We start from the raw sequence: 99016 nt of genomic DNA, 5'->3' as shown, positions 1-99016 counted from the left end.
AAATCACGCCAGTCGTAGCTGCTGAACTGACTGCCCTGATCCGAATGAACCATGACGGTTTGCTTGGGCTGGCGTCGCCAGACAGCCATCAGCAGAGCGTTCAAGGCCAGCTCGCGATCCATTCTCGATCCCATTGACCATCCGATGACCTGACGTGAGAACAGGTCGAGCACCGCGGCCAAGTACAACCAACCCTCATGCGTGCGGATGTACGTGATGTCCGTGACCCAGACCTTGTTTGGTTCAGTCACATCGAACTGCCGCTGCAGGTGGTTTGGCGCCACTACCGATGGAACGCCGCCGCGTTTGAAGCGGCGCTTGCCATAACCCGTCTGAGAACGCAGACCGGCAGTGCGCATGATTCGGTGAACACGATTGACTCCACATTGCTCGCCCAGGTCGCGCAGGTCGTCTGAGACTTTCCTATAGCCGTACACCGCTCCGCTTTCCAGCCAGGATTGCTTAATGTGCCCAAGCAGGCGCTGATCTTCCTGCGCCCGCTGGCTTTCCGGCTCGGCACACCAGGCATAGAAGCCGCTGGGATGCACCGCCATCATCTTGCAAAGCCTTCGGATCGAATGCTCATTACGAGCATCACGAATGAAGGCGTACCTTACCCGGACATCTTGGCAAAGTACGCGGCGGCCTTTTTTAGGATGTCGCGCTCCTCGGTAACGCGTTTCAGCTCGGCCTTCAGGCGCTTCATCTCAGCCTGTTGATCGTCCACTTTCTGTCGCTCGGCCGGAGGTGCGCTATAGCGCTTTACCCACTGGTACAGGCTGTGTGAGCTTACGCCCAACCGTGCAGCAACTTCCGTAGCCGCGTGTCCGCGCTCCGTAACCTGCTTGACCGCTTCGATCTTGAATTCTTCGGGATACCGCTTGCCGCTCATACCTTCTCCTTGAACCTACAATTATAGGCTCAGGAGTGTCTACTGAACTCGTGGCGATTCAGTGCACTGCTTTGAGGAGGCACATAACCGACCGCAGCCCTTAGCCTAAAATTGGTTTTGGCGAGGTAGCAAAGAGGTTATGCAGCGGTTTGCAACGCCGCCTAGACAGGTTCGATTCCTGTCCTCGCCTCAAGGATCTTTCAAAAACAGGCCCTGTCGGGCCTGTTCTCTGAATCGCCACGACTTCAAGCTTGTCTCGCCGTATACTGGGCGCATGTCGGGCAGGTCAGTTAGCGCGTTATACCGCGGCAGGCGCGCTAAAGGACGTGCTGCCTAGCGGCCACGCGACCTGTCTCAGCGCATGCTGCAAATTGTTCCAGCTCGCCGTGCCACCGACGCTCAGTCGCACCGCTTCACGCGCCTGCCACGGTCGCGACACGCTCCGGCGCCACCTTCGACTTGATTGGTTTGTATACGTCGAGTGAGTGGGTTATGCCCCAACCCAAAAAGGCGAGCAGGACGACGATGACGATTGGAACGGACCATGCCACAGCCTCCTTCTTAATCGACTGCGAACGCAGTGACGAATACTTAACGGTCGTGCTAGAGGCACGGTGGCGCGAGACTACATATATGGTCAGGGCAATAATCGGGACGACCAACAGGAGCGTCGAGGCAAACACGACGAAGATTACATTCTTTTCCTGTGCACTTATATCGCCTGCCGAATTAATCAACTGTAGGGCAAAACCGCTCAGCACAGCCAACGTGGCATACGCGCCGACACGCTTGAGCGATTGCACATGAAAGGGTGTTCTTGCCCGTTGCAGATGAGCTGGAAGAGCTGTCACGCCCTGCACAGTGTTTATGTTTTTCATTTGGTCTACCTTTGATATCCATGGCGAAGCTGTCGAGTTTCGCTAAATATTTACAGATGAGGAGGGGAACGCATTCACGGAGCCGTGTATTACTGGTTCTTCCACGCCTTCTGCGGCACACTATCTCAAAACAATTTCCATACATTGGGACAAAATGTCCCAGTTGAAAACCGTGCAAGATCAGTCGGTACCATCTTGGCCACCGCAACTTCAGCCTCACAAGTCGAGCTCGAGTTCACCTCCCACGGCCCAGGAAACACATGTAGTCATGCCGTGTTCCCGCTGATCTGGCGTCAGGCATACGTCGCGGTGCAGCGGCTGCCCCTTGGTGACATTGGCGAAGCAGTTTCCACACTCCCCACGCTTGCAGTCATAGGCTACAAAGGCGTCGGCTGCGATCATTGCGTCCAGCAGGGAAGTACCGGGAGACACGTCGATTGTGATGTCGCTTTGCCGCAGGTACCGCCGCACCGGGCGGTCTTCCGCCGCGCTTCGCGCACCGAAGCTCTCGAAGTGTACGTGCGCCATCGGCCAGCCTTGTTTGGCCGCCGCCTGGCGAATCGCCTCGAGCAAGGGGGCGGGGCCACAAGCATGCAGTTCGCTACCTTCGCTATAGGCGCCGACCATTCCGTGAAGATCGGGCCGGCCGGCCGAATCGGTCACGTACATTGAGACACTACCGCCGGGCAGGGCAGCCAGGTCGTCGTGCAGGATCAGGCGTCCAGCGTCACGCACCACGTAATGAAGTTCAAGACCGGCGACTTCCGCGTCCATCGCAAGTGCCATCGACACCATTGGCGTAATGCCGATGCCGCCAGCGATCAGAACATTACGCGCGGATCCGACATGCATGCGAAACGTGTTGAGCGGCTCACTCAGATCGATCTCCATGCCGGCTTGGTACTCATCGTGGAGAACCCTTGAGCCACCCTTTCCCGAGACCTCCCGCTGCACCACGATGCGTAGCTGACCGCTTGGCACGCCGACCAGCGAGTAGGCATTGCGGTAGCTGGCGCCTGACCTGGATTGGATGTCGAGCTCGACGTGTGCGCCGGGCCGCCATGCGGGAGCGCTGCTGCCATCGGCGGGGACGAGTCGGAATTCCTTGACGGCGGGGCCGTGCTGAATAATTGTTTGGATCAGGTAAAGAATGATATCAATCCTTCAGAGACGGGTTGAACGGCGAAGCGTCGAGGTAATTCCACTCAAGACGCTGCGGCACCTGCCGCAGAATCCATCGGTCGACATCGACCTCCCAAAAACGGCCGGTACCGCCCGTTATGACCGCTGAGTCGGCTTGATTCCATAGCAGGCGTGCGCGGCCGCTGATCTGAAGCAGGTGCTGGCCGTCGAAGTCAGGAATACACAAGCCAACGTACGGATTAAGGACAATGTTTCCGAAAGTGTTGAACAGACTATTCCCGGGATAGTCGGGAATACGCAGTGTGCGTTCGCCGAGAACCTGGACGAAGCCCGGATCTCCGCCGCGATGTGAGGCGTCGGCGCCTGCCAGTGGAGCGTGGCTGGCCACGAAGATGGTGTCTGCGCCGCGAATCAAGCGATGAACGCTGCCGCCAATTCCGACGCCGGTTGCCACACCATCGTGTGGGTTCGTGCTGTCCAGTAGCTTGAGTTGGCGTCGCTGGATGAACTTAGGGCAGTTTGGGTAAGCCTCTGCCACCAGGATGTCGATCCTGTCTACGTCGTTGCGCTGCACCTTACCGTTGATGCGGTAGCGGCGCCGGGTGCCCAGTTCGATGAATAGCATCCCGACCGCCGGGTTGACACCGATATTCGCCCAGAAGGGATCGCTTCCGGCGCGTCGTCCCGCGGGAACGTCGATTGTGACAACGGTAGCGCTGTCGGCGTGAATAAAGCCTGGTTGATCGTATACGACGGACGACCAGACAGCGCCATGGGCGTCGACACTAGCCAGGTCGACCATGAACTGCTTGCCGATGAACGGCCGCGCGCCCCCGAGAATCGTGTCGGCAATTACAGAACTAGTGCGGTCCGCGATTGCGGACTCACCTGCTTGCTGTTGCACGGCTCGCTCGCCAGGGTGAAAGCCGGTTTTTACCTGCATGGTGATCCCTCCTTAAACCTTCCCGGCATACCGCCCGGTTTTGATTGTCGATAGAAGGATTTTGCGAAATAATGCGATGAAACGGAATCAGCGCCACCCGTAAATCAATGTTTCGCCAGTAGAAACGCTCATCTATCAGATCCACCTTATGCAGGTCTTCGTCGCCGTGGGGGAAGAGGGCGGGTTTGCGGCCGCCTCGCGTAGCTCGATGTGTCGCCAGCGGCGGTCACGCGCGCCCAAGCGCCTGCTGGCACAGCACGGTGTCTCCCCGAAAGAGATCAACATCGACGTCGACCCTGTCCGCCGCGTCGAGATGGTCCAACGCACCGGGCGTCGCACGGTGCCCCAGATTTTCATAGGCGAACGCCACGTTGGCGGTTTCGACGATCTGGTCCTGCTGGAGCGTAGTGGGGAACTGGGCAGGTTGTTGCCAATGACGCGTTGAGTTATCTTGGCGGTGCCGGCGTGACCGCCGGTGATGCATGAAGTCCGCCGATTCGAGCGGCCGGGGAGAGCGTCAGCCCGACAACTAGCTCTCCCCAATATCCGTTGATCACTCGCACCGGCGGCCGCAGCTCCACCTGCGCAGGTGCAGGGCTGCGGGCCGGCGGGAGGGTGCCGCACGGGCACGCCAGCCGTGACCCGAATGAGCACCGGGCTGGAGAAACCGGGCCCAATTCCCGATCATTTCACGCCGAGCGGTCCGAGATAGTCGAGCTTGCCGAGCTTGACACCCTTGTGACGCAGGATGTCATAGGCTGTGACGAGATGAAAATAAAAATTCGGCAGCGCAAACGTTAGCAAATAGCTTTCGCCGCTGAACCTGGGGCCCCAATTAAGATGAACTTCACGGTCGCCACCGGCATTGAGCAGCTCGGCGTCAATGCTCTCCAAGTAATCGATCGTTTTTTTGATGCGCAGATGCAGCTCTTCGAACGTGCTTTCATCGTCGTTGAATGTCGGGGCATCGCCTCCGCTAATGCGCTGCGCAGCGAATTTGGCTGCATCGCTGACGCGTTGGACCTGTGCTGACAGAGGAAGCATATCTTCCGCTAAGCGAGCCTCGAGCAGTGCATCGCGTGCCATACCAGCTTCGGCTGAATGTTCCTCAGCCTTGGTCAACAGAGTCGATAGGACGTGCAATCCGCGCACGAAGGCAGGCACTGAAATTTTATAGATGGTGATCGGCATTGAGCTTTTACTTTCCAGACTAGCTGTTTGCGCGACCAACGGGGCGTCGAGTCGCGCCCCGCCGTCGCCCGTTGTTACTTGAGAAATTCGGTGAGATGCTCGACCGTCTGGTCGGGGGCTTCTTCGGCGATAAAGTGGCCGGTATCCATCTTCATTACGCGCGCATCGGTTGCATAGGTTTCCAGGAAACCTTTCACCCAACCGTAACCCGGGCCAGCGAGACCCAGGATGGGCACCGAGACCTTGGCGTAAGTTTTCTGGTCAGCGATGTCCTGGGTAAATGTCTGGTACCAAGCGTTGCTGGCACGGATTGCCTGCGGCGACGCGTAGGCGTTTCGGTACACCGCGCGGTCGAAAGGCGACAGCGCTGACTGGTCCTTCATCAGATAGCTGAAGAACCATTCCTGCTCAAGGTGATGGCGCCCCGCCAGCAGTTTTTCAGGTAGCCCTTTCACCTGATGGAAGGCGAACCACCACGGGAACGGGGCGTTTTCATTGACATAGGTACTGTCGTTGAAAGTCGTCGTGGTCGGTACGATGGGCCAGCTGAACAGACTGGCGTCCGAATGCGCCACATCCATCATGACCAGCTTTCGCACGCGTTGAGGGTGGTTAGCCGCGAGGGCCCAGCCCACTTGCGAACCGATGTCATGGCCGACGACGTACGCTGCTTCATGGCCGAGGTGCTTGATCAGTTGCGCGATGTCCGCAGCCATGGTTTTCTTATCATAGCCGTTCTCCGGCTTGCTCGAGCTGCCCTGACCACGCAGATCCACCGCAATCACCGAGTAGTGCTTCGCAAGTTTTGGCATGACCTTATTGAATTCCCACCACGTCTGTGGCCATCCCGGGAGCAAGACCAGTGGGGCACCCTTGCCGCCGCTAACGTAGTGCAGGGTGACGCCGTTCACTGTGGCAGTGTTGTTGACGAAGCCTGGCAACCGGCGAACGAGCGACGCGTCGTCGGTCGGCTCCTTGCTGTATTTAACCGGTGGAGCGGCAATGGCGCCGCCGACGAGCGCCGAAAGAGCAAGCGTCAGTGCGGTGCGGCGAAAAATCGTGTTGGACATAAGGTTCTCCTGATGAGCGGCGGATGCTGCTATGGGGGGAACTTTAAGTGAAGCATCCAGGCGGATAAAGCCGTATTACGTGAAAGCACTATCCACATACTTGAACAAGCTCAACTGTGCGTTTAGTAATCCAAGTGGATGATGCATATGATTTTGCCGATGACATTACGCTCGCCGAAACGTGCGGTCCACGATCGAACTCGGCCACGCGCTCGGGGGCCAGGTGGTTGCCGAGGGAGTGGAAAATGCGCACGTTTGGAAACAACTTACTAAACACGGCTGCGACCAGGCTCAAGGATATCTAATTAGTATGCCGATGCCCATCGAGGAACTGGCACGCTGGCAGTCGCGCTGGGAGTGGGTTGCCGACGCTGGCGCCGTGGTCGCGGATGCGCGTTCCCGCTGCTTGGACCCGCCCCAGCTTGCATGACCGTTCATCCGCCTGCGGAGTAGCAAGAACGCCCGCGTCACTATTCATGTCTGGATGAGTGAATCTCGATAAGCATTGCTGACCCAGGGGTGCCCGGGTCCTTCCCCATACATCGCCTGCAGGCCGACATTCTCGATGTCTTCCAGCAAGCGGATAAGCGATGTCGATGCAGTTTTAAGAGCCTGCAGCTGTGGCGCGAGTTCGACGAGCGTTGCCCCTGACCGAATACTGTCGACGATGGCATGGCCTGCGCGGTGAAGGTCGTGATGGGGACCGTCAAGCGCCTCGCACATCGGTGTTTCTGCGAAGTAACGACCGCCCCCATAATACCATCGGCCAAGTGAACACTTGGTGACGCACAATTCCGGATAGCCCTCCGTTTGACGTGCAGGTGAGTTCGATGGCAAGTTGGCGCGCTGGATCGCATAGCTGACCATCTGGCGACGCCACTGGACATGATCGACGATCGCCATATACACGAGTCCGATGGGGAATCCTGTGCATTCGCCAGCGCGACGCCGCAGGGATAGAAAATCGTCGAGTGGAAGCGGCGGACTGAGCAAATACCCCTGGATCACCCCGCACCCGGCATCGACCAGAAAATCGTACTGGGCCATGTCTTCCACGCCTTCTGCCACAACTTTCAAGCCAAGTTCATGCCCAAGTCTGATTGACGAGCGAACGATGGTCGCGTTCTTTCTAGAATCGAGCATCCGCCCCACAATGCCTTGGTCCAGCTTGATGGTGGTGAACGGCCACTGGCTGAGATTATCCATGCTCGAATAGCCAATCCCGTAGTCGTCCATGGCGAGGCCGATGCCGGCATTGGTCAGCGCTTGTATTCGGTGCAGCACGCAGCACCCGGCTTCAAGCGCCTGCGTTTCGGTAATTTCGAGCTCGAAGGAAGCAGGTGGGAGCCGCTGGTGCGCGATGGCGTAGAGCACTGTTTCGGTAAGGGTGTCGTCTTCGAAATCCTGGGCTGTGACGTTGAAGGACACGCAAAGATCGGTACCCATACCCGTATCGGCCAGCTCGTGCACGAGCGGCGGAAGGAGCTGCAGTGCCAGGTCTTTAATCAATCCGCTTCGTTCGGCGACCTGAATGAAGCTAGCCGGCGTCAGCACGGTGCCGTCGGGCCGCCGCCAGCGCGCCAATGCCTCTGCGCCGACGATTCGATTGGTAATCAATGAAGCTTTCGGCTGGTAGTACAGCGTGAATTCCTTGTTGGCGATGCCCTGGGCAATGTCGCCCTCTGTGAAGGTCGTCATCACGGCTCTCCCAATGTCAGCGTGTCTACATTTATCCGCTTAGTTCTCGAAATCGTTAAGTGGTCTTGGGAAAGGAGCCGAAGCGGGAGCGCTCCGTTGCCTGCAAGGACGGCCCGTTACGTCTACCGAAACAATGAATTTCGCGCTGGGCCGTTTCTTGAAGCGGTTCGATTTCCTAGAATGTCCCTTGTCAACTCATGACGCGCAATAACTCCCAACCCAACAAAAGGAAACATCATGAAAGCAGCAATTATCGTTCTGTCCGATCCGAAACACGGCGGCGAAGAGGCCCTCGGCCGTCTGTTCAATGCTTTGGCCGCGGCCTATGACTTCAAACAGCGCGGCACGGAAGTGGCTATCTATTTCCAGGGCACTGGTACGCGCTGGGCCGGCATCGTCGGTAACGCCGATCATCCGGTGCACGCGCTGTACAACGCCGTCGCAGATACCGTGGCTGGCGTGTCATGCGGCTGTGCGGACGTGTTTGGATCACGCGACGACGCCGTCAAGAATGGGTTCGACCTGATCACCGACAACAGCGTACCCGGCACCTCCGGACTGCCGAGCATCGCCCAGCTGTCCGAGCAGGGTTATACGATTTTCAGCTTCTGAAGCCGTGATCACGGTGCAGCCGGTTCACCGGCTGCGTTCTGGCTTATTTTTGGAAAGCTGATGGTGATGAAACAGTTTTTGAGCAAATTCCGGGGCGACGGCGCTGCCCTGCCGCCGCAGCCAAGCCTGCGTAATGTTTTGCTCGCGTGGCTCGGCGGCGTATTGGCCATCGGAACGGTAGCGGGGATGGCAGATGCGCTGTCAACCGTGCTGGTGCTGGGTTCATTTGGCGCATCCTGCGTACTGATCTTCGGCTTCCCCGACTCGCCGCTCTCGCAGCCGCGCAACGTCGTCTTCGGGCATCTGATCAGTTCAATGACCGGCCTCTGTTTCCTCGCACTGTTCGGCCCAAGCTGGTGGGCAGTAGCGCTGGCAGTTGGCACTGCGATCGCGCTGATGCTTGCGACGCGTACCGCACATGCGCCGGCCGGTTCCAATCCGGTCATCATATTCCTTGCTCAGCCTGGCTGGGACTTCATTCTGTTCCCCACCCTGAGCGGCGCACTGATTGTCATACTCGTCGCCCTGGTGTACAACAATGCGACCCGCGCCGCGCGCTACCCCAAATACTGGTGATGCTTCAGCCCGGATACGGAAGGCCATCGGCCATCGGCATCGGGACCGCCGCCCCAGGCCGCAAGCTTACCGCCAACCGGTGCTTGCTTTACCAGTCCACGCGGAAAGCATCCGGTTCCGAGATGTGCATCGGCCTGGCGCCCTTCAATCATTCGATCTTCGCGAGACGGGTTAGCTGCCCTGACTCATACTGGCTTCCTTTAGAAACGCGACGAATGCCCGCATTCCCGCCGGCAGGTGCCGGTGACTTGGATAGTACAGCTGCAGCCCTGACGCTTCTGGCGACCATTTCTCGAGCACCGGAAAATTCCCATGGGTACAGTGAACCGCTGGGCAAACGACTACGGATGCACTGGTGGCAATACAGATCGTCCGGCACCGCTCGTACACCGTTCTTTGAAAGATACTCGGGCGAACCCACGACAAGAAAGCGAACCGGTGGGCTGCACGGCACCGCGATCATGTCGAGAGGAACGTTCTCTGGCGCCCTGATGCCGGCATCGAATCCGTTTGCAACAATGTCTACCAGTCTGCCATCACTGACCAGATCCACCAGCATGTCTGGATAGCGGCGCAGAAATTAAAGTATGAGCGGCGCAAGAATCACCCTCGCTGCGCCCTCCGATGCGTTGATCCTGATCGTACCGGATGGCGTGGCGCGAAAAGAGTCGGCGTCCGCGATCGCTTCCGTAATCGTCTGTAGAGCGGGGCGCACGCGTGCCAGAAACTGTTCCCCAGCCTCGGACACGGCCACGCTGCGTGTCGTGCGGTTGAAAAGTCGTATGCCCATGCGTTGTTCCAGGCTCGATACAATGTAACTGAGCGCGGACGGTGAGACACCCAACGCGGCCGCTGCCTTGCGATAACTCCGGTGCTTCGCTGCGGGCTTCGGTCGGCGGCGGCAATACCAGCAATTGCCCGCGCCTGTTTGACGCGCGCCGCTGCTCCGGCCAGGTTTGCGTTGGCCCTGGTCGCCTGCTCGACCAGTTCAGCGAGCGCTGGGTCCTTGAATGCAAGCCACCATTGGCCGCGCGCTTGTTGTTCCGCGCTTTTCGCCTGCCGCCAGACTGTGCCGTCAGCAGCGGTATGCACGCTCCCCGGCGAGAACTGCGCTTTGAAGGCGTCGGGAATGGTGACGCTTGGCTGTTTGAATACGGGTGTGCCGCATGCTGTCAGGATCAGTGCCGCCAGCAGCGGGGCAACGCCCCTCGCGATAAGCTGTTTCATCTTAGTGACTCCGTTGATATCGGGCGGCCGCAGGCGCAGCTGCAGCGGCGGGTTTCTTCTCGAAGCGAACGGCGAAAGAACGTAGCAGCACGTAGAACAAGGGCGTCAGGAACAGGCCGAACAGCGTCACGCCGAGCATGCCTGAAAACACTGCCACCCCCATGGCGTGGCGCATTTTCGCGCCGGCGCCGGTGGAGAACACTAGTGGCAGGACGCCCATGATGAATGCAATTGAAGTCATCAGAATCGGGCGCAGGCGCAGGGGCGAAGCTTCAAGTGCAGCCTGTATGACCGTGCGTCCCTGGTGTTCCAGCTCGCGGGCGAATTCGACGATCAGGATCGCGTTCTTCGAGGCCAGCCCGACCAGCACAAACAGCGCGATTTGCGTGAAGATGTTGTTGTCACCGCCGCTCAGCTTGACCCCGATGAGCGCGCACAGGATCGATATCGGCACGATCAGGATCACGGCCAGCGGCAGGGTCCAGCTTTCGTACTGGGCGGCCAGCACCAGGAACACGAGCAGCACGCACAATGGGAGGATGTAGATCATGGTATTGCCGGAGAGAATGTCCTGATAGGTGAGGTCGGTCCACTCGTAGGCTATTCCCTTAGGCAGCGTCTCCTGAGCAATCTTTTCAAAGATCGCCTGTGCCTCGCTAGTGGATACGCCAGGAGCCGGACCGCCGTTCATGTCGGCCGACACATATGCGTTGTAGCGCTGTACCAGGTCTGGTCCGAAGCTATTCTTTACCTGCATCAACGACGACAGGGGGATCATCTCGTTCTTGTCGTTGCGCACCTTCAATTGCGCGATTTGTTCAGCCTGTGAACGGAAGGGCGCGTCAGCCTGGACCCGCACTTGCTAAGTGCGCCCGAACTGGTTGAAGTCATTTACATAAAGCGAGCCTAGATTGATTTGCAAGGTCTGGTTAATGGTCGGCAGCGGTACGCCCAATTGCTTGGCACGGGTCCTGTCGACGTCGGCGTACAGCTGCGGCACATTGATTTGATAGCTGGAGAAAACGCCGGCCAGGCGCGGGTCGGCTGCGGCCTTTGCCTGCATCGCTTGGGTGGCCTTGTGCAGTGCTTCATAACCCAGGTTGCCGCGGTCTTCCAGCATCATCTTGAAGCCGCCGATAGTACCCAGCCCATTAACTGGCGGTGGCGGAAACACCATCACGAAGGCATCCTGCACCACGCCCATGCGTTTGTTAATGTCGGCCGCAATCGCTTCGCCGGTCAGGCCCTCGCCGCGTTCGTCAAAGCCCTTGAGTTGCGCGAAGACGATGCCCGCATTTGCGGCAGACGTAAAGCCATTGATCGACAGACCGGGGAAGGAGACGGGAGAGCGTCGTCGGTGTCGTGCTATGGCCTGGCGTGATCGAGCAGGCGTTTCGCACGATTGCAGCGCGTGTTTCCCTGATGGGGACTGACAAGGCCACGCTGGTCGGCCTACTCGCCGAGACACCGCCGGCGCAGATAATCGCCAGCTTGCCGGACCCTGTTCGGCAGGCCATGCTCGCTTACCTGGGACACTCGTTCAACCGACGGCTTGGCTTACCGGTCAAGTTTTCGAGGGCTAGCGACGTGCAGCCATCCTGTGCATGAAGCCTAAGCGTGGGTGCTTTCTAGGCTGTAAGACCGGGAAAGCGTCCGGCAATCCAGTCAATGAACACCCTGAGACGGTTGCTCAAGTGGCGATTCGGTGGATACACGACATAAAAAGGATAGGGGGCTGGCTGCCAATCATCGAGTATCGGCACCAGCGCTCCAGACGCGATGTGTGCCTGGGCAGTGTAAGCGAATGCCTGGATCACGCCTAGCCCGGCCAGACCCGCCGCAATATGTGCATTGCTTTCGTTGACGCCGATCGCGCGGGTCCCGGAAATTTCAACTTCGCGCCCCGCCTGAACGAATTTCATGGGTACGGCCCGATTCGTCCGCGACGATAGGTAACTGACGATCAGGTGACCGTTTTCCAGTTCGTGGGGCGCGCCCGGCACGCCATGCCGCGCCAGGTACCCAGGTGTTGCGCAGGTGACCCAAGGGGCTGCACCGATCTGGCGTCCGATCAGCGACATTTCAGTCAATGCACCACCACGAATAACGCAGTCGACGTTGTCACCCACGAGATCGATGATCCGGTCGCTCACGCCCAGGTCGATGCGTATGTCTGGGTACAGCTCGAGAAACTCCGGCAGGGCAGGGATGATGACCAGATTCGCGAGCGACGACCCCATGTCGATGCGTAGCTGCCCGCGCGGGCGCCCTTGCGCGGCACCGATGCTGCCATCGATATCCTCGAGTTCCTTGAGCATGCGACCGGTCCTCTCGTAATAGGCTGCCCCCTCGGGAGTCACCGATACGCGTCGCGTCGTTCTTTGCAGGAGCTTCACGCCAAGATGGGCCTCGAGTCCCTGTACCAACTTGCTAAGGGTAGCGTTTGGCATATTCATCGAATCTGCGGCCTTGGTGAACGTCCCTGCCTCAACAACGCGTGCAAACGCACGTATCGCCAGTAGTTGATCCATCGCGCTCCAATTATTCACATGCCGAAAAAACCCTGGGAATTGTCCCATTTATTTGACGAGTCGCCTAGGGCTTCGTTTCCGCCGGCTCCATGCGATCCTTGCCCCGCGGGGCGCGGCAGCAGGCTGTGAATTCAGGGCGGGGTGAGGGACCTTCGAGCCAAGCCCGGAAGCCAGAGCACGAGCCCGGCAAGACCGAACGCCAGTTGGCCGAGCGCCAGATACAGCAGCGAGTGCTGGAGCGCGGGCGCGGCGACCGCGGTGACGATTGCGGTAAGCATGACCATCGAGAAGCTCTGCATTGACGCGACTACTCCCCGTACGTCGGGAAACAGGTCGAGCACCCTCAGCGTGAGTCCTGGAGCGGCGAGCGACATCCCGAATGCATAGAAGAAGATCGGCACCACCGACCAGGGCAGGGCGGGTGGAAGGACGGCATGATACAGCACGTTGGCGCCGGCGCCGGCCAGCATCACGGCAAAGCCGATACCGATTTGTCTCTGCAGGCCGAGCTTGCCGGCAAGCCGGTCGGCCACCAGAGAACCCAGGAAAATCCCGCCAACCATCGGCACGAAGTGCCAGCCAAACTGGTTCGGCGACAATCCCAGGTGGTCGCCCAGGACGACTGGCGCCGCCGCGACCGTCAGGAACAGACCCGCAAAGTTGACGGCGATCGCACCGGCCCCGCGCTGAAAGCCGACGGATCGAAATACCTTGGCATAGTTGTGAAACAGCTTGGCCGGCGCAAGCGACTGGCGGTCTCGCGGGGCCAGCGTCTCCGGCAGGCGGCGCACACAGAACCACAACAAGGCCACTGTATAGATCGCCAAAGCGTAGAAGATCGCCCGCCATTCGAATGCGGTGACGACCCAGCCGCCAAGGATCGGTGCGAAGGCGGGAGAAATCGCGAATATCATGCTGACCATCGACAGCATGCGGGCCGCCGCTGCACCTTCGTACAGGTCGCGAATGATGGCGCGCCCGATCACCGTTCCTGCACCGGCAGCGATGCCTTGCAGCATGCGGAAGCCGGACAGCGCCCTGATGTCCGGCGCCATTGCGCAGCCGAGTGAGGCGACCGCGAACAGCATCAGTGAAACAATGACCACCCTGCGCCGGCCGAACGCGTCCGATAGTGCACCATGCCACAGGCTCAGCACGGCATACGAGAACAGGTAGGCGGTCAGCGTATACTGCACCTGTGCCGGGCCGACCTGCATGGAATGGGCAATGCTGGCAAAGGCAGGCAGGTAGAAATCCACCGATAGCGGTCCGAGCAGGGCCAGGCCTCCCAGCAGCAGCGCGATGGTGCGCTCGCGCGCCTGCCTGGTGATTGCGGAGTACACAATCTTGCCTTGTGATCCCACCCTATACCTGGGCCGTCCCGCCGTCGACGAACAGCTCGATACCGTTGATGAAACTGCTGCTGTCCGACGCGAGGAAGGTCGCCGCTTTGGCAAGCTCATGTGGTTTTCCCAGGCGCCCCATCGGCACCTGCGTGGCGAGCTGCGCGAGCAGCCCTTCCTGATGTTCAGGTGGTACCAGGCCCGCGAGGCCCGGGGTATGGATCATCCCAGGGCTGATGACGTTGACGCGGATGTTGCGTGGTTTGAGGTCGAGCAGCCAGCTACGCGCGAAATTGCGCACCGCTGCCTTGCTCGCACTGTAGACGCTGAAATTTTCCGTGCCCATGACCGACGTCGTGGAAGAGGTGAGGATGATCGACGAGCCATCTTTCAGCAGCGGCAGTGCTTTCTGTACCGTGAACAGCAGGCCTTTGACGTTTGCATTGAAAATGCCGTCAAAGTGTTCTTCAGTAACGCTTGCCAGAGGCATCATGTTGCCGCCGCCGGCATTCGCAAACAGGATATCGAGGTGACCGGCCCGGTCCTTGATGACGGAATAGATGCGGTCCAGGTCCTCCATGTTCGCAACATCGCCGCGGATGCCGACAGCATTCCCGCCGATTTCCGCTACCGCCGCGTCGAGCTCGGCCTGCCGGCGCCCGGTAATAAAGACAGTTGCGCCCTCTGCAGTAAAATCTTTGGCCGATGCCAGTCCGATGCCCGTGGTCCCGCCAGTGATCAGGGCCACCTTGCCTTCAAGCTGCTTATTCATCGTCTCATCCCTTGTGAACCCGGAGCTGGATTGCCCAGGTAGTGCTACTAAGGAACTCACTGTACCCCCGCGGAATTGCCTGATAAAGGGGCAAAACGCGAAGGGTCAATTTCCTGCCGTGAATAATCCGAGCTGACGGCCGCAAACCGACTTTCCGTCAAACCACCGGCGGCGGCGAACGGACAGGACGTCGTGCAAGCAAGTGCGAAAGCCGTCCGAGTCCCGATGCAAGTCGTCGACGGTCAGCCATGCTGCCCAGCGAGATGCGGATCGCGTTGGGCAGCGGGTGGACGGTACTGAAACTGTCGGCAGGTGTCACCGCCACGCCCTCGGCACTGGCCGCCTGAGCCAGGTCGGCAGGGGACCAATAGGTGGGCAGAGGCAGCCAGATATGCAGCTTCCCGCCGTCGTTGTCCCGCCCGCCGCCTAGAATGTCGGTCGCCAGATGGTGGCGTGCCTGCGTTTCCTTCCTAACTCCATCGAGGAGCCTGGCTGCCGAGCCGTCGAAGATCCATTGGGTAGCCAGTGCCGCGGTCAAGGGCGCCGCCATGAGTGCGAACGCGCGCAGCGCGCTCAGGAATTTGTCTCGCTCCGCGCTGTCGGGCAGCACGACGAAAGCGATTCTCAGTCCCGGGGTCAGGCATTTCGACAGGGTGGAGATGTAATAGGCGTGGTGGGGCGCAAAGTGTGTTAGCGGCGCTGGGGCACCCTTCAGGAACAGCCAGTACGGATCGTCCTCGATAATCCGGATGCCTAGCCTTGCCGCCACGGCCGCGATGTCCCTGCGGCGTGCTTCCGGCATGGTGAGGCCGGTCGGGTTCTGCAGGGTCGGGTTGAGGTAGATCAAACGCGCGCCACTCGCCTGTGCGGTCCGCTCGAGTGCATCGGGAAGCATTCCTTGTTGGTCCGTTTCCACTGCCAGCAGCTGCCGCCCGAACTGTACAGCCGAGGCGCGTAAACCGGGGTACACCATCGGTTCGGTGAGAACGGCGTCGCCCGGTTCCGACAGGGCCAGCAACAATGCAGCGAGCGCCGCCTGTGCTCCCGGGCATACCACGACGCTTGCCGGATCGACGCGTCCGAGCATCGGCGCGATCCAGTGGGCGCCTGCAGATCGATCCGCCGCACTTCCACCGCCCAGGTGATAAGTCATCAGGAGCTCATTGTCCGCACGCAGGAGGACCTGTGACAAGCCCTGCTTGAGCAGGTCGTCGAAGTCGACGCCGGCTGGGGGTGGCGGGATATTCATGCTCAAGTCGAGCACGGGCACCAGTTCGACCTTGGGAGCCGCGACATAGGTACCGCGAGCCCCGCGCCCTTCCAGCAAATGGCGGCGTCGCGCTTCGTCGTAGGCACGGGTGACAGTCGTCAGGTCCAGGTCGAGTTGCGCCGCGAGCTGGCGCTGCGTGGGCAGGCGGTCGCCGGCTTTCAGTGATCCGTCCGCCAGTGCGGCTTGCAGGGCATCCGCAATCTGCAGAAAACGCGGTCCGCCATGCACCGACAATCGCGGCGACCAGATTGGCGAATCGTCGTTGTCTTGCATGGATTTCAACTGGGACATTTTGTCTCGATGTATGGAAATTGCTTTTAAGTAGAATGATTTCCGCTGCGTTTTCGATGCTTTCAACGACAGAAATGAAGCGCCGGACGCAGACTTTTGAGGTAGTACTCTTATCAACGGATAGTGTCAAGTCATCGCTTGGAAAGCCGCTAATGATCGAATGGTTCCCTCTCGTCGCTGGTTCGTTCAAGGTTGTCGCCTTAGGCATCGGCATGTTTTTTGCCATCAAGTGGCATTACGATCAAGGGAAGAAGCATGCGGTGAAAGCGCAGGAAAGGCGTGCAGTGCTTATCGCGGCCGGCAAGGTAGTCGCGGTTTTCGTACCGGCCCTGCTTGGTCTGGTGCTCATCACCTTCGTCCTGGCCAGAAAGCTCGGTTTGGACTTGACCTTACCATGATGGCAAATTACTGCTAGACGTGACTTCGCGTCTCGACAGGCAAGGAGCATATGAATGAACAAAAAACGGTCTTTTCCTGCAACCCTGAAAGCGATTGGCTGGGGCTTCGTCGGCCTGCGCCGAAAGAAGGACTTCGATGTCGATGCCGACGGGGCGTTCAATCCACTGTTCGTCCTGCTCGCAGCATTCATCGGACTCGCCATCTTTATCAGCATCCTGATGTTTGCCGTGCAGATTGCGATCTCGTGAGCCACGCGGAGGCCTGGAACTTGAACGGATCAGTATGCTGAACCACATCGAGGATGCGCTGGGCGCCTGGCTGGACTCACATGCGGATGCACTCGACAGCGACAATACGCATGCGGACCAGTTGCTTGCGACGCTCGCGGCAAGCAGGCTGTTCAGAGTTGCGGTCCCTGTTGCGCAGGGTGGCACAGGCGGTGCGGACAGTGCCGCCGTTGCGCTTGCAGCGGCGCTCGCCGAACGTTCCCTGGCAGCGGCATTCGTATTCTGGGCCCAGCGCGCGATGATCGAATGCCTGTTGCGCAGCCCGAACCATGAGCTGGTCCGGGAGCTGCTGCCGCGGCTTTTGGATGGGGCCGTCGCCGGCGCCCCAGGCTTGTCGAATGCGATTCGCTCATCGAGCGGGCTCGACCAGCTTAATGCGCATTGCAGACCGACCGCCGAAGGCAGCGTTCTGAACGGAGCCGTTCCATGGGCATCGAACCTTCGGCGAAGTGGGTTTGTTGCGGCTGTCGCCGCCCTCGATACTACGGGCGTGGGGGCGGCGATCTTCGCCGTGCCTCATGATGCCGCAGGCGTTTGGCGGGGAAACGACCACGACTTACTGGGACTGCGCGCAAGCAATACCGCAGCATTGCGCTTCGAGGACGTCCTGTTGACAGAGCATTGGCTGTTACATCCGCACGCAAAAGTGTTGTTACCTGCACTGCGACCGATGATGCTGGCACTCCAGTGCGGACTCGGCCTCGGTCTCTCTCGGGCCAGCCTCGCAGCCGCGCGCAGGCACACGCCCGGCCGCTCGGTCCTCGCTGTCGAAATATATGCGCTCCAGGATACGGTGGAACAATTCTGGCGCACCCTGTCAGCGGCGCTAGACTCAGGTCGACTCGAGGCGAATCCTGCGGCGCTGTTTGAGCTGCGCCTCAACATGGTCGGGCTTGCGACATCGGCGGTGCAGCTCGAGCTCCAGGCGCTCGGTGCCCGGGCCTACCAGCGCAGCGCCAACAGTGGTTTCGCGCGTCGCATGCGTGAAGCCGCCTTCCTGCCGATTCTCACCCCCAGCCTGGTGCAGTTAAAGACCGAGATCGCCAGGGCGGGGCCGGCCTGAGTTCCGCCCTTGCCCGGCAATTCGAGCATTCAATCACGTACATTTTATCGAGGAGTCGTCGACATGAAGATTGTATTGTCACGCCGTACCTTCCTTGGGGCCAGCGCCGCGCTGGGCTTGCTGGGCTTTGCAGGATGTGCAAAGGACGCTATGGTGCGGTTTTACGGAACCGACGTCTCTGGCGCCACATACGGACGCCACTTTCGGCTGACCGACCCGGAGGGGAGGGAACGCACGCTGGCGGATTTCGAGGGCAAGGCAGTCATGCTTTTCTTCGGATTCACGCAGTGCCCTGACGTGTGTCCAACCGCGCTGGCACGCGCCGCCGAGATCAAGCGCTTGCTCGGTAAGGACGGGGGGCGGCTCCAGGTCCTGTTCGTCACCGTCGATCCGGAGCGCGATACGCCCAACGTCTTGAAAGCCTATACATCAGCCTTCGATCCCAGCTTCCTGGCCTTGTATGATGACCTTGCCGGCCTGGCAGAGGTAGCCCAGGAGTTCAATCTCGTCTACAAGAAAGTCCCTACAGCTGCGTCCTACAGCATGGACCACACATCGGTTAGCTATGTGTACGACCCGCGGGGCAAGCTAAGGCTTAAGTTCACTCACGCACAGAGCGCTGAAGCATGCGCAGCGGACCTGCGCAATATTCTGCGCTCGAGCTAAACAAAACAACAAAATAACATCACAATGAAATACGTCGTTCACCTGGCACTCGCCACCGCCTTTCTCCTGGATGGGAGCGCGCAAGGCCAGACCACGGTCGCCAATGCGTGGGTACGCGCAACCGTGCCGTATCAGAAGGCGACGGGCGCCTTCATGCAGCTGCGGTCCGCCAGTGGCAGCGCATTAGTCCACGTGGAGTCGCCCCTGACGCCCGATGTCGAGATCCACGAGATGGCAATGCAGGGAGACGTCATGCGGATGCGTCAGGTACCTGCCATCCGCCTGCCAGCCGGCGGGACGGTCGAGCTCAAGCCGGGCAGCTACCACGTTATGCTGCTGAACTTGCGCCAGCAGGTCAGGGCAGGAGACAGCGTACCACTGAGATTGGTGTTCGAAGGCCCGAACCGACGCAGGGAAACGGTCGAGATCCGGGCGGCAGTCCGTCCCCTCAATTCGGAGGCGATACCAGCCGCCTCCGGCGGATTGCCGAAATGAGCGTCTGCGGCCCAGTTCGGGCACTGGCGGTGCACGGACCGGGGATCCGGACTCAGGTGGAATCGCGCTCGCTGCGGCGGAGGAACAGCGGCGCCGGGTCGGCCGCGCTGCCCTGAATGGCGCTGTGCCATAGGCTGCGAAACTTGCTGGGTTCTGCCGCAACGATTTTCGACATTATAGGAGTAATGTCTTGCACTCAAAAAATGCCTACTTGGCAGACCCGCCTAGAGTAGAACGAGCTCCTTGCGCTCCGGTTCCTTGCCTACTGCAGGCCGTTTCAGACGCCCCATCGCAGCCGAATTGTGTATGCTTCAAAGAGCTCCGCGCCATTCTGCGCATGGCAGTTCTGAAAGAATCTATCGGCGAGAGGCGCATAAGGAGGTTTTCATGCAAGCGATTGATTTTATTGATGAGATACGGCCTGCAAAGCCGGGGAGACAGGTTCGATTCCTGTCCTCGCCTCCATTTTTACGGCCTCCTCCGAGGCTCGCGACAACACTCCGGCCTCGCGCTGTCAAGCGCCGAAAAAACCCGCCACGCAGGCGGGTTTTTCGTTTTGAACCTTACTGTTTCCGGTAGCGGCGAAGACTGCCGAGGCCAAGTGCACCAAGCGCGATCAGGGCCAGGCTTCCCGGCTCAGGTACGCCGTTAGGTTCGATGAACCTTGGGACCAGACGCCCGACATTGGAATACTGGGCTGGATTGAGATCCAGGTTGGCAGCCAGCAGGGGATCCACCGTCGCTTCGGTAGCCGAGCCGGCGTGGGTCCCCGAACTGGGATAGAAGCGGCAAGCTGGCGCGCAGAAATACACGGAACTGCTGTACACCGCGGAGTACGTGAATCCTCCTTGGCTGCTGCGCGAGAAATCGATGCGGAAGTCGGTGAACTGGTCGCCGCCGAAGGTGCTGCTCAGGCTGAAGTTGGTCGGCCCGTCATCGCGGAAATAGGTGGTCGCGCCGGTCAGTCGCGTCTCTCCCTCGCCACGCTGTTCGGCGGTCAAGGGCAGGTAGAACGCATTCGCCGTCGGCAGTCCGGCGAGTTCGACAGTGAGCCTGAAGTAGGCGACGGACTGGTCTTCCTCGCGCTGGACGACGTATCCGGAAACGGGACCACCGAGGTTGTACTGTATGTAGCCGGCAAACGCATCGAACGACACCAGGGAAGCGATAGCTGCGGCCAGGAGATGTTTGATCATGGATTTGTGCAGGTCAGGTTGGTAGTGCTTCAACTTCGATAGCAATCGCCGTGCCATCCAGTGATTACCTTATGCATTCAAGCACTTGACGTCCAGTTCCTCTCCCATCGGGGCCAGTTTGTCAAATTCCCCGACAGCCAGCCGCCGCTAGTTGAGCGGCGCCACCGCGACCTTGACCGACTTGTAGAAGACGCTGCTCCTGGCCTCGAAGCCGGAGTCGATGCCGAAGAAGACCCAGATAGTGCCGTCCTTGTCGCTTCGGACCACCAGCGGGGCGCTACTTGTCAGGGTCTTGGACTGGTACACCTGGGGCCCGCAATCGGCGACCGCGTTGGCCACGTTGCCCAGCACCTGGGAGGCCGGTCCGGGTGTGGCCTGGTTGCCGCGATCGATGTTGAGCACGTACTCGCCGCCGCTCAGCACGGTCTTCGGCTCCACCGGCGCCGCTCCTGCCACCACGTACACGCTCTCGCCGGGCGCGCCACCGACCCCGAAGCAACCCGCCGACTGGTTGGTCGCGATCTCGATCTCGAAGCTGAGCTTGTATTGGGTGGACGGCGCATAGCCGCCGAATCGCTTCTTGCTGTAGATGAACAGGTCGTCGCTGCGGTTGGTGCCGCCCGTGAAATACGCCGTTCCCGCCAGGGGAGCGGGCAGGGCGCGCAGCTCCCAGGCGACGTCGCCGGGGGCCGTGTCCTCGTGGTAGTCGGCGTAGCCGCCTTGCCAGCCGTCGAGGCCTTGCGCAAAGACCGTGGCGACCTGCGCCGGCGCCTGCGCCAGGTCGGCGCCGCCGCAGGCGGCCAGGATCGACGCGGACGCCATGGCGCCGCACAACAGGAGGAGTCTAGGGGTCATCGATTACTTGCCGAGCGTTGGGAGGGCTCAAGCGTAATCGAGGCGCCGGCCGGCAAATAGCGGGCATTTGTCGGCAATGTGTATGCAATGTTCTCCACCGCCGCATCTTGCGCCGGCGGCGCGCATGCCTACCCGGTGCTAGATATGCCGCTCCTTCGCATGCTTGTCGCACTCGGCGGCGCAGCGCTCGCAGGCGGCCTGGCAGTCGGCGCAGGTCTGGTGCATGGCGGCGTGCTCGGCGCACTTGGCGGCGCAGGCGCGGCAGATGTGGGCGCACAGGGCGCAGAAGTCGCCGTGGTGGTGCGAGCCGCGCGCCAGCACGTTCAGGGTCGCGGTGCAGATGTCGGCGCAGTCGAGGCTGATCAGGGCGCAGTCGTTCCTGCCCTCGCGTATGTCGGCGGCCGCGCAGGCCTGGCAGGCGCGCAGCGCGATCTCGCAGGCTTCGATGGCTGCCTGGATGTTGGCTTGTTCCGATCCGCCCATGGCAGGTCTCCTTGTTGGGTTGATAAGACACAGATCCTAGCCCAATGGTTTCTTGCCGAGCGTCCGATACCATCGTGCAATCACTCGCGGCCCAACGCTGGAAGCCATGCATGGTGAAATCCAGGCCGTTTTCCCCGGGCGGAGCAAGGCGCGGCATAATACGCTTCCCTGTTTGCCTGCCGCCTCCCATGAAGCTCCATTATCCGCGCCTGCCGCTCCCCCTGTTCCCCGCCCTGTTCGCGCTGTTGATGCTGGCCCTGTCCTGCATGCCGAAGGCGGCGCAGGCGCACGATCATTCCTACGGCACCCACGGCATGGCGCTGTTCGGCGACCGCGACGGGCTCTACCTGTCGCACCTGCCGCTGTTTCGCGCGCCGCACGGCCACCAGGTCGTGCTGAAGGTGCGCCTGGCCGATGCCCAGCTCGACCGCGCCCTGCGCGCGCAGCTCGACGGCAAGACCGATTTGTGGACCATCGAGCCGGAACGCTTCGAGCTATCGCGCCTGGACCCGCAGGCCGCGTCCCCGCTGCGCGCCTTCGGTGCCGACGTATTCAGCGGCCATTTCGAGCGCGACGGCAAGCGCGCCTACGCCAACGCCCGGTTCGTCGTCGACCGCGTGCTGGTCTACCGCCAGCTCGATGCCGCCATGCGCAGCCGCGTTGACGCGCGCTACCTCCCGGTCGGCAGCTTCCTGGTCAAGGAAATCGACAGCCGCCCCGACTACGACCACATCGTCGCGCTGGCCGCGCCCGCTCCGCAGGCGCTCGTCATCCCCAAGGCAGGCCTGGACAACCCGGAAGCGGCGCTCAAGGCGCTGGCGGCCGTGCGCGGCACCGTCTATTTCGAGACCGGCGACCTGCGCTGAGCGCCGGGCGGCGCGCTACCGGTGCAGCACCCGGAACATCGCATCGCGCATGCGGTAGCACTTGGCGTCGCGGCTCCAGTAGCGCCGGCCCGCGGGTGACTCCATGAAGGCCAGGCGCCGCGCCGGCCGGTCCTTGCCGACCGCGCTCTTGGAGACGATGTAGCGGATCGCCCCATCCGGACCGATGATCACGGTCGCGCCCCCGAACAGCGCATAGGCCGGCGTGCCGCCCCGCGCCGGCACGATGCAGCGCTGGGTGATTTCCGCCACCAGGTCGAACACGATCTCGCGGTCCGGCCCGATCCTGCGCGAAGCCCGGATCGAGGCCACCTGCGGCAGTTCCGCGCCGGCGCCTTCCAGTGCGGGCGCGCCCTCGCAGGTCAGGCCGAATTCCTGCAAATGCTCCGGGCGGGTGGCGAATTCGCCGAGCAGGGCGGCCTGCCTTTCGAGTTCGTCGGCGCCGGCCGGGCAGGCCGGGTCCTGGCCGAAGCGCAGGTGGGCGAAGTCGAGCCCGGCGATGGGCTGGAGCGCCAGCCGCGGCGCGCGCCACAGCAGGGCGTGCTCGGACAGGGTCCCGACCTCCTGCGGATAGATGCCGCGCTTCATGAAGGCGTCGACCAGCGCTTCGCGGTAGGCCCAGGGATCGGTCGGCACCAGGTCGTGGTCGGCCGTGACCAGCGCGCGCAGGTATTCGCCGAGGTGGATGTCGACCGGGGGGCAGTAGTCGATGGCGCGGATGACCAGGGCCTGGAACTGGCGCGCCAGGTCGGTGGCCTCGCCGGCCAGGAGCTCGGCCAGGTCGTGCGCCAGCTCGCCCGGCGGCAGGATGCCGCTGCCGTTGCTGGCCAGGCGCCGCAGGCGCGCGGTCTTGCGCCGGAACACGGTGAGGTAGGCTTCGAACACCGCGCCGGCCAGCACGCTGCCGATCTCGTGGGCTCCGGCGTCGGCGTCATAGACCCGCGCGTTCATGAGGTCGCGCACATGCCGGCTGCCGCTGGCCAGCCCGAGCTGGTGGCCCAGCACGCCCAGCAGGCTGGACGCGTCGAGCATCCCGTGCGACTTGCGTATTGCAACGGCCACCACCTCCTTGTAGCGCAAGCGCTGGAAGAGCGTGACCAGGTCGCAGAAGCCTTCGTGGAAGCCCGCCACGTCGGGGCCGGTGGGGATGCTGAAATTTGCCCGCAGGCCGTCCAGCAGCGCATGGGTGATTTCGTGCGCCACCACGTCGTGCGAGAGACAGGCGAATACCGTCTCGCCGGGCAGGGCGCGCGCCGAGCGTGTGGCGGCGGGCATCGGAACATAGCCGAAGCTGATGCAGCCTTCGCGCTTGTCGTAGTAGGCGTTGGCGTCGCGGAAGGCGAAGGGCCGCAGGTAGAGCAGGTGGTCGTCGCCGCGCGGCTGGAAGCCCCAGGACAGCTGGCGCCCGAGCGCATCGCGAAAGCTTGCGCACACGCTGCTGGACACGGCGTACACCATCTGCTCGTGAAAACGCGGGTCGGCGGGCGAGGGGTCGTAGCCGTCCTTGAGCAGCACGTGCACGTCGTCGAGGTCGGCCTTCTTGTACGCGACCGACTGGGCGTAGTCGTAGCCGTCGACCTTGAACAGGCGTCCCTGGGGGCCGGGCGCGAGCGGCTCGTAGGGCACTTCGACGCAGGCGACCGATCCTTCCAGGCGCGAGGCGGTCGGGTCCAGCGTGAGCACGCGCAGCAGCCGGCAGGGCGGGTCGCCTGGGCGCCGCCGGTAGGCCGCCGGGATCGGGCGGGTCACCGACGGCGCGATGCGGTAGCGCTGCCCGGTCGAGGTCATGGCGCTCAGCCTGTCAGTGGGGCGGCCCGTATTGCTGGAGCAGCTGCTGCATGCCCTGGATCAGGAGCTGGGCTTCGCCGCTCCAGGCCGGCCGGGTTGCTGTCGCCGCGGCGTGCGCCTGCAGGGGCGCGAGCAGGCCCAGCGCCTTGGATTCTTCGCTGCTGTAGAGCCGCGGCTGCTGGCGCGGCGACGGTCCGAATTCCTGGGTGACCAGGCGGGCGAAGTCGGCGTTGCTGATGCTGGCCAGGCTGCCCCCCATGCGCCCCAGTACCCCGGTTGCGCGCACGGTGAACTCGCCCTGGCCGCGGCTTTCCCAGGCCTTTTCGCTCGACAGGCAGGCCGCGAACAGGACTTCGCGCATGCGCGCCGCTCCGCGCGGGAGGCTGCGGCCCTGGGGCGCTCCGGCGCGGTAGCGGCGGTGGGCATTCTGCAGCTCCGGCCCGGCGACGACGAAACGCGCGCGGTCGCCGGGATCGTGGGCCGTATTGCTGGGGTTCTTGCCGACCCCGAAGCGCGAGGACGTGCCGGAGTGGCAGCAATCCATGAACAAGGTCAGGTTGACCCCTTCGGGCAGCAGGTCGACGATGCGGCCGATGTCGTCGTCCAGGATCAGGGCGCCGGTCTCGTAGTCGACCGGGCAGATCGCTTCGTCGTCGGCCGGCGTGTCGCCGCCGCCCTCGTCGCCGCCAAGATCCGTGACCGTGGTGCCGTGCCCGGCGTACTGGAACACGATGACGTCGCCCGGCCGGCTGGCCTGCACCAGTTGCCGCAGGTGCTCCAGGATCGCATCGTGGGTGGCGTGCTCGTTGAGCAGGGTGGCGATGTCCTCGAAGCCGAGCCGGCCCAGGGTGCGGCTCCATGCGTCGACATCGGCCAGGCAGCCGGTAAGCGGATAGGTTGGGTAGCGGTTGATCCCCACGCACAGGGCGCGCCGGCGCCCGCCGCCGATGGCGGGCGTGTGCAATACGCCGCCGGGAGGGTAGTAGCCGGCGCCCCCGTTGCCGTTGCCGCCATTGCCTTGCGTGCGTCCGGCCACGCCATACCCGCCCATGAAGCCGCCCGTGGCAAGCGGGGCCGGGGCGGGGCGCAGCAGGATGTCGGTCGGCAGCGCGACCTCGGCGTTCCAGGCGTCCAGGTCGCGGCTGCCATCGGCGCCGGGGCGGTATTCGACGATGCGGTCGGCATCCGAGCGCGCCAGGATGCGGCGCGCGATGCTGCCCATGGTGGCCGGGTCGTCGTCGAAGCCGCCGTGGGTGCTGGAACGCGAGGCGCTGCGGCCCTGCTGCGCCGCGGTTTGCGACCAGACCACGTCGGCCAGCGCCGGCTTGCCGTCCAGGCCGAACAGGTTGATGAGCTCGCGGTCCGCGCGCAGGTTTTCTTCCAGTCCCAGCAAGGGGGTGCGGCGCTGGGGCTCGAGCGCATGGTGGATCAGGTAGAGCAGCGACTTGCGGTAGACCCCGGCGCAGTTGTCATCGAGCTCGTAATCCTTGCGCATCGTGTACACCGTCAGCTGTTCGATCCCCGGCTTGCCGGGTCCGACGAAGCGCGCCAGCGTGGCCTTGAACAAATCGGTGCGGATCGCCGGCGCCATCAGGTGCACCGACTGGAAGGGACCGGCGCCGAACTGCAGCACGCGCGGGATGAAATAGGCCTGGAAGATGGCCCCGGCGCTGTGGCCGACGGCATGCAGCTCGACGCCTTCGCGGTGCAGCTGGCAGAAGTCGCGCAGCTTCTGCGCGACATAGCAGGCGCCGCCCTGGAAGCGGCCGTCGCCATCTTCGCCATTGCCGACGACGTCCAGGGCCGAGGCGCGCTGCGCACTGAGCTTCATCGCGCCCCAGACGTGCTGGCCCTGCAGGGCGCGGACGGCTTCCTCGATCAAAGGATCGGTGAGCAGGTCGAACACGTCGCGCGGCACGCCGCGGGTGGCGCCGTCGCGCACCCGCCGCAGCAGCTGGCCGATGGTCTCGAAGGCGCCGGTCTCCCAGACGAAGTACAGCGGGTAGATATTGTTGGCCATCCACCAGTCCACGCTCTTCTGGGCGATCGCCAGGCCGGCCGCCTCGTTGACCAGGCCGCCGTGGGCCTGCACCACGATCCGCAAGGGCAGTTCGAGCGCCTGGGCGCGCCGCAGCGCCGCTTCCAGGTGCTCGCCGAAGATCGCATCGACATCGCCCTTCGAGGTCTTGTACTCGCCCTCGTCGGACAGTTCGCCCATCGTCAGGTTGACCAGGTGGGGGCGCAGGGCCGCCAGCCGGGCCGGGGTGGGGCCGGCCCGGCGCGCGGCGCCGAGCTCGATGGCGCGGCCGGCGGGCGGGGCGTCGGCCTCGACCGCCCCCCGCGTGTGGGCGCAGGCCTCGGCGTCCTCGGGATCGCGCTGGGTTGCGGACACCCGGCCGAGGTCCTCGACCGCCTCGTCGATGGTGCGGGCGTCCGGGTCCTCGATCGCCTCGTCGGCGAAGATGGCGCTGCGGCCGCGCGGCGCCCCTTGGTCCGGCTGCTCGTGCAGCCGCTGCACCTCGGCCAGGATCTCGCGGTAGTCGATGCTGCTGCCGGGGCAGGATTTACCGGACATCATGTTATGGAACATCAGGCTGCCAGGGGCCAGGCCGAAACGCTTCTGCACCAGGGCGATCACCTTGATGGCGGCGTCGCGCTGCGGATCCTGGAAGGGATCGCATCCCTTGTCGAAGTCGCCGATCATCTCGAACATGAAGGGACCGGCCTGGCTGTCGCCGTTCTGCCCGGTGGCGCTGGCCGGCGCGGCGTTCCAGTTGCGGCCCAGCCAGATGAAGCCTTGCGGGTCGATCGTGATGTGCTGGGCGATGTCCGACCATTTGTTGCGCTGGGTATGGTGGGTCCACATCGAGACGATCGACTCGTGCCCGCGGAACTGGCGGTGGTTCGGGCGCCAGGTGTGGTGCATGTGGACGGCGTTGATCTTGCGGGTGAAGGGAAAGCGCTGGAGCAGGGCGGCGAACTGGTCGAGCGTGAGCCGCTTGAATGGGGCGGGCATGGGGTCCTCCGTGGTCTGGCACCGGCCGCGACCCCGGCCGTTGGGAATCGTCGTTGCAGGCGGCCCCGGGGAACGGCAACAAACGGGGGCTCTACCGTATTTCTATGCACGATGGGTTGATTCTGCTCCAAGCCATAATAAAAAAACACCGTGATTTATTAGGTGATTTAAAAACAACGGCGGGAAAGTTCAGGTGCAAAGGGGAGATTGACTTTGTCGCCATCGTGACGGCCCAAGCTGTGTGAGGAAATAAGCCTAGCTGCGCCGCTGCTCGCCTGCGAAAAACGCCGAGGGCGTGGTCCCGAAGGTCTTCCTGAACATCGCCGTGAAGGCCGACTGGCTGGCGTAGCCCAGCTGCTGCGCCACCTGCCACAGGGGCAGGCCGCGCGCGATCAGGGATGCGCCGTGCGCGAGCCGCACCTGCTGGCGCCACTGCCCGAAGCTCATGCCCAGTTCGCGCTCGAACAGGCGCGCCAGCGTGCGCTCGGATGCGCCGGCCAACCTGGCCCAGTCGCCCAGGGTCTGGGTGTCGCCGGGCGTGTCGATCAGGGCCTGGCACAAACCCCGCAGCCGCTTGTCGCGCGGCAGCGGCACCCGGATCGGGCGGGTCGGCGCACGCGCCAGTTCGTCCAGGATCAGCTCCCCGACCAGGGCGGCGCGCTGCGGCGGCAAGTCCTCGCCGCCGGCCACCATCACCGCGAGCAGTTCGCGCAGCAGGCTGCTCACTTCGACCACGCGGCAGGTCTCGCCCGGAAACAGGGCGCGCGAGGCGTGGATGCGCAGGGGACTGAGGCAGGCCGCCTCGAGCAGCGTGACCTCGTGCTCGATATGCGGTGCGATCCAGATCGCGCGCTGCGGCGGCACGATCCAGGTGCTGGTGTCGGCGCTCACGCGCAGCATGCCGTTGGCGGCATAGGTCAGCTGCGCCCACTCATGGCTGTGGGCGCCGATCGAGACGTCGGCCGGCAGGTTGCGCGAGGCCAGGGTGACCGGGCAGGCATCGGTCGGCCCGGGGCCGGGAATCGGAGGAAGGGTGCGCATGGCAGGTTTTCGACAAATCTTGACACGCTATCTTAAATCGGACGCGCCATTCCTGCCTACACTGGGAGCATTCGATAAAGGGCATGGCATGGACAACAAGGACAACACCCTCAGGCAGGACGCCCGCGTGATCGGCCTGGTGGGCCTGGCGCACGGCACCTCGCACTTCTACCACCTGATCCTGGCCGCGCTGATCCCCTGGCTCAAGCCCGCCTTCGACCTGAGCTACACCGAGCTGGGCCTGTTGATGACCATGTTCTTCGTGGTGTCGGGCATCGGGCAGGCGCTGGCCGGCTTCGTGGTCGACCGCTTCGGCGCGCGCGCCGTGCTGTTCTTCGGGATCGCGATGCTGGGCGTGTCCGCCATCGTGCTTTCCGGCGCCGACAGCTATGCCGGCCTGGTCGCCGGCGCCCTGATCGCGGGCAGCGGCAACGCCATCTTCCACCCGGCCGACTACACGCTGCTCAACCAGCGCGTCTCGCCAGCGCGGCTGGCGCACGGCTTTTCGGTGCATGGCATCGTCGGCAACATCGGCTGGGCCGCGGCGCCGGTGTTCCTGACCTCGATCGCGGCCGTGCAGGGCTGGCGCACCGCGCTGCTGGCGGCGGCCGGGCTGCCGCTGGCGGTGCTGGTGCTGCTGGTGCTGAACCGCCACGTGCTGTATCCGGACCCGATCGTGCGCCAGGCCAAGGGAACCCAGGGCAATACGCTCGGCTTCCTGACACTGCGCGCGGTCTGGCTGTGCTTCGGTTTCTTCCTGCTGACCGCGGTGGCCCTGGGCGGCATCCAGAGTTTCGCCACCATCAGCCTGGAGTCGCTCTACGGGATCTCGCATGCGCTGGCCACCAGCTCGTATACGGCCTACATGCTGGCGTCGGCGCTGGGCATGGTGGCGGGCGGCTTCCTCGGCGCCGGATCGACCCATCATGACCGTACGGTGGCGCTGGCCTTCAGCGCGGCGGCGCTGCTGGCGCTGGTGCTGGCGTTGGGCGCCGGACCGGCCTGGATGGCGCTGCCGTTGATGGGATTGATCGGCCTGTGCTCGGGCGTGGCCGGGCCGTCGCGCGACCTGATGATCCGCGCCGCCGCGCCGCCGGGCGCAACGGGCCGCGTCTATGGGGTCGTGTACTCGGGGCTGGACAGCGGGCTGGCGATCGGGCCGCTGCTGTTCGGGCTGGTGATGGATGCGGGACGGCCAGGCTGGGTGTTTGCCGGCGTAGCGCTGTTCCAGGCGCTGGCGATCGCCACCGCGGTGGGCGTGGGTGGGACCACCCGCGCGCGGCGGCTCGGCGCCGCCAATGCCTAGCCACGCGGCACCGGCGCAATCGGCGGCGCCGCGTGGCGTGGCAATGCAAGCCGCTAGCCGGTCCGTACGTCGCGGGTGTGGCCCGCTTCCACCGGCTCGGGTGCAGCCTGCAAGCCCGCGCGCGCATCCTGCACCACCGACAGGATGGTGCGCACGCAGGCCATGGTCGGGGCGCCCGAATGCGCATCGGCGCCTTTCGCGTATTCGCGCGCGATGCGGGTCGCCGCCGCCGCGCCGCCCGGCACCTGCTCGCGGAACAGCCGCATCAAGGTCACGACCGTTTCATGCAGCGCGTGGTGCGCCGACCTGGCGATGTTGCGGCTGCCCCCATTCTGGTGGAGGGAGTCGGCGACGACCTGTTCGAGCTGGCGTTCCGCCCTGGCGATGAGCATGGCGACCTGGCCGGGAGTGTACGAAATTCGCATGGGTGCTTACCTTGTGGTGCGTGGACGTAGTGTGCTGGATTCGTGTTCACATGTGCTGCGCATGTTCATGCCGCTTCCTTGGCGCTTGCCGGCGCACCCGAGGCCGTGCGCGGCATCACCCGCGACGGCCGCACCCGGGGTGGCGGCGGCGGCGGGGCGAAGGGCCGGATCTGGACCAGTGAGCCCTTGAAGGGCGCCACCGCATCGTCGATCTCGACGGCCTCGCCGCGCACGCCGCGCAGGAACTGGGCAATCGCGATTCTGACAAGCGTACGGTTGGTGAGTTCAGCGCCCTGGCCAACTTTCCGGCTGTGATAGACATAGGTCGAGGTCACGCCATCGGGCGCCGTGATCTCGACTTTCTTGGGCAGGGAAAAGCCGTAGCGTCCGCTGGCCCAGAGCTTGACCAGGCAGTCGCCGCTGTGTGGAGTTGAGAAGCTGAAGTTCATGCATGAATCGTAAGCCCGTCCGCGGACTTGCACGAATCGAAATTGTTCCAAACCGTAACGGGCGAAATAAGGCTTTCCGCAAAGTACTAACTGATTGCCGGAAGGGTCTTTTCGCTTTGGCCGTTATCGCAAAGGGGACGAGGAAAACGATTCCCGCCACGTGCGCGGACGGCGCAGGTGGCGGGAAGGCCGCATGGCGCGGCCTGGAGCAGCTTGGAGCAGGGAGCCGGCAGGGCGCCGGTTCCCCTGGGCTTACACCGACAGCGGCATCTTCGCGATCAGCTTGTCCAGCGTGATCGGATACTCGCGCACCCGCACGCCGGTGGCGTTGTAGACCGCATTCGCGATCGCCGCCGCCACGCCGCAGATACCCAGTTCCGCGATGCCCTTGGCCTTCATGGGCGAGGACATCGGGTCCGTCTCGTCGAGGAAGATCACTTCCTGGTGCGGGATGTCGGCATGCACCGGCACCTCGTAGCTGGCCAGGTCGTGGTTCACGAAATAGCCCAGGCGCTTGTCCACCGCCAGCTCTTCCATCAGGGCCGCGCCCGCGCCCATGGTCATGGCGCCGATCACCTGGCTGCGCGCGGTCTTCGGGTTCAGGATGCGGCCGGCCGCGCACACCGCCAGCATGCGCCGGATGCGCACCTCGCAGGTCACGCTGTCGACCGCCACTTCCACGAAGTGGGCCCCAAAAGTAGATTGCTGGAAGCGCTTGTCGATGTCGCCGTACTCGATCATGTCCTCGGCCAGCAGCTCGCGCTCGCCCACCGCTTCCGACAAGGGCAGGCTGCGTTCGCCGGCGCGCACCAGGCCGTCGGCGAAGATCGCGCGCGCCGGGTCCAGTCCCGCCTTGGTGGCGATCGCTTCGCGCAGCTTCATGCAGGCCGCGTACACGCCGGCGGCCGAATTGTTGCCGCCCCACTGGCCGCCCGAGCCGCAGGATGCCGGGAAGCTCGAGTCGCCCAGGCGCACCTTGACCCGTTCCATCGGGAGGCCCATGGTCTCGGCGGCCGTCTGCGCCAGGATGGTGTAGCTGCCGGTGCCGATATCGGTCATGTCGGTTTCCACCGTCAGGATGCCGCGCCGGTCCAGGCGCACGCGCGCCGCCGATTTCATCAGCAGGTTGTCGCGGAAGGCCGAGGCCATGCCCATGCCCACCAGCCAGCGGCCGTCGCGCGTCTTGCCGGGCGTCGTGGAGCGCTTGTCCCAGCCGAAGGCCTTGGCGCCGGTCTGCAGGCACTGCACGTACTGGCGCATCGAGAATGCCGGATGCGGATTGTGCTTGGGCTTGTCGGCCTTGCCCTTCGACTGGGGATCGGCGCCGGGCGGCTTTTCCGGGTTGTCCGGCACCACCTGGGTATCGTTCAGGATGCGGAACTGGACCGGATCCATGCCCAGCTTTTCCGCCATCTCGTCCATCGCGATTTCCAGCGCCGCCATGCCGGGCGCTTCGCCCGGCGCGCGCATGGCGTTCGCTTCGGGCAGGTCCATCTCGGCCACCCGGTTCGAGGTCATGCGGTGCTCGCCGGCGTACAGCAGGCGGGTCTGGGTGGCGCCGTTTTCCGGACTGCCCTTGGGCAGGTTGCCCGATGCGCTGTCGTGGCCGATGGCGACGATCTTGCCTTCGCGCGTGGCGCCGATGCGCACGCGCTGGATGGTGGCCGAGCGGTGGGTGGTGTTGTTCGGGATCAGGGCGCGCGGCAGCGCCACCTTGACCGGGCGGCCGACCGCCTTGGCGCCCAGCGCCGCCATCACGGCGTCGGCGCGCAGGAACAGCTTGGAGCCGAAACCGCCGCCGATGTAGGGCGACATCACGCGCACCTTGGACTTGGGGATGCCGAGCGTCTTGGCCAGGTCGCCCGCGGTCCAGGCGATCATCTGGTTCGAGGTCCACAGGCTGAGCGAATCGCCGTCCCAGGCCGCGATGCTGGCGTGCGGCTCCATCATCGAATGCGATTCGTGCGCCGTATGGTATTCGGCATCGAGCCGCACCGCGCTCGAAGCAAAAGCGCCGGCGAAGTTGCCGACCTTGCTTTCGGCCGCTTCGCCCTTGGGCGCGGCGGCCTTGTTCTTGACCGCCTCCAGGTCGAACACGCCCTTGTCGCGCTCGTAGCGCACGCGCACCAGGTGGGCCGCGTCGCGCGCCTGCTCGAAGGTCTCGGCCACCACCACGGCCACGGCCTGGTGGTAGTGCTCCACGCGCGGACCGGCCAGCAGCATCGCGGTGTTGAAGTTGCCCTTGTTGATCTTGCCGGCGTTGGCGGCGGTGACGATGGCGAGCACGCCAGGCGCCGCCTTGGCCGCGGCGGTATCGATCGAGACGATTCGTCCCTTGGGAATGCTGGAGCCGACGATGTAGCCGTGCGCCTGGTTGGCCACCACGTCGTGGCGGTCCATCGCGTACGGCGCGGTGCCGGTGGTCTTGAGCGGGCCGTCGATGCGGCTGAGCGGCTGGCCGACCACCTTGAGCTGGTCGATCGGGTTGGTGCTTGCGGGTTCGTTGAATTTCATGACGGTCCTTCCTAGGCTTTGGCGTCGGCGATGATGGACGCCAGCGTGCGTTCCACGAGCGGCAGCTTGTATGCGTTGTCTTCGGTGGTGCGCGCGCCCTGCATCAGCGCGGCGGCAAAGGCCTGGGCCCCGCGCGGCAATGCGCTTTCCGCCGCTTCCACGCGCCACGGCTTGTGCGCCACGCCGCCCACGGCGACCCGGCCGCTGCCGTCCTTCTGCATCACCGCCGCCACCGACACCAGCGCGAAGGCGTACGACGCGCGGTCGCGCACCTTGCGGTAGACCTGCAGGCCGCCCAGCGGGGCCGGCAGGGTCACGGCCGTGATCAGTTCGCCCGGCTGCAGGTTGTGGTCGATGTGCGGGGTCTTGCCCGGCAGCCGGTGGAAATCGGCGATCGGAATGGTGCGGGTGGCGCCGTTCGGGTTGATGGTCTCGACCTGGGCGTCGAGCACCCGCATGGCCACCGCCATGTCGCTCGGGTGGGTGGCGATGCAGGCATCGCTCTGGCCGACGATGGCGTGGATGCGGGTGAAGCCGCCGATGGCGCTGCAGCCGCTACCAGGGTTGCGCTTGTTGCAGGGCTGGTTGGTGTCGTAGAAATAGGGGCAGCGGGTGCGCTGCAGCAGGTTGCCGGCGGTGGTGGCCTGGTTGCGCAGCTGGCCCGAGGCGCCGGCGAGCAGGGCGCGCGACAGCACGCCGTAGTCGCGCCGCACGCGCATGTCGGCCGCCAGGTCGGAATTGCGCACCAGGGCGCCGATGCGCAGGCCGCCGCCCGCCAGCGGCTCGACGCGGTCCAGGGCCAGGTCGTTGACGTCGATCAGGTGGGCCGGCGTCTCGATCTGCAGCTTCATCAGGTCGAGCAGGTTGGTGCCGCCGGCAACGAAGCGCGCGCCCGGGGTGCGGGCGGCGCTGGCGGCGGCTTCGGCCGGGGTCCTGGCGCGTTCGTAGGTAAAGGATTTCATCGCTTGGCTCCCGCTGCGCCAGGGGCGATTCCGGCGACTTCGGCGATCGCTTCCTGGATGTTCGAATAGGCGCCGCAGCGGCACAGGTTGCCGCTCATGCGCTCGCGGAATTCCATGTCGCCAGGCTGGACCTGGGCGTTGAGGTCGGCCGTCACGTGGCTCGGCATCCCGGCCCGCACTTCCGCCAGCATGCCCACGGCCGAGCAGATCTGGCCGGGGGTGCAGAAGCCGCACTGGAAGCCGTCGTGCTTGACGAAGGCGGCCTGCAGCGGATGCAGGTTGCCGGGCGTGCCCAGTCCTTCGATGGTGGTGATCTCATGGCCTTCCTGCATCACCGCCAGCGTCAGGCAGGAGGTGGTGCGGCGGCCGTCGATCAGCACCGTGCAGGCGCCGCACTGGCCCTGGTCGCAGCCCTTCTTGGAACCGGTCAGCTGGAGCCGCTCGCGCAGGGCGTCGAGCAGGGTGGTGCGCGGGTCGAGCATCAGCTGGTGCTCGCTGCCGTTCACGCGCAGCATGACGCTCATCATGGCGGGCGTGGTGCGCGCCGCCTGTGCCGCGGGGGCCGGGGCGGCCGCGGCCTGGGGCGCGAAACTGGACGCCGCGGCGACGCCGCCGACGGCGGCCGTCGAGGCCTTGAGCAGCTGGCGCCTGTTTGGATCGAAGTCGGGCATCGGTATTCCTTTCGGGAGATGGGTCTGGATGAGCGTGTGCCATGGGCGCTGGGCATTACAAGAACATAACGCTTTTCGCATTTCGGCGGCGTGCAGTTCGCCTGGCGGCGATTTGTCCTATGGACAGTGGACGGATGGATGCCAGGGCCGATTCGCCGCTTGCCTTGTCCAGGCGATTGTAGAGGCTGGGACAGGCGCACGAGCTTGTCAAAATTGCATACGCTTATGAATGGGACTCATGAATCAAGGGTCCGCACCATGAGGGGGCGTCATTGTATTGGCCGGCAGGGCGCCGGCCTGCCACTAGGTGGCGCCAGGCTGGTCGCCGTCCGTCTCGTCGATCCGGTGCAGGCCGCTGTCGACCACCGCGCGCATCGTGGACAGCAGGGCGGCCCCCTGCTCGGCGCCGAACTGCTGGTCGAACAGGGCCTGGGCGCGGCGCCAGGCCGGCAGGATGGCCTCGACCTTGCTGCGCCCCGCCTCGGTGAGTTCGACGATGCGCTCGCGCCGGTCCTGGTCGCTGGGACGGATGCGCACCAGTTCCTCGCGCACCAGCGGCTGCAGGTTGCGCGCCAGCGTGGTGCGGTCCATCACCATGCCCTGCGCCAGCGCGCTGACGCTGGCGGCGCGCGGCTTGAGGCGGGCCAGGATCGCGAACTGGGTCACGCGCAGCCCGGAGCCGGACAGCATCTGGTCATAGAAGGACGTGACGTAGCGCGACGCCTGGCGCAGCGACGAGCAGTAGCAGAGGGTGTCGGGAAGGGGCAGGTCGTCGTCCATGGCGGCAGTATAGCCGTCCGCTGTCATGGGGCGTGCGCTGCTCCCAGCAAATCGGCGCGCGGATAGCCCCAGCGGACGACCGGCGCCGGGCAGGGCTGGCCAAGCCGTTCGGCATACGGCAGGGTCGAGAAATTCGGCTGGCCGGGGGCGCCGAAGCGCAGGTCGGTGGCGCTGCCGCCCTGCAGCGACGGCACCCGCGCGAAGCGCAGCCAGGCGTCGACATGGCAGTTGGCCTGGCGCAGGCCGCGCAGGCCGGCCAGGCTGCCGGTCTCGGTGGCTGACCAGGCCAGGTCGGGCGCAGTTGCGCCCGGTCGCCCGCCGAAGCGCGCCGGGCAGTGCGCTACCGGGGTGATGCCCGGGGCCAGGCTCAGCACGCCCACGCGCAGCGCATAGCTGCCGGGCGCCGGGCCTGCGCTGACGGTGGCGAAGGACCAGCACAGCGGATTGGCGGGGAAGGAGGACAGCGGGATGTCGAGCACGCGGCTGCCCGGCGCGGCCTGGGCCAGCGCGGCGCGAACCTGGGTGCGCGCGAGCTGTCCGGCCACGGCCTGGATGCCGATAAAGCCGATGCAGGCGGCGATCGCCGCCGCCAGGCCCGCCCGCGGCCCGGCGCGGTGGGCGGCGCCGACCAGCAGCAGGATGGCCGCAAGCAGCGCGACCGAACCCCATTGGAGCAGGCCGAGCCAGGCCAGCAGCAAAGGCATCGCGGCGAAGAAGGAGAGCGCCACCCGTCCGAGTGCCCGGCTGCGCGCCGACAAAGCCAGCGCGCAGCCGAGCGCGGTCCAGAACACCGGCTCGACGATGAACACCAGGTCGCCGTAGATCCAGCGCGCATCGAAGGGGTAGAACGGGTGGACGCCATAGACGTTCAGTGCGTCGAAGCCCAGGTGCAGCAGCATGCCGAGCAGGGCGGTGCCCAGCACGGCATGCCTGGCGGTGGGGTCGCTTTGCAGCAGCCGGCGCGTGGCCGGCCACAGCAGCCAGCACAGGGCCAGCAGCAGCGCCACCTGCGGCAGCGCGTAGAGCAGCGTGTGGGTATGGCCGCGATGGTGGATCAGATAGCCGAGCGGCGCCGGGAGCAGCGGCGTGAGCACCAGGTCGAGGTCGGGGAAATTACTGGCAAGCAGGCCGGTAACGAGCAGGGCGCGGCGCCGGAGCTGGCCATGGGCAGCGTCGCGCGGGGCGGGGAGGGCGCGTTCCACCAGTTCCCCAAGTGCGAGGCCGACGAGCGAATGGGTCATATTGTCCATGGTGCAAGCTTACAGCAAGGCGCTGTCGGTGCCGCGTGCCGAAAGGCATGTGGCAAAATAAAATTTCCGGCGGGCATTTGATGCAAGTCAACAGTTCCAGCGACGCGCCTCAATACACTGCGTGATGACCGCGCCGGGTTTGCATTTGCGCAAACCGGCGAAGGCTGGAGCCCACACCTCATGCATGCAGACACCTACGCGGGCCCCGCCCGCATGCCCCTTTCGCCTTCGACCGGGTGTGCCATGCCGGCCGCCGGCCTGGCCCTGCGCGGCACGCGCGCGCTGGCGCTGCACCTGCATATCCCTTCGTTCGACGACATGCCGGTCCCGGTCTTCGGCGGCCTGGCCACCTATCTCGCCTACCTCAAGCGCGAGGCGTCCATGCGCGCCGCGCTCCTGGACGGCATGGGCGAGGTCGCGCACCTGCGCTTCGACGGCCAGTCGCCCGCCTGCCTGGACGCGGCGCAGCTCGATGGCCTGATGGCCCACCTGCACCGCCATTTCCGTTTTGCCCCCGATGCAACAGGAGAATTCGAGGTGAGGGCCGACCCGCGCGGCGCCAGCCCCGAGCGCATCGCCCGGCTGCGCCGCCTGGGCTTCAATTGCATCAGCCTGGACGTGGGCGACGACGGCGCCGAACCGGCCCGGGTGCGCTGCGTGGCCGCCGCCGCGCGCGCCGCAGGCTTTCGTTCGCTGCGCGTGGTGTTCGGCTACGCTCTACCGGGGCAGGGCGCCGACCTGCTGCGCCGCATGCTGGTCACGATCATCGGCGCCGGCCCCGACCGCGTGAAGCTGCGGCCGCATGGCGGTGCCGTGCGCGGCGAGTTCGCGCAGCGCATGCGCATGCAGTGCGTCGCCCAGCTGCGCGCGGCCGGCTATGTGGACATCGGCGGCGATTGCTACGCCTTGCCGGACGAGGCACTCGCGCCGGCGCCTGACGCCGCGGCGGCCGCGCCGTCGGTCTTCGGCATCCCGCTACATGGGGCGGTCCAGGTGGTCGGCTGCGGCGTGGGGGCCACCGGCATAACGGGTGCGCTGCGCAGCTGCAACGTGTCCGCGCCCGGCGACTACTACGCCCTGCTCGACCGCAACGAGCTGCCGCTGGCGCGCAGCCTGCAGGACAAGGTGGCGGCATGAAGACCGCCCACGGACTGGCCGCCGGCCTTGCCATGCCTGTTCCCGGCCCCGCACCGCAGCGTGTGGACAAGGCGCTGCGACCGCTGGCGCCGCCGCCGGCCGCTAACCTCAGCGCTGCGCCCCCCCGGCCCGAGCCGGAGCCGCCTGCGGACAGCGCCGAAGGCTGCAGCCGGCGCCCGCCGGCCGGGCAGGCCAGCTTCACCATCGACGGCATGCGCGGCGCGGCCTGCGCCTGGCTGATCGAGCGGCGCCTGCGGCGCGTGCCGGGCGTGCTCCGGGTCGCGGTCGATGTCGGCGCCGACCGCGCCTGGGTGCGCTGGGACCCGGAGCTGTGCGGCATCCGCACCGTGCTGCGCGCGCTGCGCGGACTCGGCTACCGCGCCTGGCCTTTCGACGAGCGGCGCCACGGGGCGCGGTTGGAACGCGCCCGGCGCCAGCTCGGGCGGCGCCTGTTCGTGGCCGGCCTGGCGCTGGTGCAGCTCTTGATGTACGCGCTGCCGGCCTGGCTGGCCGGCGGGGGCTCAGCCGTGGCCGATGCCGGTGCGGGCGCGCTGGTGAACTGGATCTCGCTGGTGCTGGCGCTGCCGGTGGTGTGCTATTCGGCGCTGCCTTTCTACCGGGGCGCCTGGCGCGACCTGCGGCGCGGCCTGCCGGGCGCGGACGTGCCGGTGGCGCTGGGGATCGCCGCCGTCTTCGCCTGCAGCTGCGCCAGCCTGTTCGCCGGCCGCGGCGACGTGCATTTCGCGGCGCTGGTGGCCTTCGTCTTCCTGCTGCTGGGCAGCCGCTGGCTGGAACAGGATGCGCGGCGCCGCGCCACCGACGCGCTGGACGCCTTCCGCGACGGCTTGCCGGCCGCCGCCCTGCGCCTGCGCGGCGACCCGGCCGCGCGCGATACCGACACCGTGGCGGCGTCAACCCTGAGGGCGGGCGACCTGGTGCTGGTCCAGCCCGGCCAGGCGGTGCCGGCCGACGGCGTCGTGGTCGAGGGCGTGACCGAGATCGACCTGGCCCTGCTCACCGGCGAGAGCCGCACCCAGAGGAAAAGCGTGGGCGACAAGCTGCCCGGCGGCGCGGTCAACGTGGCCCAGGCCATCGTGGTGCGGCTCACAACCGGCGCCGGCGACAGCACCCTGGCGATGCTGGTGGGACTGGCCGAAAGCGCGGGCCAGGGCAAGCCGGTGGCGGCGCAGTGGTTCGAGCGCATTGGCGTCTGGTTCGTGCCGGCGCTGCTGCTGGTCGACCTGGCGGTATTTTGCATCTGGCAGGCGGTCGACCCGGCGCGCGCCTGGCAAGCCGCGATCGCGGTGCTGGTGGTGTCCTGCCCGTGCGCGCTGTCGCTGGCCACGCCGGCGGCGCTGGCGGCAGCCAACGGCCGCCTGCTGCGCGGCGGCGTGCTGGCGGTGGCGCCGCACACGCTCGAAACCTTCGAGCGCGCCACCCACATCGTGTTCGACAAGACCGGCACGCTGACCCTGGGCCGCCCGGTGCTGCACCAGGTGCTCCCGGTCGGTCCGCTCGGCGCGGCCCACTGCCTGCGCATCGCCGCCGCGCTCGAAGCGGACAACGCGCACCCGATCGGCGTGGCGCTGCGCGCGGCCAGCGGCCCGTCGGTCATGGCCGCGCGCCAGCGCGCCTTCGAGGTCGGGCAGGGCATCGAGGGCAGCATCGAGGGCGTGGTGTACCGGGTCGGCAGCGCCGCCTTCGTGGCGGGCCTGGCCGGCGGGGTCGCGCGTTCGGCCGCGCCGCCTGGCACGAGCTCGGTCTGGCTCGGCACCGGCGGCGCCTGGCTGGCCCGCTTCGACCTGCAGGACGTGCTGCGCGAGGATGCCGGCGCGGTGGTGCAGCGCTTCCGCAAGAACGGCAAGACCATCGTGCTGCTCAGCGGCGACGACGGCCGCGCCACCCAGGCCGTGGCCAGCCGGCTCGGCATCGCCAGCGCCTTCGGGGGCCGGCTGCCGGGCGAGAAACTGGCCTTCGTGCAGAAGCTGCAGCGCGAGGGCGCGACCGTGGCGATGGTGGGCGATGGCGTCAACGACGCCGCGGTGCTGCGCGGCGCGGATGTCTCGTTCGCGATGGGGCATGGGGCCGAGCTGGCGCAGCTGCATGCCGACGGCATCCTGCTGGGCGACGGCCTGGGCCCGCTGGCCGACGCCGCCGACACCGCGCGCCGCACGCTGGCCGTCATTCGCCAGAACCTGGCCTGGGGCGCGATCTACAACCTGGTGGCGATTCCGGCCGCCGCCGCCGGCATCCTCAGCCCCTGGGTGGCCGGCATCGGCATGGCCGCCAGTTCGGCGCTGGTCGTGCTCAACGCACTGCGCCTGCGCAAAGGCTGAGCGGCGCGCCTACATCGACGGGCCGCGGCCGCCGTGCTGGTCTTTCTCGAGCTGCTCCTGGCAGCCGATGCACAGGCGCACCGTGGGGGTGGCCAGCAGTCGCGCTTCCGGGATGTCGCAGCCGCAGGATTCGCAGATGCCGGCCCCGCCCGACTCCAGCTTGCCGATGGCGACGTCGATCTCGTGCAGCAGCGCCGATTCGTGGTCGGCCAGGTGCTGCTCGTTATGGCTGAGCATTTCGGATTGCGGCGCGTCGTCCGACTGGCCCTGGTGGGCCAGCGGGCCGATGGCCGGCGCTTCGTCGTCGGCCGAATCCGTGCGCGCGCGCAGCGTCTCCAGCAGGTCTTCACGCGCCTGGTGCAGGCGCTGGCTCAGTTGTTCGGATACCGATGGCGATAGAGGCGGCATAAGCATGTTCCCGTTCGACGTTGGTGGTTGGAGGTGTCGAACCGAGTCTAGCCGATAACGCCGGGTGCGCGCGCACGCGCCTGGCGCCGCCGCGGCCCTGGGTTCAGGACGAGATGGCGGCCAGCACCAGGACGTTCAGCAGCACGAAGGCCGCCACCGCGCCCAGGCCGGTCATCAGCGGCAGGCCCCAGGTGCGGCGCGCATACGCAAGGCCGTGGTGCAGCGCCACGTATTTCACCTGCGCGTGGGCCGACATGCAGTACCACACGCCCAGCAGCGCCAGGCTCACGAAGGACGGAATGCCGACATCCGAGCCGTTGGCGGTGGCCACGGCCACCACGACCAGGTTGATCAGGTTGACGATGCAGATGGCGGCGACCCAGGCCTGGGCTTCCCTGGCTTTTTCCGGATGGCCCAGCCGTTCCCAGTTGCGCGCATGCAGCCAGGCGCCGAAGGCGGGCGTGAGCAGCAGGCTCCAGAGCGCCGCCGCCACCGGGTTCCACAAGGCGAGGAGGTTGTCGCCGGCGGCGTGGCGGGTGGTGCTGGCGGTCGTGTCCATGGAACTCTCCGGCTGTTGCGATATGGAAAGATCGTAGACCGGGGCCGCGGCCCGGCCCTTGATGCGCGCCAGCCAGGCGCCAGTGCAGGCGCAAGGAGGCGGGCTCAGTCCGCCTTGAAGCCGCGCCCCGTTGCCGCCCAGTAGATTCCGCCGTACAGGTGGTGCAGGAAGACCGGGTCGCGGTAGGTGGCGGGCAAGTGCCCGAGCGCGGTATAGAAGGCGCGGCCGCCCTCGTAGGGCTGGTACCAGCTGACCGGGTGGAAGCGCCCCATGCCCTTGCCCTGGCGGTCGGGCCACACGGTCTCGGGCTGGTAGGTGGTTTCGTCGACCGTCAGCAGGTAGGTGAGGGAGGGCGAGGTGGCCGGGCCGAATTCGTACCACTCGTCGGTGAACAGGCTGCGCGGGGCGAAGCGCTCCATGCCGGGGAAGTCGCGCTGGCGCACCTGCAGCACTGCGGTCTGCACCGCCGGGTGCACGCGGAACATGTGGCCGACCATCTTCGTGTACCAGGGCCAGCCGTATTCGGTGTCGGCCGCGCTGTGAACGCCCACGAAGCCGCCGCCCTTGCGGATGTAGCGCTCGAAGGCGGCCTGCTGGGGCGCGTCGAGGATGTCGCCGGTCGTCAAGAGGAAGACGACGGCCTGGTAGTTCGCCAGCTCGGCGTCGTTCATCACGCGGCCGGCATCGGCGCTCCAGAACACGCTGAAATCGTGCAGCTTGCCCAGTTCCTGCACTGCCGCAACGCCCGCATGGACGGCGTCGTGGTGCCAACCGGCGGTCTTGGTGAACAGCAGGACCTTGAACTGCTCGGCCTGCGCGGCCGGCACGGCGAACAGGGCGGCTGCGAACGTCACGGCTGAGGCGAAAGGAAATTTCATCAGAGGATCAATCCTGAAAGATTATTTCACGGTGGAGAGCGAGTCAGAGCACGCGAGCTCATCCGTAATAAGGTCGAGACGAGTCTAGCACCGGCGCCAAGGCAGGTCTGTACATACTACGTGCGCATTGTTGAACTGCTCTTTTCCATGTTAGATTCCCCGGCGGAAAAGCACGGTGAGAAACCGGCTCCACGATCAACGACAAGGAAGAGACAAAGATGCCATCCCCAAGCCAGCGCAGCCTGCGCGCCCTCATCGGCGCCCTGTTCATCCCCGCCGCGATCGCCGCCGCCAGCCTGCCGTGCGCGGCCCTGGCCGCCCCTGCCGCGACCGCGGCCGCCGCCAAGCCGAACAAGGCCTTCGATACCTGGGCCGACAAGTTCGCCGAGGACTGGGTGCGCCTGAACCCGCAGGGCGCGACGGCCACGCAATACTTCAGCGGCGCCGAGCAGGCCAGGCTGGACCGCGAGCTGACGCCCTTGACGCGCGCCCAGCGCCAGAAGTCGGTGGCGATGGCCAAGGCGGGCCTGGCGCGCCTGGACAAATGGATGGCCGGCCCGCTCGACGAAAACCAGCGTGTATCAGGCGCCGTGATGCGCTGGTCGCTGCAGAACGTGGTGGCCAACGAACCCTTCGAGGACCACGCCTTCGTGTTCTCGCAGTTCAGCGGCGTGCAGGTCGGCCTGGTCAACTTCATGACCACCACCCACCCGCTGCGCAATGCGCAGGACGTCGACAGCTACCTGGCGCGCCTGGAGCAGGTGGGCGCGCGCATGGACGAAGCGCTGGCGCGTGCGCGCGACGCCGCGTCCCGCTCCCTGATCCCGCCGCGCTTCATCCTCGAGCGCGCCCAGTACCAGGTCGACACCTTCCTCAAGCCGGCCGCCGCGGACAACGTGCTGGTCACCTCGCTGGCGCAGCGCACCGAGAAAATGGAAGGCTTGACGCCTGAAGCGCGCAAGGCCGCGCTGGCGCGCGCCGCCCAGGTGGTGGAGGCGCGCATCCGCCCGGCCTACAAGCGCGTGCAGGACTTCATGCTCGCGATCCACCCGCGCACCGGCGACGTGGCCGGCATCTCGCGCCTGCCCAATGGCGCCGCGGCCTATGCGCGCGCGGTCGAGAACTTCACCAGCACCAAGCTCGCTCCGAACGAGATCCACGAGATCGGCCTGCGCGAAGTGGCGCGCATCGAAGGCGAGATGGACCGCCACCTGCGCTCGCTCGGCCTCACCGAAGGCAATATCGAAACCCGCATGAAGCAGCTCGACGCCCGCTTCCAGCCCAAGGGCGAGGGCGACCCGCGTCCCGCGATCCTGGCCAGCTATGTCGGGATGGTCAAGGACGCCGAGCGCCGCAGCGCCCCGCTGTTCAACCTCAAGCCGCGCGCGCCGGTCGACGTGCGCCGCGAGCCGCCGCTGACCGAGCCGTCGGCCGCCGCCCACTACTCGATGCCGGCGCCGGACGGCACCCGCCCAGGCATCTTCTGGGTGCCGCTGCGCGGCCCGACCTTCGACATGGTCCGCATGCGCAGCCTGTCCTACCACGAGGCAGTGCCCGGCCACCACTTCCAGCTGGCGATCCAGCAGGAGCTGACCGGCATCCCGAAATTCCGCAGCCAGCGCATCTTCAGCGGCGGCAGCGCCCACGCCGAGGGTTGGGCGCTGTACACCGAGCGCCTGGCGGTGGAGCAGGGCTGGTACGAAGGCGACGTGCCTGGCTTGCTGGGCGCGCTGGGCTCGGAACTGTTCCGCGCGCGCCGGCTGGTGGTCGACACCGGCCTGCACTCGAAGGGCTGGACGCGCCAGCAGGCCATCGACTACGGCATCGGCGCCCAGGAAGTCGAGCGCTATGTCGCCTGGCCGGGCCAGGCCAACGCCTACATGATCGGCATGCTGCGCATCGTCGAGCTGCGCGAAAAGGCCAGGAAAGAACTGGGTGCGAAGTTCTCGCTGCCCGGCTTCCACGACCTGGTGCTGGGCGCGGGCTCGGTGCCGCTGGACGTGCTGGGCGAGCTGGTGGACAGCTGGATCGCGCGCCAGAAGAAGGCGTGAGCCGCGGGTAGCCGGGCGTGCGCTCCGAAACGAAGCGCACGCCAGGAAACAGGGGAGGACGCATGAAACCTTCGATGTTGCCGGGCTGGCGCCGCGGCCTTGTGCTGATCGGCACGTGGTCGCTCGCGCAGGCCTGCCACGCCTGTTTCGTCCCTCCAGCCGAACAGCTGGTCGGCGTGGACGCGCACATCGCGCAAGCGACCGACATCTCGGTGGCGACGGTCGTCAAGACTACGCCGCTCGAAAACGGCATCGTCGAATACGGTTTCGTCGTGCGCAAACGCCTGCTTGGGCCGGCCGAGCAGGCATTCACGCTGCTCGGCATGCCGGCGCGTGCGTCGGAGCAGCCGTCCCGGTCTCCCGACCACAGCGACGACACGTTCTGGAAATACGGCGGCGGGCGCCTGATGAATCGCGGCGACTGCCGCATCCATCCCCGCTTCGAGCAGGGCGAGAGCTACCTCGTGTTCCGCAAGCAGGAAACGACACGGCGCAGTTTTGAACGCATCGCCACCGTCGGCGGCGAGTCCTTGGCGACCGACCAGTGGCTGATGTATGTGGAAGCAAAGCTGAATCGGCGGGACATCCCGCAGGCCTGGCGCGTCCGTGCCGAACGCGGCGCCACATGGGGACCCTGATGTCGCGGCAGCCACTTTCCCCGATGCTCGCCAGGCGCCTGGCCCTCTCGCTTGCGATGCTGGCGATGGGCCTCGGGACGGCCCATGCCTGCCGCGTGCCCGACCGACACCAGACCATGTCCATTGACGACCAGCTTGCCGTCGCGCGCGACGTCTCGGTAGCCAAGGTGGTCCAGGCCACCGAGATGGGGCTCGGCAGCGTGAAATACGAGTTCGTTGTCCTGAAACGGCTGGCCGGCCCCTACCACCACCGGTTCACCATCGTCGGCCGTGGCTGGCCGGTGGAGCAGGGCACCGTTCATTCGCGCGACCACAGCGACGACCGCTTCTGGGAGCACGGGGGCGGACGCATGGGTGGCGACGGGAACTTCTGCTATATCACTCCTCGTTTCGATGTCGGCCAGGCCTACCTGGTCTTCTTCGACAAGCCCTATACGCGACGCAGCTTCGAACGTATCGAGCTCGAACCCGGCAGCGAGCGGCTATCGGAAGACCGTTGGCTCTCCTTCGTGGAAGACAAGCTGCGCCGGCGGCAAACTCCTTAGGCCTTGCTGGTGCACGCTGCCGCCGGCTCGCGCCTGGCGCCCTCCCGCCACGCACGCCGTTTGCCGCGCCCCGCGTTTGCTCCTACACTTGCGCAGGCATGTGCAGGTTTTTCATGAACGTCTTCTCCAGGAGAGCAGCATGGAAACAATGGAATTGCATCGCGGACGCCTGATCGACCACGTCCAGCTGGTGGTGCGCGACTTGCCCGCGTCCCGGGCCTTCTACCAGGCTGTGTTCGAGGTGCTGGAAGTGCCGCTGGGCGGCAGCGGCGACAGCTGGTTCTGGTACGACGAACTGTTCGTCTCCAGCGTGGACAGCGAGGCGGCGCTGGGCGTGACCACCGGCCGCCACCACCTGGCCTTCCAGGCGCGCGACCGCAAGATGGTCGACGCCTTCTACCATGCGGCCCTGGGCGCCGGCGCGAAGGACAATGGCGGCCCCGGCGAGCGGCCCTACCATCCGGGCTATTACGCCGCCTTCGTGCTCGACCCGGACGGCAACAACATCGAAGCCGTCTTCCACGGCGAGGCCAGGCGCAGCGCGCCCTCGGTAGTCATCAGCTTCTGAAGCGGGCGGGGGAGGGGCGAAAGCGGCTATACTGCGCCGACCATGCGCATCCAGCTTTTCTCCGACCTGCACCTCGAACGCTATCCGGCCTTTGCGCCCTCGATCGCGCCCGACACCGACGTCGTCGTCCTGGCCGGCGACATCGGTTCCTACCAGGCCGGCTCGCGCCTGGCCACCAGCGAGTTCGGCCTGGAGCGCTTCTCGCCGCTGCGCCCGGGCGCCACGGCCGCGCGGGTGCTCTACATTCCCGGCAACCACGAGTTCGACGGGCTCGAATTCGACGACGCCTACGCCCGCCTGCGCGCCACCTGCGAGCAGCTTGGCATCGAGTGGCTGGACCGCGAGACCATCGTCATCGGGCAGGTGCGCTTCATCGGCACCACGCTGTGGAGCGACTTCGATGCGCTGGCGCTGCAGGAACAGGACCTGACCAAGCAGCTGCAGCGGCGCGAAAAGGCCTTCCGCGCCGCGAACTACTACCTGGCCAAGAACACCACGCTGAAAGACGGCGCGCAAGTGCTGGCCGAAGGCATCCGCGCGATGTCGCTCGACTGCCAGGACTGGCTGCGCGGCGCGCTTGGCGTGCCGTTCGAGGGCGCCACGGTGGCGGTCACGCATTTCGCGCCCAGCCTGCAAAGCGCCGACCCGCGCTATGGCCTCACACCCGGCACGGCGGGCTTTTGCAATGCGCTCGACGCGCTGTTCCCGCTGGCCGACGTCTGGATGCACGGCCACCTGCACTGCGCCAACGACTACACCGTGACGGGCGAAGAGGGCGGCCGGCCCTGGTCCTGCCGCGTGGTGGCCAATCCGCTGGGCTACCTGAGCAAGGGCGAGCAGGAGGGCTTCCGGCCAGAATTGGTCATCGAGCTCCAGGCTTGAGCCGGCCGGCGCACGGCTGATCCCCGGGCCCGCCGGCGCATGGGTCCGGCGGCCCGGGTGCTGCAGGCTCAGGACGACTTGGTGCGGTAATACTCCTTCTGGCCCTTGGCGCGCACGGTGCGCGACAGCTTGGCCGCTTCCACCGCCGCATGCTTGACGAAAGCAAAGGCGTCCGGCGCATCCCGGAGGGCGTCGATCACCTGCTCGGCCTCCTGGCGCCCGGCCAGCGCCAGGCCGAAGGTCGCCGACACCGCCAGCTCGGCCGCCAGTTCCTCGACCGTGGGTGCGGGCACTTTCAGGGCGGCGGCATCCAGCGCCGCCTTGCGGGCCTGGGGCGCGGCCAGGGCCTTGGCCGTTTCGGTGCCGGTCGCGACCAGGGTCAGGAAGTCCAGCGCGGCCTGGCTGCCGGAGCGGTTGGCCAGGTCGCCCAGGTGGATCAGGACGGCGTTCTTGGCATTGAAGGCGGCCCGCCCGGCCCAGGGACTGTGCACGAAATCGACCAGGGGCTTGAGCGCGGCCTCGGCGCCGATGAAGCACAGGGTGGTGACGATCTCGGGCAGGAATTCCTCGTGCTTGTCGGGCTCGTTCGCCAGCCACTCCAGCAGCAGTGTCGCGTCTGCCGGGCCGTATTGCGTGGCCACGCCGTAGGGCACGCCCTCGACCCAATGACGCGAGACGAAGTCGCGCACGTCCTTCGGCGCCTGGATGCCCTCGCCATCGCAAGCGCAAGCCGGCATGACGGCGCCGGTGACAGTGACAGGGCCGGCCAGGTAGCGCGCGGATTCGGCGCCGTTGACCACGTTGTGGTCGGCGCCGATGCTCGGGTACATGACCGCGCGCGGGTCGTCGCTGCGGTGGCCGATGCCGGCGTTGTGGCCATACTCGTGCACCCAGAGGATGCCTTCCATGCCGGGGGTGAAGCGCACCGCCGCGAGGTTCACTGTCGGGCTGCCCACCGGCGCGCAGCCGATGATCGACCCTCCGGGGCCGCCGCACCAGCGGATGGCCTGGACGATCTTCACGCCGGTGCCGGCATTGAGCAGGTCGATCAGCTGGGTCTCGGTCTGGATGGTGCCGGCGATATGGGCCGGCAGCACCTGCACCGGGCCGTTGCGCACGAACTGGACCCGGGTCGCCACGTCCGCGGCCGAGTCCGACGCCTGCAGCGTGCGGCCCATGTCGGCCAGGATACGGTCGGCGTCGGCTTCGCTCAGGGCTACGCTGCCGTGGCGCTGCACGGTCACCTGCACCGTGCGGCCGGTAGTGTCGGCCGGATTGACCACCAGGTAGTCGGCATACAGCGGGATGTCGGCCTCCCACTCGATATTGACCCAGATGTCCACGCCCCCCGTGCGCGGGGCCACGTTGTGCACGGTGTAGCGGGCCGCTCCGATGAACTTGCCGGCGTCCGGCCCGCCGGCGACCCCTTCGCCGATCGCCACGAACACCTGCGAGCGCGGATTGACGTCCGGCCAGTCGAGCTGCAGCGTCCACTGGCCGCGCCGCGCGCCCCAGTCGTGGCGGTAGGTGAAGCCGGCGCCGTTCAGCGCCGGCGCCAGCGTGCTGGCGGCCACCTCGGCCCTGGCGGTCTGTCCGGCCGGCGCCATCAGGGTTTCGTTACGATCATCTTCCGACATGCCTGTCTCCTTGCACGCGCGCAGCGTGGTGGTGTAGGATGGTTGTGGGGTCGAGCTCGCTTGGAGCCCACCCAAATATAGACAAGGCCGGCAGCGCCGGAAGCGCCATTCGACGGCGGCCTGACCTGCCTCAGTGATCGCCCGTTTCGGCGCCTGGCAGCGGCGCGAGAGCCGAACGGGGTGACGGCGTATCAAAAAAACATCGGCCTGCCGTGCGCGCCGCCTGCGCATGCTAGATTCTGGACACACCCGCAAGTAGCACCGGCATGACCCATTCGAGGAGTCTGCATGTTCGGTTTGTCCGCTTTAGACCTGGCACGCATCCAGTTTGCGTTCACGATGTCCTTCCACATCTTGTTTCCGGCGATCACGATCGGACTGGCCAGCTACCTGGCCGTGCTCGAGCTGTGCTGGCTGCGCACCGGGCGGCAGGTCTATGTCGATCTCTATCATTACTGGCTCAAGATCTTCGCCGTCACCTTCGGCATGGGGGTGGTGTCGGGCATCGTGATGGCCTACCAGATCGGCACCAACTGGAGCTACCTGTCCGAATTCGCCGGCAGCATCATGGGGCCGCTATTGGCCTACGAGGTGCTGACCGCCTTCTTCCTCGAAGCCGGTTTCCTGGGCGTGATGCTGTTCGGCTGGACCCGGGTCGGCCCCGGCCTGCATTTCGCCGCCACCTGCGCGGTGGCGCTCGGCACCCTGATCTCGGCCACCTGGATCCTGGGCGCCAACAGCTGGATGCAGACCCCGCAGGGCTATGCCATCGAAGGCGGGCGCATGGTGCCGGTCGACTGGCTGGCGATCGTGTTCAACCCGTCCTTCCCCTACCGGCTGGTGCACATGGTGCTGGCCGCCTACCTGTGCACGGCGCTGATCGTCGGCGCCTCCGGCGCCTGGCAATTGCTCAAGGGACGGGACAACCCGGCGGTGCGCAAGATGCTGTCGATGGCCATGTGGATGATACTGGGCGTGGCCCCGATCCAGGCGGTGGTGGGCGACTTCCACGGCCTGAACACCCTGCAGCACCAGCCGGCCAAGCTGGCGGCGATGGAAGGGCACTGGCGCAACGAACCGGGCGAGGCGGTGCCGCTGCTGCTGTTCGGCGTGCCCGACATGGAGCAGGAGCGCACGAAGTACGCCCTCGGCATCCCGCACCTGGGCAGCCTGATCCTCACCCACAGCTGGTCCGGGCAGATCCCGGCCCTGAAGGATTTCCCGCGCGAGCAGCGGCCCAATTCGCTCATCGTGTTCTGGAGTTTCCGCCTCATGGTGGGGCTGGGCGTCCTGATGATCCTGCTCGGGGCCTGGAGCCTGTGGCTGCGGCGGCGCGGGCGCATATGGAGCAGGCGGCCCTTCCTGCGCTTCGCGCTGTGGATGGGACCGGCGGGCCTGGTCGCCATCCTGGCCGGCTGGACCACCACCGAGGTCGGGCGCCAGCCCTGGGTGGTGTACGGGGTGCTGCGCACTGCCGACGCGGTCTCGCCGCACGGCGCGGGGCCGCTGGCGCTCACGCTGGCGCTGTTCGTCGTGGCGTACTTCTTCGTGTTCGGCACCGGCACCGCCTATGTGCTGCGCATGATCCGCAAGGGACCGCAGCGCTTCGAGCTGCAGCGCCCGGCCGAGGGCGGCCCCGGCGAAGAGCGCACGCCGATGCGCCCGATGTCCGCGGCCGACGTCGGCAACAACGACGACGAAGGACCGGACGGGCCGCAGCGCCCGCACGACGATGCCGCCGTGAAGGGAAGCTAGCATGGGCATCGACACTTCCATCATCTGGGCGCTGATCATCTATTTCGCCGTCTTCATGTACGTGCTGCTGGACGGCTTCGACCTGGGCATCGGGATGCTGTTTCCCTTCACGCCGAAAAAACGCGACCGCGACACCATGATGAATACCGTGGCCCCGGTCTGGGACGGCAACGAGACCTGGCTGGTGCTGGGCGGGGAAGGGCTGCTGGCAGCCTTCCCGGTGGCCTATTCGATCATCCTCTCGGGCCTTTACCTGCCGCTGGTCTTCATGCTGATCGGCCTGGTGTTTCGCGGCGTGGCCTTCGAATTCCGCTTCAAGGCCAAGGAACACGAGCGCCACCTGTGGGACAAGGCCTTCATCGGCGGTTCGGTAGTGGCCTCCTTCTTCCAGGGCGTGTCGCTGGGCGCTTTTCTCGACGGCATCGCGGTCTCGGGCCGCAGCTATGCCGGCGGGCCGCTCGACTGGATCGCTCCCTTCCCGCTGCTGGCCGGATTCGGCGTCATGATCGCCTACACCCTGCTGGGGGCGACCTGGCTGATCATGAAGACCGAAGGCGAGCTGCATGCGCGCATGGTGCAGGTGGCACGCCCGCTGGCGCTGGCGCTGCTGGGCGCCATCGTCGTGGTCAGCATCTGGACCCCGCTGCGCGACCCGGCGGTGGCCGACCGCTGGTTCACCTTCCCCAACCTGGTGTTCCTGGCGCCGGTGCCGGTGCTGGTGCTGGTCTTCATTGCCTTGCTGCTGCGCTCGCTCACCGGGAAGGACGCCCAGCTGCCGCACCGGCTGCCCTTCGTGGCGGCGCTGGCCCTGATCTTCCTCGGCTACAGCGGCATGGCGATCAGCATCTGGCCGCACATCGTGCCGCCCGCGATCTCGATCTGGGAAGCGGCCTCGCCGCCGGCCAGCCAGGGTTTCGCGCTGGTGGGCACGCTGTTCATCCTGCCCATCATCCTGATGTACACGGTCTGGTCGTACTGGGTGTTCCGCGGCAAGGTCAAGGCCGACGCGGGGTACCACTGATGGGTGCGCCACGCCAGGCCGGGCCGCGCCAGGCCGGGCCGCGCAAGGTCGGCCGGCGAGAATGGCTGCAGCGTCTTGGCTGGATGGCGGCGCTCTGGACCGGCGGGGTAGCGGCGCTGGCGGCGGTCGCCTACGTCATCCGCGTGATCATGCATGGGCTGGGCATGCGCTGACGGCGGGACCATCGGTCAACCGTGCGCGGCTCGCTTTCGGCGAGGACTACACTTCTCGTAACCCTTTGCTAACAGGAGAGCAGCACCGTGTCCCATCCAGACGCGCCGCCGATCGACCGTCCTGCTGCCCCTGGGGCGTCCGCTGCCGTGTTCACCTCCATCCCGCTCCCGCTGCCGGGCGAGGACCAGGCGCGCGCCGACCTGTACGCGCTGCTCGCGCGCCTGCTGCTGAGGGCGCCCGACGGTCCCTTGCTCGACGCCCTGGCCGGCGCCGACCCGATTTGCGCTGCAGGCGGCGACCCGGCGCTCGAGCAGGCCTGGGAACAGCTCACGGGCGCCTCCAGCGTCATGGATCCGGACGCCGTGCTCGACGAATTCGACACCCTCTTCATCAGCATCGGCACGCCCCCGGTCAACCCCTACGGCTCGCGCTACCTGTCCGGCTTCATGAACGACACCCCGCTGGCCGAACTGCGCACCGACCTGGCGCGCTACGGCGTGCAGCGGGTGCGCGGCGTGGGCGAGTTCGAAGACCACCTGGGCTCGCTGTGCGAGACGATGCGCGTGCTGGTCGCCGGCGCGCCCGGCATCGCGCGCCAGCCGGTCGAAAGCCAGCAGCAGTTCTTCGAGGCCCACATCGCGCCCTGGTATGCGCGCTGCGTGGCCGACATCGCGTCCGCCGAAGGCGCCAATTACTACCGGCTGGTCGCACGCCTGGCCGGGGCCTTCCTCGACATCGAAGCGCAAGCCTTCGCGGTCGGGGAAGCCGTCGCACATTAACCAGGACGAGGCAACCGCCATGAAACAGCAATCGCCAGGACAGGAACCGATTCCCGCCTCGGTGCCGGAAGGCAAGCCCGCAGCCGGGGCGCCGGACCCCGCGCGCCGCAGCTTCCTCAGGGCCGCGCCGCTGGGCGCACTGGCCGTGGTGGCCGGCAGCGCGGGCGCGGCCGAGGTCCCCGCCGCGGCGCCGATTGCCCCCGAGCCGCAGGCCAAGCGCGGCTACCACGAGACCGAACACATTCGTCGTTACTACCAGACCGCCGCCTATTGGTGAGCAGGCGTCGAGCGCACCCGAGCAACCGGAGAGCCAGCATGTCCCTTGTGAAGACCACCCGCGACAGCGGACTGAAACGGCGCCGCTTCCTGGTCGGGGCCGGCGTAGCGGCCGGCGCCGGCGCCCTGGCGCGCCAGTTGCCGCTGAACGTCATCGAACCGGCCGAGGCAGCCGACCCGGTGCCCGGCGCCAAAGTCCCCACCGAAATCAAGCGCACCATCTGCAGCCACTGCTCGGTGGGCTGCTCGGTCGATGCGGTGGTGGCCAAGGGCGTCTGGGTGCGCCAGGAAGCCGCCTTCGATTCGCCCATCAACATGGGCGCCCACTGCGCCAAGGGCGCCTCGGTGCGCGAACACGGCTTCGGCGAGCACCGCCTGCGCTACCCGATGAAACTGGTGGGCGGTAAATATGTGCGCATCTCCTGGGACCAGGCCGTCAACGAGATCGGCGACAAGCTGCTGCAGCTGCGCCAGCAGGCCGGGCCCGACGCCCTGATGGTCATCGGCAGCTCCAAGCACAACAACGAACAGGCCTATTTGCTGCGCAAGTGGAGCGCGTTCTGGGGTTCCAATAACTGCGACCACCAGGCGCGCATCTGCCACTCGACCACCGTCGCGGGCGTGGCCCAGACCTTCGGCTACGGGGCGATGACGAATTCCTTCAACGACCTGCACTACAGCAAGGCCGTGATGTTCATCGGCTCTAACCCGGCCGAGGCGCACCCGATTTCGATGCTGCACTTCCTGCACGCGAAAGAGCTCGGCGCCAAGATGATCGTGGTCGACCCGCGCTTCACCCGCACCGCGCGCTTCGCCCACCATTACGTGCGCGTGCGCCCAGGCACGGACATCCCGCTGGTCTGGGGCATGCTGTGGCATATCTTCACCAACGGCTGGGAAGACAAGGAATACATCGCCGCCCGCACCTATGGCATGGAAGACGTGCGCAAGGAGGTCATGAAGTGGACGCCCGACAAGGTGTCGGATGTCACCGGCGTGCCCGAATCCTCGGTGCGCATGGCAGCCGAGATGCTGGCCAAGAACAAGCCCTCGTCCGTGGTCTGGTGCATGGGCATCACCCAGCACCACGTCGGCACCGCCAACGTGCGCGCGCTGGCCATCCTGCAGCTGGCGCTGGGCAATATCGGCATCCCCGGCGGCGGCGCCAACATCTACCGCGGCCACGACAATGTGCAGGGCGCCACCGACGTCGGCCCCAACGGCGACTCGCTGCCGGGCTATTACGGCATCGCCGAAGGCGCCTGGAAGCACTTCTCGGCGGCATGGGGCGTCGACTACAACTGGATCATGTCGCGCTTCGGCTCCAAAGAATTGATGGAAAAGCCCGGCATCACGGTGTCGCGCTGGTTCGATGCGGTCAACGAGCAGAACCAGTTCGTCGACCAGCCGAGCAACCTGCGCGCCGTGTTCTACTGGGGCCATGCCCCGAACAGCCAGACTCGGCTGCCGGACATGAAGGCGGCCATGCAGAAGCTCGACATGCTGGTGGTGGTCGACCCTTACCCGAGCATGACGGCGGCGATGCACGGCCGCACCGACGGCGTCTACCTGCTGCCGGCTGCCTCGCAGTTCGAGACCCAGGGCTCGTGCACGGCCTCGAACCGCTCGATCCAGTGGCGCGAGCGCGTCATCGCACCCCTGTTCGAGTGCAAGACCGACCACGAGATCATGTATTTGCTGGCCAAGAAGCTCGGCTTCCATAACGAGCTGTGCCGCAATATCAAGGTGGTGCAGAACGAACCGGTGATCGAGGACATCCTGCGCGAGATCAACCGCTCGTGCTGGACCATCGGCTACACGGGCTGCTCGCCCGAGCGCCTCAAGCTGCACATGGAGAACAAGCACACGTTCAACCCCACCACCATGCGCGCCGACGACGGCCCCTGCAAGGGCGACTACTACGGCCTGCCGTGGCCCTGCTGGGGCACGCCGGAAATGAAGCACCCGGGCACGCCGATTCTCTACGACACCAGCAAGTCGATCGCCGAGGGCGGCTTGCCGTTCCGCGCCAACTGGGGCGTCGAGCACAACGGCGTATCGCTGCTGGCGGCCGACGGCTCGACCAACAAGGACAGCCAGCTCGACACCGGCTATCCCGAATTCGACCACGTGTTCCTCAAAAAGCTGGGCTGGTGGGCCGAGCTCACCCCGCAGGAGCAGGCCCTGGCCGAAGGCAAGAACTGGAAGACCGATCCGTCCGGCGGCATCATCCGGGTGGTCATTTCGCACGGCTGCGCGCCCTTCGGCAACGCGCGGGCGCGCTGCAACGTCTGGAATTTCCCCGACCCGGTGCCGGTCCACCGCGAGCCGTTGGCTTCGCCGCGCCGCGACCTGGTCGCGGCCTACCCGACCTACGACGACAAGGCCAATTTCTGGCGCCTGCCGACGCTCTACAAGTCGGTGCAGGCGGTCGATTATTCCAAGGACTATCCGATGGTCATGACCTCGGGCCGCCTGGTCGAGTACGAGGGCGGCGGCGAGGAAACCCGTTCCAACCCCTGGCTGGCCGAGCTGCAGCAGAACATGTTCGTCGAGATCAACCCGAAGGATGCCGCGCAGATGAACGCGCGCATCGGCGACTACGTCTGGGTCGAGACCCCCACCGGGGCGCGCATGAAGATGATGGCGATGGTCACCGAGCGCGTGCCGATCGGCCTGGTCTGGATGCCTTTCCACTTCGGCGGCTGGTGGATGGGCGAAGACCTCGAGCGCCACTATCCCGAGGGCGGCGCCCCGACCGTGCGCGGCGAGGCCTGCAACACGGGCTGGACCTACGGCTACGACGCCGTGACGATGATGCAGGAAACCAAGGTATCGCTGTGCCGGGTCGTCCGGGCCTAGCGGACGCATGACGGACCAGAAGAGTTGAGGAGGGTGGCATGGCCGCGAGGATGAAATTCATTTGCGATACCGAGCGTTGCATCGACTGCAATGGCTGCGTAACCGCATGCAAGAACGAAAACGAAACGCCCTGGGGCGTGAACCGGCGCCGCGTGGTGACCATCAACGACGGCATCCCGGGCGAGCGCTCGGTGTCGATCGCCTGCATGCACTGCACCGACGCGCCCTGCATCGCGGTGTGCCCGACCAACTGCATCTACCACACCGAGGACGGCATCGTCCTGCACAGCAAGGACCAGTGCATCGGCTGCGGCTACTGCTCCTATGCCTGCCCCTTCGGCGCGCCGCAGTTCCCCGAGACCGGGCTGTTCAACCACCGCGGCAAGATGGACAAGTGCACCTACTGCGCCGGCGGGCCCGAGCCCGACACCTCGGAAGCCGAATTCAAGAAATACGGCCGCAACCGCATCGCCGAGGGCAAGCTGCCGGCCTGCGCCGAGATGTGCGGCACCAAGGCGCTGCTGGCCGGCGAAGCCAACCTGATCGCCGACATCTACCGCCAGCGCGTCGAGACGCGCGGCTACGGCCCCGAGCTGTGGGGCTGGAAGATCGCCTACGGCCGCCCGAAACGCGGCGGCGAAGTCCAGGCCAAGGGCGACCTGCCGCGCCGCAACCTGATTCCCGGCGACGCCCAGAACGGCGGGGGAGGGTTCCCACAATGACCACGCCTTCCAACCACAAGCCGAGGTACAGGCTGGCCTGCTGCCTGCTGGCGCTGCCCCTGCTGCTGAGCGGCTGCCTCGAAGTCGACCAGCATCCCGAGTGGCTGCGCGGCCAGTACGCCGGCAAGGTCGACAACCGGCACTACCAGGTGCGCTTCCACAACGACCGGCTGGCCTGGGCGGCGGCCATCAACAACCGCAACCAGAAGCAGAACGAGTACAACCGGGCCAATCCCTAGGAGCCGACGATGCACGCCAACCCGCTTCGAATCCATGCGTTCCTGGCCAGGCTGTTGTCCCTGCAGGTGTCCTGCGTGCTGCTGGCCCTGGCGGCGACCTTCCTGCTCTCGCCGGCCTTTGCCGGCGTGCCCAACAAGGACGCCAAGCCGGCCTATGCCGAGGAGCAGACCATGCTCCAGATCGAAGGCGATTCTGTCGTGCCCGAGCCCGGCCTCACCAATCCGGCTTCCGGCCGGGTGCACATGGACCGCCACTTCCTGGGCCAGTACGGCACCAAGGAAGCGAACGTCATCGTCCAGCGCGGCGGCAATACCTGGCGCCACCTGCGCAACGGGCCGCTCGCGACCATCGCCGGCTTCATCCTGCTGGTCGTGCCGTTCCTGATCTTCGTGTTCTACAAGGCAGTCGGACCGGCGCGCGAAGAACCCGGTTCCGGGCGCCGCATCCAGCGTTTCACGGCCTGGGAGCGCCAGGTCCACTGGGCCACGGCCTATACCTTCATTGCGCTGGCGATCACCGGCATCATCATCATGTACGGCAAGAAGATCATGCTGCCGTGGATGGGACACGACCTGTTCTCGTGGGTGGCGATCATCTCGAAATACCTGCATAACTTCGTCGGGCCGCTGTTCATCCTGTGCTCGATCCTGATGTTCATTACCTTCTTGCGCCGCAATTTCTTCAACCGCCATGACTGGCAGTGGGTCAAGCAGGGTGGGGGACTGGTGTCGCACAAGCACGTACCGGCCGGTTTCTTCAATGCCGGCGAAAAGGCCTGGTTCTGGCTCGGCGTGACCTTGCTGGGCATCCTGATGTCCATTACCGGCCTGGTGCTGGACTTCGTCAACTTCGGCCAGTCGCGCTACGTGCTGCAGGTGGCCAACGTGCTGCACGTGGCCGGCGCGGCCCTCTACATCGCCGCCGCCATGGGCCACATCTATATCGGCACCTGGGGCACGCCCGGCGCCTACCAGGCCATGCGCGAAGGCACCGTGGACGAGGAATGGGCACGCGCCCACCACGCGCTCTGGTACGAGCAGGTCAAGAACGGCAGCGCGCCCGGCGCCCATCCCGACAGCCCGCCGCCCGTGCGCCCCGCGCCGCGCCCCGGCCCGGCACACTGAGGACGATTTCATGAAACCAACGAGCATCCTGATGCATGGCGCACTGGTAGCACTGGCGCTGGCGGCGAGCGGCTGCGACCGCGGCGGGCACCCGAGCGTGGGCGGCATCGAGCAGACGAAATATCCCGGCCAGGTCACGGCCGGCGGCCAGACGGCCGGGGCCATCATTGCGGCCACCGCCAAGCCGGTGACCGACGCCACCTATGCCGGCGGCACGCCGGGGCATGCGGGCGGTTCGGGCGGCACCAGTTCGGGAGCAGAAACGGCCGGCACCGTGCGCGAGACCGGGCAGGGCCCGACGACCGGCGTGACGCCGCCGTCGGGCGCCCAGGCCGGCACCCAGAAGCCGTCCGGCGACAACGGCCGTCCTGCGGCCCCGGCGCCGGGAACGGTCGAGGCGCCGGCCGCCACCAACAATGCGCCGCAGGGTCCGGCGGCGGCCACCAACCTGAGGGGCCAATGATGAGCAAGCACACCCTTCTCGCCTGCGTGCTGGCGGGCCTGATGGCGGCAAGCGCGGCCTGGGCGGGGCTGCCCAAGCCGGTCCTGACCCCGGCGCAGCAGCAGGCCGCCGCCGCGAAGAAAGCCGAGGCCGACGCCAAGGCCGCGAAGGACAAGGAGGCCCTGGCGGCCTCGATGGACACGATCAGCACGCGCTGGCGTTCCCAGGCGGCGGGCAAGGGCTGGCGCATCAACCCGCCGGTCGCCATCGCCGCCGCCCCGCCAGCCGCTGCGCCGGGCGCCGCCCCGGGCGTGCCGCCGAACATTGCCGCGGGCGTACCCGCGGGCACGCCGCCGGGCGCCATGCCCACCGGCACCGCCCGGGCCGCCGCCGCTGCCGGCATGGTGCCGCCGGGCGTGACGCCGCCGGCCGCGGGCATGCCGGCCGCGGCGCCGAATACCGCGGCGCCGGGCACGGCCGCGGCCGCGCCGGCCACGGGCGCCGCGCCGCTCAGCCGCCAGGCGCTGAACGCCGCCAATGTCCCGGTCAAGAGCGAGAAGCTGGGCAACGTGACGCCGAGCGAAGACGTCAAGAAGCAGCAGACCCGCGCTGTCCCGAGGGGGGCCGGGCCCGCCGTCGAGCGCGACAGCACACCCACCACGGCGAACAAGAAATGAAAATGGGTTCGATGCCGATCGCGGTCATCATGCAGCGCCGCGCCGTCCAGCACCGCTGGGCCGACGAAGCCTGGGCCGCGGTGGGCGTGGTGCCCGACCGCGGCAACCTGCCGCGCCTGCAGGTGCTCAGCGAAAGCCCGGAGCGCGACTACTACCTGGTGTCGGGCCTGGAGCTCGAGCTCTACACCGATGAGAACGAGGGCTATTACGAGAACATGGTCGCGCCCGAGTCAAAGGTCTTCGTCCTGTGGCGCATGGAGGAAGGCAAGGCGATTCCCGCACGCGCCTCGGTCAGCTATGTCGAGGGCACGCGCATGTTCGATTCGGGCGAAGCGGCCGACGGCGTGACCATGCCCGCCGAGGTGTACACCTGGGTGGCCGAATACCTGCGCCAGCACTACCAGCCCAAGCCGCGCCGCGGGCGCCAGCACGGATGAGGGGAGCCCTGGATGTCTGAAGAAGGATTCTTCCGGCGCTGGGCACGCCTGAAGTCCGCCGGGCTTGAAGACAAGCCGGGGACGGCGCACGCCCCGGCGCAGCAAGCCGTGCCTGCCGCCGGATCGCCCATGCAGCACGGCGCACCGGCAGTGCGCCCCGCATCCGACCCGTCCGCCGCGGGAGAGCCGCAGGCGCAGGCGAGGGCGTTGCCCACCCTCGAAGACGCGGCGCGGCTCACGTCCGATGCCGATTTCTCCGCCTTCGTCGGCAAGGACGTGGACAAGTCCGTGCAGCGCCTGGCCCTGAAGACCCTGTTCGCCGACCCGCATTTCAATCTCATCGACGGGCTCGATGTCTACATGAACGACTATAACAAGGCCTCGCCGCTGACCCCGGTCATGCTGGCCTCGCTCCAGCATGCCCAGGGCCTGGTGGCCAGGCTGCTGGACGACCAGCGCAAGGATGCAGAAGAAGGGGCAGCCGCCGAAACGGCCGCGCCGCCGACCACCGAACAAGGGACCGCATGAACATCCGCTTCACCGATACGCCACCCCTGGACCCGCTGCAGGACGGGGTGGACGCCCAGGCGCGCAGCGCCGCCATCCTGGCGGCCGACGCCATCCCCGTATTCGAGGCGTCCGTCACCGTCGGCTACACCTCCAGCGGGCGCTCGCTGGTGGTCGGGTCGAGCGCGAACGCGCTGCCCTGGGCCGACCGCCTGGCCGGCATGCTGCCGGTTACGGTGCTCCTGCTCGACAACCAGGAAACCATGCCGGTGCGGCCCTACCCGGTGCACGTCGCGCGCACCGTGGCCGTGGCCGGCTGGCTCGGCGCTTTCGAGGCGCGCTGGCAGGCGCCCGGCAAGCCGGTGGAGCAGGGCCGCTTCGACCTCGTGCTCGACCTGAGCCCGAGCCGCCTGATCCCCAGCCACCAGCGCCCCAACGGCTATTACGCGCCCGGCTACGACGATTGCGCCCGCGAGCAGGATGTGGAGGCCATGCTCGGGATGGTCGGCGAATTCGAGAAGCCCAAGTATTTCGCCTACAAGGAGCGCATCTGCGCCCACGGCCGCAATGGCCAGAAGGGCTGCACCGCCTGCATCGACATCTGCTCGGCCTCCGCGATCGCGAGCGACGGCGACAGGATCAAGGTCAATCCCTACCTGTGCGCCGGCTGCGGCGCCTGCTCGACCGTCTGCCCGACGGGCGCCATCAGCTACGCCTTCCCGCCGGCCGCGCTCACGGGCAAGCGCATCCAGGCGGCCCTGCGCTCCTACCGCGAGGCCGGCGGCCAGCAACCGGCGTTGCTGCTGCACGACCCGGAGCATGGCGCGGCGCTGCTGGCGCAAATCGGCAATGCGATTCCCGGCCGCGTCATCCCGCTGGCGCTGCAGCACAGCGCCTCGACCGGCATCGACGTCTGGTTCGCCGCGATCGCCTATGGCGCCTCCGGCATCTCGGTCCTGGTGACGGGCCACGAAGCGCCGCAATACCTTGCCGCCCTTGACCAGCAGATGGAAATCGCCCAGGCCGTGCTCGATGGCCTCGGCTACGACGGCCCGCACCTGCAATTGCTGCGGGTCGATGCACCGGAAGAACTGGCGGTAGCCCTGCGCCACGCCCCGCGCGGCCTGGCGCCGAGCGAGCCGGCTGTCTTCCACCTGGCCAACGACAAGCGCAACACCCTCGACTACGCGCTCGACCACCTGCACCGCCACGCGCCGCACCGTCCCGAGCAGGTGGCGCTGCCCCTTGGTGCGCCCTTCGGCGCCATCGAAGTCAACCGCAGCGCCTGCACCCTGTGCATGTCCTGCGTCGGCGCCTGCCCGGCAGGCGCGCTGCAGGACGGGCAGGGCGCGCCGCTGCTGCGCTTCATCGAGAAGAACTGCGTCCAGTGCGGCCTGTGCGCCACCACCTGTCCCGAGAACGCCATCACGCTGGCGCCGCGTTTGTCCTTCATGGACACGCGCAACCAGCCGGTGGTGCTCAACGAGACCCAGCCCTTCCACTGCATCCGTTGCGACAAGCCCTTCGGCACCCTGCAGATGGTCGAGAACATGCTGGGCCGCCTGGGTTCGCACCCCGCGTTTGCCGGCCACCTCGACCGCCTGCGCATGTGCGGCGACTGCCGTGTGATCGACATGATGGAGCCCAGGGACGAGATGCGGGTGACGACCTTGCGTCGGGATTAAGCATCTCGGGCCGGGGACCCTGCATCGCCTTACCCCGTAGGGTGGGCAGATCCTCAGGCTGTCGGACGGCGCACGCATCGCTTCCCGGCACGCATCCGGCCGCCGTCCGGCCCCGATGTAAATTCCCGCCCGGGCATCCCACCCCCACCCAAACAATGGCAGAATAGCCACGACACCACGGCCGGCATCGCCCATCCGCGCCGCCGCCCGACCAGCGACCAGGAGACACCATGACGCCAACCCAGCGCTTCGTCCAAGCCCGCGACTTCCTGCAGCAGCACCGGCTCGACTACGACGCCGCCTATCGCGGCTACCGGCCGCCCCAGCTGGAGAACTTCAACTGGGCGCTCGACTTCTTCGACCAGCAGGCCAGGGACAACCTGCTGCCTGCCCTGTGGGTCGTGGAAGAAGACGGCTCCGAGCGCAAGATCTCGTTTGCCGACATGGCCTCGCGTTCCTGCCAGGTGGCCGAATACCTGCGCCAATGCGGCGTGCGGCGCGGCGACCGGGTGCTCCTGATGCTGCCCAACCGGGTCGAGCTGTGGGAAATCATGCTGGCCGGGATCAAGCTCGGCGCGGTGCTGGTGCCCACCACCATGCTGGTGTCGGGAGGGGACCTGCAGGACCGCCTCGAGCGCGGCCGTGTCAAGCATGTCATCGCCCAGGCCTCCGAAGCCCCCAAGTTCGAGACCATGCAGGGCAGCTTCACCCGCATCGCCGTCGGCGGCAAACCGGACGGCTGGCACGATTACGAAGAGAGCCGCGACATGCTCTCGGTGTTCGACCCGGAAGGCGAGACCCGCGCCACCGATCCGCTGCTGCTCTACTTCACCTCCGGCACCACTGCCAAGCCCAAGCTGGTGCTGCACAGCCACCAGAGCTATCCGGTCGGCCATTTGTCGACCATGTACTGGATCGGCCTGCAGCCCGGCGACATCCACTGGAACATCTCCTCGCCCGGCTGGGCCAAGCACGCCTGGAGCTGTTTCTTCGCACCCTGGAATGCGGGCGCCACCATCTTCATCTACAACTACGAGCGCTTTTCCAGCAAGGCGGCGCTCGACACCATCACCCGCTGCGGCGTGACCTCGCTGTGCGCGCCGCCCACGGTCTGGCGCATGATGATCCAGGAAGACCTGGGCAAGTGGAAGCCGCCGCTGCGCGAGCTGGTCGGCGCGGGCGAGCCGCTCAACCCGGAAGTGATCGAGCAGGTCGAGAAGGCCTGGGGCATCCGCATCCGCGACGGCTTCGGCCAGTCCGAGAGCACCGCGCAGATCGGCAATTCGCCGGGCCAGGCGATCAAGCCGGGCTCGATGGGCCGCCCCTTGCCGGGTTATAGCGTCACGCTGCTCGACATCGACGACGCGCCCGCCAGGGAAGGCGAAATCTCCGTCAAGCTCGACCCGGCCCCGCTGGGCCTGATGATGTGCTACGAGGGCGACGAAGAAAAGACCGCCAATGTCATGCGCGCGGGCCACTACCACACGGGCGACACCGCCACGGTCGACGCCGACGGCTACTATTTCTACGTCGGCCGCAACGACGACGTCTTCAAGTCCTCCGACTACCGCATCAGCCCCTTCGAACTCGAGAGCGTGCTGATCGAACACGAGGACGTGCTGGAAGCGGCCATCGTGCCCAGCCCCGATGCGCTGCGCCTGTCGGTGCCCAAGGCCTTCGTCACGCTGCGCCAGGGCGTGGCGCCCAGCCGCGAAGTGGCCGCCTCGCTGTTCGCGTTTGCGCGCGAACGGCTCGCGCCCTACAAGCGCATCCGCCGCATCGAGTTCCGCGAGCTGCCGAAAACCATCTCCGGCAAGATCCGCCGTGTCGAGCTGCGCAAGGAAGAAGCCGGCCGGGGCGAGGGTGTGCAGCAGCAGGGCATCGAGTACCGCGAGGAAGACTTCTCTACTCCATAGCCGGCAGCAAAGCGGTCGATCGTCGCAGGGTGGGCGTAAAACAATTCGCTGGACTGTTTTACCTGCCCACGCGTTCAACCGATGCTTGCCACACCTGCGGGCATCCGATAGCCACGCGATGTCAAGCAAACACCTTGATTACCGAAGTGTGCGGCACACCCGTCCACATTGCCGCCATAATAGTGGTCAATCCCACAACAAGCGCCGACACCGCCCCGTGGCCGCGCACCGCTTTCGACTCCCATCGATGACAACCACCAAACCCGCCGCCGCCAAGCTTGACCTTTCCTACGAAGTGCGCAGCTCCCCCGTCCACGGCAACGGCGTCTTTGCGCTGAAACCCATCGGCGCGGGCGAGCGCATCATCGAATACCGTGGCGAGCGCATCACCTGGGACGAAGCGACCCGGCGCGCCGCGGATGCCGGCGGCCCGATCAACCACACCTTTTATTTCACGCTGGCCGACGGCCGCGTGATCGACGGCGGCAGCCGCGGCAACGCGGCGCGCTGGATCAACCACGCCTGCTCGCCCAATTGCGAAGCGTTCGAGGACGAGGGGCGCGTGTATATCCACGCCATGCGCGACATCGAGCCGGGCGAAGAGCTGAACTACAACTACGCGCTGATCTACGACGAGCGCCATACGCCGGCCCTGAAAAAACTGTTCGCCTGCCGCTGCGGCACGCCCGGGTGCACCGGCACCATGCTCGCTCCCAAGAAGCGGGCCAGGAAGCCGTCCGCGGCCGTTTGATGAAAGACGCCATGATTCCCGTCGTGCGCAGCCTCCTGGAAACCGACCTGTACAAATTCACGATGTGGCAGGCGCTGCTGCACAGCCACCCGGGCGCCGACGGCGAATACGAGTTCCGCTGCCGTAACCAGCCGGCCTATCCGTTGGCCGAGCTGAAAGACGATGTCGAGCGCGAGCTCGATCATCTCTGTTCGCTCATGTTCACCGAAGAAGAAGTCGTCTACCTGCGCGGCCTGCGCTTCATCAAGAGCGATTTCGCCGACTTCCTCACACTGTTCCGCTTCCAGCGCAAGTTCATCGAGGTGTCTACCGACGGCCCGCACCTGCGCATCCGCGCCGTGGGTCCGATCGTGCACGTGATGGGCTTCGAGATCTTCGTGCTCTACATCGTCAACGAGCTGTACTTCCGCCGCTTCGAGCGCGAAGCCGCGATTGTCGAGGCGCGCCTGCGCCTGCAACAGAAGATCGACGAGCTGCGCGCCTTCGAGCGCGAGCCCAGGCGCGCCACGCCTTTTGAATTCTTCGATTTCGGCGTGCGCCGGCGGTTTTCGGGCGAGTGGCACGACGAGGTCGTGGCCACGCTCGCACGCGAGCTGCCGCAATTTTTCAAGGGTACCTCGAACGTCTACCTGGCGCGCAAATACGGGCTGGTGCCGATCGGGACCATGGCCCACGAATACCTGCAGGCCTACCAGGCTTTCGGGGTGCGCCTGCGCGACTTCCAGAAGGCGGCGCTGGAGGACTGGGTGCAGGAATACCGCGGGGACCTGGGTACCGCGTTGACCGACGTGGTCGGCATGGACGCCTTCCTGAACGACTTCGACCTGTACTTCGCCAAGTTGTTCGACGGCCTGCGCCACGATTCAGGCGACCCGGTGGCGTGGGGCGAGAAGGCGCTGGCGCACTACGCGCGCCTGCGCATCGATGCGCGCACCAAGCGCCTGGTGTTCTCGGACGGGCTGAGCGTGCCCAAGGCCCTGAGCCTGTACCGCCATTTCGCCGACCGCACCATGCTGGGCTTCGGCATCGGCACCAAGCTCACCAACGACACGCCTTATCCGGCGCTGAACATCGTGATGAAGCTGGTACGCTGCAACGGGCAGCCGGTGGCCAAGCTGGCCGATACGGCAGGGAAGTCGATGTGTACCGACGAGACCTTCCTGGCCTACCTGCGGCAGGTGTTCAACCACCCTCAGGAGTAGTCGAAACCCTACGGGCCGCCGGCTGACCGGTGCTCCAGGCGCTGCGTGCGCGATCGAATTTACGCGCTGTGGGCCAGACGGCGCACGCCGCGCTGTCCGGTCTCTTCCAGCTGGAAGGTATTGACCACCGCCGCCAGCTCCGCCGCCTGCGAGCGCAGCGACTGCGCCGCGGCCGCCGCTTCTTCCACCAGCGCGGCATTTTGCACCGTCATCTCGTCCAGGCGCGCGATCGCATCGTCCACGCGCTCGATGTCGGCGCGCTGCGATCCGGTCGCGGCGCTGATGTGGCCCATGATGCCGGTGACGCTGTGCACGCCGTCGACCACCTTGCGGATGGTCTCGCCGGCTTCGCCCACCAGTTTCGCGCCGGTGCCGACCTTGCTCACCGAGTCCTCGATCAGCGCCTTGATTTCCTTGGCCGCGGCCGCGGAGCGATGGGCCAGGTTGCGCACTTCGCTGGCGACCACGGCGAAGCCGCGGCCCTGTTCGCCGGCGCGCGCCGCTTCCACCGCCGCGTTCAGCGCCAGGATATTGGTCTGGAAGGCGATCCCGTCGATCACCGCGATGATGTCGACGATCTTTTTCGAGGATGCGTGGATCAGCTCCATGGTGGTGACGACCTGGTCGACGGCCGCGCCGCCCTGCACCGAGACGGTCGAGGCGTCGGTGGCGAGCGCGCTGGCCTGGGCCGCGTAGTCGGAGTTCTGGCGCACCGACTCGATCAGCTGTTTCATCGACGCGGCCACCTGGGTGAGGGCGGCGGCCTGGGTTTCGGTGCGGTTCGACAGGTCGAGGTTGCCCGAGGCGATCTCGGACGAGGCCGAGGCGATGGCGTCGGTGCCGCCGCGGACCTTGCTCACGATGCTGCTCAAGCCATCGCGCATGGCACTCATGGCGAACAGCAGGCTGGAGGGATTGGCGCGGTCGGTGTCGACCGGACGGTGCAGCTCGCCGCCGGCGATGGCGCGCGCCACGCTGGTGGCGTAGGCCGGCTCGCCGCCGAGCTGGGACACCAGGCTGCGCACCAGCACCAGGCCGATCACCACGCACAGCACGACCGACAGTGCACCCAGGGCGGTGATCCAGTAGCGGCCTTGCGAGGCTTCGGCGTTTGCCTGGGCGACGGCGCTGTCGGTGTTGGCCTGCAGGCCGCGCAGCAGCACGTCGATGTCGGCCACGATCTGGCGGCGCAGCGGGCTGCATTCCTCGACCAGGAAGGTTCCGAAGGCATCCATGTCGCCGCTGCTGCGGAAAGCACGCGGCCGTGCCAGTTCGCGCGCCATGGTCAGCATGCCGGCGCGGACCTTGGCGTATTGCGGATTGTCCTGCAGGACCGGGTCGAGGCGGGAGAGGGCGGCCAGGTAGTCTGCCTTGCGCGCATCCACCAGGTCGAGCTCGCGGGCGGCGGCTGCCGCATCCTTGAAGATATAGGCATTACGCGCCGCGATGCCGGTCTGGGCCAGGGCTTCGCGCGCCGCATACAGGGGTTCGAGCTGGGTACTGCGCACGCTGTCTGCACGCTGCAGATCGTTTTCGATGCTGTTCACCTGCGACACGGCAAAGGCGGCCAGGACAAGGGTGATCGACAGGATGAGGGCAAAAGCGGAGTACAGCCGCGTTGCAAGCCCAGCGTGTTGGAAGAAGTTCATGAATGGTTCCGTTTGTTATGAGAGCTGCTCAAATGACAAGCTTGTTGGTAAATGCGCCACGGATTCTGTCAGTTCAATTTCTTTATGGCAACTGAATATGAGCAATTCAGGTATTACCGCAAGTTATCTTTTCAGAGGCACAGCTAATTTGTTCGAGGACAGGACAGCACACAAGTGTGGTATTTGAACAACTCTCAAGATGTATACACAAGCAGTAGCAAAGACGTGTAATGATTTATTCCATATATTTGTTCAAATCGACGTGATTATAAGCAATTTATTGCCTTAAAGCAAGTCAATTTGACGGATATGACAATATTTGAACCCGATCTCTCAGTGGATTCCGTTTTTGTAGGGAATTTCGGCAGATCGGCTATACTGTCAGCACACATAGGATTGCGAATGCTAAGCAAGTTCACTGAAGAAGACCCGATCCTCACTACCAGCGCAGCGGCGCGGATGTTGGGCGTTGCGACCAGCACCGTGCAGTTGTGGATGGAAAGTGGCGCCATCGCTTCCTGGAAAACGCCGGGCGGACACCGCCGCACGCGCCAGAGCACGATTACCGGCATGCTCGAGCGTGCCGGACCACTGTCGGGCTCGCTGTCCGGCGAATCGGCCGCGCCCATGCCGACCGATCCCGAATACCTGAGCTCCGGCGCCGAGGTGTACCCGACCGGTCCCGACGAGGCGCGCCGCCTGGCGGCGCTCGCGGTCAGCGGCCTGGTCGACAGCGCACCGGAAGAACGCTTCAACCGCATCGTGCGCCTTGCCGCCACCGTGACGGCCTCGCCGATCGCCCTGGTGTCGCTGCTGACGGCGCGGCGCCAATGGTTCAAGGCGCGGGTCGGCCTCGAGCCGCAGGAAACGCCGCGCGAATGGGCCTTCTGCTCGCATGCTATCCTGCAGGATGCTCCTTTCATGGTCGAAGACGCCGCCACCGACGAGCGCTTCCGCGACAACCTTTTGGTGCTGGCCGATCCGCGCATCCGCTTCTATGCCGGCGTGCCGCTGCGCGACCGCTCCGGCCTGCCGATGGGCACCCTGTGCGTGATCGACCGCGAGCCGCGCCGCCTGCGCTCGGCCGAACTGCAGGCGCTGCGCGACCTGGCCGATATCGCATCTAGCGAGATGCAGGCCAAGTCCGCCTGATCGGGCGCAAGGCGTGAAAATGCGCGACAAAGCCGCGCGCATTTCGCGCTATGCTGGCGGCTTCCCTTTATGCCGAGGACCGTCATGAAATGTTTCGCCGCTGCCGCCCTGACCCTTGCCGCCATCTTTGCCGCGTATGCCCTCCCGGCCGCCGCACGCCAGCCTGCCGCCGCTGCCGCAACCCCGGATGCCGCCGTAAGCGCTGCCGCCAATAGCGCCGCTTCCGGCTTCCTCGCGCTGCTCGATGCCGGCAAATTCGGCGACTCCTGGACTGAAGGAGCAGCCCTGATGCGCGGCGCGGTGCCGCAAGACCAGTGGAGCGGCGTGGTCGGCTCGATGCGCAAACCACTGGGCGAGGTCAAGTCGCGCAAGCTGCTTTCCTCAACCGCCACCCGCAGCCTGCCCGGCGCTCCGGACGGCGATTACGTGGTCGTGCAATACCAGACCGAGTTCGCCAATAAAGCCAGCGCGGTCGAAACCGTCACGCCGATGCGCGAGCCGGACGGCCGCTGGAAAGTGGCGGGATACTTCCTCAAATAAGCCGCTCTGGTAGCGGGTCCATCGCCGTATATCCGCTGCGTGATGGCCGTGAAGCGCCTTAATGCGCCGCACGACCTTGGAGGAAGTCCTCGTGACAAGCGCGCTGGTCGTCTCCGATCCGCTCTGTTTTCTATTCGTAATATGCTTGAAGGCAAGGGCTGAACAATGGAAAATTTACGCCTAGAAATTTACTGATGTATTGTTACCACAAGTCGTAAAAGCAGGTATCAGGGCTACCAAGATATGTGGATCAACTACCCAAAGTGCATGTAGTATTTACATCAGTCCGCTAGAAAAGACATCCGATAAAAATATGGCATGCGCCAGGTCGCGAATGCACCTGCATGTCCTAACCATGGGATGGCAAAAAATGAATAATGGCTTCCTGAAACCGATTCGCGTCTTGCTCGTTGAGGACCATCAGCTGCTGTTGTGGGGGCTGTGCAAACTCATCAATGAGCACCGGCCCTTGATGGAAGTGGTCGGGATTGCCTCGAATCAGGCCGACGCCTTGCAGCGACTGCCGCATGCGGCGCCGGATCTCGTCTTGATGAAGTTTCAACTGGCGTCCATGAGTCCGGACGGAATGCTACCAGCCGAATTGATTGCTTCTTGCCGGACCCTGCTGCTGGTGGACGATGCCAGTGCCGAAAACCTGGGCCGCTCGGTGCGCTGCGGCGCCCATGGCATCCTGACCAGGAAGTCCAGTGCCGAGGAAGTCGTCAAGGCGATCGACAAGACCCATGGCGGTGAATTATGGTTCGGACGCGAAGCGGCGAATCTCGCTCTGGCGCAGCTGCGCTGTCCAGTCAGGGCGGAAGCCGCCAGGCGCGATACGACGCTCGACCAGCTCACTCCGCGCGAGCGCAAGGTGCTCGACGCTGTCATCGACAGCCGTTCGCGCCCCAACAAGTCGGTCGCCAAGCAGCTGTTCATCTCCGAGTCGACGCTGCGCAATCACCTGTCCTCGATCTACCAGAAGCTCGGCGTGAGCAACCGGCTGGATCTCTACATGCTGGCCCAGACCCGCGGCTACGCGCCGGAACGCGTGCATCAGCCGGCGTAAAGGCGCCGCCTTGCGCTGGTGTAGCGCAAGGCGGCTGCCGCGGAAAAGCGTCATTTCCCCTGGAGCATGGGCCCAATGGTCCTGATGATCTGAATGACCGCCGGTCCCAATACCACGAGGAATACCGACGGGAAAATGAACAGCACCAGCGGGAACAGCATCTTGGTGGGGATCTTCGCTGCCTTTTCCTCTGCCCGGATATGGCGCTTGTGGCGCAGGTCGTCGGAAAAGACCCGTAGCGCGTCGCCGATCGAGGCGCCGAAGCGGTCCGCCTGCGTCAGCATGGTGGCAAAGGAGCCGAGTTCCTCGACGTTGGTGCGCAGGGCCAGGTTGCGCAGCGAGGCGGCGCGCGTGGCGCCCGCCCGCATCTCCAGGTTGGTCAGCTGCAGTTCCTCGGCAAGCGCGGGACTTTTTGGCGCCACTTCTTCCGCCACCCGGGTCAATCCCGCGTCCAGTCCCAAGCCCGCCTCGACACATACCAGGAGCAGGTCGGCCGCATCGGGGAATTCTTCGAAAATCGTGCGCTTCCTGCGCGCCGCCGCCATGGACAGCAGCATGTTGGGCAGGTAGCAGCCTACCAGCGCCGCTACCAGCACGCACAGCAGCATGGTCACGCCGGTGGCGCCTCCGGTGGCCCGCAGGGCCGAGAAGCTGGCTGTAGCGAACAGTAGCGGCAGCAGGGTTTTCACGCCGAAGAACACCAGCGGGGCCTTGGCGGAGCGAATGCCGGCGTTGAGGAAGCGGATGCGCAGCCGCGAGCGCTCCCAGGCTTCATCGGGCGTCGACAGCTTTGCGAATGGACCGACCGCTTCGGCGATGCGCGCCGTCCAGGTGGTCGCAGGGCGTACGCCCTTGGCGAGGGCGTCGACGCGCTGGTCCGTGGCCGTCGGCGCGAGCCAGAAATAGCCGGCGCACAGGCCACAGGTGACAGCGAGGAAAACGATGATGGGCAGGGACATGGCGCGCTCTCCTCAGACGCGAATTTTGACGATCCGGACCATGACCAGGGCGCCAAGAAAAGTCAGGAACAGCATCAGCTGCAGGATGCTGATGCCCAGCGGGTCAGTCCAGAGGCGCGACATGAATTCCGGATTGGCCAGGTTCAGCACGGCTCCGATCGCGGGAGGCAGCAGGCCCAGGGTCCAGGCCGACATCCGGCCCTCCGACGACAGCACCTTGATGCGTCCGTGCAGCTTGAATCGGTCCCGGATCAGGCGGGCCAGGTTGTTCAGGATCTCTGTCAGGTTGCCGCCAGACTGGCGCTGGATCAGGATCGACACGACCAGGAAGCGCAGGTCGGTCACCGGCACCCGTTCGCAGAGCTCCATCAGCGCATGCTGGAGCGACACGCCGAAGTTCACTTGTTCATGAACGGCAGCGAATTCTCCGGAGATCGGCTCGGGCATTTCATCGGCCAGCAGCCTGATCGCCAGCGGCAACGAATAGCCGGCGCGCAGCGCCCGCACGATCAGCTCGAGCGCCTCGGGAAGCTGGTGATGGAAGCGGTCGAGGCGACGGCGGCGCGCGCGCGCGACGTAGGCCCAGGGCAGGGCGGCGCAGACCAGCGCCACCAGCATCCTGGTCGGCAGCGGGGCTGCCGCCAGCGTCAAGAGCCCGAATCCGGCCACGCCTGCTGCAAGGCTTGCCATGCTCACCGCCGACACCGTCCAGCTCAGGCCGGATTGGGCGATATATCGCTCTATCAATAGGGCCAGCGGAAGCTTGCCCAGTGCGCGGTCGATGCCGGACAGGTCGCTCAGCTTGCGTTGCCGGTGCAGGCCGGCAAACTCGCCCTCGTGCGACTTCGCCAGGGCGTCGATGCGCTGGCGCAGGCGAAGTGCGGCGACGCCCCGGCGCGAGCGCCAGAACAGGAACAGCGCCTCGATCCCCAGCAGGACCGAGACGAACACCATCAGCGAGATGGCTGCGGCAGAATTGTTGGTGATAAAGCCGGGCATGGCGCTCTCCTGGGTCAGCTGTAGTGACGGCCGGGGTCGAACATCCGGTCGGGCAGGACGATGCCGAAAGCCTGCAGGCGGTCGGTGAAGCGCGGCCGGATGCCGCTGGCCTGGAAATGCCCCGAAATCTTGCCGTTGGCGTCGACGCCGGTCTGATGGAAGCCAAAGATTTCCTGCATGGTGATCACCTCGCCTTCCATCCCCGTGATTTCCTGTATGCTGGTGATCTTGCGCTGTCCGTCGGTCAGGCGCAGCGCCTGCACCACGACCGTGATCGCCGAGGCGATCTGCTGGCGGGTGGCCTTGTGCGGCAGGTTCAGGTTTGCCATCCCGATCATGTTCTCGAGGCGCGATATCGCGTCGCGCGGCGTGTTCGCATGGATGGTCGTGAGCGAGCCTTCGTGGCCGGTGTTCATGGCCTGCAGCATGTCGACCGCCTCGGCGCCGCGCACCTCACCGATGATGATCCTGTCCGGCCGCATCCGCAGCGCGTTCTTGACCAGGGCACGCGCCGTGATCTCGCCCTTGCCTTCGATGTTCATCGGCCGGGTCTCCAGGCGCACCACGTGCGGTTGCTGCAACTGCAGTTCGGCCGCATCTTCGATCGTCACCAGGCGCTCGGACTCCGGGATGAAGCCGGACAGGATGTTGAGCAGCGTCGTCTTGCCCGCTCCCGTACCGCCCGAGATCAGCATGTTCACCTTGGCCTGCGACAGGCCCCTGAGCATCTCCGCCATTTCCGGCGTCAGGCTGTGGGTGTCGTTGACCAGGTTGTCCATCTTCAGTGGAATATGGGCGAAGCGGCGGATCGACATCATCGGTCCGTCCAGCGCGATGGGCGGGATCACGGCGTTCACGCGCGAGCCGTCCGGCAGCCTGGCGTCGACCATTGGACTGGACTCGTCGATGCGCCGTCCGACCATCGACACGATCTTGTCGATGATGCGCATCAGGTGCTTGTCGTCGGTGAAGCTGACGTCGGTCAGCTCCAGCCTGCCGCGCCGCTCGACGTAGATGCGGTCGTAGGCATTGACCAGGATATCCGACACGCTGGGGTCGGCCATCAGAAGTTCGATCGGCCCGAAGCCCAGCATCTCGTGCTGGATGTCGCGCACCAGCATGCGCCGCTCGACTGCGCTGACCGGGGCCGGCTCTTCGGCAAGCAGGCGGTCGATGGCATGGGCGATTTCCTGGCGCAGCAGGTCGGCAGGCAGGGTCTCGAGGATCGCGAGGTCGAACTGTTCGAGCAGCTTCAGGTGCATCTGCTCCTTGAGCTGCTTGTATTCGTCGCGGCGCGCCCCTGCGGCGGCCGGGCGCTCCGCATCGTCGCGCCGGGGGGAGAATTTGTCGCGCAATGACATGGCATCCTCCGGCTCAGGCACGCTTGAACCAGCGGTCCACCACGCCCAGCTGCGGTTCCTTGGGTGGGTTGACAGCAGCGGACAGGGCACTGAGGTTGCGAATCACGCCATGCTTTTTTTCCACCTGCATCAGGGGCACGCCCTGGTTGATGGCGCTGCTGACCTGGCGCCAGCCATTGGCGATGGTGTGCAGGGTCAGTGGACCCAGGGTGCGGCGCACCTGCTCGAGGGTGACCTCGCTGCGTTTGTCGTAGCGGTTGACGATCAGTTCGATGTGCTCGCTCGCATAGTCGAGCGAGCGCAGGATCGTGAGCAGGCGATCGGCGTTGCGCAGGTGCGGCACGCTGGCCTGCATCACCACAAAGGTAGTCGATGCCAGGTCCAGCGCCGTCATCATGATCTCGTCGAGGTGGCGCGGCAGGTCGAGCAGCACCGCGTCGTACTGGGTCACCGCCTGCTTCAGGATGGCTTCGACATGCTCGCCGCGGATGTCGGCGGCCTGGGCAGGATCGTTCGGGGCCGCCAGGATGCTGAAGTTATCGGTCACCCTGGTAGCCACCGAATCGAGCAGCGAGGCATCGAGCCGGTCGAGGTCGCGCGCGATGTCGGCGATCGTGGTCGCCGCTTTTTTCTCCTGCACGAAGCCGAGGGCGTCGCCGAACTGGAGGTTCAGGTCGACCAGCAGCGTGGAATGCGATTGCGCCATCTGGTGGCCGAAATTCGTGGCCAGGAAGGTCGTCCCGCTGCCCCCGCAACTGCCGACAAACGCGTGGATACGTCCCAGCGAGGGCGCGTTGGACGTCAGGCGCCTGGCCGCGGCGCGTTCGACCGCGCCGGTCAGGAGCTCCTTGGGATCGAGCCCGGGTATGACTTCGCGCACCCCGGCGCGCATGGCGTCGAGCAGGAACTCGGGCGAAGGGTTGTCGCAGACCAGCAGGACCGCGGCCTGCGGATGGCGTAGCGCCACCCCCTGCGCTGTGGCCAGCACGGCGCGGGCATGGGTGCGCGCATCGAGAAGCATCAGCTCCGGGGCGGTGTTTTTCGTGCGGCTGCCCAGCTCCAGCATGCGGATACGGGTGAGGTCATAGCTGCTGCGCGTCAGGTGGGCGCCGGCCAGTTGCAGGAAGGCGGTGTCGTCGGAAACGATCAGGATTTTCATGGTGGCCTCGTGGTAGTCAGCAATCAACGCCGCTGATGGGATCCTGGCGCATCATTTCGCGCGGAAGATAGGTAGAAAAGCCGGGCATCGAAATGATGCGCTGCCCGACGGCGCCCGGCATCGGGGCAATCCAGCGGAAGTCCAGCCCGGTGATGGCGACCGTCACGCTGTCGCAGGTGGCGGCTGTGCACCCAGCCGGGGCCCAGGCCACGTCGATGGTGCTGACCTGCGGTAGCAGGCCCTGCATTTTTGCCAGTACCGCGCTGCTGCCGCCGACGTCGGTGCAGGCGACAGCGTAGCGCGCGCCCAGGCGGGTGACTTCGCTCGCAGCGCTCCAGGTATGCAGCACGCGCACGAAGTCGAGTAGTCCCAACGTGAACATCAGGAAGGTCAGCAGGGCCAGAGAAAATTCCACGGTGGTGGCGCCACCTTGCCGGGCAATCATGTCGGGCTCCGCATGGTGGCCCGGATGGGGCTGAAAGTGATGGTCTGGAACTGCGTGCCGAAGACATTGCCCAGCATCGGAATGAACTGGTAATTCTGGACAGTCACGGTGACCAGGTGCATGGCGGGGTAGCTGCCGGTCAGGGTATAGGTGGGCCCAGGCACGTTGGAGGTGCTCAGGCCGGGCACCTGTGGACGGCCTGTGCCGGCGGGATTGCCGTAGACGATGATGTTCCTGGCTTGGGCAAGATCGGTGTTGGGCGCCCGTACCGACAGGTAGCGGGCGGCCTCGCGGACCGATTTGGCCAGGGTGCCGTAGTAGAAAATTGCGCGTCCGAGCTCGGTCGTGATAACGATCATCATCAGCAGGAAGGGCAGGATGAGCGCGAACTCGACCAGGGCGACGCCGCGTTGCCGTGTCATGTTGCTCTCCTCACAGGGTCAGGACCGGAACGAGTGGGCCGGCGTTCCCTCCGGGCAGGCCGCTGCCGATGCAGGGACTGTTCGGATCCGACGCGTTGCCCAGGTATTCGAGCTGCACGTCGGCCATCGGTATGGGTATCGGCTGGAGCATCAGCACGCAGACAAAATCGATGACTTTGTTGGCACCGTCTACAACGGGTACCGCCGCAATGCGGCGGTTACCGCCATATTGGCGTAATTCGCCATTGGCCCCTGCGGTAGCGACGTTCTGGAAAGAATTGAGGCTGAGGCCAGTCGCCCTTTCGCAGGAGTTGACCGACGCGGCGCAGTTGGCAAAGGCTGCGCGCTTGGCCTGGAAGTCGGGCAGGGCGTTGCGGCCGGCTGAGAAGTTCTTTGTGGTGTAGACGTAGCCGGTGTAGTCGGGCTGGGCTTGGGCAGGTCCGCTGTTATTCTTGTAGATGCCGAAGCGGGCGTTCCAGGCGTCGGCGATCGAGGACTGTACGCCGGGCGTGCCGAGTTGATTGCCGATCCTGGTGCCGCAAAAACCCCGCACCTCGGCCTCGGTTTCCGAGGCGCTATTGGTGCCGTCTAGGTTGGCCCAGCCGATCTGGCCATTGGTGGCCCCCGCTGTGCTCAGCAGAGTAACCCAATCGCCGCGCACGAAGCCGTAATCGGGTTTGACGCCACCGTTCCGGGGGCGCATCGCTAACGGAAGCGGGCAGGTCGACTGCGAAGGAGCGAGTGTCGCCTCGGCCCGTGCGAAAACATTGGTGGTGCCGGGATGGCGATCCTGGTCGCCGACCAGGGACAGCATCCTGAGTAAAGGCGTGGCGGTGGCCTGCTGGGTGTGCTCGCAGCGCGCGTAACGCGCATTCGCTGCGGCTGTCGTTACCGCATGGTTCTGGTCGCGGAAGCTGATGTTGGCCGCTGCCAGTTTTCCCTTGCCGTTCCAGAGGGCGGACTGCATGACGACGCCGTTGGCGTTCCCGGCTGTCAAGCCGGCATTGGTGGCGCGTACCAGCGCATCGGGCTGGCGGTTCAGTTCCTGCGCGGCGGCCAGGGCGCATGCATCGGTCGCGGTTTGCAACTCGCCCTTGACGATGAACATGCGGCCGACGTCGAGTGCGATCCCAATGAAGCCAAGCAGGAAGAACAGCATGAGGCACACGGTGACGATGAAGGCGCCACCTTGTCGGTTCCTGCAGATATTCCAGTTCTTCATGGGGAGCTCCGGATCTCGTATTCCTGCTCTTGCCGCTAGGCCGGTCGAAACCATGTGTCTCGGGTGCTTCTTCGTAACCGGACAATGCCTAGGGCGGGCCAGGCGATAACTTCCGCCGTGCCCGCGCCGCAGAATAGTGGCTTAGGTGCAGGTGGCAGTCGTCAGGCAGGCCGTCACGCGAGTGATAAACTGGCTGAAGGGGCCGTTAGCACCATCATCGGCAATTGCAGACAGCGCAATTACAAGGGCAATCGATACCACGGCGATAATCAGGCCGTATTCGACGACTTGCGCGCCGTCTTCTTCGCTGGCGAAGGCTGCAAACATTTGCTTGGCTGCGTCAATGTTGTACATGATCAATTCCTTTCAGGAGTAGCGTTAAATGACGGCCAGGCGGCATGCCGGACCGGTACTGCCGGTACTACAGGTACTGCGGGGGTTCATGCACTGCAAAAGCCAGGTTCGATCGACTCATTTGCCGGCTCCGCCACCGGTGACCGAACCACCGATATTGATGACATTGGTGACGGGCGGCGGCTCCTTGAACGAATCCTGGTAGCGCTTGGCCGCTTCCTTGGCCGCACGGCCGTCCAGGCCGGCCGCGGCATCGCCCTTTGCGCCGGCGGCGGGATCGATGGTCATCGCGAGCCGGGCGGAGCGCACCGCGTCGCCGAATCTCGCGTCATAACGGGGCGTTGGGGAATTCGCGCAGCCTGCAGCCAGGGCCGCTGCGCACAGAAAAATCAGGGTCTTCATTTCCCGCTCCCATCATTCGTCGTCGGGGGTTTGCCCTCGAGCCTGCCGTTGTAGTAGACGCCGGCACGGCCCGGGACGGCATGGTTATCGGTCGGCAGGGATGGCGCCGCCGCCAGCGGCTTGACCAGGCGCGGCGTGATGACGAACATCAGCTCGGTCTGGTCCTTCTGGAATTCGCTGCTGCGAAACAGCGCCCCCAGCACGGGAATCTCGCCGAGGCCGGGAAAGCGCTTGATCGTCTGGCTGACGTTGTTCTTGATCAGGCCGGCGATCACGAAGCTCTGGCCATCGTTGAGCTGGACCGTGGTGTCGGCGCGCCTGACCGTGAACGAGGGCAGGATGGCGGTGGCGCCGGAGATCGTGGTGAAGGGCGAACCGGTCTGCGACAGGTCCGACACTTCCGACACGATCTTCAGGTTGATGCGCGAACCGCCCAGCACGGTCGGGGTGAACTTGACGCCGATGCCGAATTCCTTTTCCTCGAGGGTGATGGTGCCGAAGCCGCCGAAGCCGGAATCGCGCGCCACAGGCAGGAAAATCTTGCCGCCCGAAAGGAAACTAGCCTGCTGGCCGCTGATGGCCATGATGTTCGGCTCGGCCAGTACCCGCACCAGGCCATCGTCCTTCTGGCCGTCGACATTGATCACGGTGCGGCCGATGCGCATGGCCTCGACCAGCGCGCCGCCGCCGCTGAGGAATTCCGATATCAGCGAAAAGCTGTCGGTGCCGTTGCTGCGGTTGCGGGCGAGGCCCACGCTGGCGCCCAGCTTGTCCAGCAGAGACTTGCTGACCTCGGCGATCTTCACTTCCAGCATCACCTGCTGGGCACTGCTCACACGCAGCATGTTGACGATCTTCTTGCCGTCGCCGTAGGAGGCCGCCAGCGACATCACCTGGTCGAGCACCATGATGTCGCTGACTTCGCCGCTCAGGACCAGGCTGTTCTCGGCGGCCCGCACCTTGAGCAGGCGTTCTTCCGGCACCAGTTCGGCCAGCATGCCCTGCAGGGCTGCGGGATCGACGGTAACGACGATGTCGGTGACGTGGCAACGGCCTTCGGTGTCCTGCAGGATGACGTTCATGGCGCCGGCCTTGCGACCGAGGATGAACAATTCGTTGGGGGCGAGCAGGGTGATGCGCACGTCCGAGACGCCGTCGCCTTCGCTGGACGATTGCGGCGGCTGCGCCATGCCCGGCATGCCCGGCAGCCCCGCTGGCGCCGGCGCTGCGGTTTCCACACGCTGGCCGGTCTGGCCTCCGCCGACCGCGATCCGCACGACCTGGTAGGGCAGGGTCACGACGCTCGACTTCCCGAGGGTAACGTAGAGCGGCTTGCTGACCTCGGTCGCGCTGCATTTGCGCAGCTTCGAGCTGTCACGCGGCACGCTGTCGGCCGGCTTGACGGCTGCCGCGGCGGCGGGCAGGGCGCACATGGCGGAAGCCAGCAGCAGGCCAAGGGTAGTGGGGCGCATGCGTTCTCTCCAGCTCGTTGGAATGACGGGGCGGAATACCAGGCGAATCAGTTGAAGCAGCTCAGCCGTGCCGCGCCGTCCGGCATGGCGATGACTTCGACGCAGTTACCCCGGGCCGCCAGCTTCGGCGCGGCGCGGCGCACGACCCGGGCCGGTGCGGCCGTCTTGACCAGTTGCGGCTCGCCGAACAATTCGCTCCGGGTCACGCCGCGGGTCTCCACCTTGGCCGGATCGGTCTGGTTGCGCAGGACCAGCGACAGGGTGCCGATCGAGCGCGCCAGGTCGAGTTTTTCCGAATCTTCCAGCGACAGTTCGAGGGTCACGGCGCTGACCACTTTCGGCTTGGTATCGTCGCGGCTCGCTTCCTGCGCTACCGCCAGCACCAGCACGTGTTCGAGCACCGTCTTGCTGATCTGTTTCGTCGTGGTGTCCTTGGCGCTGCCTTCATGCTCGGCATGCACCAGGATGTCGACATAGTTGCCAGGAAGCGCGAACCCGGCCACGCCCACGACTTCGTTGACGCGCACCGTCATCGCCCGCTTGCCCTCGGCGATCACGGCCGACAGGCCGCCCTTGGTTCCCACCGGGGCCAGCTTGCCTTCGATGATGGCTTCGCCGCGCACCACATCGAGTTTTACGACACGGTCCTTGAGCAGGGTCGCATCCTTGACGGCGCCGGCTGGCAAGGAAGCGCTGGGCCAGTCGACCATGGCCAGCATCTCCGGGGCCAGGCGGCTGCCGGCAGGGACGTCGACCGCGGCCACGGCCACCTTGTTGGACGCGACGTTGGTGCGCTGGCCGATCCAGGTATTGGCGTAGACCGCGGCGGCCAGGCCGAGCCCGAGAGCGAAGACGAAGAACACGAGTGCCTTGAGGTTTTTCATGGTGGGCTCCGCTGTGCTGTCAAAGGAAACCGAAGTGGCGCAGGAAAACGGTGGTGATGGTGCCGCTGGCGATCGCCACGCCAAAAGGCAGCCTGCCGACCGATTCCCAGCCTTGCGTGGCGGCCGCCACCGGGGTGCGTGTGGCCAGGGCGATGCCGCCTTGCTGGACAACGCGTCCGACATTCGCGAACATCAGGCCAAGTTTGCCGTGCCACAGCGCGTAGCCGACCGCCAGGATGCCCCCGGCAATGAATGACCCGGCCATTGCGCCCGAGATGGCGTCCAGTCCCAGCAGGGAACCGGCCATGGCCATCAGCTTGACGTCCCCGGCGCCGAGGACGCGCAGCATCCAGAGCGGGAACAGCAGGACGAAGGCCACCAGGCAAGCACCGAGCGACCACAGGAAGCCGTTCTGCCCCCAGAAGGGCACGAAGGCGCTGTAGAGCAGGCCAAAACAGGTACCTGCCAGCGTGAGCCAGTTGGGGATGCGGCGGCTGCGTACGTCGATGACCGCGGCGCACAGCAGCAGCCCGAAAAGCGCCATGCTGCGCGGATCGGTAGCCAGCATGGCCGACAAGTCGAGAAAAGCGTTGAATTCATCCATTTTTCCAACCCCGCATTGAGCCAGACCAGGAACCCGTTGTGATTCAAAACGAGCTGGATCAATGTTATGCAGATTGGAGCGGAGCGGCATGAGCCCGGTGTCCTGTCCGGCCTAGACAGGCGTCCTGATTTTCCGGCTGCGCCAGTACAAATGTACTAGGCGGCTTGCGGAGGAGGGCATCCGGCGCCGGAGGCGGCGCCCTGGCAGGCAGGAAGCGCTCAGGCCGCCCTGGCGGCGGAAGCCGTGGGCTTGGCGCGGCGCGGCGCGCGCGCGGCCTTTTTGGGTTTGGCCTGGCGCTGCTTTGCGCGTTTCTCTTCCTCTTCCTGCTCGTGGCGCAGGCGCTGCTGCAGCATGGCCAGCACGGCGGCTTCCTCGGGCTGCAGCGCGTGCAGGTCGTCCTGCAGCTGCTGCTCGGTGCGTTCGCGCAGCACTTCCAGCACCGTGCCTTCGAGGTAGGAGTCGAGCACCGCGGGGTGCACATAGCACTTGCGGCAGATCGAGGGCGTGTTGCCGAGCTTTTCGGACACCGACTCGATCGCCCGCACGATGTTCTTCTTGGCCTGGGTCTCGGAATCGAATTTCTCGAATTCCTGCAGGGCCAGCGCCGCCAGCACGGTGCCCGACCAGGTGCGGAAGTCCTTGGCCGTGTAGTCTTCGCCGGTGATGGCGCGCAGGTAGTCGTTGACGTCGCTCGAATCGATGCTGTGGGTCTCGCCCGCCTCGTCGACATACTGGAACAGCTCCTGGCCGGGCAGGTCGCGCGCGCGCGCGATGATCCGCGCCAGGCGCCGGTCCTGCACCTTCACCTTGTGGTACACGCCGCTCTTGCCCCGGAACTTGAATTCGACGGCGCTGCCCTCCACGCTGACGTGGCGGTTGCGCAGCGTGGTCAGGCCGAAGGACTTGTTGGTGCGGGCATACTCTTCGTTCCCGACCCGCATCATGGTCGCTTCGAGCAGGTAGACGATGGTGGCCAGCACCTTCTCGCGCGGCAGGCCCGGAAGGCCCAGCGCCCGGTCGACTTCACGGCGGATGCTGGGCAGCGCATGGCCGAAGTTGAGCATGCGCTCGTACTTCACCTCGTCGCGCACGGCGCGCCATTTCGGGTGGTAGCGGTACTGCTTGCGGCCCTTGGCGTCGCGCCCGGTGGCCTGCAGGTGGCCGTTGGCCTGGGGGCAGATCCATACATCAAGCCAGGCCGGGGGAATCACCAGCGACTTGATGCGGGCAAGCGTGGCCTCGTCGCCGACCGGCTCGCCCGCGGCGTCGAGGTAGCGGAACGCCTCGCCGGCCTTTTCGCGCCGGATGCCGGGGCGGTCGTCCAGCACGTAGCGCAGCCCGGCGGCCTTGGCGGCGGCGGGCGGGTCGCTGAGCGGATTGTCGGCGGTGGCGTGGTCTTCGCTATGCATGGCGGGGCTTCCTTGCGTGGGGTCGCCCCGATCCTACGCCGAACGGCGCCGGCGCACCGTTAGCGAACACACCTTGCCGCCGCCTCAGGCCGGCGGCTGCTCGGTGGCCGAGCCAGCAGCGGCCAGCAATTCGCTCAGCTGCATGGTATTGACCGGCTTGACCATGTAATGGTCGAAACCGGCGTCGCGCGCGGCGTCGCGGTCCTGCTGGCGCCCGTAGCCGGTGGCGGCCACCAGCATGGCGCCGGCGGTCTGCGGCAGGCGCCGCAGGCGGCGCGCCAGCTCGTTGCCGTCCATGTCGGGCAGGCCGATGTCGAGCAGGCAGACCTGGGGCGAGAACACCCTGGCCAGGTCCAGCGCATCCTGGGCGTTGTAGGCGATCTCGACGCGGTGCCCGGCGGCGGCCAGGAACAGGTTCAGGGTATGGGCGGCGTCGAGGTTGTCGTCCACCACCAGCACCCGCAGCGGCGCGCTCACCGTGGCGGCCTGGCGCACGGCGGCGTCGATCGGGCTCTCCACCTGCTGGGCAAAGCGCGGCAGGCGCACGCGGAAGGTGCTGCCCTTGCCGGGACCGTCGCTGGCGGCCTGCACGCTGCCGCCGTGCAGCTCGACCAGGCTCTTGGCCAGCGCCAGGCCCAGCCCCAGCCCGCCCTGCGAGCGGTCGGGGGTGCGCTCGGCCTGGGTGAACAGGTCGAACACGCGCTCGACCAGCGAGGCTTCCATCCCGATGCCGTCGTCGCTCACTTCCAGCAGGTAGTCGTCGCCCGCGCCGTCGCCGGCCTCCTGCAGCGTCAGCTGGATATGCCCGCCTTCGGGCGTGTACTTGGTGGCGTTGCCCAGCAGGTTGGCCACCACCTGCACCAGCCGCTTGTGGTCGCCCTTGACGCTGGCCGGGGCGGGCGGCAGGTCGAGCACCACCTTGTGGCGCCGCGCGGTGATCAGGGGGCGGATCTGCTCGGCCGCGTCGTCCACTACATGGCGCAGGTCCAGCACCTGGGTCGACAGCGAGACCAGGCCGCGCGTGACGCGCGAGACATCCAGCAGGTCGTCCACCAGGCTGGTCATGTGCTCGACCTGGCGCGCGATGATGGCGCAGGTCTGGGTGATCTGGGCGTTATCCGAGTGCAGCAGCTTGAGCAGGTGGGCCCCGGTGCTGATCGGCGCCAGCGGGTTGCGCAGTTCGTGGGCCAGCATGGCCAGGAATTCGTCCTTGCGCTGGTCGGCCGCGCGCAGCTCGCGCTCAGCCTGGCTGCGCGCCGCTTCCTTCTTCTGCAGCGTGGCGGCCATCTCGTCCAGGGCCGCGCCCAGGCGCCCGATCTCTTCGCGGCCATAGGCGATGCCCGAACGCGCTTCAAGGTCGCCGGCGGCGATGCGGCGCGCGGTGTCCATCAGCTTGCGCACCCGCTGCACGATCAGGATGTCGCCGGCCAGCCAGGCCGCCAGCAGGGCCAGCATGGTGGTCACGCCCAGGCCCAGGAAGGACATCCACTGGGCGTCGCGCGCTTCTTCGGTGATGACCCCGAGCGGCACGCCGATGGTCACCGTGTATTCGGACAGCGAAGGGCCGCCCACGCCCGCGAAGGCATGCAGGCGCTCGACGCCGTCCTCGCCGCGCAGCACCACGGCGTCGTGGCTCGCGTTGCGCATCGCCGCCAGCAGGGCAGGGCTGACCTTCTTGCCGAACCAGCGCTCCGGGTCGGGACGGCGCGAGATGATCGAGCCGGTCGAATCGGCGGTTTCCAGGATCGAACCGGCCGGCAGGTTGATGTCGTTCACGAACGTATCGAGCCCGGCCAGGTCCATGGCGGCAAACACCACGGCCACGACCCGGCCGCCGCGGTCGATCACGGGGTAGGTCAGGTTGATGGTGTGCTTGCGGATCACCCGCCCGAAGATGTAGTCGCCGGCGATGAAACGGCGCTCGGCGATGGCGCGCTTGAAGTGGCGACGGTCGCCCAGGTTGACCGGATGGAGCATCGGCACCGCGCTGCAGGTGACGTCGCCATCGAGCTGGATGAGGCCGAAGTTGACATAGCCTTCGTTGCGGTCCAGGACGTCGGCCAGCAGGGCGTTGCAGCGCGCGCTCTCGCCCATCAGGTCCGGCACGCTGACCAGGTCGACCAGGATCTGGCGCGCGCGCTCGATCGACTGGGCCTCGTTGGCCGCGGCCAGGCCGGTCAGGCGCTGCAGGTTTTCCTGCGAGGCGCGGATCGCCGTTTCGCGCTCGCGCACCCCGCCCAGCACCGTCATGACGGCGACCGGCGTGATGGCCAGCGCGACCAGCAGCATGAGCCGGCTGCGCAGGCTGTTCAGGCGCATGTGAAGGCGGGGCAGCGGCAAGCTCATCGGGCGCCGGCGTTGCGCAGGCGCTCGCCGAAGGAGATGATGCGCTCGACGCCTTGGCGCAGCGTGGCGAGGTCGTCGGAGATGTAGCCGATGCGGATGAAACCCGGCACGCCCAGTGCGTCACCCGGCATCAGGGCCACGCCTTCCTGCTCCAGCAAGGCGTCGGCAAAGCCGGCGCTATCGTGGGTCAGCGCGCGAATGTCGCCCCACAGGTAGGGACCGGAGTCGGGCGCCTGCATGTCGATCCATGACACGTCGCGCAGCAAATCCAGCACCAGGTCCCGGCGCGCGCGGTAGTCGTCCAGCATGGCAGGGAGACGCCCTGCGGAGAAGGCCGCGCCGGCCGCGACCTGGGCCAGGTGCGAGGCCGCTGCCGTGATCGGCCCCTGCAGGGTCTGCATCGCCGCCACGAGCGGCGCCGTGGCCAGTGCGAAGCCGACTCGCCAGCCCATCATGGCATAGCTTTGCGATGCCGAGAACAGCGTGACCACGCCCACGGCGCGCCAGTCGCACAGCGCGGCAAGGCTGTGATGGCTGCCGGAAAACAGCAGATGCTCATAGCTTTCGTCGACGATGACATGGGCCCCGGTGCGTAGCGCCCACTCGCCCACCTGCCGCAGTTCGGATGGCGTGTACACCTTGCCGGTCGGGTTGTGCGGATTGTTGATGATCAGGACTCGCGCCGGACCGAGGGCGTCCAGGCTGGCGGCGGTCAGGTCGTCCGGCAGGTCGGCCAGGATCGGCCGCAGCCCGAGCAGCCCGGCGGTGGCGACATAGGCCGGCCAGTGCGGCCGGAACACGATCACGGCATCGCCCGGATCGGTCAGCGAGTACAAGGCCTGGTACAGGGCCTGCTTGGCACCATTGGTGACGATGACTTCCCCGGGCAGCGCCTCGATCCCGTTCTCCTGCCGCAGCTTGGCGCACAGCGCCTCGCGGATCGGCATCGCACCGCCCACGTCGGTGTAGGGCATGACCTGCGAACGCTCGACTTCGGCGGCGACGGCCTCGCGCACCGCGGACGGGGCTGGGAAATGCGAGATGGCGATCGAAAAATCGATGACAGGCTTGCCCGCCAGGCGCAGGGCATCGGCGCGCCCGTGCATGGCGGTGGTGGCCAGCGGGCGGGTATGAGCGATCCGGTCAGAAATTTTCATCGAACGATTGCCAGAAAAGTCGCGGCCGGGGCGAAACGGGCCAATTAGTTTCCCTATTGTACTAAAAAGCAGGCGACGCGACGCACGCTTGCCGGGTTTGCCCCGCATTTAGTTTCGGCCGTTGTCACGATGCTTGCTTGACACTTAAAGCATCTGCCCATGTAATATACGCGCAACACCAGAATGGGAGCGGGAATGAACATCGTGTGCGTTGGCGGCGGCCCTGCCGGCCTGTATTTCGGATTGCTCATGAAGAAACGCCATCCGGACTATGCGGTCACCGTCGTCGAGCGCAACCGGGCCAGCGATACCTTCGGCTGGGGCGTGGTATTTTCCGACCAGACCCTCGGCCACCTGGCCGGCGCCGACGAGGACAGCGCGCGCGCCATCCTGCAGTCGTTCAACCACTGGGATGCGATCGACGTCCATTTCCGGGGACGCACCGTCAGCTCCGGTGGGCATGGCTTCTGCGGCATCGGACGCCGGCGCCTGCTCAACCTCCTGCAGGAACGCTGCGCCCAGCTCGGGGTGCGGCTCGAATTCGATACCGAAGTGCGCGACGAGGAAGCGCTGGCGCGCCAGTTCGGCGCCGACCTCGTGGTCGCCTGCGATGGCGTCAACAGCGCCATCCGCAGCCGCCACCTTGGCGTCTTCCAGCCCGAGGTCGAGCGCCGGCTGTGCCGCTTCGTCTGGCTCGGCACGCGCAAGAAGTTCGATGCCTTCACCTTCGCCTTCGAGGAAACCGAGCATGGCTGGTTCCAGGCTCACGCCTACCAGTACGACGGCGACACCTCCACCTTCATCATCGAGACGCTCGATTCGACCTGGCAGGCGGCCGGCCTGGAAGCGATGGAGCAGCCGGAAGCGCTGGCCTTCTGCGAGCGCCTGTTCGCGCGCTACCTCGACGGCCACCCCTTGATGGCCAATGCCGCCCACCTGCACGGCGCGAACATGTGGATCCGCTTCCCGCGCATCGCCTGCCGCCAGTGGGTGCATTGGAACGAGATTGACGGGCGGCGGGTGCCGGTCGTGCTGATGGGCGACGCCGCCCATACCGCCCATTTCTCGATCGGCTCGGGCACGAAACTGGCGCTGGAAGACGCGATCGAGCTGGCGCGCTGCCTGGAAGACCCGCAGGCCCCGCTCGACACCGCACTAGGCGCCTATGAAGCGGCGCGCCGCGTCGAAGTGCTCAAGCTGCAAAGCGCGGCGCGCAATTCGATGGAATGGTTCGAGAACGTGGCGCGCTATACGGCGATGCAGGCCGAGCAGTTTGCCTACTCCCTGCTCACGCGCAGCCAGCGCCTGTCGCACGAGAACCTGCGCCTGCGCGACCCCGGGTATGTGGCCGGGTTCGAGCGCTGGTTCGCTACGCGGGCGGCCGAACAGGCGGGGGTGCCGGCGCCGGATGCGCCGGTGCCGCCCATGTTCACGCCCTATAAAGTGCGCGGGATGGTGCTGAAGAACCGCGTGATCGTCTCGCCGATGGCCCAGTATTCCGCGGTGGATGGCACCGTGGGCGACTTCCACCTGGCGCATCTGGGCGCGCGCGCGCTCGGCGGCGCGGCGCTGGTGATGGCCGAGATGACCTGCGTCTCGCCCGACGCCCGCATCACGCCCGGCTGCCCGGGCCTGTACGCGCCGGAGCACACGGCGGCCTGGCGCCGCATCGTCGGCTTCGTCCATGCCAACGGCGACGCGAAGATCGGCGTGCAGCTGGGCCACGCGGGCGCCAAGGGCTCGACCCGGCCGATGTGGGACGGCATCGACCTGCCGCTCGCCAGCGGCAACTGGCCGCTGGTGTCGGCTTCCAGCCAGCAGTACCTGCCGGGCGTGTCGCAGGTGGCGCGCGAAGCGAGCGTGGCCGAGCTCGACGCCATCAAGGCCGCCTTCGTGCGCGCCGCCCGCGCCGCGCTGGACGCCGGTTTCGACTGGCTGGAACTGCACTGCGCCCACGGCTATCTGCTGTCGAGTTTCATCTCGCCGCTGACCAACCGCCGCCAGGACGCCTATGGCGGCAGCCTGGAAAACCGCTGCCGCTATCCGCTCGAGGTGTTTTCCGCCATCCGCGCGGTGTGGCCGTCACGGCTGCCGATCAGCGTGCGCGTCTCGGCCCACGACTGGGTCGAGGGTGGCATCACGCCGGACGACGCGGTGGCCATGGCGCGCCTGTTCAAGGCGGCCGGCGCGGACATGATCGACTGTTCCTCGGGCCAGGTCAGCAAGGACGAGCAGCCGGTATATGGCCGCATGTTCCAGGCGCCCTTCGCCGACCGCATCCGCAACGAAGCCGGTATCCCGACCATCGCGGTCGGCTCGATCTACGAGGCCGACCACGTCAACGGCATCATCTCGGCCGGACGGGCCGACCTGTGCGCCGTGGCGCGCCCGCACCTGGCCAACCCGGCCTGGACGCTGAACGAAGCCGCGCGCATCGGCTACACGGGCGCGGCCTGGCCGCGCCAGTACCGTCCCGGCAAGCTGCAGCTCGAGCGCAACCTCGAACGGGAACGCCAGGTGCAGGCGGCCGGCGCCGGCTTGAGCCCGCAGCAGCTTGCCGCGCGCCTGCTCGAAGGCTGAACGACATTTTTTCAGGAGCACACCGCATGCATTACCTACCGGGCCAATCGCACCGGCTGCCGGGCGGCCGCGCCAGCCTCGCCGGCTACCAGCCGACCCATTTCCAGCTTGCCCTCGCCGGCAAGGTGGCCACCATCACCTTGAACCGGCCGGAGCGCAAGAACCCGCTCACTTTCGACTCCTATGCCGAGCTGCGCGACCTGTTCCGCGACCTGGCCCATGCCGACGACGTCAAGGCGGTCGTGATCACCGGCGCCGGCGAGAATTTCTGCTCGGGCGGCGACGTGCACGAGATCATCGGGCCGCTCACCAAGCTGGACATGCCCGGGCTGCTCGCCTTCACCCGCATGACGGGCGACCTGGTCAAGGCCATGCGCGCCTGCCCGCAGCCCATCGTGGCTGCAATCGATGGCGTCTGCGCCGGCGCCGGGGCAATTCTGGCGCTGTCCTCGGACATCCGCTACGGCACCGCGCGCAGCCGCACCGCCTTCCTGTTCACCCGCGTCGGCCTGGCCGGCTGCGACATGGGCGCCTGTGCGCTGCTGCCGCGCGTGATCGGCCAGGGCAGGGCGGCCGAATTGCTCTACACCGGACGCGTATTGAGAGGGGAAGAAGCCGAACGCTGGGGCTTCTTCAACCGCCTGTGCGAGCAGGGCGAGGTGCTGGAGCAGGCCCGGGCTTTTGCAACGGCGCTGGCCAATGGCCCGACCTTTGCCCACGGCATGACCAAGAAGATGCTGCAGCAGGAGTGGAACATGGGCGTGGACGAGGCCATCGAAGCCGAGGCGCAGGCGCAGGCGATCTGCATGGCGACCAACGATTTTCATCGCGCCTACCACGCATTCGTGGCGAAGCAACAACCCGATTTCGAGGGGGATTGAAATGGCGGACCGCGATTACCTCGACTGGCCGTTTTTCGAACCGCGGCACGGCGCGCTGGCGCGTGAACTCGACGCCTGGGCCGGTGAGCACCTGGAGCATGCGCATGGCCGCGACGTCGATGCCGCCTGCCGCGCGCTGGTGGCAACGCTTGGGCGCGGCGGCTGGCTGCGCCATGCGATCGGCGGCGCGGGGCGCGCCATCGATACCCGTGCCATCTGCCTGATCCGCGAAACCCTGGCGCGCCACGCAGGCCTGGCCGATTTTGCCTTTGCCATGCAGGGCCTGGGCAGCGGCGCGATCTCGCTGTTCGGCACCCATGCCCAGCAGGACGCCTGGCTGCCGCGCGTGGCGTCGGGCGAGGCCATCGCCGCCTTTGCCCTGTCCGAGCCGCAGGCCGGGTCGGATGTCGCGGCCATGCAGTGCGCCGCGCGCGTTGACGGCGACAGCTATGTGCTCGATGGCGAGAAGACCTGGATCTCGAACGGCGGTATCGCGCACTTCTATGTGGTCTTTGCCCGCACCGGCGACGGCGGGGGCGAAGGAGGGCGCGGCTCGAAAGGGATCTCCGCCTTCATCGTCGAAGCCGATACCCCGGGCTTGACGATCGCGGAGCGCATCGAGGTCATCGCCCCGCACCCGCTGGCGCGCCTGCGCTTCGACGGCTGCCGCGTGCCGCTGTCGAACCGCATCGGGGAAGAAGGCCAGGGCTTCAAGGTCGCGATGGCCACCCTCGACGTGTTCCGCACCTCGGTGGCGGCGGCCAGCCTCGGGTTTGCCCGGCGTGCGCTGGACGAGGCCTTGCACCGTGCGAAGGAACGGGCGATGTTCGGCAAGACCCTGGCCGATTTCCAGCTGACCCAGGCCAAGCTGGCGCAGATGGCGACCGGCATCGACGCCGCGGCGCTGCTGACCTACCGCGCCGCCTGGCTGCGCGACGGGGGCAAGCGGGTGACGAAAGAAGCGGCGATGGCCAAGCTCACAGCCACCGAAACGGCCCAGACGGTCATCGACGCGGCCGTGCAGCTGTTCGGCGGCCGGGGCGTGGTCAGCGGCGAAACCGTCGAGACGCTCTACCGCGAGATCCGCGCGCTGCGCATCTACGAAGGGGCGAGCGAAGTGCAGCTCCTGATCATCGCGCGCGAGTTGCTGGCGGGGGAGGGAACATGATCGAAGTCCTGCAACCGCCTGGCTGGCCGCGTCCGAAAGGTTATGCCAACGGCGTCGCCGCCAGCGGCCGCCAAGTGTACGTGAGCGGCATGATCGGCTGGGATGCCGAAGGCCGCTTCCACACCGACGATTTCACCGGCCAGGCGCGCCAGGCGCTGGAGAATATCGTGGCCGTGCTGCGCGAAGCCGGGGCAGGGCCCGAGCACATCGTGCGCATGACCTGGTATGTGCTCGACCGCGGCGAATACCTGGGCGCCGGCGCGGCGCTGGGCGCGGCCTACCGCGACGTGATCGGCCGCCACTACCCGGCCATGAGCGCGGTGCAGGTGGCCGGCCTCATGGAAGAGCGGGCGCGGGTGGAGATCGAGGTCACGGCGGTGGTCCCGGACTGAGCGCCGGGGATGGGGCGTTTCTGCTAACGTGGCTGCAACAGAATCGATGGAGCCACCATGAACAAGCAGATCGTACGGGTAATCGAAAACTTCGAAGACGCCGAGCGCGCGCGGCAAGCCTTGCTCGACGCCGGCTTCGACCGCGAGGGTATCGAGATCAGCCATACCGGCGACGAGGCCGGGCCGTCGGAAGCCAATTTCACGGTGGGCGATTCGCCCAAGGTGAAGGGCGGGACGGACTACAAGGACGTGTTCACGCCGGGGCTGGAGATCGGCAAGTGCGTGATCACGATTACGGGAAACGAGCAGCAGCTCGAGCACGCGGCGGCTATCCTGGATTATCACGGTGCGCAGGATAACGACCCCGCGCACCGCCACTGAAGCACGATCGGCGCTTAACGAAGATCGCTTCGCCTGGGCGCATCCGTAAGCTGAACGCGTGGGCAGGAGCACCTGCCCACCCTACGGGTCTCGACACCATCCCGGACGACAATCAGCTCCAGCTCAAATCCGTCTTGCTCAAGGGCAGCTGACGTACCCGCTTGCCCGTCGCGGCAAAGATCGCATTGCACACGGCCGGCGCCAGCGGCGGCAGGGCCGGCTCGCCCAGCCCGGTCACCGGGTTGGCCGTCTTGATGAAATGCGTCTCGATCCTGGTCGGCGCATCCGGCATGCGCAGCAGGCCGTAATCGTGGAAGTTGCTCTGCACGACGCGCCCGCCCTCGATGTTCAGCTCCGGGAACATCAGGGTCGACAAGCCGTCGATGACCGAACCCTCGACCTGGTTCTCGGCCCCCGACAGGTTGACGATCTGGGCGCCGATGTCGGCCGCCACCACCACCCGGTCCACCTTCAGCTTGCCCTCGCGCGTGACGGTGACTTCGGCCACCTGGGCCACATAGCCGCGGTGGCTGAAGTGGAAGGCGATGCCGGCGCCCTGGCCGCGCGGGAAGCGGCGCTTGCCCCAGCCGGCGCGCTGGGCCACTTCCTGCAGCACGTGGCGCATGCGCTTGACGTCATAGGCCAGGCCGCGCTCGATCGTGGCCGGCATCAGATCCTTGTCGCCCAGCAGCTCGAGGCGGAAGGCCAGCGGGTCGCGCCCGGCCGCATGGGCCAACTCGTCGATGAAGCTGTGGAACACCCAGGAGAACACGCAGCTGCCCGGCGCGCGCCACGGTCCCATCGGGATGCGGCATTCGAGCAGGGTCTGCTCGAGCTGGCAGTTGGCCAGCCAGCGGCCCGGGAATTCGTCGGCGGACAGGCTGGCGCCGCTGCCCGGCTGCAGCACGCTCTTGCCTTCGCGCTCGATGCGGTTGGCGAAGCTGACGAAATGGTTGTGCCAGGCCACCGCCTTGCCGCCGGCATCGACCCCGCCGCGCAGGAAGTGGAAGCCGCCCGGGCGGAAATGGTCGTGCTGCAGGTCGTCCTCGCGGGTCCAGGTCAGCTTGACCGGGGCCGCGACCTTGCGCGCGATGGCGGTGGCCTCGACGATGAAGTCCGAACTCAGGCGCCGCCCGAAACCGCCGCCGCTGCGGATGATGTGCAGAGCGATCTTCTCTTTCGGGATGCCGAAGGTGGTCGTGACCAGGGCCTGGCCGGAACCCGGGTTCTGGGTCGGCGCCCACAGTTCCAGCGAGCCGTCTTCCTTGAACCAGGCGGTGCAGTTCTGCGGCTCCATGCTGGCGTGCGAGATGAAGGGATAGCTGTAGGCCGCTTCCACCACCTTGGCCGCGCCTTGCAGGGCGCCGGAGACGTCGCCGTCCTTGCGCACGACGGCGGCGCCTGCTTTCTTCGACGCGGCCTGGGCCTGGGCGGCGAAATCGGCCCAGCTGTGGCCGGCGCCTTCGCCTTCGTCCCACTTCACGTCCAGTGCGCGGCGCGCACGGATCGCGGCCCAGGTCGAGGTGGCGACGATCGCCACGCCCGGGCGCAGCCCGTTCAGATTCGGCGTGCCCTCGACGATGAAGGCATCCTTCACGCCCGGCATCGCCTTGACCGCATCCAGGTTGGCGCTGACGGGCTTGCCCCCGAAGATCGGGCATTTGGCGTAGACCGCGTACAGCATGCCGGGCAAGCGTACGTCGATGCCGAACAGCGGCTGGCCGCTGACGATGGCGGCGTTGTCCACGCCGCCGATGCGCTTGCCCAGCAGGGTGAAGGTCGAGGGGTCTTTCAGCACGACGCTCGCCGCGTCGGGAACGGGCAGCTTCGCGGCGGCCTCGACCAGCGCGCCGTAGCCGAGGCGGCGCTTGCTCGGGCCGTGGATGACGGCGCCGGCGCCGGCACTGCATTCGCCGACAGGCACGCCCCAGGTAGCCGCGGCAGCCTGCACCAGCATCGTGCGCGCGGTGGCGCCCAGGCGGTGGAAGTTCTCGTAATTGGTCGGGGTCGAGGTCGAGCCGCCGGCGCCCTGCGGGCCATACAGGGCCGTGTCCAGGTCGCCCTGCACGACGCGCACGTTCTTCCACTCGACGCCGAGTTCTTCCGCGATCACCATCGGCAGCGAGGTCTTGATGCCCTGGCCGATTTCAGGCTGTTTCGACACCAGGGTCACGCGGCCGTCGCGGCCGATGCGAATGAAGGCGTTCGGGACGAAGTCGGCCGGCGCGGTGTTTGCCGCGCTGGCGACGGCCGCCAGCACGCCATTTGCCGACATGCCGAGCATGAAGGCGCCGCCGGCGGCGCTGCTGCGCAGGAAGCTGCGGCGCGAGGGGGAGAGCGGGGTGGCGCGGCTCATTTCTTGCCCTTTCCGGCGACAGCGATCTCGGCGGCGCGATGGATGCCGGCGCGGATGCGGGTATAGGTAGCGCAGCGGCACAGGTTGCCCGCCATCGCCTCGTCGATCTGGACGTCGGTCGGCTTCGGGTGCTGCTTGAGCAGGTGGCAGGCGCTCATGATCTGGCCCGACTGGCAGTAGCCGCACTGCGGCACGTCCAGTTCCTGCCAGGCCCGCTGCAGCGGGTGCTGCGCTTTCGCGTCCAGGCCTTCGATGGTGGTGATCTTCCCCTTGCCCAGGCTCGACACCGGCATCAGGCAGGAGCGGGTGGGAACGCCGTCGATGTGGACGGTGCAGGCGCCGCACTGGCCCATGCCGCAGCCGTACTTGGTGCCGACCAGGCCGAGCGTGTCGCGCAGCGCCCACAGCAGCGGGGTGTCGGGCTCGACGTCGACCGCCTGGGTCTTGCCGTTGATGTGGAGCTGGTATGGTTTCATGGCCGGTTTTCGTTGGGTGCGGGGAAAACGACATGCTAATCGAAAATGTCGTAGCTCAACAGTGGCAGCCGGGGGAGGGCGGGGCAATTGTGGCAAGCGAACAGCGTCAAGCTAGACAGTTGTAACACGGAATCATCTAACAGGGGGCGGCAGGGATATGTAATACTTTGTCATCTACATCAGTTAACCCGATTATTGTGCCCACCGGCTCGCGCCTCTCGTCCGCCAACCTGAAGCTCCGCCTGGCCTGCGTCGCCGCGGTGCTGGTGTTCGCCGCCACGCTGTTGGCCACGCTGTCGACCTTGTCCGTGGCCGAGCGCGGCATGAAGGGGGTGATCGGCGACCAGCAATACACTTTGCTGGCGGGGGCCGCCTCCTTCATCGACGACCGCATGTCGGAGCGCCTCCAGCAGGTCGATGCACTTGCCCGCGGCATCCCGGCGCCGCTGCGCACCAACTGGACTGGGTTGCGCCCTTTCCTGACGGAACAGTTGCGGCTGTGGGGCGAGCAACGCTATGTCAACATCCTCGTCTTCGACGCAGCCGGCGATCTGCGGCTCGCAGCCCGGCCGCTGCCCGGCCAGGCGGTCCTGAATGCGCGCGGCACCGATTATTTCGAGCAGGTGATCGCTACCCGCAAGAGCATGATCTCGCGCCCGATCCGCAGCCGGCTCACGGGCAACCACATCGTGATTTTCAGCGCGCCCGTGTTCGATACCGCGGACAAGCTGGTGGCCGTGGTGGTGGCCAGCGTGGACCTGCGGCGCTCGGGCTTCCTGCGCCAGATCGGCACGCTCAAGCCCGGCAAGACGGGCTACCTGTTCCTGATGACGGCCGACGGCCTGATCATCGACCACCCGGACGAGACCCGCTTGTTCCAGCACGTGGCCAGCGTGCCCGGCGTGAACCGCGGCACCGAGCGCGCGCTCGGTGGTTTCGAAGGCTGGCTGGAAACGCCCGGCAAGGACGGCGTCGAAGCGATCTATGCCTACAAGCGCCTGCGCACGACCGGCTGGATCCTGGCGGCGCGCTATCCGACCGCGGAAGCCTTCGCGCCCATGATCGCCATGCGGCGCAGCGCCTTCTTCAGCGCCGGCGGACTGGCGCTGGCGGCCGGCCTGCTGGCCTGGGTGCTGGTGTTCCAGCTGCTGGCGCCGCTGCAGGCGCTGCGCGACAGCGTGGTGTCGATCCGCGACGACGGCACCGGCATCGACGTGCTGCGCGACGGCCGCAAGGACGAGATCGGGGAGCTGGGCCGGGCCTTCCACGCCTTGATGGCCGAGCGCGAGCGCGCCGAGAGCGGGCGCGCCGCCACCGAGAAGCGCCTGCGCCTCATTGCCGACAACCTGCCTGTCCTGATTTCCTACATCGACCGCAAGCATTGCTTCCGCTTCGGGAACGCCACTTACGAAAAATGGTTCGGCGTGGCGCCCGATCAGCTCGACGGGATGGCGGTGGCCCAGCTGCTGGGCGAGGAAGTCGCGCGCGAGATCCACCCGCACCTGGAAGAGGCGTTCACCGGACGCCCGGTCACCCACGAGATCCGCATCCCGCTGCGCGGCGAGCCGCGCATCCTGCAGGCCACCTATATCCCCGACCTGCAGCCGGATGGCGCCGTGGCCGGCATCTATGCGCTGGTGCACGACATGACGCACGTGAAGGAAGTCGAGGAACAGCTGCTGCAGCTGGCGCGGGTCGACACCCTGACCGGCATCGCCAACCGCCGCATGTTCGGCGAGGCCCTGCATCACGCCCTCGACCGCGCCCGCCGCAGCGGCAAGCCGCTGGCCCTGGCCTACCTGGACATCGACTACTTCAAGAAGATCAACGACACCCATGGCCATGGCGTGGGCGACGAGGTCCTGAAGGAATTCGCGCGGCGCCTCAGCGCCGGGGTGCGCGCCACCGACACCGCGGCGCGCCTGTCGGGCGACGAATTCGTCGTCATCCTGGAAGAAATCGGCAACCGACTGGAAGCCGAGCACACCGCAAGCAAGATCGTCGAAGGCATGCGCCTGCCGTTTCACACCAGCGCGGGGCCGTTGAAGGTGTCCACCAGCGTCGGCGTGGCGCTGTCGCAGCAGCGCCAGACGCAGGAACAGTTGCTGGCGGCGGCCGATAGCGCGCTGTACGCGGCCAAGGGCAAGGGACGGGATGGGTATGCGTTTTTCGAGGGGTGAACCGGCCTCGGCGCAGTCGCGATGCGTAGGGTGGGCGGGTACCCGCCCACGCGGTGATAGCTGGCGGCAAGATCATCGAGCGCGAAATCGGAGCGCATAACGACCACCGCGTGAGCAAGGGACTTGCCCACCCTGCGGGCAGCCGGCGGCGCCGGCCAGCAGCGCTGCGCTTTACAAACCCTCCGGATACGTCTCCGGCGGTTCGCCCGAATGCCAGCCGCTGGTAGCGTCGAGCGGCGTGACGGCAGTCGTGCGGTCGATGTGGATCACGGCGTCGAACTGGCGCGGCAGCTGGGCCATGAAGTAATGGCTCTGGCGCTCGCTGCGCGGCAGGTAGAGCACGCCGATGGCCCGCTCCAGCCGCTCCTGCATCAGCACGTCGCGCGCCGCCCCTGGCGTGCGCAGCGGCAGGAAGAAGCGCTCCAGCCCCACGCCATGCAGCAGGTGCTCGTAGCTGCCGGCCATGCCGGGGCGCACATGCTTGTGCAGGGCCGGGCCATCCCATTCCGAGGCCGCGGTGACCCGCCCGTCGTAGGTGGTGAAGCCGATCAGGCAGGCGTCGCTTCCATAGGCCTTGCGCGCCAGCTCGCCCACATTCCATTCGCCCTGGCGCCCGATCTCGGTGGCGCGGGCGTCGCCGATATGCGAATTATGCTCCCACACGACGATTTTCGCCGGCTTGCCCTCGCGCGTCAGGTGGCGCGCCAGGGCGTCGAGGGTTTCGGCCATGTGGCTGTCACGCAGGTTCCAGGACGAGATGCGGCCCTTGAACATGGTGCGGTAATATTCTTCGGCGTTTTTCACGAGCCGGGCGTTTTGCTGGGCGTAGAAGTACGCATCTTCGGCATTGGCGCCGTCGGCCTGCATGTAGTCGAAAGCGCGCTGCTGGAGTTCCTGCAGGGTAGCCTGCACGCCCTGGTGGCAGGATTCGGACAGGCCGACCGCGGCGGCATAGCCGTATTGCTGGCTGTCTTCGCCATACTGGTCGAAGCAGGCGTAGCGGCGCCGCGTTTCCTGCGCGGCGACCGGATCGACTCCCTCGAGGTAGCGCAGCACTTCCTGGATCGAGGTGAACAGGCTGTACAGGTCCAGGCCATAGAAGCCGGCCTTGGCGCCTGGCGCGGCGTCGTTGCGCTGGCGGAGCCACTCGACAAAGTTCAGCACCGAGGTATTGCGCCACATCCAGGCAGGAAAGCGCTCGAAGCCCGACAGCGCAGCGCGGCCGTCGGCGTCCTGGCCTTCGGCGCGCACGTAGCGGTTGACGCGCCAGGCGTCGGGCCAGTCGGCTTCGACGGCGACCGCCGTGAAGCCTTTTTCTTCGATCAGGCGCTGGGTGATGCGTGCGCGCTCGTCGTAGAACTCGGCCGTGCCGTGGGTGGCTTCGCCCAGCAGCACGAAACGCGCATCGCCGACCAGGTCGAGCAGCGGGTCGTAGTCGGCGGCGCTGCCGGTGAGCGGATGCGCCGCCGCGCGGAGCGCGCCGAGGTCATGGTCGGTGACGCTGGCCATGGCTCAGTGCAGGTAGCGGTTGCCCTGTTCCGTGGCGGCCGGGACGAAGGGCGCGGATTCGCCATCGTCGGCGGCGCCGCGCGCCGTCTGCGTCGAGCCGACCTTGTAGGTCTGGGTGCCGGCGCCGCGCGAGAGCAGGTAGAGGCCGGCCAGGCCGACCAGCAGCGCCGCAGGCTTGCGCCGCACCAGTCCGAGCAGCCCGACCATGCCGCCGCCGAGCAGCGCCGGGTTGGTGCCGCGCGAGCCGCTCAGGCTATCGAGCATGCCTTGCAACATCTGCGACAGGCCGCCCCCGCGCTCGTGGTAGGCCGCCTGGTTGCTGTCCTGGACCTTGCGGTCGCGGTATTGGCGGTCGGCATAATGGCGGTCGGACTCGTAGCTGTTGCGCCCGGCTTGCGCGCGGCTGGCGCTGTAGGTGTCGCGCACGCGCTCGGCGTCGTGCTCGATGCGGCGGCTGGCCTGCTGCGCGCTGTGCTGGGCACGCTCGAGCAGGGGAGCGGCCTCGGCCTGCAGGCGGTCGGCGCCGCGCGACAGGGCGCTGGCGGCGCTGTCCTTGAGCCCGACCAGGCGCTCGCCGGCATTGTGCAGGGCATGATCGACCGTCGCGCCGGTACGGGCGCCGGCATCGCGCACCGCCGACACCGCACGCGCCCGGCGTGCGCGTCCGCGCTCCGGATCGAGCACATACATCAACAGCGCACCCGCGGCGGCTGCACCCAGCCATTTGCCCACGTTGCCTACATCGGTCGCCGTTTCGGTTGGAATTGGTTTCATGTGTGCTCCTTTCTGTTGTTCTGATTGTGATCCCGGGCTTGCCTGTAGCGCCAGCCGGTTTCGCCAGCCCATTGCGGGGCTAGCGGTCCTAATCCTTGCCATGCGCGGCGGGCCCTGCCCATGCCTGCGCCAGCAGGTCCTGCACTTCTTCGTCTTCGGTCTGGCCGAAGTGGCGGTAATACTGGCCCACCGCATGAAAGCGCGGCGGGGCCAGCGGACAGACCACCTCGTCCGCTTCGTGTTCGAGCAGCCGCAGCGTGTCGGGCGCGCCGACGGGCGCGGCCACGACCAGGCGCGCCACCCGGTGCTTGCGTACTACCTGCACCGCCGCCATCATGCTGGCCCCGGTGGCGATGCCGTCGTCGACCAGGATGACGCAGCGGCCGTCCAGCCGGGGCAGGGGCCGCGCGCCGCGGTAGCGCTGCTCGCGCCGGGCCAGTTCGGCCAGCTCGCGCGCGGTGACCTGGTCGACCTGTTCCTGCGTGACGCCCATCAGCCCGGGCACGCCGGCCTGCAGCACGCGCACGCCGCCGCTGCCGATTGCGCCCATCGCGTATTCCGCGTGGTGGGGCATGCCCAGCTTGCGCACCAGCAGCACGTCGAGTTCGGCGCCGAGCGCCTGGGCGACTTCGAAGGCGACCGGCACGCCGCCGCGCGGCAAACCCAGCACGATAGGATCGCCCGTTCCGGCAAGGTGGCGCAGCCTGCGCGCCAGCTGCTTGCCGGCATGGGTGCGGTCTTGATAGCCTTCGGTGTCCAGCATGGTGCAGCCAACGAAACTGACAGCGTCAAGCCGGCCGCAGCACGCCGCGGCAGGCGCCGCGGCGCGGTTCATGGACCTTCGGCCGGCGCCTGCCTGCCGGCGAAGCGCTTATTGGATGGTCAGGCGGCGTGCCTCGGTGCCCTGCTTTTTCGGCAGGCTCAGCTGCAGTACGCCGTTCTCGAGCTTGGCCTGCGCCGCGGCGTCGTCGACCTCGGTGGGCAGGGCAAAGCTGCGAATGAACCTCGATGCGGTGCGTTCAGCATACACCACGGTTTCGCCCTCGCGGCGTTCGTTTGCCTTGCGGCATTCTGCCTCGATCGTGATGCGCTGCCCGTCGACCGACACCTTCACATCCTCCTTCTCCACGCCCGGCAGTTCGGCCTGGATTTCAAAGGATTTCTCGGTTTCCTTGACGTCCAGGCGCGGCGCCAGTGCACCGCCGTCGCTGCCCCATTGCTGGCCTGCCGAGAGCGGCGCGAAAAAGTCCTGGAACATGCTTTCGACCATGCGTCCGAAGCCTTCTTCCACCGGGTTCGGGCGGTAGGCCTGAAGCGCAGGGTTGGTTCTCCTGATGAGATTCATGATGGCCTCCATGGATGAAGATCGATGGGATCGCCGGACGGTGCCGGCACTTCATTTATAGGGCAGCCACCGGGGCTTTTCAAGCGGCGTCGGCGGCATAGGCGCAGGCGCTGGAAGGGGAGGGAATGCACCCCGGCCGAGCGGGCCGGCCAGGGTGAAAACGCGCTCAGCCGAGCTGGCGGCGGTGGAAGCGCAG

The 99016-nt window shown here is 66.3% G+C and carries 96 protein-coding genes, 1 tRNA gene and 3 pseudogenes (1 of these 100 cut by a window edge); 45 read left to right on the top strand and 55 right to left on the bottom strand.

The window, feature by feature from the left end; genetic code table 11:
- Nucleotides 1–892, bottom strand: a pseudogene (locus AC3XQU_RS05835) (IS3 family transposase); the annotation flags it as partial.
- Nucleotides 893–1011: 119 nt separating this feature from the next.
- Between AC3XQU_RS05835 and AC3XQU_RS05830 the strand changes: the two are divergent.
- A tRNA-Cys gene (locus AC3XQU_RS05830) sits at nucleotides 1012–1082 on the top strand.
- A 223-nt stretch (nucleotides 1083–1305) separates the two neighbouring features.
- Here AC3XQU_RS05830 and AC3XQU_RS05825 read toward each other — a convergent pair.
- From AC3XQU_RS05825 to AC3XQU_RS05815, 3 genes are all read right to left on the bottom strand, one after another.
- Nucleotides 1306–1770: a cytochrome ubiquinol oxidase subunit II gene (locus AC3XQU_RS05825; RefSeq protein WP_489873192.1), complete on the bottom strand. Its 465-nt coding sequence runs from the start codon at nucleotides 1768–1770 to the stop codon at nucleotides 1306–1308.
- A 216-nt stretch (nucleotides 1771–1986) separates the two neighbouring features.
- On the bottom strand, nucleotides 1987–2661 hold the full coding sequence (locus AC3XQU_RS05820) for a flavin reductase family protein (RefSeq protein ID WP_489873191.1): 675 nt from the start codon (nucleotides 2659–2661) through the stop codon (nucleotides 1987–1989).
- Between the two features lie 265 nt (nucleotides 2662–2926).
- Nucleotides 2927–3856 carry a pyridoxamine 5'-phosphate oxidase family protein gene (locus AC3XQU_RS05815; protein WP_489873190.1) on the bottom strand — a complete coding sequence of 310 codons (930 nt, stop codon included), beginning with the start codon at nucleotides 3854–3856 and terminating at the stop codon, nucleotides 2927–2929.
- A 208-nt stretch (nucleotides 3857–4064) separates the two neighbouring features.
- Between AC3XQU_RS05815 and AC3XQU_RS05810 the strand changes: the two genes are divergently transcribed.
- The gene (locus tag AC3XQU_RS05810) at nucleotides 4065–4301 is read left to right on the top strand and encodes a glutaredoxin domain-containing protein (protein WP_489873209.1); all 237 of its coding nucleotides are present in this window, start codon (nucleotides 4065–4067) and stop codon (nucleotides 4299–4301) included.
- 239 nt (nucleotides 4302–4540) lie between these two features.
- On the opposite strand, the gene AC3XQU_RS05805 is transcribed toward AC3XQU_RS05810, so the two are convergent.
- Nucleotides 4541–5047 carry a DUF1993 domain-containing protein gene (locus AC3XQU_RS05805; RefSeq protein WP_489873189.1) on the bottom strand — a complete coding sequence of 169 codons (507 nt, stop codon included), beginning with the start codon at nucleotides 5045–5047 and terminating at the stop codon, nucleotides 4541–4543.
- Nucleotides 5048–5121: 74 nt separating this feature from the next.
- Complete coding sequence (locus tag AC3XQU_RS05800; RefSeq protein ID WP_489873188.1) at nucleotides 5122–6117, bottom strand: alpha/beta fold hydrolase; 996 nt, start codon at nucleotides 6115–6117, stop codon at nucleotides 5122–5124.
- Nucleotides 6118–6298: 181 nt separating this feature from the next.
- On the opposite strand from AC3XQU_RS05800, the gene AC3XQU_RS05795 reads away from it, so the two are divergent.
- Nucleotides 6299–6547 (top strand): EAL domain-containing protein, encoded by a 249-nt coding sequence (locus AC3XQU_RS05795; RefSeq protein ID WP_489873187.1) that lies wholly within the window; start codon nucleotides 6299–6301, stop codon nucleotides 6545–6547.
- Nucleotides 6548–6591: 44 nt separating this feature from the next.
- Here AC3XQU_RS05795 and AC3XQU_RS05790 read toward each other — a convergent pair whose 3' ends face one another.
- The gene (locus AC3XQU_RS05790) at nucleotides 6592–7815 is read right to left on the bottom strand and encodes an EAL domain-containing protein (RefSeq protein WP_489873186.1); all 1224 of its coding nucleotides are present in this window, start codon (nucleotides 7813–7815) and stop codon (nucleotides 6592–6594) included.
- A 237-nt stretch (nucleotides 7816–8052) separates the two neighbouring features.
- On the opposite strand from AC3XQU_RS05790, the gene AC3XQU_RS05785 reads away from it, so the two are divergent.
- Nucleotides 8053–8427, top strand: a complete 375-nt coding sequence (locus tag AC3XQU_RS05785; RefSeq protein ID WP_489873185.1) for a DsrE family protein — start codon at nucleotides 8053–8055, stop codon at nucleotides 8425–8427.
- A gap of 60 nt (nucleotides 8428–8487) precedes the next feature.
- Nucleotides 8488–9003, top strand: coding sequence for an HPP family protein (locus AC3XQU_RS05780; protein ID WP_489873184.1), 516 nt, complete (start codon nucleotides 8488–8490; stop codon nucleotides 9001–9003).
- A gap of 148 nt (nucleotides 9004–9151) precedes the next feature.
- On the opposite strand, the gene AC3XQU_RS05775 is transcribed toward AC3XQU_RS05780, so the two are convergent.
- From AC3XQU_RS05775 to AC3XQU_RS05740, 8 genes and pseudogenes are all read right to left on the bottom strand, one after another.
- Complete coding sequence (locus AC3XQU_RS05775) at nucleotides 9152–9562, bottom strand: type 2 periplasmic-binding domain-containing protein (protein ID WP_489873183.1); 411 nt, start codon at nucleotides 9560–9562, stop codon at nucleotides 9152–9154.
- A 21-nt stretch (nucleotides 9563–9583) separates the two neighbouring features.
- A complete protein-coding gene (locus AC3XQU_RS05770) occupies nucleotides 9584–9847 on the bottom strand; it encodes a LysR family transcriptional regulator (RefSeq protein ID WP_489873182.1) in 264 nt (87 codons plus the stop codon).
- Nucleotides 9848–10231: 384 nt separating this feature from the next.
- Nucleotides 10232–11662: pseudogene (locus tag AC3XQU_RS05765) on the bottom strand (efflux RND transporter permease subunit); the annotation flags it as partial.
- A gap of 196 nt (nucleotides 11663–11858) precedes the next feature.
- Nucleotides 11859–12548, bottom strand: a complete 690-nt coding sequence (locus AC3XQU_RS05760) for a LysR substrate-binding domain-containing protein (RefSeq protein ID WP_489873208.1) — start codon at nucleotides 12546–12548, stop codon at nucleotides 11859–11861.
- A gap of 39 nt (nucleotides 12549–12587) precedes the next feature.
- A pseudogene (locus AC3XQU_RS05755) lies at nucleotides 12588–12761 on the bottom strand (helix-turn-helix domain-containing protein); the annotation flags it as partial.
- Between the two features lie 131 nt (nucleotides 12762–12892).
- Entirely contained in the window at nucleotides 12893–14104 is a 1212-nt protein-coding gene (locus tag AC3XQU_RS05750) for a multidrug effflux MFS transporter (protein ID WP_489873181.1), read from the bottom strand.
- A 22-nt stretch (nucleotides 14105–14126) separates the two neighbouring features.
- A complete protein-coding gene (locus AC3XQU_RS05745; protein WP_489873180.1) occupies nucleotides 14127–14876 on the bottom strand; it encodes an SDR family NAD(P)-dependent oxidoreductase in 750 nt (249 codons plus the stop codon).
- Nucleotides 14877–15033: 157 nt separating this feature from the next.
- Complete coding sequence (locus AC3XQU_RS05740; protein ID WP_489873179.1) at nucleotides 15034–16437, bottom strand: aminotransferase-like domain-containing protein; 1404 nt, start codon at nucleotides 16435–16437, stop codon at nucleotides 15034–15036.
- 152 nt (nucleotides 16438–16589) lie between these two features.
- Here AC3XQU_RS05740 and AC3XQU_RS05735 point away from each other — a divergent pair, with 152 nt between their 5' ends.
- From AC3XQU_RS05735 to AC3XQU_RS05715, 5 genes are all read left to right on the top strand, one after another.
- Nucleotides 16590–16835 (top strand): hypothetical protein, encoded by a 246-nt coding sequence (locus AC3XQU_RS05735; protein ID WP_489873178.1) that lies wholly within the window; start codon nucleotides 16590–16592, stop codon nucleotides 16833–16835.
- 54 nt (nucleotides 16836–16889) lie between these two features.
- Nucleotides 16890–17084 (top strand): DUF2970 domain-containing protein, encoded by a 195-nt coding sequence (locus tag AC3XQU_RS05730; protein WP_489873177.1) that lies wholly within the window; start codon nucleotides 16890–16892, stop codon nucleotides 17082–17084.
- A gap of 34 nt (nucleotides 17085–17118) precedes the next feature.
- Nucleotides 17119–18186 (top strand): acyl-CoA dehydrogenase family protein, encoded by a 1068-nt coding sequence (locus AC3XQU_RS05725; protein WP_489873176.1) that lies wholly within the window; start codon nucleotides 17119–17121, stop codon nucleotides 18184–18186.
- Nucleotides 18187–18249: 63 nt separating this feature from the next.
- Nucleotides 18250–18852: an SCO family protein gene (locus AC3XQU_RS05720; protein WP_489873175.1), complete on the top strand. Its 603-nt coding sequence runs from the start codon at nucleotides 18250–18252 to the stop codon at nucleotides 18850–18852.
- Nucleotides 18853–18876: 24 nt separating this feature from the next.
- Complete coding sequence (locus AC3XQU_RS05715; protein ID WP_489873174.1) at nucleotides 18877–19347, top strand: copper chaperone PCu(A)C; 471 nt, start codon at nucleotides 18877–18879, stop codon at nucleotides 19345–19347.
- 563 nt (nucleotides 19348–19910) lie between these two features.
- Here the strand turns inward: AC3XQU_RS05715 and AC3XQU_RS05710 are convergent.
- The 3 genes from AC3XQU_RS05710 to AC3XQU_RS05700 form a co-directional block, all read right to left on the bottom strand.
- Entirely contained in the window at nucleotides 19911–20543 is a 633-nt protein-coding gene (locus tag AC3XQU_RS05710; protein ID WP_489873173.1) for a PEP-CTERM sorting domain-containing protein, read from the bottom strand.
- Nucleotides 20544–20690: 147 nt separating this feature from the next.
- Nucleotides 20691–21398, bottom strand: a complete 708-nt coding sequence (locus tag AC3XQU_RS05705; protein WP_489873172.1) for a hypothetical protein — start codon at nucleotides 21396–21398, stop codon at nucleotides 20691–20693.
- Between the two features lie 138 nt (nucleotides 21399–21536).
- Entirely contained in the window at nucleotides 21537–21881 is a 345-nt protein-coding gene (locus AC3XQU_RS05700) for a four-helix bundle copper-binding protein (protein ID WP_489873171.1), read from the bottom strand.
- Nucleotides 21882–22069: 188 nt separating this feature from the next.
- Between AC3XQU_RS05700 and AC3XQU_RS05695 the strand changes: the two genes are divergently transcribed.
- Nucleotides 22070–22747 carry a hypothetical protein gene (locus tag AC3XQU_RS05695; protein ID WP_489873170.1) on the top strand — a complete coding sequence of 226 codons (678 nt, stop codon included), beginning with the start codon at nucleotides 22070–22072 and terminating at the stop codon, nucleotides 22745–22747.
- Between the two features lie 15 nt (nucleotides 22748–22762).
- On the opposite strand, the gene AC3XQU_RS05690 is transcribed toward AC3XQU_RS05695, so the two are convergent.
- The 3 genes from AC3XQU_RS05690 to AC3XQU_RS05680 all read right to left on the bottom strand — a co-directional run bounded on the left by AC3XQU_RS05690 (nucleotide 22763) and on the right by AC3XQU_RS05680 (nucleotide 28610).
- Nucleotides 22763–24553, bottom strand: coding sequence for a hypothetical protein (locus AC3XQU_RS05690; protein ID WP_489873169.1), 1791 nt, complete (start codon nucleotides 24551–24553; stop codon nucleotides 22763–22765).
- A gap of 13 nt (nucleotides 24554–24566) precedes the next feature.
- Entirely contained in the window at nucleotides 24567–27569 is a 3003-nt protein-coding gene (locus AC3XQU_RS05685; RefSeq protein WP_489873168.1) for a caspase family protein, read from the bottom strand.
- A 255-nt stretch (nucleotides 27570–27824) separates the two neighbouring features.
- Nucleotides 27825–28610 carry an AraC family transcriptional regulator gene (locus tag AC3XQU_RS05680; RefSeq protein WP_489873167.1) on the bottom strand — a complete coding sequence of 262 codons (786 nt, stop codon included), beginning with the start codon at nucleotides 28608–28610 and terminating at the stop codon, nucleotides 27825–27827.
- Nucleotides 28611–28698: 88 nt separating this feature from the next.
- On the opposite strand from AC3XQU_RS05680, the gene AC3XQU_RS05675 reads away from it, so the two are divergent.
- Complete coding sequence (locus AC3XQU_RS05675) at nucleotides 28699–29916, top strand: MFS transporter (protein ID WP_489873166.1); 1218 nt, start codon at nucleotides 28699–28701, stop codon at nucleotides 29914–29916.
- Nucleotides 29917–29969: 53 nt separating this feature from the next.
- On the opposite strand, the gene AC3XQU_RS05670 is transcribed toward AC3XQU_RS05675, so the two are convergent.
- The 7 genes from AC3XQU_RS05670 to AC3XQU_RS05640 form a co-directional block, all read right to left on the bottom strand.
- Complete coding sequence (locus AC3XQU_RS05670) at nucleotides 29970–30341, bottom strand: hypothetical protein (protein WP_489873165.1); 372 nt, start codon at nucleotides 30339–30341, stop codon at nucleotides 29970–29972.
- Nucleotides 30342–30406: 65 nt separating this feature from the next.
- Nucleotides 30407–30790: a hypothetical protein gene (locus AC3XQU_RS05665; protein ID WP_489873164.1), complete on the bottom strand. Its 384-nt coding sequence runs from the start codon at nucleotides 30788–30790 to the stop codon at nucleotides 30407–30409.
- 252 nt (nucleotides 30791–31042) lie between these two features.
- A complete protein-coding gene (locus tag AC3XQU_RS05660; protein ID WP_489873163.1) occupies nucleotides 31043–33304 on the bottom strand; it encodes a molybdopterin cofactor-binding domain-containing protein in 2262 nt (753 codons plus the stop codon).
- Between the two features lie 11 nt (nucleotides 33305–33315).
- Complete coding sequence (locus AC3XQU_RS05655) at nucleotides 33316–34266, bottom strand: FAD binding domain-containing protein (RefSeq protein ID WP_489873162.1); 951 nt, start codon at nucleotides 34264–34266, stop codon at nucleotides 33316–33318.
- A complete protein-coding gene (gene paoA, locus AC3XQU_RS05650) occupies nucleotides 34263–34937 on the bottom strand; it encodes an aldehyde dehydrogenase iron-sulfur subunit PaoA (RefSeq protein ID WP_489873161.1) in 675 nt (224 codons plus the stop codon). The genes AC3XQU_RS05655 and paoA overlap by 4 nt, the downstream gene beginning before the upstream one ends.
- A gap of 303 nt (nucleotides 34938–35240) precedes the next feature.
- Complete coding sequence (locus tag AC3XQU_RS05645; RefSeq protein ID WP_489873160.1) at nucleotides 35241–35744, bottom strand: MarR family winged helix-turn-helix transcriptional regulator; 504 nt, start codon at nucleotides 35742–35744, stop codon at nucleotides 35241–35243.
- Nucleotides 35741–36958 carry a metal-dependent hydrolase gene (locus AC3XQU_RS05640; protein WP_489873159.1) on the bottom strand — a complete coding sequence of 406 codons (1218 nt, stop codon included), beginning with the start codon at nucleotides 36956–36958 and terminating at the stop codon, nucleotides 35741–35743. The genes AC3XQU_RS05645 and AC3XQU_RS05640 overlap by 4 nt, the downstream gene beginning before the upstream one ends.
- Nucleotides 36959–37147: 189 nt before the next feature.
- On the opposite strand from AC3XQU_RS05640, the gene AC3XQU_RS05635 reads away from it, so the two are divergent.
- Nucleotides 37148–38104, top strand: a complete 957-nt coding sequence (locus AC3XQU_RS05635) for a hypothetical protein (RefSeq protein ID WP_489873158.1) — start codon at nucleotides 37148–37150, stop codon at nucleotides 38102–38104.
- Nucleotides 38101–40440, top strand: coding sequence for a heavy metal translocating P-type ATPase (locus tag AC3XQU_RS05630; RefSeq protein ID WP_489873157.1), 2340 nt, complete (start codon nucleotides 38101–38103; stop codon nucleotides 40438–40440). The genes AC3XQU_RS05635 and AC3XQU_RS05630 overlap by 4 nt, the downstream gene beginning before the upstream one ends.
- A 9-nt stretch (nucleotides 40441–40449) precedes the next feature.
- Here the strand turns inward: AC3XQU_RS05630 and AC3XQU_RS05625 are convergent, their stop codons facing one another.
- The 3 genes from AC3XQU_RS05625 to AC3XQU_RS05615 form a co-directional block, all read right to left on the bottom strand.
- Nucleotides 40450–40848, bottom strand: a complete 399-nt coding sequence (locus AC3XQU_RS05625) for a TraR/DksA family transcriptional regulator (RefSeq protein WP_489873156.1) — start codon at nucleotides 40846–40848, stop codon at nucleotides 40450–40452.
- A gap of 103 nt (nucleotides 40849–40951) precedes the next feature.
- Complete coding sequence (locus tag AC3XQU_RS05620; RefSeq protein ID WP_489873155.1) at nucleotides 40952–41407, bottom strand: hypothetical protein; 456 nt, start codon at nucleotides 41405–41407, stop codon at nucleotides 40952–40954.
- Nucleotides 41408–41511: 104 nt separating this feature from the next.
- Entirely contained in the window at nucleotides 41512–42285 is a 774-nt protein-coding gene (locus AC3XQU_RS05615; RefSeq protein WP_489873154.1) for a ThuA domain-containing protein, read from the bottom strand.
- 218 nt (nucleotides 42286–42503) lie between these two features.
- Here AC3XQU_RS05615 and AC3XQU_RS05610 point away from each other — a divergent pair, with 218 nt between their 5' ends.
- From AC3XQU_RS05610 to AC3XQU_RS05590, 5 genes are all read left to right on the top strand, one after another.
- Entirely contained in the window at nucleotides 42504–44336 is a 1833-nt protein-coding gene (locus AC3XQU_RS05610) for a DUF885 domain-containing protein (protein ID WP_489873153.1), read from the top strand.
- Nucleotides 44337–44398: 62 nt separating this feature from the next.
- On the top strand, nucleotides 44399–44974 hold the full coding sequence (locus AC3XQU_RS05605) for a hypothetical protein (protein ID WP_489873152.1): 576 nt from the start codon (nucleotides 44399–44401) through the stop codon (nucleotides 44972–44974).
- Nucleotides 44974–45519, top strand: a complete 546-nt coding sequence (locus AC3XQU_RS05600) for a hypothetical protein (RefSeq protein ID WP_489873151.1) — start codon at nucleotides 44974–44976, stop codon at nucleotides 45517–45519. Before AC3XQU_RS05605 ends, AC3XQU_RS05600 begins: the two co-directional genes overlap by 1 nt.
- A gap of 139 nt (nucleotides 45520–45658) precedes the next feature.
- Nucleotides 45659–46087, top strand: coding sequence for a VOC family protein (locus tag AC3XQU_RS05595; protein ID WP_489873150.1), 429 nt, complete (start codon nucleotides 45659–45661; stop codon nucleotides 46085–46087).
- Nucleotides 46088–46129: 42 nt separating this feature from the next.
- Nucleotides 46130–46969 (top strand): metallophosphoesterase, encoded by an 840-nt coding sequence (locus AC3XQU_RS05590; protein ID WP_489873149.1) that lies wholly within the window; start codon nucleotides 46130–46132, stop codon nucleotides 46967–46969.
- A 68-nt stretch (nucleotides 46970–47037) separates the two neighbouring features.
- Here the strand turns inward: AC3XQU_RS05590 and AC3XQU_RS05585 are convergent, their stop codons facing one another.
- Nucleotides 47038–48606 (bottom strand): hypothetical protein, encoded by a 1569-nt coding sequence (locus AC3XQU_RS05585; protein ID WP_489873148.1) that lies wholly within the window; start codon nucleotides 48604–48606, stop codon nucleotides 47038–47040.
- Nucleotides 48607–48894: 288 nt separating this feature from the next.
- Between AC3XQU_RS05585 and AC3XQU_RS05580 the strand changes: the two genes are divergently transcribed.
- From AC3XQU_RS05580 to pncB, 17 genes are all read left to right on the top strand, one after another.
- Nucleotides 48895–50361, top strand: a complete 1467-nt coding sequence (locus tag AC3XQU_RS05580) for a cytochrome ubiquinol oxidase subunit I (RefSeq protein WP_489873147.1) — start codon at nucleotides 48895–48897, stop codon at nucleotides 50359–50361.
- 1 nt (nucleotide 50362) lies between these two features.
- On the top strand, nucleotides 50363–51382 hold the full coding sequence (gene cydB / locus AC3XQU_RS05575; RefSeq protein ID WP_489873146.1) for a cytochrome d ubiquinol oxidase subunit II: 1020 nt from the start codon (nucleotides 50363–50365) through the stop codon (nucleotides 51380–51382).
- Nucleotides 51382–51555 (top strand): DUF2474 family protein, encoded by a 174-nt coding sequence (locus AC3XQU_RS05570; RefSeq protein WP_489873145.1) that lies wholly within the window; start codon nucleotides 51382–51384, stop codon nucleotides 51553–51555. Before cydB ends, AC3XQU_RS05570 begins: the two co-directional genes overlap by 1 nt.
- Nucleotides 51556–51642: 87 nt before the next feature.
- On the top strand, nucleotides 51643–52335 hold the full coding sequence (locus AC3XQU_RS05565; protein ID WP_489873144.1) for a TorD/DmsD family molecular chaperone: 693 nt from the start codon (nucleotides 51643–51645) through the stop codon (nucleotides 52333–52335).
- Nucleotides 52336–52354: 19 nt separating this feature from the next.
- The gene (locus tag AC3XQU_RS05560) at nucleotides 52355–52612 is read left to right on the top strand and encodes a formate dehydrogenase (RefSeq protein ID WP_489873143.1); all 258 of its coding nucleotides are present in this window, start codon (nucleotides 52355–52357) and stop codon (nucleotides 52610–52612) included.
- Nucleotides 52613–52650: 38 nt separating this feature from the next.
- The gene (locus tag AC3XQU_RS05555; protein WP_489873142.1) at nucleotides 52651–55473 is read left to right on the top strand and encodes a formate dehydrogenase subunit alpha; all 2823 of its coding nucleotides are present in this window, start codon (nucleotides 52651–52653) and stop codon (nucleotides 55471–55473) included.
- 38 nt (nucleotides 55474–55511) lie between these two features.
- Nucleotides 55512–56195, top strand: coding sequence for a formate dehydrogenase FDH3 subunit beta (gene fdh3B / locus AC3XQU_RS05550; protein ID WP_489873141.1), 684 nt, complete (start codon nucleotides 55512–55514; stop codon nucleotides 56193–56195).
- Nucleotides 56192–56434 carry a hypothetical protein gene (locus tag AC3XQU_RS05545; RefSeq protein ID WP_489873140.1) on the top strand — a complete coding sequence of 81 codons (243 nt, stop codon included), beginning with the start codon at nucleotides 56192–56194 and terminating at the stop codon, nucleotides 56432–56434. The genes fdh3B and AC3XQU_RS05545 overlap by 4 nt, the downstream gene beginning before the upstream one ends.
- Nucleotides 56435–56443: 9 nt before the next feature.
- Nucleotides 56444–57559 (top strand): formate dehydrogenase subunit gamma, encoded by a 1116-nt coding sequence (locus AC3XQU_RS05540; protein WP_489873139.1) that lies wholly within the window; start codon nucleotides 56444–56446, stop codon nucleotides 57557–57559.
- Between the two features lie 10 nt (nucleotides 57560–57569).
- Nucleotides 57570–58022 carry a hypothetical protein gene (locus AC3XQU_RS05535; RefSeq protein ID WP_489873138.1) on the top strand — a complete coding sequence of 151 codons (453 nt, stop codon included), beginning with the start codon at nucleotides 57570–57572 and terminating at the stop codon, nucleotides 58020–58022.
- Entirely contained in the window at nucleotides 58022–58678 is a 657-nt protein-coding gene (locus AC3XQU_RS05530) for a hypothetical protein (RefSeq protein WP_489873137.1), read from the top strand. The genes AC3XQU_RS05535 and AC3XQU_RS05530 overlap by 1 nt, the downstream gene beginning before the upstream one ends.
- Before the next feature lie 2 nt (nucleotides 58679–58680).
- Nucleotides 58681–59115: a DUF3305 domain-containing protein gene (locus AC3XQU_RS05525; protein ID WP_489873136.1), complete on the top strand. Its 435-nt coding sequence runs from the start codon at nucleotides 58681–58683 to the stop codon at nucleotides 59113–59115.
- A 12-nt stretch (nucleotides 59116–59127) separates the two neighbouring features.
- Nucleotides 59128–59643, top strand: a complete 516-nt coding sequence (locus AC3XQU_RS05520; protein WP_489873135.1) for a DUF3306 domain-containing protein — start codon at nucleotides 59128–59130, stop codon at nucleotides 59641–59643.
- On the top strand, nucleotides 59640–61307 hold the full coding sequence (locus AC3XQU_RS05515) for a 4Fe-4S binding protein (protein WP_489873134.1): 1668 nt from the start codon (nucleotides 59640–59642) through the stop codon (nucleotides 61305–61307). The genes AC3XQU_RS05520 and AC3XQU_RS05515 overlap by 4 nt, the downstream gene beginning before the upstream one ends.
- Nucleotides 61308–61537: 230 nt before the next feature.
- Entirely contained in the window at nucleotides 61538–63223 is a 1686-nt protein-coding gene (locus tag AC3XQU_RS05510) for an AMP-binding protein (protein ID WP_489873133.1), read from the top strand.
- A gap of 247 nt (nucleotides 63224–63470) precedes the next feature.
- The gene (locus AC3XQU_RS05505) at nucleotides 63471–63974 is read left to right on the top strand and encodes an SET domain-containing protein (RefSeq protein WP_489873132.1); all 504 of its coding nucleotides are present in this window, start codon (nucleotides 63471–63473) and stop codon (nucleotides 63972–63974) included.
- 11 nt (nucleotides 63975–63985) lie between these two features.
- Nucleotides 63986–65176 carry a nicotinate phosphoribosyltransferase gene (gene pncB, locus AC3XQU_RS05500; protein WP_489873207.1) on the top strand — a complete coding sequence of 397 codons (1191 nt, stop codon included), beginning with the start codon at nucleotides 63986–63988 and terminating at the stop codon, nucleotides 65174–65176.
- 59 nt (nucleotides 65177–65235) lie between these two features.
- Here pncB and AC3XQU_RS05495 read toward each other — a convergent pair whose 3' ends face one another.
- On the bottom strand, nucleotides 65236–66825 hold the full coding sequence (locus tag AC3XQU_RS05495; protein WP_489873131.1) for a methyl-accepting chemotaxis protein: 1590 nt from the start codon (nucleotides 66823–66825) through the stop codon (nucleotides 65236–65238).
- Between the two features lie 402 nt (nucleotides 66826–67227).
- Here AC3XQU_RS05495 and AC3XQU_RS05490 point away from each other — a divergent pair, with 402 nt between their 5' ends.
- The 3 genes from AC3XQU_RS05490 (at nucleotide 67228) to AC3XQU_RS05480 (ending at nucleotide 69583) form a co-directional block, all read left to right on the top strand.
- Nucleotides 67228–67977: a GAF domain-containing protein gene (locus AC3XQU_RS05490; RefSeq protein ID WP_489873130.1), complete on the top strand. Its 750-nt coding sequence runs from the start codon at nucleotides 67228–67230 to the stop codon at nucleotides 67975–67977.
- Nucleotides 67978–68061: 84 nt separating this feature from the next.
- Nucleotides 68062–68517, top strand: a complete 456-nt coding sequence (locus AC3XQU_RS05485) for a DUF4019 domain-containing protein (protein ID WP_489873129.1) — start codon at nucleotides 68062–68064, stop codon at nucleotides 68515–68517.
- A gap of 370 nt (nucleotides 68518–68887) precedes the next feature.
- Nucleotides 68888–69583: a response regulator transcription factor gene (locus tag AC3XQU_RS05480; protein ID WP_489873128.1), complete on the top strand. Its 696-nt coding sequence runs from the start codon at nucleotides 68888–68890 to the stop codon at nucleotides 69581–69583.
- A gap of 50 nt (nucleotides 69584–69633) precedes the next feature.
- Here AC3XQU_RS05480 and AC3XQU_RS05475 read toward each other — a convergent pair whose 3' ends face one another.
- The 15 genes from AC3XQU_RS05475 to AC3XQU_RS05405 form a co-directional block, all read right to left on the bottom strand.
- Nucleotides 69634–70542 carry a type II secretion system F family protein gene (locus AC3XQU_RS05475; RefSeq protein ID WP_489873127.1) on the bottom strand — a complete coding sequence of 303 codons (909 nt, stop codon included), beginning with the start codon at nucleotides 70540–70542 and terminating at the stop codon, nucleotides 69634–69636.
- 12 nt (nucleotides 70543–70554) lie between these two features.
- A complete protein-coding gene (locus tag AC3XQU_RS05470; protein WP_489873126.1) occupies nucleotides 70555–71541 on the bottom strand; it encodes a type II secretion system F family protein in 987 nt (328 codons plus the stop codon).
- 14 nt (nucleotides 71542–71555) lie between these two features.
- On the bottom strand, nucleotides 71556–72902 hold the full coding sequence (locus AC3XQU_RS05465) for a TadA family conjugal transfer-associated ATPase (RefSeq protein ID WP_489873125.1): 1347 nt from the start codon (nucleotides 72900–72902) through the stop codon (nucleotides 71556–71558).
- Between the two features lie 13 nt (nucleotides 72903–72915).
- Nucleotides 72916–74061: a CpaE/TadZ family protein gene (locus tag AC3XQU_RS05460; RefSeq protein WP_489873124.1), complete on the bottom strand. Its 1146-nt coding sequence runs from the start codon at nucleotides 74059–74061 to the stop codon at nucleotides 72916–72918.
- A 16-nt stretch (nucleotides 74062–74077) separates the two neighbouring features.
- Nucleotides 74078–74506: a TadE/TadG family type IV pilus assembly protein gene (locus tag AC3XQU_RS05455; protein WP_489873123.1), complete on the bottom strand. Its 429-nt coding sequence runs from the start codon at nucleotides 74504–74506 to the stop codon at nucleotides 74078–74080.
- Entirely contained in the window at nucleotides 74503–74928 is a 426-nt protein-coding gene (locus AC3XQU_RS05450; RefSeq protein ID WP_489873122.1) for a TadE/TadG family type IV pilus assembly protein, read from the bottom strand. Before AC3XQU_RS05450 ends, AC3XQU_RS05455 begins: the two co-directional genes overlap by 4 nt.
- Nucleotides 74929–74938: 10 nt before the next feature.
- Nucleotides 74939–76150: a pilus assembly protein TadG-related protein gene (locus AC3XQU_RS05445; protein ID WP_489873121.1), complete on the bottom strand. Its 1212-nt coding sequence runs from the start codon at nucleotides 76148–76150 to the stop codon at nucleotides 74939–74941.
- Between the two features lie 141 nt (nucleotides 76151–76291).
- The gene (locus AC3XQU_RS05440) at nucleotides 76292–76504 is read right to left on the bottom strand and encodes a Flp family type IVb pilin (RefSeq protein ID WP_489873120.1); all 213 of its coding nucleotides are present in this window, start codon (nucleotides 76502–76504) and stop codon (nucleotides 76292–76294) included.
- A gap of 117 nt (nucleotides 76505–76621) precedes the next feature.
- Complete coding sequence (locus AC3XQU_RS05435; RefSeq protein WP_489873119.1) at nucleotides 76622–76906, bottom strand: hypothetical protein; 285 nt, start codon at nucleotides 76904–76906, stop codon at nucleotides 76622–76624.
- Nucleotides 76903–78378 carry a type II and III secretion system protein family protein gene (locus AC3XQU_RS05430; protein WP_489873118.1) on the bottom strand — a complete coding sequence of 492 codons (1476 nt, stop codon included), beginning with the start codon at nucleotides 78376–78378 and terminating at the stop codon, nucleotides 76903–76905. The genes AC3XQU_RS05435 and AC3XQU_RS05430 overlap by 4 nt, the downstream gene beginning before the upstream one ends.
- Before the next feature lie 47 nt (nucleotides 78379–78425).
- Complete coding sequence (gene cpaB, locus AC3XQU_RS05425) at nucleotides 78426–79262, bottom strand: Flp pilus assembly protein CpaB (protein WP_489873117.1); 837 nt, start codon at nucleotides 79260–79262, stop codon at nucleotides 78426–78428.
- Nucleotides 79263–79281: 19 nt separating this feature from the next.
- Nucleotides 79282–79866: an A24 family peptidase gene (locus AC3XQU_RS05420; protein ID WP_489873116.1), complete on the bottom strand. Its 585-nt coding sequence runs from the start codon at nucleotides 79864–79866 to the stop codon at nucleotides 79282–79284.
- A gap of 218 nt (nucleotides 79867–80084) precedes the next feature.
- Nucleotides 80085–81275 (bottom strand): DNA topoisomerase IB, encoded by a 1191-nt coding sequence (locus AC3XQU_RS05415; protein WP_489873115.1) that lies wholly within the window; start codon nucleotides 81273–81275, stop codon nucleotides 80085–80087.
- An 84-nt stretch (nucleotides 81276–81359) separates the two neighbouring features.
- The gene (locus AC3XQU_RS05410; RefSeq protein ID WP_489873114.1) at nucleotides 81360–83621 is read right to left on the bottom strand and encodes a hybrid sensor histidine kinase/response regulator; all 2262 of its coding nucleotides are present in this window, start codon (nucleotides 83619–83621) and stop codon (nucleotides 81360–81362) included.
- Nucleotides 83618–84778 (bottom strand): pyridoxal phosphate-dependent aminotransferase, encoded by a 1161-nt coding sequence (locus tag AC3XQU_RS05405; RefSeq protein WP_489873113.1) that lies wholly within the window; start codon nucleotides 84776–84778, stop codon nucleotides 83618–83620. The genes AC3XQU_RS05410 and AC3XQU_RS05405 overlap by 4 nt, the downstream gene beginning before the upstream one ends.
- A 195-nt stretch (nucleotides 84779–84973) precedes the next feature.
- Between AC3XQU_RS05405 and AC3XQU_RS05400 the strand changes: the two genes are divergently transcribed.
- The 5 genes from AC3XQU_RS05400 to AC3XQU_RS05380 are packed head-to-tail and all read left to right on the top strand — an operon-like array spanning nucleotide 84974 to nucleotide 90180.
- On the top strand, nucleotides 84974–87358 hold the full coding sequence (locus tag AC3XQU_RS05400) for a bifunctional salicylyl-CoA 5-hydroxylase/oxidoreductase (RefSeq protein WP_489873112.1): 2385 nt from the start codon (nucleotides 84974–84976) through the stop codon (nucleotides 87356–87358).
- 26 nt (nucleotides 87359–87384) lie between these two features.
- Entirely contained in the window at nucleotides 87385–88239 is an 855-nt protein-coding gene (locus AC3XQU_RS05395) for an enoyl-CoA hydratase family protein (protein WP_489873111.1), read from the top strand.
- A gap of 1 nt (nucleotide 88240) precedes the next feature.
- The gene (locus tag AC3XQU_RS05390) at nucleotides 88241–89407 is read left to right on the top strand and encodes an acyl-CoA dehydrogenase family protein (RefSeq protein WP_489873110.1); all 1167 of its coding nucleotides are present in this window, start codon (nucleotides 88241–88243) and stop codon (nucleotides 89405–89407) included.
- A complete protein-coding gene (locus AC3XQU_RS05385) occupies nucleotides 89407–89799 on the top strand; it encodes a RidA family protein (RefSeq protein ID WP_489873206.1) in 393 nt (130 codons plus the stop codon). The genes AC3XQU_RS05390 and AC3XQU_RS05385 overlap by 1 nt, the downstream gene beginning before the upstream one ends.
- A gap of 57 nt (nucleotides 89800–89856) precedes the next feature.
- Nucleotides 89857–90180 carry a hypothetical protein gene (locus tag AC3XQU_RS05380; protein ID WP_489873109.1) on the top strand — a complete coding sequence of 108 codons (324 nt, stop codon included), beginning with the start codon at nucleotides 89857–89859 and terminating at the stop codon, nucleotides 90178–90180.
- Between the two features lie 112 nt (nucleotides 90181–90292).
- Here AC3XQU_RS05380 and AC3XQU_RS05375 read toward each other — a convergent pair whose 3' ends face one another.
- Nucleotides 90293–92536, bottom strand: coding sequence for a xanthine dehydrogenase family protein molybdopterin-binding subunit (locus AC3XQU_RS05375; RefSeq protein WP_489873108.1), 2244 nt, complete (start codon nucleotides 92534–92536; stop codon nucleotides 90293–90295).
- Nucleotides 92533–93012: a (2Fe-2S)-binding protein gene (locus AC3XQU_RS05370; RefSeq protein WP_489873107.1), complete on the bottom strand. Its 480-nt coding sequence runs from the start codon at nucleotides 93010–93012 to the stop codon at nucleotides 92533–92535. Before AC3XQU_RS05370 ends, AC3XQU_RS05375 begins: the two co-directional genes overlap by 4 nt.
- 197 nt (nucleotides 93013–93209) lie before the next feature.
- On the opposite strand from AC3XQU_RS05370, the gene AC3XQU_RS05365 reads away from it, so the two are divergent.
- Nucleotides 93210–95192, top strand: coding sequence for a diguanylate cyclase domain-containing protein (locus tag AC3XQU_RS05365; RefSeq protein ID WP_489873106.1), 1983 nt, complete (start codon nucleotides 93210–93212; stop codon nucleotides 95190–95192).
- Nucleotides 95193–95363: 171 nt separating this feature from the next.
- Here AC3XQU_RS05365 and AC3XQU_RS05360 read toward each other — a convergent pair whose 3' ends face one another.
- The 5 genes from AC3XQU_RS05360 to fghA all read right to left on the bottom strand — a co-directional run.
- Nucleotides 95364–96701 carry an erythromycin esterase family protein gene (locus tag AC3XQU_RS05360; protein WP_489873105.1) on the bottom strand — a complete coding sequence of 446 codons (1338 nt, stop codon included), beginning with the start codon at nucleotides 96699–96701 and terminating at the stop codon, nucleotides 95364–95366.
- 3 nt (nucleotides 96702–96704) lie between these two features.
- Nucleotides 96705–97475, bottom strand: a complete 771-nt coding sequence (locus AC3XQU_RS05355; RefSeq protein WP_489873104.1) for a hypothetical protein — start codon at nucleotides 97473–97475, stop codon at nucleotides 96705–96707.
- 88 nt (nucleotides 97476–97563) lie between these two features.
- Nucleotides 97564–98238 carry a phosphoribosyltransferase gene (locus AC3XQU_RS05350; protein ID WP_489873103.1) on the bottom strand — a complete coding sequence of 225 codons (675 nt, stop codon included), beginning with the start codon at nucleotides 98236–98238 and terminating at the stop codon, nucleotides 97564–97566.
- 108 nt (nucleotides 98239–98346) lie between these two features.
- Nucleotides 98347–98820: an Hsp20/alpha crystallin family protein gene (locus tag AC3XQU_RS05345; protein ID WP_489873102.1), complete on the bottom strand. Its 474-nt coding sequence runs from the start codon at nucleotides 98818–98820 to the stop codon at nucleotides 98347–98349.
- A 166-nt stretch (nucleotides 98821–98986) separates the two neighbouring features.
- On the bottom strand, nucleotides 98987–99016 hold the end of the coding sequence (gene fghA, locus AC3XQU_RS05340) for an S-formylglutathione hydrolase (RefSeq protein ID WP_489873101.1). Its footprint extends 813 nt past the window's final position; 30 of the gene's 843 nt are visible here — the last part of the coding sequence; the start codon falls outside the window, past its right edge — the gene reads right to left on this strand; it ends in the stop codon at nucleotides 98987–98989.

The sequence above is a fragment of the Telluria sp. AZSoR62 genome, from assembly GCF_058111565.1.
Note: the sequence above shows the minus strand (reverse complement) of the source record. Positions and strands in the feature narration are given on the sequence as shown.

What these genes read in the sequence shown, in the direction of transcription:
- AC3XQU_RS05825 (WP_489873192.1), bottom strand. Translation starts at nt 1,770, where the DNA reads ATGAAAAACATAAACACTGTGCAGGGCGTGACAGCTCTTCCAGCTCAT.
- AC3XQU_RS05820 (WP_489873191.1), bottom strand. Translation starts at nt 2,661, where the DNA reads ATGGAGATCGATCTGAGTGAGCCGCTCAACACGTTTCGCATGCATGTC.
- AC3XQU_RS05815 (WP_489873190.1), bottom strand. Translation starts at nt 3,856, where the DNA reads ATGCAGGTAAAAACCGGCTTTCACCCTGGCGAGCGAGCCGTGCAACAG.
- AC3XQU_RS05810 (WP_489873209.1), top strand. Translation starts at nt 4,065, where the DNA reads ATGTGTCGCCAGCGGCGGTCACGCGCGCCCAAGCGCCTGCTGGCACAG.
- AC3XQU_RS05805 (WP_489873189.1), bottom strand. Translation starts at nt 5,047, where the DNA reads ATGCCGATCACCATCTATAAAATTTCAGTGCCTGCCTTCGTGCGCGGA.
- AC3XQU_RS05800 (WP_489873188.1), bottom strand. Translation starts at nt 6,117, where the DNA reads ATGTCCAACACGATTTTTCGCCGCACCGCACTGACGCTTGCTCTTTCG.
- AC3XQU_RS05790 (WP_489873186.1), bottom strand. Translation starts at nt 7,815, where the DNA reads ATGACGACCTTCACAGAGGGCGACATTGCCCAGGGCATCGCCAACAAG.
- AC3XQU_RS05785 (WP_489873185.1), top strand. Translation starts at nt 8,053, where the DNA reads ATGAAAGCAGCAATTATCGTTCTGTCCGATCCGAAACACGGCGGCGAA.
- AC3XQU_RS05780 (WP_489873184.1), top strand. Translation starts at nt 8,488, where the DNA reads ATGGTGATGAAACAGTTTTTGAGCAAATTCCGGGGCGACGGCGCTGCC.
- AC3XQU_RS05775 (WP_489873183.1), bottom strand. Translation starts at nt 9,562, where the DNA reads ATGCTGGTGGATCTGGTCAGTGATGGCAGACTGGTAGACATTGTTGCA.
- AC3XQU_RS05760 (WP_489873208.1), bottom strand. Translation starts at nt 12,548, where the DNA reads ATGCTCAAGGAACTCGAGGATATCGATGGCAGCATCGGTGCCGCGCAA.
- AC3XQU_RS05745 (WP_489873180.1), bottom strand. Translation starts at nt 14,876, where the DNA reads ATGAATAAGCAGCTTGAAGGCAAGGTGGCCCTGATCACTGGCGGGACC.
- AC3XQU_RS05740 (WP_489873179.1), bottom strand. Translation starts at nt 16,437, where the DNA reads ATGTCCCAGTTGAAATCCATGCAAGACAACGACGATTCGCCAATCTGG.
- AC3XQU_RS05735 (WP_489873178.1), top strand. Translation starts at nt 16,590, where the DNA reads ATGATCGAATGGTTCCCTCTCGTCGCTGGTTCGTTCAAGGTTGTCGCC.
- AC3XQU_RS05730 (WP_489873177.1), top strand. Translation starts at nt 16,890, where the DNA reads ATGAACAAAAAACGGTCTTTTCCTGCAACCCTGAAAGCGATTGGCTGG.
- AC3XQU_RS05725 (WP_489873176.1), top strand. Translation starts at nt 17,119, where the DNA reads ATGCTGAACCACATCGAGGATGCGCTGGGCGCCTGGCTGGACTCACAT.
- AC3XQU_RS05720 (WP_489873175.1), top strand. Translation starts at nt 18,250, where the DNA reads ATGAAGATTGTATTGTCACGCCGTACCTTCCTTGGGGCCAGCGCCGCG.
- AC3XQU_RS05715 (WP_489873174.1), top strand. Translation starts at nt 18,877, where the DNA reads ATGAAATACGTCGTTCACCTGGCACTCGCCACCGCCTTTCTCCTGGAT.
- AC3XQU_RS05710 (WP_489873173.1), bottom strand. Translation starts at nt 20,543, where the DNA reads ATGATCAAACATCTCCTGGCCGCAGCTATCGCTTCCCTGGTGTCGTTC.
- AC3XQU_RS05705 (WP_489873172.1), bottom strand. Translation starts at nt 21,398, where the DNA reads ATGACCCCTAGACTCCTCCTGTTGTGCGGCGCCATGGCGTCCGCGTCG.
- AC3XQU_RS05700 (WP_489873171.1), bottom strand. Translation starts at nt 21,881, where the DNA reads ATGGGCGGATCGGAACAAGCCAACATCCAGGCAGCCATCGAAGCCTGC.
- AC3XQU_RS05695 (WP_489873170.1), top strand. Translation starts at nt 22,070, where the DNA reads ATGAAGCTCCATTATCCGCGCCTGCCGCTCCCCCTGTTCCCCGCCCTG.
- AC3XQU_RS05690 (WP_489873169.1), bottom strand. Translation starts at nt 24,553, where the DNA reads ATGACCTCGACCGGGCAGCGCTACCGCATCGCGCCGTCGGTGACCCGC.
- AC3XQU_RS05685 (WP_489873168.1), bottom strand. Translation starts at nt 27,569, where the DNA reads ATGCCCGCCCCATTCAAGCGGCTCACGCTCGACCAGTTCGCCGCCCTG.
- AC3XQU_RS05680 (WP_489873167.1), bottom strand. Translation starts at nt 28,610, where the DNA reads ATGCGCACCCTTCCTCCGATTCCCGGCCCCGGGCCGACCGATGCCTGC.
- AC3XQU_RS05675 (WP_489873166.1), top strand. Translation starts at nt 28,699, where the DNA reads ATGGACAACAAGGACAACACCCTCAGGCAGGACGCCCGCGTGATCGGC.
- AC3XQU_RS05670 (WP_489873165.1), bottom strand. Translation starts at nt 30,341, where the DNA reads ATGCGAATTTCGTACACTCCCGGCCAGGTCGCCATGCTCATCGCCAGG.
- AC3XQU_RS05665 (WP_489873164.1), bottom strand. Translation starts at nt 30,790, where the DNA reads ATGAACTTCAGCTTCTCAACTCCACACAGCGGCGACTGCCTGGTCAAG.
- AC3XQU_RS05660 (WP_489873163.1), bottom strand. Translation starts at nt 33,304, where the DNA reads ATGAAATTCAACGAACCCGCAAGCACCAACCCGATCGACCAGCTCAAG.
- AC3XQU_RS05655 (WP_489873162.1), bottom strand. Translation starts at nt 34,266, where the DNA reads ATGAAATCCTTTACCTACGAACGCGCCAGGACCCCGGCCGAAGCCGCC.
- paoA (WP_489873161.1), bottom strand. Translation starts at nt 34,937, where the DNA reads ATGCCCGACTTCGATCCAAACAGGCGCCAGCTGCTCAAGGCCTCGACG.
- AC3XQU_RS05645 (WP_489873160.1), bottom strand. Translation starts at nt 35,744, where the DNA reads ATGACAGCGGACGGCTATACTGCCGCCATGGACGACGACCTGCCCCTT.
- AC3XQU_RS05640 (WP_489873159.1), bottom strand. Translation starts at nt 36,958, where the DNA reads ATGACCCATTCGCTCGTCGGCCTCGCACTTGGGGAACTGGTGGAACGC.
- AC3XQU_RS05635 (WP_489873158.1), top strand. Translation starts at nt 37,148, where the DNA reads ATGCATGCAGACACCTACGCGGGCCCCGCCCGCATGCCCCTTTCGCCT.
- AC3XQU_RS05630 (WP_489873157.1), top strand. Translation starts at nt 38,101, where the DNA reads ATGAAGACCGCCCACGGACTGGCCGCCGGCCTTGCCATGCCTGTTCCC.
- AC3XQU_RS05625 (WP_489873156.1), bottom strand. Translation starts at nt 40,848, where the DNA reads ATGCCGCCTCTATCGCCATCGGTATCCGAACAACTGAGCCAGCGCCTG.
- AC3XQU_RS05620 (WP_489873155.1), bottom strand. Translation starts at nt 41,407, where the DNA reads ATGGACACGACCGCCAGCACCACCCGCCACGCCGCCGGCGACAACCTC.
- AC3XQU_RS05615 (WP_489873154.1), bottom strand. Translation starts at nt 42,285, where the DNA reads ATGAAATTTCCTTTCGCCTCAGCCGTGACGTTCGCAGCCGCCCTGTTC.
- AC3XQU_RS05610 (WP_489873153.1), top strand. Translation starts at nt 42,504, where the DNA reads ATGCCATCCCCAAGCCAGCGCAGCCTGCGCGCCCTCATCGGCGCCCTG.
- AC3XQU_RS05605 (WP_489873152.1), top strand. Translation starts at nt 44,399, where the DNA reads ATGAAACCTTCGATGTTGCCGGGCTGGCGCCGCGGCCTTGTGCTGATC.
- AC3XQU_RS05600 (WP_489873151.1), top strand. Translation starts at nt 44,974, where the DNA reads ATGTCGCGGCAGCCACTTTCCCCGATGCTCGCCAGGCGCCTGGCCCTC.
- AC3XQU_RS05595 (WP_489873150.1), top strand. Translation starts at nt 45,659, where the DNA reads ATGGAAACAATGGAATTGCATCGCGGACGCCTGATCGACCACGTCCAG.
- AC3XQU_RS05590 (WP_489873149.1), top strand. Translation starts at nt 46,130, where the DNA reads ATGCGCATCCAGCTTTTCTCCGACCTGCACCTCGAACGCTATCCGGCC.
- AC3XQU_RS05585 (WP_489873148.1), bottom strand. Translation starts at nt 48,606, where the DNA reads ATGTCGGAAGATGATCGTAACGAAACCCTGATGGCGCCGGCCGGACAG.
- AC3XQU_RS05580 (WP_489873147.1), top strand. Translation starts at nt 48,895, where the DNA reads ATGTTCGGTTTGTCCGCTTTAGACCTGGCACGCATCCAGTTTGCGTTC.
- cydB (WP_489873146.1), top strand. Translation starts at nt 50,363, where the DNA reads ATGGGCATCGACACTTCCATCATCTGGGCGCTGATCATCTATTTCGCC.
- AC3XQU_RS05570 (WP_489873145.1), top strand. Translation starts at nt 51,382, where the DNA reads ATGGGTGCGCCACGCCAGGCCGGGCCGCGCCAGGCCGGGCCGCGCAAG.
- AC3XQU_RS05560 (WP_489873143.1), top strand. Translation starts at nt 52,355, where the DNA reads ATGAAACAGCAATCGCCAGGACAGGAACCGATTCCCGCCTCGGTGCCG.
- AC3XQU_RS05555 (WP_489873142.1), top strand. Translation starts at nt 52,651, where the DNA reads ATGTCCCTTGTGAAGACCACCCGCGACAGCGGACTGAAACGGCGCCGC.
- fdh3B (WP_489873141.1), top strand. Translation starts at nt 55,512, where the DNA reads ATGGCCGCGAGGATGAAATTCATTTGCGATACCGAGCGTTGCATCGAC.
- AC3XQU_RS05545 (WP_489873140.1), top strand. Translation starts at nt 56,192, where the DNA reads ATGACCACGCCTTCCAACCACAAGCCGAGGTACAGGCTGGCCTGCTGC.
- AC3XQU_RS05540 (WP_489873139.1), top strand. Translation starts at nt 56,444, where the DNA reads ATGCACGCCAACCCGCTTCGAATCCATGCGTTCCTGGCCAGGCTGTTG.
- AC3XQU_RS05535 (WP_489873138.1), top strand. Translation starts at nt 57,570, where the DNA reads ATGAAACCAACGAGCATCCTGATGCATGGCGCACTGGTAGCACTGGCG.
- AC3XQU_RS05530 (WP_489873137.1), top strand. Translation starts at nt 58,022, where the DNA reads ATGAGCAAGCACACCCTTCTCGCCTGCGTGCTGGCGGGCCTGATGGCG.
- AC3XQU_RS05525 (WP_489873136.1), top strand. Translation starts at nt 58,681, where the DNA reads ATGGGTTCGATGCCGATCGCGGTCATCATGCAGCGCCGCGCCGTCCAG.
- AC3XQU_RS05520 (WP_489873135.1), top strand. Translation starts at nt 59,128, where the DNA reads ATGTCTGAAGAAGGATTCTTCCGGCGCTGGGCACGCCTGAAGTCCGCC.
- AC3XQU_RS05515 (WP_489873134.1), top strand. Translation starts at nt 59,640, where the DNA reads ATGAACATCCGCTTCACCGATACGCCACCCCTGGACCCGCTGCAGGAC.
- AC3XQU_RS05510 (WP_489873133.1), top strand. Translation starts at nt 61,538, where the DNA reads ATGACGCCAACCCAGCGCTTCGTCCAAGCCCGCGACTTCCTGCAGCAG.
- AC3XQU_RS05505 (WP_489873132.1), top strand. Translation starts at nt 63,471, where the DNA reads ATGACAACCACCAAACCCGCCGCCGCCAAGCTTGACCTTTCCTACGAA.
- pncB (WP_489873207.1), top strand. Translation starts at nt 63,986, where the DNA reads ATGATTCCCGTCGTGCGCAGCCTCCTGGAAACCGACCTGTACAAATTC.
- AC3XQU_RS05495 (WP_489873131.1), bottom strand. Translation starts at nt 66,825, where the DNA reads ATGAACTTCTTCCAACACGCTGGGCTTGCAACGCGGCTGTACTCCGCT.
- AC3XQU_RS05490 (WP_489873130.1), top strand. Translation starts at nt 67,228, where the DNA reads ATGCTAAGCAAGTTCACTGAAGAAGACCCGATCCTCACTACCAGCGCA.
- AC3XQU_RS05485 (WP_489873129.1), top strand. Translation starts at nt 68,062, where the DNA reads ATGAAATGTTTCGCCGCTGCCGCCCTGACCCTTGCCGCCATCTTTGCC.
- AC3XQU_RS05480 (WP_489873128.1), top strand. Translation starts at nt 68,888, where the DNA reads ATGAATAATGGCTTCCTGAAACCGATTCGCGTCTTGCTCGTTGAGGAC.
- AC3XQU_RS05475 (WP_489873127.1), bottom strand. Translation starts at nt 70,542, where the DNA reads ATGTCCCTGCCCATCATCGTTTTCCTCGCTGTCACCTGTGGCCTGTGC.
- AC3XQU_RS05470 (WP_489873126.1), bottom strand. Translation starts at nt 71,541, where the DNA reads ATGCCCGGCTTTATCACCAACAATTCTGCCGCAGCCATCTCGCTGATG.
- AC3XQU_RS05465 (WP_489873125.1), bottom strand. Translation starts at nt 72,902, where the DNA reads ATGTCATTGCGCGACAAATTCTCCCCCCGGCGCGACGATGCGGAGCGC.
- AC3XQU_RS05460 (WP_489873124.1), bottom strand. Translation starts at nt 74,061, where the DNA reads ATGAAAATCCTGATCGTTTCCGACGACACCGCCTTCCTGCAACTGGCC.
- AC3XQU_RS05455 (WP_489873123.1), bottom strand. Translation starts at nt 74,506, where the DNA reads ATGATTGCCCGGCAAGGTGGCGCCACCACCGTGGAATTTTCTCTGGCC.
- AC3XQU_RS05450 (WP_489873122.1), bottom strand. Translation starts at nt 74,928, where the DNA reads ATGACACGGCAACGCGGCGTCGCCCTGGTCGAGTTCGCGCTCATCCTG.
- AC3XQU_RS05445 (WP_489873121.1), bottom strand. Translation starts at nt 76,150, where the DNA reads ATGAAGAACTGGAATATCTGCAGGAACCGACAAGGTGGCGCCTTCATC.
- AC3XQU_RS05440 (WP_489873120.1), bottom strand. Translation starts at nt 76,504, where the DNA reads ATGTACAACATTGACGCAGCCAAGCAAATGTTTGCAGCCTTCGCCAGC.
- AC3XQU_RS05435 (WP_489873119.1), bottom strand. Translation starts at nt 76,906, where the DNA reads ATGAAGACCCTGATTTTTCTGTGCGCAGCGGCCCTGGCTGCAGGCTGC.
- AC3XQU_RS05430 (WP_489873118.1), bottom strand. Translation starts at nt 78,378, where the DNA reads ATGCGCCCCACTACCCTTGGCCTGCTGCTGGCTTCCGCCATGTGCGCC.
- cpaB (WP_489873117.1), bottom strand. Translation starts at nt 79,262, where the DNA reads ATGAAAAACCTCAAGGCACTCGTGTTCTTCGTCTTCGCTCTCGGGCTC.
- AC3XQU_RS05420 (WP_489873116.1), bottom strand. Translation starts at nt 79,866, where the DNA reads ATGGATGAATTCAACGCTTTTCTCGACTTGTCGGCCATGCTGGCTACC.
- AC3XQU_RS05415 (WP_489873115.1), bottom strand. Translation starts at nt 81,275, where the DNA reads ATGCATAGCGAAGACCACGCCACCGCCGACAATCCGCTCAGCGACCCG.
- AC3XQU_RS05410 (WP_489873114.1), bottom strand. Translation starts at nt 83,621, where the DNA reads ATGAGCTTGCCGCTGCCCCGCCTTCACATGCGCCTGAACAGCCTGCGC.
- AC3XQU_RS05405 (WP_489873113.1), bottom strand. Translation starts at nt 84,778, where the DNA reads ATGAAAATTTCTGACCGGATCGCTCATACCCGCCCGCTGGCCACCACC.
- AC3XQU_RS05400 (WP_489873112.1), top strand. Translation starts at nt 84,974, where the DNA reads ATGAACATCGTGTGCGTTGGCGGCGGCCCTGCCGGCCTGTATTTCGGA.
- AC3XQU_RS05395 (WP_489873111.1), top strand. Translation starts at nt 87,385, where the DNA reads ATGCATTACCTACCGGGCCAATCGCACCGGCTGCCGGGCGGCCGCGCC.
- AC3XQU_RS05390 (WP_489873110.1), top strand. Translation starts at nt 88,241, where the DNA reads ATGGCGGACCGCGATTACCTCGACTGGCCGTTTTTCGAACCGCGGCAC.
- AC3XQU_RS05380 (WP_489873109.1), top strand. Translation starts at nt 89,857, where the DNA reads ATGAACAAGCAGATCGTACGGGTAATCGAAAACTTCGAAGACGCCGAG.
- AC3XQU_RS05375 (WP_489873108.1), bottom strand. Translation starts at nt 92,536, where the DNA reads ATGAGCCGCGCCACCCCGCTCTCCCCCTCGCGCCGCAGCTTCCTGCGC.
- AC3XQU_RS05370 (WP_489873107.1), bottom strand. Translation starts at nt 93,012, where the DNA reads ATGAAACCATACCAGCTCCACATCAACGGCAAGACCCAGGCGGTCGAC.
- AC3XQU_RS05360 (WP_489873105.1), bottom strand. Translation starts at nt 96,701, where the DNA reads ATGGCCAGCGTCACCGACCATGACCTCGGCGCGCTCCGCGCGGCGGCG.
- AC3XQU_RS05355 (WP_489873104.1), bottom strand. Translation starts at nt 97,475, where the DNA reads ATGAAACCAATTCCAACCGAAACGGCGACCGATGTAGGCAACGTGGGC.
- AC3XQU_RS05350 (WP_489873103.1), bottom strand. Translation starts at nt 98,238, where the DNA reads ATGCTGGACACCGAAGGCTATCAAGACCGCACCCATGCCGGCAAGCAG.
- AC3XQU_RS05345 (WP_489873102.1), bottom strand. Translation starts at nt 98,820, where the DNA reads ATGAATCTCATCAGGAGAACCAACCCTGCGCTTCAGGCCTACCGCCCG.